The following is a 98,235-nucleotide window of genomic DNA, read 5'->3' as shown; positions in this document are numbered from 1 at the left end:
TCCTCTAGCGCTGCGAGCTCGCACCAATGACGTGTCGGTCATCGCGGCGCTGCCGTTCTCCTTGTAAGCCATATTCGTTTCTTCCGGAACGCCGGGCGTGCGGGACGCGCGGATGGGATGCTCAGAAATCACCGACAACGGCGTTTCGATCGGCTGGGGCCTTCACTGCCGGATAGGCAGCTCAGAAAAGGATGCGCGCCCAGGTGGGCGTACCTGTGGACTTCACTGCCGGATAGGCAGCTCAGAAAGTCATCGTCGAAGCCCAGTTCGGCGCCGCCGACTTCACTGCCGGATAGGCAGCTCAGAAACGTGGCGGGGCGCTGCAGGGTGATGCGGGCGTCTTCACTGCCGGATAGGCAGCTCAGAAAGCCTAAATCAGCCTTGACCGTACAAAGCAGAACTTCACTGCCGGATAGGCAGCTCAGAAACTCGGCCAGACGGCATCCAGCTGCGGGGCGACTCTTCACTGCCGGATAGGCAGCTCAGAAAGAAGACGGTGAGCGCGTCGCCCACCTGCAGCCCTTCACTGCCGGATAGGCAGCTCAGAAAGTCGTGTGCCCCAGGAGCTTGGCGACCAGGAGCTTCACTGCCGGATAGGCAGCTCAGAAAAGGATGACGGCCATCAGGTCGTTGAAACCCAACTTCACTGCCGGATAGGCAGCTCAGAAAGTTCCCCACGACGGATTCACGCAGCGCCACCAGCTTCACTGCCGGATAGGCAGCTCAGAAAGTTGTTTTGCTGCGTGAGCAGATCCTTGATCTTCTTCACTGCCGGATAGGCAGCTCAGAAAAGGTTCGTCACGGCCATATCCGGGTAAAAGTTCCTTCACTGCCGGATAGGCAGCTCAGAAAGGAACTGGTGTGCCGCAGTCCGCAACGACGACCCTTCACTGCCGGATAGGCAGCTCAGAAAGGCGAGGCGGGCGAGGTTGTGCTTGTCTGATACTTCACTGCCGGATAGGCAGCTCAGAAAGGATGGCAGGCGGCAACTCCCCTGGCTCGACCCTTCACTGCCGGATAGGCAGCTCAGAAAGATGGCCTGAAGAACGCGACGGGCCAAAGGACCTTCACTGCCGGATAGGCAGCTCAGAAAAAAATCAAGGACGCCCTTCTGTGATAATTGATCTTCACTGCCGGATAGGCAGCTCAGAAAGAGGGCGGGCCTCCGCCGTCGGCAGTCTCGGTCTTCACTGCCGGATAGGCAGCTCAGAAAAATCCGGACGGCGACATCCGGCTGATGACTTACTTCACTGCCGGATAGGCAGCTCAGAAACTCAACGATTGACAGCTACGCGGGCGAGTTCAACTTCACTGCCGGATAGGCAGCTCAGAAAGTTTAGTCAGCGGATCCGGATTGGGCAAGAGACTTCACTGCCGGATAGGCAGCTCAGAAATGTTCGATCTGGATCACCAAGGCCTGGTGTCGCTTCACTGCCGGATAGGCAGCTCAGAAAAGCGTGATCACCGAATCCGAGGCCGGTCGCTTCTTCACTGCCGGATAGGCAGCTCAGAAATGAAACCCTTGCCTGCTCCCGGAACCGTGCGTCTTCACTGCCGGATAGGCAGCTCAGAAATTGCAGCCAAGGCCCCTCAAAACGTCCGCGTCCTTCACTGCCGGATAGGCAGCTCAGAAACGGATCACGTCGCACCCTGGCTGACTACATCGCCTTCACTGCCGGATAGGCAGCTCAGAAACCCGAGGCGGATCAAGATGGAGCTTTTCCCTGCTTCACTGCCGGATAGGCAGCTCAGAAATTTCCGCCGGCGCGCATTTGTTCGGAGATGTCCTTCACTGCCGGATAGGCAGCTCAGAAAGAGCTGGTCGTCAATGCGCGTCGCCATCTTCGCTTCACTGCCGGATAGGCAGCTCAGAAAAGCCGCCGCCGACGAGATCCGCATTGCCGCCGGCTTCACTGCCGGATAGGCAGCTCAGAAAGACATCCTGCCGCGCCTGGAGGCCTATCTCAACTTCACTGCCGGATAGGCAGCTCAGAAATCGAGCACGTCGGTCAAGGGCCTCGCTGAAGCCTTCACTGCCGGATAGGCAGCTCAGAAACAGGCCCAGATCGCCCTGGTGGGTCGGTTTCACTTCACTGCCGGATAGGCAGCTCAGAAACTTGTAACGCGCAGGCTTGAACAGGAACTCCAGCTTCACTGCCGGATAGGCAGCTCAGAAAAAGCTGTTCTCCGGCACGAACAAGGCGGCGTACTTCACTGCCGGATAGGCAGCTCAGAAATTCAACGGGCAGGCAATCCGCGACTACATCAACTTCACTGCCGGATAGGCAGCTCAGAAAGGCAAGCCTCTCCGCGTGATCGTCGCCCAGGACTTCACTGCCGGATAGGCAGCTCAGAAACAGTGGGACACCGAGTTCTGCAGCAAGGCTGGCTTCACTGCCGGATAGGCAGCTCAGAAAAAATACGATGGTCTGGAGACGCTCTACAAGGACTTCACTGCCGGATAGGCAGCTCAGAAAATTAGCAATGTATGCCTCTGCAAACAGCTTCTTCTTCACTGCCGGATAGGCAGCTCAGAAATATGACTTTCCGGGCACGGCGCAGAATCGCCTCTTCACTGCCGGATAGGCAGCTCAGAAATGTAGAAATTCCAGGAGCAGAACCAGAGCTGATCTTCACTGCCGGATAGGCAGCTCAGAAAGGTGTCGTCATGCCGCCGGGTCGGTGGGGATGCTTCACTGCCGGATAGGCAGCTCAGAAAGGCCGCAGCTGATCGTCTGCCCGTTGCTCACCCTTCACTGCCGGATAGGCAGCTCAGAAAACCGCCCCCGGCCGCTACACCCTGGCCCTGGCCCTTCACTGCCGGATAGGCAGCTCAGAAAGCCTCCAGATCAGCCGCTATGCGCTCCTTGTCCTTCACTGCCGGATAGGCAGCTCAGAAAGACTGGTCAATCAGCGTGACGGATGGGAAGTGCCTTCACTGCCGGATAGGCAGCTCAGAAAACGCGCTGCAGCACCTGCGCCGTGGAAAGAAGCTTCACTGCCGGATAGGCAGCTCAGAAATCATCATCGGCGACCCGAAGCGCGCCCAGGGCCTTCACTGCCGGATAGGCAGCTCAGAAAAACCGTCACGGCGAGAAGCAGGACGGCGCGCTCTTCACTGCCGGATAGGCAGCTCAGAAATTCCAGAGGTGTTCACCGCAGCACCGGATCTTCTTCACTGCCGGATAGGCAGCTCAGAAAACAAGCTCGTCATCCACCGTCGAGAACACGACCTTCACTGCCGGATAGGCAGCTCAGAAATCGGCGCGGATGGCGGCAGCATCGGGCGCCGCCTTCACTGCCGGATAGGCAGCTCAGAAAAGCTCGAGAAGCGTCTCGAGTCTGCCCCTCGTCTTCACTGCCGGATAGGCAGCTCAGAAATTCCGAGAGAAGTATTACGAATGTGAATGTGACTTCACTGCCGGATAGGCAGCTCAGAAATCCGCGTCCGCGTTCGGATCGGCGGCTATCGTCTTCACTGCCGGATAGGCAGCTCAGAAATGCGGCCTGTGCTGGACCACCACGAAACCCATCTTCACTGCCGGATAGGCAGCTCAGAAAAGGACAGCTGGCCAGTCCTACGGTTGGAAGGGCTTCACTGCCGGATAGGCAGCTCAGAAATGTTCGGCACCTTTGGCACCGTCAGCTACGCGCTTCACTGCCGGATAGGCAGCTCAGAAAGAACCGAAAGACCACTTTCCAATTGTCCCCTGCCTTCACTGCCGGATAGGCAGCTCAGAAAAGAGGTTGGCAGACGTGACCCTCGATGAACCGATGGCGACGCGGATTGACGATCAGCGCTCCGAGTGTTCCCCACGAACGTGGGGATGAACCGAACACGCCGTGCTCAGCGGGTCATGGAGGAGGGAGCCCGCTTTCGGCGGCGCGGCTGATTGCCGGCAACTGGGCTGCCAGTTTGGGGGCGCACGTTGCACGGTCTCCCAGATCACGCTGATGTCCTACTCGAAATACCCGTGTGCGATCCGGTTGCGCATGCCTTTCATGCTGGACCACGGCACAGAGGGGTATCCCGCAACAAAGTCGCTGTAGTGCTCCAGGAGCTTTGCTGCGAGCTCACCGATCACGAGGAGGTTAAGTGTACGACGGCCTGCTGGGTTCGCCGGTCTGCGTTGAAGCCCTCCCGTTGGTTTTCAACGTAGGCGAGTGCTTGACGGGCCGCTTCGTCCATTTGTTCAAGCCAGAGAGACAGGCGGCTTTCCGTCACAGGGGAGGCGCCTCTGTAAGGATTTTTGCGCGGATTCGAAGCGGTAGGTCGTTGGGGGTCACTAGATCGACTGGAACACCTAGTAGTGCCTCCAGTTTCACCTGGAGTCCGCCCAGATCGAAGAGTGTCGTCTCGGGTGTGGGGGCCACGAGCAGGTCGAGGTCACTCCGGTCGGTATCCGTTCCATGCAGTACGGAACCGAAAACACGGGGGTTGCTGACATGAAAGCGCCACGCCTGGCGTGCCGTTAAAAACTTCACATCCACCCGCAAGATGGAAGGTTTTATGGGGAAACATGCCCAATAAGTCCGGGTTGGTGCCGGAGCGGGGCTTTATTCTTGCCCCATCTTTCCAGCCAATGACCTGCCATGACCCAGATGCCTCGATTTCTTGCTCTTGCCGTTGGTGCAGCCCTTTCCGTCGCCGCGACGTCGGCCAGTGCGCTGACGTTCGGTATCTTTGGTGACTCGAAAAATCAGGCGGCAACCATGGTGGTGAGCCAGGGTTATACGGCTTCGCTCCTCAACAATCTGGGCGCATCCAGTCTTGCGGGAATCGATGTGCTGTGGGTCCTCAACGGGAGCAATGGTGGGCACAGTGCCCAGCTCAGCGGGAATGCCGCGGCCGTAAACGCATTCGTTTCGTCGGGGGGCGTGTTCGTCTATCACGACCGGACGGTGACCAATGCGGCCTCGGTCTTGCCGGGGGGCGCGGGCATCGGTTTCGTGCGCAGCACCAGTTCCGAGGCCAACACGGTGGCGGGGAGCGAACTGTTGAGCGGTCCGGGGGGTGTCATCACCAACACCACCCTGGATGGGGGCAGTTCTTCGAGCCACGGTTACGCACTGGCCAACACCCTGAAGGCCGGCACCCACCAGCACCTGACCCAGGCGAACGGGAGCTTCGTGACCGACTTCGATTTCCAGTGGGGCCTGGGCGATGTCTATTACTCGTCGATCCCTCTGGATTACTACCTGGGGGGTTCCGGGCTTGCGACGTTCCGAACGGTCTATGCGCCCAATATGGCGAGTTACGCTGCGGAGCTTTCGGTGGAGAACCGCCTTCCCAAGACGGTTCCGGAGCCTGCAAGCATGGCCTTGGTCAGTCTCGGCCTCGCGGGGGTGGCTTTGGCCCGTCGTCGCATGAGCGTGGTCTGAGGGCGATCTGCATCTCACTGCCAACCCGCCGCGAGGCGGGTTTTTTGTTGCCGGGCGCGGGGTGGGATGTTTGACCCATGTCAACGGACTGTGGATGGATGCCCCGGCGTGTGTTCAGTTGTCACATTTGCCGCCGATGTACCCCGGAAGCCGCTGGCCTTTGCCGGTGGGGGGAGGGGCACGGAGTCTTGCCGTCCCTCCGGGACAGCCCTTCGATCGGAGAATAAAAACAGATGTTTCGCAATAGCAGCCTTGGACAAAAGCTGACCGTGGTCATCGTGGGGGTGCTGCTGGTCGCCCTGCTGGTGGGATCGGTGGTGTTGGGTCGGGCCTCCGACCGCTTGGTGACGGAGACGGCGACCCAGTCCGTGGAGACGGTCAATGCCACGGTGCTGGATATGGTGGATGTTTTCGCGGTGCAGCTGGAGAAGGGGGCGGACCGCCTGATGAGCGCCCTCCAGCTGAGCCTGCACGAGCCCTTGCGCCGGGATGCCGGTGCCTCGGTGCCGATGGGGGGCCGGACGGTGCCGGTCCTGCGCCTGGGGGCCAAGCCCTTGAACCTGGATTTCGGGCTGGTGGATGCCTTCACCCGGGAAACCGGGGGGGTGGCGACGCTGTTCGTGCGGGACGGGGACGATTTCGTGCGGATCACCACGTCCCTGAAGAAGGAGGATGGCTCCCGCGCGGTGGGGACGGTGCTCGACCGTGCCCATCCGGCCTACGGGCGGATGCTCAAGGGGGAGACGTACCGGGGGCCAGCCCGCCTCTTCGGGCGGGATTACTACACCAAGTACGTGCCGATCCGGGAGGGGAGCGATGTAGTGGGCATCCTGTTCATCGGGGTGGATTTCACCGATGAGCTCAAGGCCCTGACGGCGCGGATCAAGTCCACCCGGGTCGGGGAGACGGGGTATGTCTTTGTATTGAATGCCAAGGAAGGGCCGGCCTTCGGTCAGTTCGTGGTCCATCCGGAAAAGGAAGGGCAGAGCGGGCTGGAGCTGACGGATTCGGAAGGGCGTTTCATCCTCAAGGAGATGTTGTCCCAGAAGAAGGGGCTCCTCCAGTACACCGCCCGGGATGCGGGTGGCGGGTCGGGCAAGGGCAGGATCACGGCCTATGGTCACAATGAGCGCCTGTCGTGGGTGATCGCGTCCGGGGCCAACACGGAGGATCTGGGCCGCAGCATGCATGCCCTGATCTACCTGGCCGGGGCGGTGGGGCTGGCGCTGGCGGTCCTGTTGCCGATCCTGATTTTCGTGGTGATCCGGCGGGTGGTCTCGGTGCCCCTCGGCGAGCTGCAGCAGTTCTGTCAGCGCGTCCAGGAGACCCACGATTTCACGTTGCCGGCGCCTTTCGTGGGGAACGATGAGGTCGGGCGGACCGGGCAGGCCATCGTCAGCCTGCTGGGGACCCTGCGTCAGACCTTCGGTGAGTTGCTGGAGACGGTGGCTCAGGTGGAGCAGGCGGCTCAGGAAATGTCGGGGGCGTCGGTGAACGCGGCCCGGCAGTCCCATGTGGCGAGTGATTCGGCGTCGGCGATGGCGGCGGCCATCGAGGAGATGACGGTGAGCATCAGCCACATCACCGAGAGCGCCGAGGTGGCAGTGAGCATGGCCCGCCGGGCGGGAGAGCGCTCCCGCGAGGGCTGCGAAACCATCCTGGGGGCAACCCAGGAGATGACGGCCATCTCCGACGAGGTGCAGCGGGCGTCCCTGGTGATCAACGACCTGACCCGGGAGGCCGGGCGGATTTCCAGCATTGTGGGGGTGATCCGCGAGGTGGCGGAGCAGACCAACATGCTGGCGCTCAATGCGGCCATCGAGGCGGCTCGGGCAGGGGAGAGCGGACGGGGGTTTGCCGTGGTGGCGGACGAGGTGCGCAAGCTGGCGGAGCGGACCTCCACGTCCACCGCCGAGATCACCGCGATGGTGGCGTCGGTCCAGTCCCTGTCGGTGCAGGTGAACGCGATCATGGGGCAATCGGTGGGGCAGGCGGCGCATGGGTCGGCGTTGGCCCAGGAGGCTTCGGCCGCCATCACGGAGATTCAGGAGAGCGCCGACAAGGTGATCGAACTGGTTCATGAGATCACCCTGTCGATGGGCGAGCAGAATGTCGCCAGCCAGCAGGTGGCAGCCCAGACGGAGCAGGTGGCGCGGGTGGCCGAGGAGAACAACGCGGCCTCAGTCCAGGCCAGTCAGTCGGCCGAGCGGCTGGAGGCGCTGGGGACGGCCATCTCCGGGCAGGTGAAGCAGTTCCGGATCTGATGGCCTGCCCATGGGCGACCCTGCCGCCGGCGTTTACTGCATGAAGGGATAGTCGGTGTAGCCTTCGGGGCCCGGACTGTAGAAGGTGGTCGGGTCGGCTGCGTTGAGCTGGGCGCCCACCTTGATGCGGGCGGGCAGGTCCGGGTTGGCCAGGAAGGGGACGCCGAAGGCCACGCCATCGAGCTGGCCGCTTTCGATGGCGGCAGCGGCTTCCTGGGGGCTGTAGCCCATGTTGCCGATGAGCACGCCCCGGTAGTGTTTGCGCGCTGGGGTCAGCACGTCGTCCTTCTGCTGGCCGAGGAAATCGCTGCGCATCACGTGCAGGTAGGCCAGCCGGTAGTCGTTGAGGCGCTCGGCGAGCCAGCTGATCAGGCCCACCGGGTCGCTGTCGATCATGCTGTTGTAGCTGTTGAGGGGAGAGAGGCGCAGGCCGACTCGGTCGCTGCCCCACACGTCGATGGTGGCTTGCAGCACTTCCAGCAGCAGGCGGGCACGGTTCTCGATGGGGCCGCCGTAGGGGCCGCTGCGCCGGTTGGCGCCGTCGCGCAGGAATTCGTCCAGGAGGTAGCCGTTGGCGCCGTGCACTTCGACGCCGTCGAAACCGGCGGCCCGGGCGTTCGCAGCGGCCTGGCGAAATCCGGCGACGATGCCCGGGAGCTCGTCATCCTGCAACGCGCGGGGGACGACGTAGGGCTTCTTCCCTTCGGGGGTATGCACCTCGTCGTTGGTGATGGCGATGGGGCTCGGGGCCACTGGCTGGGCGCCGTCGTTGAGGAGCGGGTGGCAGGCCCGGCCGCCGTGCCAGATCTGCAGGAAGATGCGGCCTCCCGCCGCATGGACCGCGTCGGTGACCTTTTTCCAGCCGGCCACCTGGGCGGCATTGTAGATGCCCGGTTCGTGCCAGAAGGCAGAGTTGCCCGCCATGGCCATGGTGGCCTCGGTGATGATCAGGCCGGCGCTGGCCCGCTGGGCGTAATGGGTCGCGATCAGGTCGCCCGGCACGTGGCCCGCTTCGGCCCGGCAGCGGGTGAGGGGAGCCATCAGGATCCGGTTGGGCAGGGTCAGCGCACCCGCTTGCAGGGGTTGGAACAGGGCAGACATGGGAACTCCTGGTGTTCGGTAAGGAATCGGGTTTGTTTCCCGCCGGGGGCAATTGTTCCCGCAGGGGATGGTTTCAGGCCCCGGGTTCGCGGAGCACGGGGCGGGTTTGCCAGTTATAGCGGATGGTCAGGCTGCGGATCATGAAGAACAGGGCGATGGTGGTCCAGGCTGCAGGGAGCGTGGCCACGTCAAGGGCCAGGGTGAGGAGCAGGAAGACCAGGCAGGCCAGCACCACGACCACGCTGAAGAACTGCCCCGGCTGGAGAATGAAGGGGATCTCCCGGACGATCATGTCCCGCAGGACCCCTCCGCCCACGCCGCTCACGGCGCCCACCAGCACCACACCGGGCAGGGGGATGCCAGCGCCCAGGGCCAACTGCATGCCGACCACGGCGAAGGCCGGGGTGCCGATGGCGTCGATGGTGCTGACGAGCTTGTCCACCACTTTCAGGTCGGCAATGCGCTGGCGCAGCAATCCGATCAGCAGCGTGGCCAGGGTGATCAGGGGCAGGTAGACCGGATCGGTGAGAACCGGCGGCGTGCGCTGCAGGAAGACCCCGTCCCGCAGGATGCTGCCGCCCACCGAGGTGAGCAGCGCCAGCACGAACACGCCCACCACGTCGAGCCGCTTGCGCAGGGCGACGATGGCCCCCGACAGGGCCCAGCTGAAGGTGGCCAGGTAGTCGAAGAAAACCGGTACGTGGAAGGCGGTGCTCATGGGGGCGCCGGGCTCATCCGGCCACGGCCATCTGGTTGCGACCGGCGTCCTTGGCCTGGTACATGGCGTCGTCGGCGCTCTTCATCAGATGGACCTCGTCGATGCCGTGGTCTGGATAGAGGCCGATGCCGATCGAGCAGGAAATGTTCAGCACATGGCTCGCCACTTCGAAGGGGGTGGCCAGGGCGGTCCGGATGCGCTCGGCAACCTGCTCGGCATCGGCGGCAGTGTCCACCTGGGGCAGCAACACCACGAATTCGTCCCCGCCGATGCGTGCCAGGGTGTCCGACTCCCGGAGGCAGGCACGCATGCGTCCGCTCGCCGCCACCAGGAGCTGGTCGCCCACGCCGTGCCCGTATTCGTCATTGACCGGCTTGAAGCGGTCCAGATCCACGAACATGAGGGCGGCCCGGGTGTCGTCCCGCCGGGCGCGGGCGAGGGCGGAGGCGAGCCGGTCCGAGAACAGGGCGCGATTGGGGAGGCGGGTGAGGGGGTCGTGCTGGGCCATGTGGCGCATGCGCTCCTCGCTTTCCCGCAGTTCGAGGGTCATCTGGTGGGCCCGTTCATGCGCCCGCACCCGGGAGGTGGTCAGCTGCCAGGTGATGAGGGCGAGCAGCAGGCTCACGAAGCCGCCGGAGAGGGCGGTCAGGCGGGCCTTGTCTCCCCCCTGGGTGGCCTCGAAAGCGGGTGTGCTGAAGATTTCCAGGGTCCAGGCATGCTGGCTGAAGCGGATCTCCCGGTAGGCCGTGAAGCGGGAGGGGAGCGCATCGTCCTGCTCCGGGTGGGAGTCGAACATCCCTTGGGCCATGCGGGTGCCCGGACCGTCGTAGATCCGCAGGCCGATCCCGGGGGTGCCGCTGCCGTACAGGCTGGCCATCAGGTCATGAACCCGGAATGCCACGTGGACCCAGCCCTGCAGGGCTGTCTGGCGTTCGGCCAGGGTGCCGGTGGGGCTGCCCCGCCGGTAGAGAGCCAGGTACAGGGCGATGCCTGGCTGGGGCGAGGTCTTGTCCATCAGCAGGTGGGTCTTGGGGGTCATGGTGATCCGCCCCGAGTCCCGGGCCTGGAGCATGACCGGACCCCGCACCGGGGCGGCCAGCATGTCCAGGTTCTTGACGCTTTTGTTCTCCTGGGTGGGTGGGGCGACGAAGGCGATGGGGCCGCGGAGGGTGTTTTCCTGGCGCAGGAGGGGCGTATAGGCGACCACCTGCAGTCCTTCCAGCTCGTGGCCCCGGGTCAGCGCATCCACGTAATCCAGAAAATCCCTTTCGCTGACGGCATCGGAGGCCTGGAACAAGCCGCGGACGCCCCGCAGGAGCTGCTCGTAGGTGGCGATCTGGTTCTCGATGCGTTCTGCGGTCTGGCGGACGTGGAGATTGAAATTGTCTTCCAGGCGCTGCTGGCTGCCGGTGTATTCGGAGTGGGAGAGGAGTCCTGTGCACGCCAGGGCGACAACAAAGACCAGCAGCGGGAGCAGGGCCTGACCTGGGTGGCGCCCGTCAGAGGGTGTCTCGAGGGCGTGGTGGTGCGGGTCCTCGGGCAGACCGGATGAGGTGGGGACGGGCTCGGGTGTGGGGACCGCAGGCGAGGCCATGGAGGCGGGTGGGGGTTTCTGGGTGAAGAGGTTCTTGACAGGCCTAAGGGTAACAATTTCAGGAAGAAATTGATCCTGGCGATGGCAAATCATCGTTACTTCGCTAAAATTTCGCCAGAATTTTTTTCTGGTGTGTCCTTTCTCCCGTGCTGCGCCGTCTGCTGACCCTGTTGCTGCTCGTGTTGCTGCCCCTCCAGGCCGTGGCCGGGATGGCTGCGCCCCTGTGCCGGCATGGGATGTCCGAGGCGCGCGCGGAGCCGGTCCATTGCCACGAGGAGACGGTCAGCGTCAGCGTTGATGCCGGCCTGCCCGATGTTGCGGCACACCAGGAGATGTTCTGTGACGGCTGCGGTGCCTGCCACCATGTGGCCTTCTCCCTGCTGGCCGTGCCGGATCTGGCCCCGCTCGTGAGCTTCTCTCCGGTTCGCGTGGCGTCGCCCCTGGCACCCCTTCCCTCCCGCGTCCCGGCCCAGCCCGAGCGACCGCCCAGACTCGCCGCCGCCTGACGCGGACGGCCTCCCTCTTTCTTTTCCGATCCTCTGATCGCTGGCGTCCGCTGGCGTGACGGAGCTGCGGCCTGGCTGTCCGCCCTTGTCCATCCATTGCTTGCGAGGATTGCATGGGACGCCTGATCGCGCCTTTATTGTTGAGTTTTTCCCTGTCGGCGGCGGCCCTGGCCGCGTCGCCGTCCACCACGGAGTTGGTGGAGGCGGCCTGGCAGCGTCATCCCCAGGCCCGGGGGCTGGATGCCCGCCGGGCCGAGCTGGCGGCCCTGGCCGACCTGGCCGCTGGCTGGACACCCGGTCCCGGTTCCGTGGGGATCGGCAACCGCAATGACCAGACCTTCGAACGCCGGGGCCAGCTGGAGTGGGAGCTGGAGTACGCCCAGCCCGTCTGGCTGCCCGGCCAGGCGGGGGCCCGTCGGGAGGAGGCCGCCGCTGCGCTGCGCACCCTGGAGGCGGAACGGTCCGCCCTGCGCCTGGGCCTGACCCGCAGCGTGCTCGATGCCCACCGGAACTGGCGGTTGGCCCGGGGCCTGGAGGCCCTGGCGGAGCGCCGGCTGGAGGTGGCGACCCAGCTGGCGGCCGATCTGGCGCGGCGGGTCCGCGCGGGAGAGTCTCCCCGCTTTGATCTGAACCTGGCGGAGGGGGAGCGTCTGAGTGCCGAAGGCGCCGTGGCGGAGCAGCGGCTGGCAGTGGCCGATGCCGGCCGGGCCTTTGCCGTGCTGGTGGGGCGTCTGCCCCCCGAGACCCTGGCCGCACCGGTCCCGTCCGACGTCCCCGCCGAGCATCCGGCCCTGGCTGCCGCCCGCGAGGCGGCCGCCCTTGCGACGGCCCGCCTGGCGGTGACCCGCCAGAGTCTCCGGGACAATCCGGAGGTGGGGCTGCGCCTGCGCCGCGAGCGGGGTGGGTACGGTGAAGGGATGGCGGACTCGGTGATGGTCCGGGTGGTGATTCCCCTCGCCTCCGCTCCCCGCACGGCGGCCCGGGAGGCGGGGGCCCAGGCGGCCGTGACCGAGAGTGCCGTGACCCTGGCCCGCCGCCGCAGCCAGCTGGAGGCGGATCAGGCTAGCGCTACCGACCAGCTGGCCACGGCCCGGGCCCTGGAGGAGAGCGCCCGTCGTCGTCAGCAGCTGGCGGAAGACAACGTGCAGCTGGCCGACAGGGCCTGGCGGCTGGGCGAGCGCCCTCTGGAGGCTCTGCTGCGGGCCCGGGCGGCCTCGTTCGATGCAGATTCCGGTGCCCTCAGGGCCCGTTTTGCCCGCGAACAGGCGGAAGCCTGGCGGGATTACCTCAAAGGAGTGGCCGAATGAGCCCCCGATCTCTGATGACGGGTCTGGCAGCCCTGATGATGGCGCTGCCGGCCCTGGCCCATGAGGGCCACGATCATGCTGCTCCGCCCCCCAGCCAGGACGGTGAGTGGGCACCCCGGGCAGAAGCCCGCAGCAACGACTTCGATCTGGTGGTGATCCATCGGGGTGCTCACCTGGAAATCTGGCTCGACCGGGCAGCCGACAATGCGCCGGTCACTGCCGCCCAGGTGGACGTGGAGGTGGGGGATTGGACGGGCAGGGCGGTGGCGGAGCCGGAGGGGTTCTTTCATCTGGATGCGCCGCCCCTGGCCCGCTCCGGTCGTCATGCTCTGGTTTTTACGATCCAGGCCGGCGACAGCGTGGACCTGTTACCGGTGACCCTGGTGGTGCCGGAGGCGGCGGCCACCGCGGCGGGCATTCCACCTGCGTTCTGGCGGATCGGTAGCGGCCTGGGCGTGTTGTGCCTGGCCAGTGGCGCCACCTGGCTGTGGGCCCGGCGCCGGGAGCGGAGGGCGGTCCCATGAGGCTGATGGCATTTGCGCTGGCGCTGGCCACGGCCTTGCCGGTCCTCGCCCACGAGGGACATGCCCCCGATGTCCGGCCTGGGGCCCTGCCGGTGGTGTCCGGGGCCATTGCGACCGATGCACCCCGTCGCCTGACCGATGGTCGCGTGCGGGTGGCCAAGGCATCCCAGCGTCTGTGGGGACTTCGGACCCGCACGGCCCGCCAGGAGGATGCGGCGCCGGTGGTTGAGCTGGCGGGCCGGGTGGTGGCCGATCCGTCGGCGGGGGGGCGCATTCAGGCGCCCTTCGCCGGTACGGTTGAGGCGGGCCCTGGGGGCCTGCCCCTGCCCGGGCAGGCGGTGCGGGGCGGGCAGGTGCTGGCCTGGCTCCGGCCGTCCCTGCCACCCCTTGAGCGTTCTGCCCGCGTGGCCGAGCAGGCGGACGTGGGGGCCCGCCTGGCGGTGGCCCGCCAGCGTGCCGAGCGGCTGGCCCAGCTGGAAGGGAGCGTGGCCCGCAAGGACATCGAGGCGGCCCGCGCCGAGGCTGACGGGTTGGCCCGCCAGTGGGCCGCCCTGGGGTCGGCCCTGGAGGACCGGACCCCGCTGCGGGCACCGGCTGCCGGTCTCCTGGCCAGCGCCCTGGCGAGTGTCGGCCAGCGGGTGGAAGCGGGGACAGAGCTGTTCCAGGTGATCCGTCCCGACCGGCTGATGGTGGAGGCCCTGGCCTACGATCCGTCCCTGGCGGACGGATTGGCTGCGGCCCGGGGTGAGGCGGGTGGGGTGGCTCTGAGCCTGCACTTTGCCGGCGGTGGGCGCAGTCTGCGGGAAGGTGCCGTGCCCCTGTTGTTCCGGGTGGAGGGGCGCCCTCCGGTTGCGGTGGGCCAGCCGGTCAAGGTGCTGGCGAGCCGGCCAGGGACCGGGAAAGCCGTGGTGCTGCCCCTGGCCGCCGTGAGCGGCAGTGGGGACAACGCCCTGGTCTGGGTTCATGAGGCGCCGGAGCTGTTCGCCCCGCGACGGGTCCGCTTGAGGCCCCTCGATGCGGAGCGCGTGGCGGTCCGGGAGGGCCTTGCCGCCGGCGAGCGGGTGGTGGTTCAGGGTGCCCATCTCCTGGGGAACGTGCGATGACGCCCGCCGGCAATCTCTTCGATCGCCTGGTGGGCTGGAGCCTGGCCAACCGGGTGGTGGTGCTGGCCGGTGCGCTGGCCCTGCTGGTGGCGGGCTTCTTCGGCCTGCGCAGCCTGCCGGTGGACGTGTTCCCCGATCTGGACAAGCCCACCGTGACCCTGATGACCGAGGCCGGGGGCATGGCGCCGGAGGAGGTGGAGCAGCTGGTCAGCTTTCCCCTGGAGACCGCCATGAACGGCATGCCTGGGGTGACCCGGGTGCGCTCGGTGTCCGGTATCGGCCTGAGCCTGGTGTATGTGGAGTTCGACTGGGGCAGCGACATCTGGCGCAACCGCCAGAGCGTGGCCGAGCGCCTGGCCACCGTGCGGGAGCGCCTGCCCGCCGGGGTGGCTCCCCAGATGGGGCCGATCGCTTCCATCATGGGGGAGGTGCTGTTGATTGCCCTGCCCATCGATGGCGCCACCACCACGCCCATGGCCGTCCGGGAGTACGCCGACTGGGTGCTGCGCCCGCGCCTGCTTTCTGTGCCCGGTGTGGCCCAGGTGATTCCCATCGGCGGTGGAGTGAAGCAATGGCGGGTGATGCCCGACCCGGCCCGGATGCGCGAGCGGGGCATCGGCCTGGATGAACTGGAGCGGGCGGTGGCGGGGTTCGCGAGTAACAGTGCGGGGGGCTTCCTGGAGCGTCAGGGGCAGGAGTGGCTGGTGCGCGGGGTGGGCCGCAGCCGGCATCTGGAGGATCTGGTGAACCTGCCGGTGGGTACGCCCCGGGGCGTGCCGGTACGTCTTTCCCAAGTGGCCGAGGTGGGGTTTGCGCCGGCGGTGGCCCGGGGCAGCGCCGGCTTCGACGCCCAGCCGGCGGTGATCCTGTCGGTCCAGAAGCAGCCGGGGACCGACAGCATTGCCCTCACCCGGGCGGTGGAGGCTGCGCTGGAGGAGGTGACCCGCAACCTGCCAGCGGGGGTGGCCAAGCCCCGCTTCCTGTTCCGCCAGGCGGACTTCATCGAGGCGGCCCTGGGCAACGTGGAGGAGGCCCTGCGGGACGGTGCCTTCCTGGTGGCCATCGTGCTGTTTGCCTTCCTGATGAATACCCGTACCACGGTGATCTCGCTGCTGGCGATTCCCCTGTCCCTGCTGGCCTCAGTGCTGGTGTTCCGGGCTCTGGGGCTGTCCATCAACACGATGACCCTGGGGGGGCTGGCGATCGCCATCGGGGAGCTGGTGGACGATGCGGTGGTGGATGTGGAGAACGTGCTGCGCCGTCTCAAGGCGCACCGGGCCCGGTCGGCGGATCTGGCCGGGCCGGGGATCCTGGCCGTGATCGCCCGCGCGTGCAGTGAGGTGCGCTCCGGTGTGGTGCTGGCCACGGCCACTGTGGTGCTGGTCTTCGTGCCCCTGTTCGCCCTGCCGGGCATGGAGGGCCGGTTGTTCGTGCCGCTGGGCGTGGCCTACATCGTGTCCATCCTGGCCAGCCTGGGGGTGGCGCTGACGGTGACGCCGGTGCTGTGCTACTTCCTGCTGCCGTCCATGCCCCAGCTGGGCCACGGGGACGGTGCCCTGGTGCGTCGCCTGAAGGTGGCCCAGGCCCGCCTGCTGGCGTGGGCCCTGCCCCGGTCCGGGGGCGTGCTGGTAGCGGCGGTGGTGCTGGTGCTGGGGGCGGCCGCGGTGGTCCCTCTGTTCCCGCGGACCTTCCTGCCCCCCTTCAACGAGGGCACCCTGACCATCAGTGTGCAGCTCCAGCCGGGGGTGTCCCTCACCGAGTCGAGCCGCATCGGCCAGCTGGCCGAGGCCATCGTCCGGGGGGTGCCCGAGGTGGCCCAGGTGGGCCGCCGGACCGGGCGGGCCGAGCTGGATGAGCATGCGGAGGGCGTCCACAGCACCGAGCTGGAGGTGGACCTGCATCCCCAGGGACGCCCCCGGGGGCAGGTGATCGACGATATCCGGAGCCGCCTGGCCCAGCTTCCGGCCAACATCGCGGTGGGCCAGCCCATCGCCCACCGGCTGGACCACCTGTTGTCCGGCGTGCGGGCGGACATCGCGGTCAAGGTTCAGGGGGATGACCTGGACCAGATCCGTGGGGTGGCGGAGGATCTGCGCGGCCGTTTTGCCCGGGTGGCGGGCGTGACGGACCTGCAGATCGAGAAGCAGGTGCGCATTCCCCAGTTGCGGGTCGTGCTGGATTACCCGGCGCTGGCGGCCCATGGAGTGGCACCGGAGACGGTGCTCGGCGTGGTGTCCCGGCTGGTGGGCGGCGAACGGGTGGGGCAGGTGGTGGACGGTGCCCGGCGTTTTGATCTGGTGATTCGCCTGGCCGAGGATCAGCGGGATCCCCTGCGCCTGGCCCAGCTGCCGGTTCCCACGCCGGGCGGCACGGTGGCCCTGGGCCAGCTGGCCCGGCTGGAGGAGGGGGACGGTCCGAACCAGATCGCCCGGGACAACGGCCGGCGGCGCATCGTGGTGTCGGCCAACGTGGCGGCCAGCGGCGAGCAGCGCCTCTCGGACGTGGTGGCGGGGATGCGTGCCGAAGTGGCGGCCATGCCCCTGCCCGAAGGCGTCTCCGTGCGTTTCGAGGGCCAGTTCCAGGCCCAGGAGGACGCCCAGGGCCGTATCGTCTGGCTGTCCCTGCTGTCCCTGGCCCTGATTTTCCTGGTGCTGTACGGGCGCTATGGGTCGGTGCGCCTGGTGGCGATGGTGATGGTGGGAATCCCGGCGGCGCTGGTGGGGGCCGTGGCGGCCCTGGCCCTGTCCGGTCAGCCCCTGTCGGTGGCGGCGCTGGTGGGTTTCGTGACCCTCACCGGGATCGCCACCCGGAACGGCATCCTGAAGATCAGCCATTACCTGCACCTGCACGGGGAGGAGGGCATGCCCTTCGGCGATGCCCTGGTCCTGCGCGGTGCCCAGGAGCGCCTCACCCCGGTGCTGATGACCGCCCTGACCGCTGCCCTGGCCCTGGTGCCTCTTTTGCTGGCCGCCGATGCCCCGGGCAAGGAGCTCCTCCACCCGGTGGCGGTGGTGATCTTCGGGGGACTGGTCAGCTCCACCCTGCTGGATGTACTGCTTACCCCCCTGCTGTTCCGGCGTTATGGCCGGGCGGCCCTGAATCCCCCTGCAACCCCCGCGGCCGGCTGAAGCCGGCCTCACAAGGAGAACATCATGACCCTGCGTACCCTTTCCCTGGTGCTTGCCCTGTTTGTCGGCCCGGTGCTGGCCCACGACGATGCCACCCTGGATGCCATGCCGTCACCCCACGGCGGGCAAGTGCGGATGGCCGGCGCTTATCACCTGGAACTGGTCCTCCGCAAGGATGTGAAGCCCGGGCAGCCGGCACCGGTCCACCTCCACCTCAGCGACCATGGCGGCAATCCGGTGGCGGTGAAGGGCTCCAGCGCCAGCGCGACCCTCCTCGCCCCGGGGGGCAAGGTGGTCGTTTCCCTCAAACCGGTGGGCAACCGGCTGGAGGGCAGTGCCGTGTATGGGGCCGATCCGGCCACCAAGGCGCTGGTGACGGTGAAGTTTGCTGATGGCCAGACGGAGACGGCCCGTTTCGAGCCCTTCAAACCCCGCTGAACGTGATCGATGCAACTTTCTGCTGCCGGGCGGGACGAAGGCCCGGTATGAAGTGTTGACTGACGAACAGGAGCCCTGCCCATGAATACCCTCGAAGCCATCGAATCCCGCCGTGCCGTCAAGAACTACGATCCGGAGCACCGGATGAGCGAGGAGGAGATCACCCGCCTGCTGTCCCTCGGCATGCTCTCCCCCACGGCCTTTAACATCCAGCACTGGCGCTTCGTGGTGGTGGATGACCCGGCCCTCCGCCAGCAGATCCGTGAGGTGGCCTGGAACCAGGCCCAGGTCACCGATGCGTCCCTGCTGGTGGTGTTGTGTGCCGACCTCAAGGCCTGGGAAAAGGCGCCTGCCCGCTACTGGCGCAATGCGCCCCCGGAAGTGCGCGACTTCATGGTTCCGGCCATCGACGCCTACTACCGGGACAAGCCCCAGGTTCAGCGGGACGAGGTGATGCGCTCCTGCGGCATCGCGGCCCAGACCTTGATGCTGGCGGCCCGCAGCATGGGCTACGACTCCTGCCCGATGGACGGTTTCGATTTCGATGCGGTGGCCCGTCTCATCCACCTGCCCGACGACCACGCGATCGCCATGTTCGTGGCCATCGGCAAGGCCACGGCGGAAGCCCGTCCGCGGGGCGGTCAGCTGGACTATGCCGAGGTGGTGGTGAAGAACCGCTTCTGATCCCGTGAAGGCCTCGCTCCCCGGCAAACCCGCAGTTTCCGGGGGGACTTCTCCCGGAGGGGGCCGCAGCACCCCTCCGGGGCTCAGGGCCTCGCCTGGTGCCGCGTGGCCCACACCGCCATGGCCACGCCGGCGAGGATCATCGGCAGGGACAGCCACTGGCCCATGGACAGCCCAAGGGTGAGCAGGCCAAGGAAATCATCCGGTTCGCGGCCGAATTCGGCGATGAAGCGCAAGCCTCCGTAGCCGATCAGGAACACCGCCGAGATGAGCCCCCGGGGGCGGGGCCGGGCGGAAAACCACCACAGGATCAGGAACAGGCTCACCCCTTCCAGTGCAAACTGGTAAAGCTGGGATGGGTGGCGGGGCAGGGCGTCCACTTGGGGAAAAATCATGCCCCAGGGGACATTGGTGACCCGCCCGACCAGTTCGCCATTGATGAAATTGCCCATGCGCCCGGCGGCCAGGCCCAGGGGAACCAGCGGGGCGATGAAGTCGGTGACTGCCAGCCAGGGCCTGCTGGTCTTGCGCGCGAACAGCCACATGGCCACCAGCACCCCCAGAAAGCCTCCGTGGAAGGCCATGCCCCCCTGCCACACGGCAAGGATCTCGGTGGGGTTGGCCAGGTAGTAGACGGGTTTGTAGAACAGTACGTAGCCGAGGCGTCCTCCCAGGATCACCCCGAGCACCCCGTAGAACAGCAGGTCATCAATCTGCTGGGCGTCCCAGCCCAGTTCGGGCCGGCGCCGGGCATGGATCCGTCCAAGGACGACGAAGAGGATGAAGGCGATCAGGTACATCAGGCCGTACCAGCGGACGGCCAGGGGGCCGAGGGACAGGGCGATGGGGTCGAACTGGGGGTGGATGAGCATGGCGATGGGGGCTGTGGTGATTCGGGGTGGCGCTTGCCTCGTCCCTTACTGAAATTCTTTCCTGAAGGCTTCGAACTCGCTGGTGAGCCATTCCAGTTGCTGGCGCAGGCGGCGGACTTCTTCTTCAAGCTCTGCCATGCGGCCACCGCGGGGAGACGTTACGTCCCCGCCGGCTTCGAAGGTCTGCAGGGCGAGGGCGGCACTGCCGCTCATCAGGTGGGTGTAGCGGGCTTCCTTGGTACCGGGGATCTTGGGCAGCTGGACCACCATCGGCGGGTACTTGTCGGTCAGCCGCTCCAGCACTTCCTCCACCTCGGTGGGGGTGGCGAAGGCATGCATGCGCTCGCAGCGGGCCCGGATTTCGCCGATGGTCTGGGGACCGCGGAGCATCAGGATGGCCAGCACGGCCTGCATCGGAGGAGTGAGGGAGTGGCGCAGGCGGACCTGATGCTCCCATTTGGAGACCCGGGCACCGGCCTGATGGCGTTGGCTGACCAGGCCCCGCCCGGCCAGGCGATCAAGGGTGGCCAGTACGGTGGCTTCGGACAGGCTCATGACCGGTTCGCGGCCGGTCAGCTGGTTGCAGCCGGTGACCAGGGCGTTGACCGACAGGGGGTAGGTGTCGGGGGTGACGAAGGCCTTTTCGATCAGCACAGCGAGTACGCGCACCTCGAACTCGTCCAGGTCGAAACCGGGTGCGGCTTCGGGTGCGTCGGCAGGAAGGGGGTGCGGGGTCTCGGTCATGGCAGTCTTCCGGTTCGTGGCGAGGGGCCCATCATAGCCGAGGGGTATGTCGCTCCCGTGGCGGGGCGATGGGCTTCGGGGGCTTGCCTGGGGGCGTCCTGTGACTCAGTGGGCCCCGTGGCATTTCTTGTACTTGCGTCCGCTGCCGCAGGGACAGGGGTCGTTCCGTCCCACCTTGGTTTCTTCCCGGACGATGGGCTGGCGGAGGGCGCCGAGGGGAATGGGCTCCATTTCCACCGGGGGAACATGGTGGATGATGGGCCAGAGCTCGATTTCCGGCATCAGGTCTTCGATCAGACCATGGCCGGCTTTGTTCAGGGCCGCCAGACGTTCGTCCGGACTGCGCAGGATGTCGCGCTCCAGCTGGGTCAGGTCCAGGTAGCTGTCGTCCACCAGGCCCGCGGCAAACCACTCGCGGATCTGCGGCAGCGCAGCTGCCGCCCCCAGGTCGACCAGGTGGCCGACGATGCCGTCCAGCAAGGGAAAGTGTTCGCCGGCGTCCGGGTCGGTCCGCAGCCTGTCCGCTTCCCTGGCGCCGAAGTCCTCCAGGAAATCGATGACCGGGGGGGGAGGCAGGCGTGCTTCCAGGGCCGCCAGGGTCATTGCCTCGAGGGCTGCTGCCCGGCTCCAGCGGCTGGCCTCCGCGTCGTCGGCCAGTGTGGTGAGGGGGGTCAGATCACCGTCGCAGGTGGAGGCCAGGCAGCGGCCATAGCTGCCATGGACCAGCTGGCCGAACACCGTGTCCACCCGGGTTTCATCCAGGTGGCCGAGGCGTGCCAGGGGACGGTATGCGGCTGTCTCCCGCCAGCGGGCGAGCAGGAGCATGACGTACAGGTGGAGTACGTAGCCGTCTGCCTGGGCTGGCGTCGGATCGTCTGCCAGGGCGGTCAGTTCGGCAACCAGCAGCGGGGCGATTTTGACCCGGCAGCCATCCGCCTGGAGCAGGTCCGCCAGGGGCAATGGATTGGTGAGGTATTCGAGCTTGGGGCGGAGGGCAGACCAGATGTCGGACATGGGGCGTGAGGGCGGACTGAAGTAGTCCCCAGTGTACCGGATACCGCTCCCGGGATTGGCAGGATGCGCCAGGGTATCCGTTCCCGGGCCGGCTGCCCGCTGCCGGTGGCGGTCTCCGGGCTGGCGCTCCGGGTGGCATGAGCGGGCCCCTGAAGGAGGGCTCCCGTCAGGGCGCGGCATTCTGCAGGTCGTGGCCGTCGGGGGCGGGCGTTGCGAGCAGGTGGGCCAGATAGCGGCCGGTGTGGCTGGCCGGATTGGCGGCCAGTTGCTCGGGCGTGCCGGCCCCCACCAGGGTGCCGCCGCCGTCGCCGCCCTCCGGGCCCATGTCGATGAGCCAGTCGGCGGTCTTGATCACGTCCAGGTTGTGCTCGATCACCACGATGGTGTTGCCGTGATCACGCAGGCGATGGAGCACCGTCAGGAGCAGTTCGATGTCGGCAAAGTGGAGGCCGGTAGTGGGCTCGTCGAGGATGTAGAGGGTGCGCCCGGTGTCGCGCTTGGAGAGCTCCAGGGCCAGCTTGACCCGCTGGGCTTCACCCCCCGACAGGGTGGTGGCGCTCTGGCCCAGGCGGATGTAGCCCAGGCCCACCTGCATCAGGGTGTCGAGTTTGCGGGCAACGATGGGGACGGCACTGAAGAATTCCAGGGCCTGCTCCACGGTCATCTCCAGCACTTCGTAGATGGTCTTGCCCTTGTAGCGGATCTCCAGGGTTTCCCGGTTGTAGCGTTTTCCGTGGCAGACATCGCACGGGACGTACATGTCGGGCAGGAAGTGCATCTCCACCTTGATCAGGCCGTCGCCCTGGCAGGCCTCGCAGCGCCCGCCCTTGACGTTGAAGCTGAAGCGCCCCGGGCCGTAGCCCCGCGCCTTGGCTTCGGGCACGCCGGAGAACAGGTCGCGGATGGGGGTGAGCAGGCCCGTGTAGGTGGCCGGGTTGGAGCGCGGCGTCCGGCCGATCGGGCTCTGGTCCACGTTGATGACCTTGTCGAAGTGGTCCAGACCTTCGATGTTCTCGCAGGGGGCGGCTTCGATGCTGCTGCCATTGACGTGGCGGGCCACGTGGGCGTACAGGGTGTCGTTGATCAGGGTGCTCTTGCCCGAGCCCGAGACCCCGGTGACGCAGGTGAGGAGGCCGACCGGGATGTCGATGCTGACGTTCTTGAGGTTGTTGCCGGTGGCGCCCTGGATGCGCAGCATCCTGTCCGGATCGGCAGGGTGACGGGTTGCCGGTACAGGGATGCAGCGGGTGCCCGAGAGGAATGCGCCGGTCAGGGAGTCGGGGTGGGCGGCCACCTGGGCCGGCGTGCCCTCGGCAATCACCTGGCCGCCGTGCTCTCCGGCGCCAGGACCCATGTCCACCACGTAGTCGGCCATGCGGATGGCGTCCTCGTCGTGCTCCACGACGATGACCGTGTTGCCCATGTCCCGCAGGCGGCGCAGGGTGTCGAGCAGGCGGTCGTTGTCCCGCTGGTGGAGGCCGATGGAGGGCTCGTCGAGCACGTACATCACGCCAGTGAGGCCGGAGCCGATCTGACTGGCCAGCCGGATGCGCTGGGCTTCGCCCCCGGACAGGGTGTCGGCGGAGCGATCGAGGGACAGGTAGTTGAGGCCCACGTCGATCAGGAACTGGATCCGGCTGGAGATCTCGGTGACGATCTTTTCCGCCACCTGGGCCCGCTGGCCGGTGAGGGCCAGGCCGTCGAAGAAGGCCTTGCTCTGGGCAAGAGGCTGGCGGCTGACCTCGGAAATGGTGCGCTCCCCGATCAGCACGTGACGGGCTTCGGTACGCAGGCGGCTGCCGTGACATGCCGGGCAGGCCTGGTTGGCCCGGTATTTGGCGAGCTCGTCGCGGACGGCGATGGAGTCGGTTTCCTTGAAGCGGCGTTCCAGGTTGGGAATGATGCCCTCGAAGCTGTGCTCCTTGAGCACCATCCTGCCGCTGTCCGAGGGATAGCGGAAGGCGATCTTCTCCGGGCCGGAGCCGTGCAGGACGATCTTGCGGACCTTCTCCGGCAGGCTCTCCCAGGGGGTCTCGATGTCGAAGCTGTAATGGTCGGCCAGGCTGGCCAGCAGCTGGAAGTAGAACTGGTTGCGGCGGTCCCAGCCGCGAATGGATCCGGAGGCCAGGGAGAGTTCCGGGTGGGCGACGACCCGCTCCGGGTCGAAGAAGTCCACGTGCCCCAGACCGTCGCACTTGGGGCAGGCGCCCATGGGGTTGTTGAAGGAGAACAGCCGGGGCTCCAGTTCGGCCAGCGCGAAGCTGCACACCGGGCAGGCGAATTTGGCCGAGAACAGGTGCTCGGTGCCGCTGTCCATCTCGACGGCAATGGCCCGGCCCTCGGCGTGGGTGAGGGCCGTCTCGAAGGATTCGGCAATCCGCCCGCGCAGGTCCTGGCGGACCTTGAACCGGTCCACCACCACTTCGATGGTGTGGCGCTTGCCCTTGTCCAGCGCAGGCAGGCTGTCCAACTCATGCACGATGCCGTCCACCCGCACCCGGACGAAGCCCTGGGCGCGCAACTCGGCGAACAGGTCGGCCTGCTCGCCCTTGCGGCCGCTGATCACCGGGGCGACGATCATCAGCCGGGTTTCCTCGGGCAGGCCCAGCACCGCATCCACCATCTGGGAGATGCTCTGGGCTTCCAGGGCGTGCTCCGGGTGGTCGGGGCAGTGGGGGGTGCCGGCGCGGGCGTAGAGGAGGCGCAGGTAGTCGTGGATCTCGGTGACCGTGCCCACGGTGGAGCGGGGGTTGTGGCTGGTGGCCTTCTGTTCGATGGAGATGGCCGGCGACAGGCCCTCGATCAGGTCCACGTCCGGCTTTTCCATCAACTGGAGGAACTGGCGGGCGTAGGCCGAAAGGCTTTCCACGTAACGCCGCTGACCTTCGGCGTAAAGGGTGTCGAAGGCCAGGGAGCTCTTGCCGGAGCCGGACAGGCCGGTGATCACGGTCAACTGATTGCGCGGGATGTCGAGCGCGATGTTCTTCAGGTTGTGGGTGCGGGCACCGCGGATTCGGATGGCGTCCATGGGGCGTTGGAGGGTGGGGCAACCTGTTAATATACGCCTCTTGCCCCTCCCCACGCAGTAGGTTTAATGGCATCTCCTGACATCGACAAGATGAGTCCGGCCGAACGCCGCGCAGGCGCTTCGCTGGCTGCGATCTTTGCCCTGCGCATGCTCGGCCTGTTCCTGATCCTGCCGGTCTTTGCCGTGCACGCCCATTCCATGCCCGGAGGCGACAACGTGGCGCTGGTGGGCATGGCCATCGGTGCCTACGGTCTGACCCAGGCTTTCCTGCAGATTCCCTTCGGGGCCGCTTCCGACCGCTTCGGGCGCAAGCCGGTGATCGTCTTCGGGCTGATCCTCTTCGTCATCGGCAGTGTGGTGGCAGCGCTGGCGGCCGATGTCCAGACGGTGCTGGTCGGGCGGGTGCTGCAGGGCGCCGGGGCCATTTCCGCGGCGGTCACGGCCCTGGCGGCCGACCTGACCCGCGACCAGCACCGCACCAAGGTGATGGCGATGATCGGCTCCTCCATCGGGCTGGTGTTCGCCCTGTCCATGGTGGCCGCGCCTCTCCTGTATGCGGCCATCGGCATGGGCGGCCTGTTTTGGTTGACCGCGGTACTGGCGGTGGCGGCGATCTTCACGATCCTCTTCGTGGTGCCGGCGGCGCCTCCGGTCCCCCGGGCCATCGGGCGTTTTGCCGAGGTGCTGGGTAATGGGCAGCTGATGCGCCTCAACTTCGGCGTGTTCGCCCTGCACCTGATGCAGACGGCCCTGTGGGTCCTGGTGCCGGTGGGGCTGGTGAAGGCGGGCCTGCCGATGCCCGAGCACTGGAAGGTCTATCTGCCGGCAGTCCTGCTGTCCTTCGTCGTGATGGTGCCGGCGATCATCCAGGCTGAACGGAAAGGCCGCATGAAGGCAGTCTTCAATGGGGCCATCATGCTGTTGCTGCTGGTGCAGGCGGGCTTCTACCTGCTGGGGAGTGAAGGGGGGCTGTGGTCCCTGGCGGCCCTGCTCACCCTCTTCTTCGTGGCCTTCAACGTGCTGGAGGCGACCCAGCCTTCGTGGATCTCCCGGATTGCGCCGCCCCATGCCAAGGGTACGGCGCTGGGCATCTACAACACCCTGCAATCCACCGGACTGTTCCTCGGGGGTGCCCTGGGCGGCTGGCTGGCCCAGCACCAGGGCCCCGGAGCGGTTCCTCTCTTGTGTGCCGGCCTGGCGCTGGCCTGGCTGGCCCTGGCTTCAGGCATGAGTGCCCCACCCCTGCGGCGGGTGGCCACTGTCTGAGTGCCTTCATCGAATCTTTCAGGAGAAATACATGGCATCCATCAACAAGGTGATCCTCATCGGCAACCTGGGCAAGGATCCGGAAGTCCGTTATGCCCCCAGTGGGGACGCGATCTGCAACATTACCCTGGCGACGACCGATACCTGGCGGGACAAGGCTTCCGGTGACAAGCGGGAGGCCACTGAATGGCACCGGGTGGTGTTCTTCGGCAAGCTGGCCGAGATTGCCGGGCAATATCTGAAAAAGGGGAGCTCGGTGTATGTGGAAGGCTCCCTGCGTACCCGCAAGTGGCAGGACAAGGAAGGCCAGGACCGCTACACCACGGAGATCCGTGCCGATGAGATGAAGATGCTCGGTGGTCGCCAGGGCATGGGTGGCAGCGATGCGCCTTCCCGTAACGAGGGGGGCTACGCCGGTAACCGCGACGCTGGCAGCTTTGGCAGTGGCGCCCCGCGGGATGGTGGCTTTGGCGGTGGCGCTCCTGGCGGCAGCAGTGGATATGGCGGTGGTGATGGTTTCGGTGGTGGCGCCCCGGCCCCCGCGCCGGCAGCCCCCAGGAAGCCCGCGCCGGGTGGGTTTGGCGATTTCGACGATGATATCCCGTTTTGATATTCTTGTTGCCTGAAGCCGGCTTGGGGAATAGGATCTCGCCTTTCAGCCCTTGCCGGCTACACTATTAAAATCCGTTGTCCATCCGTATCCCTGAAATGGCTGTTACACCCGAATCCCCCGGAAAGGAATACTGCAGTACCTCCGAGGCTGCCCAGCGTCTGGGTTTGTCCCTGGGTACAGTTCAGCAGATGGTCGAAAATGGCCAGCTGGAGGGGTGGAAGACCGCGGGTGGCCATCGCCGGATTCGTATCAGTTCCATTGAGCAGTTTCGTTCGCGCTCGATGGCCGGGGGGGGGAATGCCGTCACCCGCGCCCAGGGCAATGGGTTGCAGATCCTCGTTGCCGAAGATGACCGCATCCTCCAGAAACTCTATGCACACACCTTCGCGTCCTGGGGTCTGCCGATCCAGGTGCGGATGGTCTCCAGCGGCATTGACGGGCTGGTGGAGATTGGCCGGGTGCCTCCCGGTCTGCTGATCACCGACCTGCGCATGCCCGGGATTGATGGCTTCGAAATGATCCGCCGTCTCCGGGCCGACCCTCAGTTGCACGATCTGGACATCCTGGTGGTCAGCGGTCTGACCGAGGAAGAAATCCTAGAAAACGGTGGCCTGCCTGCCGATGTGATCCTCTACACCAAACCGGTACCCTTCCGGGAGCTGAAGGGCTATATCCAGGCCAAGATCATGGCCCTCCAGCGCCGCGGCCGTCCCGCCGCCTGATCTGCCGCCTTGTTCCTGCAGCGCCTGCCGCAGCCCTTGTCCCGATGTGCCCGGCACCTGCAGTCGGGCCTCTGCTTCTTCCCGCTCCCTTGCGATCCTGTCGATCCGGGTACTTCAGTTGCCCGGATGCCCGGTCTGTGTGCTGAAGGCCCCGGCGGCCCCGTGGTTCATTCGGGCTGGAAGGTGGCGCGCCAGTCCCCCGCGTCGATATGCGCCAGACGCTGCCCCAGAAACCGGCGGGCTGCGGCAAGGTGGGTCCGGGCAGTTTCACTCAGGGGCGCACCCAGCTCGAAGGTTTCGCCGCAGATGCACAACACGAAGGCAGGTGGCGGCGGGGTGGGGCTGATGTCCCGGTGGACCGCCAGTACGGCTTCCGGCGCCAGGGCATGGGAACTGCCGAAACGGTCTGTCACGGGAAAAATCTCGCGGAAGCAGAAGGGCGCCGGAGTCCCGGTGCCGGCATCAATGAACAGGGCCAGATCCTGCCCCTCCAGGTCCAGGGCATGCTCCACCTGCAGCTGAAAGTCATCCACCAGGGTCACTCCCGGGAGAGTTTGCCCGGCCAGTTCGGCCATCAGCAGCGGCCCCAGGGCATCATCGCCCCGGGAAGGGTTGCCGATTCCAAAGATCACCAGCGCCATGGCGTCAGGCGCCGCTGACGGCCCGGTCCACCAGGCTGCCATCTGCATCCAGCAGTTCGACAGCGAGGGGCATCTTGCCAAGGGCATGGGTGGCGCAGGACAGGCAGGGGTCGAAGGCCCGGATCGCCACTTCGATATGGTTGAGCAGCCCCTCGGTGAGCTGGCGGCCGTCCAGGTAACGGCGGGCCACCTGGCGCACGGCCTCGTTCATTGCCTGGTTGTTGTGGGTGGTGGACACGATCAGGTTGCAGTAGCTGACCAGATTGTCGTCGCCCACCTGGTAGTGGTGGATGAGGGTGCCGCGAGGGGCCTCGATGATACCGACCCCTTCGCGCCTTTTTTGGCCTTCCGCCATTCGGTTGGCGGAGAGCAGGTCCGGGTCGTCCAGCAGGTCACGGATGACTTCAGCGGCATGAAGCATCTCGATCATCCGGGCCCAGTGGTAAGCCAGGGGGGCATGGACGGGTTCGCCCTCGCCATGAGCGATGAAGTCCTGGCGCTCCACCTCGGCAAGAGGGGTGGGGATGAAGTCGCAGTTCTGCACCCGGGCGAGGGGACCGACCTTGTACCAGCCCTTGAACGGGCCCTGGTCTTCCATGAAGGGAAACTTCATGTAGCTCCACGATTTGACCTCCTCCAGGATGTGCCGGCCGTAGTCGGCGCAGGGGATGTTGTCCTTGACGATCTGGCCGCGGGCATCCCGCAGGCGCAGGTGGCCGTCGTAGAGATCCATGGCGCCGTCGCCTCGTACCAGGCTGAACAACTGGCTGCGGAACAGGCCGAACTCGTCGTAGAGGGCACTGTTGGTCTCATGGAGGCGGCGGGCCAGATGCACGGCATCCCGGCTCCAGGCGATCATCTGGTCTGCGTCGGCCAGAAGCAGGGCCCGGTCTTCCGGGGTGAGGGATTTATTGACGCCGCCCGGTACCGCGCCGGTGCCATGAACCCGCTTGCCGGCGGTGATGCGGATGACCTCCTGGCCGAACTTGCGCAGCAGGACGCCCTGTCTGGCAACCTCTGGATAGGCTGCTGCCACGCCCACGATGTTGCGCTGCTGGACTGGGGATTCGAAACCGAACAGCAGGTCGGGGGAGGACAGGTGGAAGAAGTGCAGGGCGTGGGACTGGAGGATCTGGCCATAGTGCATCAGGCGGCGGATCTTCTCGGCCGTGGCGGTGATGGGGATGGCGCCCACGACCGGGTCGAGGGCCTTGGCGGCGGCCAGGTGGTGGCTCACCGGGCAGATTCCGCACAGGCGCTGGACCATCACCGGGACTTCCCAGTAAGGCCGCCCCTGGATGAATTTTTCGAAGCCGCGGAATTCGACGATGTGCAGGCGAGCTTCCTTCACGTGGCCAGCCTCGTCGAGCAGCAGCGTGACCTTGCCGTGCCCCTCCACCCGGGAAACAGGGTCGATGGCCACCCGGCGGAGGGTGTCCCGGTGGGCGGCGGTTTCCAGTTCGAAGCTCATGGTTGGATCCTTGGCATCAGGCGTGAAGGGTCAGGGAGCTGAAGGGAGACACTTGAGTCACCTTTGCGAGCGCAGTGGTTTTGGTCAAGTTCGCTTCAGCCCTGCCACCCTCGGTACTCAGTCGTAGTGGAGCAGGCCGCCCGACAGGCGGGGCGTGCGGCCAGAGATCAGGTCGGTGAGAAACTTCCAGATGGCGGGTCCGGACGGCGGACAGCCGGGAAGGAAGTAGTCCACCCGCACCACTTCATGAACCGGGCGGACTTTGTCGAGGGGCAGGGGGAGTTCGGGATCGTTGGGAATCTGGCCGTTGGCGATGCCCGGACGGAACTGGTAGACCTCCCGCATGCATTCGGAGAGGGGCAGGTGGTTGCGCTGGGCCGGCAGACCGCCATTGACCGCGCAGGCACCCAGGGCGATCAGGGTCTTGCAGTTGCGACGGAAGGCCCGCAGTACATGGACGTTTTCTGCATTGCAGACACCTCCCTCGATCAGGCCGATGTCGCAGGGCCCCACGTCCTTGATGTCGGTGAGAGGTGAACGGTCGAATTCCACCAGCTCCACCAGTTCGAAGAGGTGTTCGTCGATGTCGAGGAAGGACATGTGGCAGCCGAAGCAGCCCGCCAGGGAAGTGGTGGCGACCCGAAGCTTGCGGGGAGACGGGGCGTTCATGAGGCTTCCTCCTCCCTGAGCTTCTTTTCGCGGATGCTTGCGCCATCGTAGGAGCGCTCCCCGATCGGAACCGCGAAGCCCGGCCCCTTGTGGAGGATCACCCCGACCGGGCAGATGTGCGCGGCCAGGTCGTCCTTGCTGAAGTCGGTGTCGGCCAGTCGGCCGGATTCCGCATTGACCACCAGGTGCTTGTCGATGCCCCGGCCCGTCAGGGCGAACACTGACTTGCCATCCACGTCCCGGCTGGCCCGGACACACAGCTCGCAGAAGATGCAGCGGTTGAAATCCAGCAGGATATCCGGGTGGGAGGCATCCACCGGGCGTTCCGGGTAGAAGTGGCGAAAGCGCGGCGTCAGCATTTCGTATTCGTACCCGAGGGCCTGCAACTCGCAATTGCCACTTTTCTCGCAGGAGGGGCAGAAGTGGTTGCCCTCCACGAAGAGCATCTGTAGCAGGCCGCGCCGCTCACCGTTCATTTCGGGGGTGTTGCTTTCCACTTCCCAGCCCTCCCTGGCGGGGGTGGCACAGGCGGAGACGTGGCGTCCGGCAGCCTTCACGACACAGAGCTTGCAGCTGCCGTGGGCGGGAAAGTCCTTGTGCCAGCACAGGCTGGGAATGTAATGGCCGGCTTTGCGGGCGGCTTCGAGGATGCTCTGGCCTTCTTCGAAGGAGACGGGCTGACCATCCAGGAGAAACTGTTTGCCACTCATTTTTCATTCTCCCCGTGGGTGTGCAGGTGGGCGCCCGCGTCATCCCGGGCGGTGAGCTGGCGGGCTTCGGCCAATGCCGCATCCAGGTCGAAGGCTGGCTCGAAATCCAGGGAGACGAGCCGCCGTTCATAGGCTGGCCGGAATTTCTGCAGGGTATCGATCACCGGGTTCGGCGCGGCGCTGCCCAGGCCGCAGTGGCTGGCGTTCTTCAGCAGGCGATCGAGCCAGTCGATGTCGGCCAGGTCAGCCTTGGCCCCATGACCGTCGGCCAGCTTGTCCATGAATCCCTTGAGGAGCGAGGTGCCGACCCGGCACGGGGTGCAGAAGCCGCAGCTTTCGTGGGCGAAGAAATGGACGAAGGCCCGGGCTACCTCGAAGAGGTCGCGGGTTTCGTCGAAGATCATGAAGGCGCCGGCGGTGGGTACGTCCTCGTAGGCAATACGGCGCTGGAACTCGTAGGTGGCAAGGCAGATTCCGGCAGCTCCGCCCACCTGCACCGCCTGGGTGTCGCTGGCGCCGCAGTCCTCGAGGATGCGGGCGATGGACACGCCGAAGGGATATTCGTAAATGCCTGGCGCAGCACAGTCGCCGGAGATGGACAGGAGCTTGGTTCCGGCGGACTGGGCCGTGCCGGTGGCGGCAAAGGCCGCGCCGCCCTGAAGGGCGATCAAGCAGGTCTTGGCCAGGGTTTCCACGTTGTTTACCACCGTCGGGCGGTCCAGGTAGCCCTTGATGACGGGGAAGGGGGGGCGGATGCGCGGGGTGCCGCGCTTCCCCTCCAGGGATTCGATCAGTGCGGATTCTTCGCCGCATACGTAGGCCCCGGCGCCCAGGTGGATGCGGATGTCGAAATCGAAACCGGCTTCGCCGAGGATCTGCTGGCCGAGCAGGCCGGCGCTGCGTCGTCGTGCCAGCACGGCTTCGAGCTGAGGCAGCAGGTAGCGGTATTCCCCACGCAGGTAGAGGAAACCGTCGCGGGCACCCACCGCCCAGGCGGCCAGGGTCATGCCCTCGAACACCAGGTCGGCGTAACTGTTGAGTAACACTCTGTCCTTGAAGGTGCCCGGCTCCCCTTCGTCGGCGTTGCAGACGATGACCTTGGCTTCGCCTGGGGCATTGCGGGCGCTGGCCCATTTGACCGCGGTGGCGAAGCCGGCACCCCCCCGACCCCGCAGGTTGGAAGCCTGCATGCCAGCCAGCCAGCCGTCCCGCCCCTGCCGGATTGCAGCGCCGAGGGCCATGCCCGGGGTCATCTCCAGGTTGAGCAGGGCATCCTTGCGGCGGATGTTGTCGTCGACCCGGAAATATCCGGCGGGCCACAGGTCGAGGGGGCGTTGCTGGCGGATCAGTTCGGCGATCTCGTTGATCCGCCGGTGGTTGAGCTGCCCGATGGCCCGACCATTGACCAGCATGGCCGGTCCCTGGTCACACAGGCCGGTGCAGGACGTGGTGGTGATGCTGACGAGTCCGTCTTCCGAGGTCTTGCCCGGCTCCACCCAGAGCTTGCGGCACAGGGTGTCCAGCAGTTCGGCGTTGCCGAGCATGCGGTCGGTGATGTTGTCGGAGAACAGCACCCGGTAGCGCCCGACCGGGTGCTGGTACAGGAAACTGTAGAAGCCGGCAACGCCCTCCACCCGGGCTCGGGGGATGTGCAGGCCTTCAGCGATGCGGGTCAAGGTGGAGGCCGGAAGCCAGCCCTCGATGTCCTGGGCCTCGATGAGGATCTGGAGCAGCGCGGTGGGCTGGTGACCGTGGCGCAGCAGGATGTCGTCGAGAGGCGCGACAGTGGATGACGGGAGCACACTCACAACAACCTCCGGCTCAAGGGGGTGATGCGGTAAGTATGCACCCAGAACGAGGGTGCGTCTTGCGTTGAATCAGAGAATTTCGATGGCGCCTAGCGCAGCGTCACCTTGCTCCCAAGGGCAAATGCGGCCAGGCCTGCGTCCCAGGCCTGATCGGCCTGGTCAGCGTTGGCAGGACGGATGGCGTAGCGGATGTCGCCGCTCAGGCGCGGATCTTCGTCGGGAAAAGCGAGCAGCAGGGCGTGGTCGCCCGCAGGCAGGCCGGCGGGCAGGGTGATGCGCCGGGTGATCCGGATGGTCTGGCCAGGTGTCCATTGGCGTGGGTCCACGTCTGCCAGGGGCAGCCGGGTGACCTGTCCGCTGGTTTCGTGGCGCAGCAGCAACTGGACCGGTCGGGCATTGTGGAGTCGGGCCCAGCCGCGGTTCGCCACTTCGAGGCGCAGCCCCATGGGCTGGCCGGCGGCGATGCTGCCCGTATGGGCGAAGCTGATCAGCTCGAAGCGGTAACCGAGACGGGTACGCACGGTGTTCAGGCATCCCTGGGCTGCCCAGTTGTCGTGGAAGGTGGGGGTGTAATACTCCTCGCCCAGATAGCTCACGTGGTATTCCGCTCCCTCCCTGAGGATGTCCGCGCAGTTGCTGCGGGCCCGGGCAGGACTGGGAGGTTCGCAGGTTTCCCCGCCGAAGGGGGTGGTGGCGCTGAGGCTGCGGATGTAGTTGCGCTGGCTTTCCCCGTCCGGATAGGTGCCCACGTCGGTATCGTCCGCCAGAAAGCAGTCGTTGTGCAGGCCGATGCGGGCCTGGACGCCGGTGGTGTTCGTGCCCGCAGGGGAGGGGTACCAGCGCTGCAGGTCAGCTGGCTGGCGGAACTGCAGGGTCCGTCCCGCCGGCAGGGCTGCGATCAGGGCATCCCGGACGGCCAGCCGGGCGCTCGGGTCGTCGAGCCCGTTGGTGGAGGTGTGCCATTCGCCCCACGCTCCGATGAAGCCGGCCTGCCAGTAGGCGATCACGTCCGCATTGGCCGCCAGGACCGGGGCCAGGCGGGCGATGTGTTCGCGGATGCGGGGCAGGGTGGCGTCCCGGCTGTCACTCCCGGCGACGGAGGGGTCGTTGTAGCTGACCCGCAGCACCAGCTTGAGTCCTGCCTTGCGTACCCGGGCAAAGGCGTCACCCAGATCGCTCAGCAGGCTGTCCGGCAAGCTGGCGTTCCGCCAGGCATCCAGCCGCAGGGGCGCGTAGGCCAGGCGCACGCCTGCAGCCGACAGGGCCCCCAGGCGGGCATCGGAGATTGTGATCAGGGAGTCCAGGCTGCGGGTCATGCCCCGTTCCGGATTGGGGAAATCCTGGTTCGTGCCGACAAACGAGACGCTGAGGTCGAGGGGCGGCAGCTCGGACGTGCTCCCGCCGCCTCCGCCACAGGCGCTCAGCAGCACGGCGAGCAGGGGCAGGGTGCGACGCAGCAACGGGCTGCTGGGTGGGCGAGGGCAGGGCATGGGAAATCGATGATGAAGCAAACGCCGTGCAGTCTAGCCTGTCTCCATGACGGCGTGGCGAATGCGCCGCAGGGCTTCCTCCAGGCGGGCTGGCGGGCAGCCGAAGTTGAGCCGGACAAAGCCGGGTTGTCCGAAGTCCCGACCGTCCGACAGCCCTACGCCGGCGGCCTCGAAGAAGGCGCACGGCCCGTCGAGTCCTCGTTCCTGCAGGAGTCCCGCGCAATCGATCCAGGCCAGGTAGGTGGCTTCCACCGGGGTGGTGCGCACTCCGGGAAGCGCCTGGATGGCGTCGATGGTTTTCCGGGCGTTGGCCCTCAGGGTGGTCAGCAGAGCCTGGCGCCAGGGGTCTCCATCCCGGTAGGCGGCTTCGGTGGCGGTCAGGCCGAGCACATTCACATGAGGCACGATGCCCGCCATGGCACGCTTGTAGCGGTTGCGCAGACCGTGATCGGGGATGATCGCAAAGGCGCAGTAGAGGGCAGGGATGTTCCAGGTCTTGGACGGCGCCATCAGGGTGATGGTGCGTCGGGCCACCGTCTCATCCAGGCTGGCGATGGGGATGTGGGGTGTGTTCGGATCCAGGACCAGTCCGCAGTGAATCTCGTCGGAGCAGATGATCAGGTCGTGGCGTTCCGCCAGTGCCGCGATGCGGGTGAGCTCGTCCCTCTGGAAGACTCGGCCGACCGGGTTGTGGGGGTTGCACAGCATGAACAGGCTGACATCGTCCGCGACGGCCGCTTCCGTGGCGGGCCAGTCCCATTCCCAGCGGTCCTGCTGCCGGAGCAGGGGCACGCTCACCAGCCGGCGCTCCGAGTGGGCCGGGGCGTGCAGGAAAGGTGGGTAGACCGGGGTCGCGGTGAAGACCCCGCTGCCGGGGCGCCCGACTGCCCGGGCCGCCAGGTTGAATCCGGTGACGACGCCCGGCAGCCAGACCAGCCAGTCGGGATGAATGTGCCAGTCATGATCCCGGGCGATTCCTTCGACGACCGCTTCCAGCACCGAGGGCCAGGGATCGGCATAGCCGAATACCCCATGGTCAATACGCCGGCGCAGGGCGTCCAGAACGGGCGGGGGGGCGGCGAAATCCATGTCGGCCACCCACATGGGCAGGATGTCGCGGCCGGCGTAGCGTCGCCACTTGATGCTGTCGGAGGCGCTGCGGTCAGGGGCTGTGGTGAAGTCGAAGGAGCTCAAGGGGGGCCTGCAGGATGGAGGGGTGCGGGCCCGGAGGCGTCCGGCCCCGCACCCGGGGGGAGGTCAGGAGGCCGCCGGGGCGGCGACGGACGTCTAAACCTCCAGGTGCTGGTAGAGCGCCGTGGACAGGTAGCGTTCGCCGAAGGAGGGGATGATCACCACGACCAGCTTGCCGGCATTTTCGGGGCGCTCTGCCACCTGCAGGGCGGCCCAGACGGCAGCACCGGATGAGATGCCCACCAGCAGGCCCTCCTCGGTGGCCAGCCGGCGGGCGGTATCCAGGGCGGCTTCGTTGGGCACCTGGGCGATTTCGTCGTAGATCAGGGTGTTCAGCACGCCGGGCACGAAGCCGGCACCGATGCCCTGGATCGGGTGGGGGCCCCGCTGGCCGCCGGAGAGGACCGGGCTGGCGGCCGGCTCCACGGCGATCACCTGAACCGAGGGCTTCTTGGCCTTGAGGGCTTCGCCGACGCCCGTCACGGTCCCGCCGGTTCCCACACCAGAGACGAAGATATCCACCTGGCCGTCCGTGTCGGCCCAGATCTCCTCGGCGGTGGTGGTCCGGTGGATGGCCGGATTGGCCGGATTCTCGAACTGCTGTGGAATGAAGTAGCGGGGGTCGGCGGCGGCCATCTCCTCGGCTTTCTTCACGGCTCCGGGCATGCCTTCGGCGCCAGGGGTCAGGATCAGTTCCGCACCGTAGGCCTTGAGCAGCAGCTTGCGTTCCCGGCTCATGGTTTCCGGCATCACGAAGGCACACTTGTAGCCCCGGGCAGCACAGACCATGGCCAGCCCGATGCCGGTGTTGCCGGAGGTGGGTTCGAGGACGATGGTGTCGGGCGTGAGCTTGCCGGCGGCTTCGGCGGCGTCGATCATCGCGGCCGCGATGCGGTCCTTGACGCTGTGGGCGGGGTTGAAGAACTCCAGCTTGAGGGCAAGGGTGGCGCCGTTGGCAGGGGCCAGCTTGTTGAGCTTGACGAGGGGCGTGTTGCCGATCAGTTCCGCAATGTTGTTGGCGATGCGCATGGCACTCCTCTACGGGAAGTCGATGATTAAGTGAAAATGGATTCTAGTGCGGAGAAAAGCGTGTCCTTAGATAATATTGGAATATTCAAATACTCTTTTCAGGCTCCGTCTCCATCACAGGCGGCGGATCTTTTCCAGCAGGGCCGTGGTGGAGCGCTGGTGCTCGAAGGGGATTGAATGCACGCTTCCTCCCCGGGCGAGGGTCTCCGGGGCGCCGATGATGTGCTCCGGTGCCCAGTCGCCGCCCTTGACCAGAACATCGGGTTCGCATTCAAGAATGCGCAGGATGGGAGTGTCCTCGTCGAACCAGGTTGCCAGATCCACGCAGCCCAGGCTCGCGATGACCGCCAGGCGGTCGTCCAGGGTGTTTATCGGGCGGTCCGCCCCCTTGCCCTGACGGCGCACGGAGTCGTCGCTGTTGAGGGCAACTACCAGCGAGGCTCCCAGCGCCCGGGCCTGGGCCAGGCAGGTGACGTGGCCGCGATGGAGGATGTCGAAGCAGCCGTTGGTAAAGACCAGGGGGCGGGGAAGGCGGGCGACGCGTTCCGCGAGCTCTTCCGGCGGGCAGAGCTTGGTTTCGAAGCTGGGGCGAGGGTACATGGTGAGGGGTGAGGGGTGAGGGGTGAGGGCACGTAGACTACCTGATAGGCAGCGGTCGCCCGCTAGTGCTTCCCCCCGTATCCGGCGATGCCGATCATCAGCCGCACCAGGCCGTAGGCGGCCCAGGTGAGCACCCGCTGGACCCGCGAGCCTCGCAGCCAGTCCCGGGGGTGGATTTCCTTTCCGCCATCGCCGATCGCGCGTTCCAGTCGTTCCCGCAGCTGTAGTGCAAAGCCGGCGTCCCGTACCACCACGTTGCCTTCCCGGGCCAGCAGCAGGCTGAATGGATCGATGTTGCTGGAGCCTACGGTGGCCCAGTGGTCATCGATCACGGCCACCTTGGCATGCAGGTAGCTGCGGTGGTATTCGATGATCCGGATGCCTGCGTGAAGCATCTGTCCGTAGAGCGCCCGGGTCGCCCACTGCTGGAGCGGATGGTCAGCCAGCCCCTGGACCAGCAGGGTGATCCGGACGCCCCGTCGGGCCGCATCCAGGAGCGCATGGCGGAAGCGACGGCCCGGCAGGAAGTAGGCGTTGGCCAGCAGCACCTCCCGGCGTGCGCCAGCGATGGCTTGCAGGTAGGCATCCTCGATGTCCCGCCGGTGGCGGATGTTGTCCCGGATCAGGAAGGCAGCTTCCACCTGATCGCAGGGCGCGGGCTGAAGCGGAGGCGTCGGCGCCAGGCGGAGTCGCTGGCGAAAGGAGGCCCAGGCCACCAGTTCCCAGACCCGCCGGACGCTTGCGTGGATCGGAGCGAGCAGGGGGCCTTCGATGCGGACTGCATAGTCGTGGCGGGGCGCATCCAGCGCCGGTGCTTCGAAGTCGCTGACGATGTTGATGCCACCGACGAAGGCCAGCCGGCCGTCGATCACGGCCAGCTTTCGATGAAGGCGTCGCAGGCGTCGCCTGCGGAGGGAAAAGGCGCCCACTTCCCGGCGGTAAATCAGGACCCTGACCCCGGCGGCAGCCAGCTCGTCCATCATCTCGGCAACGAACTCCCTGCCGCCAAATCCATCTACCATCAGGCGTACCGTGACGCCCCTTTGTGCCGCCCGCTGCAGACAGACGGAAACGGCACGCCCTACCGGGTCGTTGGCAAAAATGTAGGTTTCGAGGAAAACCTCCCGCCTGGCTCCGTCGATGGCCGCCTGGAGTGCGGGGAAGAACTCGATACCGTTCTCCAGCAGGGTCAGGGAATTGCAGCGGTACCAGACCGTGCTCATCGGATCACTGGGGATGGACCAGGGCGGTCAGGGCCGCGTGGTCGGAGATCCGGCTCCAGGGGGGGCCGTAATGGACTTCAGCCTTGTCCACGGCAAAGCCCCGCACGTAGATGCGATCCAGGCGCAGCACCGGCAGGGTGCTCGGAAAGCTGCGCGCCGGCCGGCCGCGCAGGGAGACGAAGACTTCGGCGACGCCAAGCTGTTCAGTCAGGTAGGTGTCGGCGTGGTTGCGCCAGTCGTTGAAGTCGCCCGCGATGATGAGCGGGGCTCCGGCCGGTGCCAGTTCATCCATCCGCTTGACCAGGGCCGCCATCTGCCGACGGCGGCTGCCAGCGGTGAGGCCCAGGTGCACGCAGACGCAATGCACCGGGCGGGCCAGGCTATCCACCCGGATCTCGCAGTGCAGGAGCCCGCGGCTTTCAAAGCGGTGGTCGGATACATCCTGGTTGGCCTGGGACAGGATGGTGTGGCGGCTGAGGATGGCATTGCCATGATGACCATGGGCATAGACGGCGTTGCCGCCGTAGGCGGTCTGCTGCCACATGTCCCGGGCCAGGAATTCGTGCTGGGGCTGCTCCGGCCAGTTGGTGTGCTGGCGGGCGTGGCGCAGGTGCAGGCCCTGGACCTCCTGCAGGAAGACCACGTCGGCTCCGAGTACCCGCAGACGATCCCGCAGATCGTGAATGGCCAGGCGGCGGTTGAACTGGGAGAAGCCTTTGTGGATGTTGTAGGTGCAGATGCGCAGGGTGCTCATCGGATTTCCTTTTTGTCCATTGTGCGCCTTCCCGGGGATGTCCGCACGAGGTCCCGTTCCATGAAAAACGGCGCCTCGCGGCGCCGTCCTGAGGGGCAGCTGGCAATCAGGATACCGCGAGCATGCGTTCCAGGGCCACCTTGGCCAGGGCCGCCTCGTGGCCGGGTACGGTGATCCGGTTGACCACCTTGCCATCCGCCAGGTTCTCCAGCGTCCAGGCCAGATGCTGGGGATCAATGCGCTGCATGGTTGAGCACATGCAGACATTGGGGGCCATGAACTGGACGATCTTGCCCTCGGATTTCACTTCCTCAGCCAGGCGGTTGACCAGGTTCAGCTCCGTGCCCACCAGCCAGCGGGTGTTGGGGGCGGCATCCTTGATGACCTTGATGATGTATTCGGTGGATCCCACGTAGTCAGACTGGCGACAGACCTCCAGGGCACTCTCCGGGTGGGAAATCACGAAGCCGGCCGGGTGCTGGTTGCGGAACTTGATGATGTGGGCGGGCTGGAACATCTGGTGTACCGAGCAGTGTCCTTTCCACAGCAGGATCCTGGCCTTGCGGATCTGTTCGGGGGTGAGCCCACCGTATTCCTGGTCCGGATCCCACACCACCATTTCATCCTGGGGAATGCCCTTCTTGAAGCCGGTCCAGCGCCCAAGGTGCTGATCGGGGAAGAACAGCACCTTCTCACGCTGGTTGAAGGCCCAGTCCAGGATGATGGGTGCGTTGGTGGAGGTGCACACGATACCGCCATGCTCGCCGCAGAAGGCCTTCAGGTCTGCGGCAGAGTTGATGTAGGTGACCGGTGTGATCAGCGTATCCGGCGTCTCCAGCACCTCGGCCAGTTCGCGCCAGCAGCGTTCCACCTTGGCCAGGCTGGCCATGTCGGCCATGGAACAGCCCGCTGCCAGGTCGGGCAGGATGGCCTGCTGGTGGGGTCTGGACATGATGTCCGCCACTTCAGCCATGAAGTGCACGCCACAGAAGACGATGAACTCCGCGTCGGTTTCAGAGGCCAGGCGGGAGAGCTTGAGGGAGTCGCCGGTCAGGTCGGCATATTGATAGACATCCGCCCGCTGATAGTGGTGGCACAGCAGGACGGCCTTGTCGCCAAGGCGGGCACGGGCGGCGCGGATGCGCTCATGGGCGTCCTGGTCGGACAGGGTGTTGAAGCGGTCGAAGCTGATGGGTACGGCTTGCATCTCTGGGGTGTCCTGTTGTGTTCTCTCAGCCCTGGATCCACGGCAGGCCGGCATGACGCCAGCCTCCGACCTTGTTGCGGTGCCCTTGGGCGTCCTTGTCGCCCTCGAAGCCTTCCAGGATGTTGTAGGCGTTGGTGTAGCCCGAGCCGGCAGCAAGGGTGGTGGCCGCATTGGAACGGGCGCCGCTGCGGCACAGGAACATGACCAGCGCCTCCGGATCCACCTGGCGCGTGAACTGGGCCAGAAAGTGGGGGTTGGGTTCATTCCCCGGGTAAAGCATCCATTCGATCTCCACCGCATCGGGGATACGCCCAACCCAGTCCCATTCGGCGCGGGTCCGCACATCGACCAACCTGGCTCCCGGGGCCAGTTGCAGCACGTCCCAGGCTTCCTTCGGTGTGAGGGCGCCGGCGTAGGGCAGGTTCAGGGCGCGCGCACGCTCCTGGGCAAGGGCAAGGGTCTCGCTGAGTTTTCCCATGACGGTCATTCGGCAAGGTAGGGGGAGGGAAAACGAGTATACCGCTGCCCTTCCCCGCTGCAAGTCATGCCGTCCTGTAGCATCCTGAAGCGTGCCCGCCACCTGGGGCCGGATAGATGCACTGTTTTGGCAGGCGCGGAGCAAGGGGTCACCAAATTGGTGCGGCCTTGATTTTTTTGCACTACTTTGGTGCAGAAATGAATCGAGGCATGTCCGCGCAAGCCTTGTGGCACAATGGGATGCTTGCTTTTTTAAGGTGGCACGAAATCTGCTTCGTTGTTGCGGACACAGCCGTGCCTGACCAAATTTTTTTATCCACTGCGCAGCAGCTTCAACCCGTTTAGGAGTGAGTTATATGACCCCGCAAGACGTCATGAAGGTCGTCCAGGAAAACGAAGTCAAGTTTGTTGACTTCCGTTTTACCGATACCAAGGGCAAGGAGCACCACGTCGGCGTGCCTATCAGCGCCTTTGATGAAGACAAGTTTGAGAGTGGTCATGCCTTCGACGGTTCCTCCATCGCTGGCTGGAAGGGTATCCAGGCGTCCGACATGCTGCTGATGCCGGATCCGAACACCGCTTACATCGACCCGTTCTTCGACGAGACCACCCTGGTTCTGAGCTGTGACGTGATCGACCCCGCCGACGGCAAGGGTTACGACCGCGATCCCCGCTCCATCGCCAACCGCGCCGAGGCCTACCTGAAGTCCTCCGGGATTGGTGATACCGCCTACTTTGGCCCGGAACCCGAATTCTTCATCTTCGATTCCGTCGAGTGGAAGGTCGGCATGTCCGGCGCCTACCACAAGATCTTCTCCGAAGAAGCGGCCTGGTCCTCCGACCAGAAGTTTGAAGGCGGCAACACCGGCTACCGTCCCGCCGTGAAGGGTGGTTACTTCCCCGTTCCGCCGGTCGACTCCTTCAACGACATGCGTGCTGCCATGTGTCTGGCTCTCGAAGCCTGCGGCGTGCCGGTTGAAGTGCACCACCATGAAGTCGCAACCGCCGGCCAGAACGAAATCGGTACCAAGTTCGACACCCTGGTGCGTCGTGCCGACCAGACCCAGATCACCAAGTACATCGTTCAGAACGTTGCCCACCAGTACGGCAAGACGGCCACCTTCATGCCCAAGCCCATCGTTGGTGACAACGGTTCCGGCATGCACGTGCACCAGTCGATCTGGAAGGACGGCAAGAACCTGTTTGCTGGCAACGGCTACGCCGGCCTGTCCGAGACCGCCCTGTACTACATCGGCGGCATCATCAAGCACGCCCGCGCCCTGAACGCCATCACCAACCCGCTGACCAACTCCTACAAGCGCCTCGTGCCTCACTACGAAGCTCCGGTCAAGCTGGCTTACTCCGCGAAGAACCGTTCGGCTTCCATCCGGATCCCGTTCGTGAATAGCGAAAAGGCCCGCCGCATCGAGACCCGCTTCCCGGATCCGGGTGCCAACCCCTACCTGTGCTTTGCAGCGCTCATGATGGCCGGCCTCGACGGCATCCAGAACAAGATCCACCCGGGCGACCCCGCCGACAAGAACCTCTACGACCTGCCCCCGGAAGAAGACGCGCTCATCCCGACCGTCTGCTCCAGCCTCGAGCAGGCCCTCGAGGCCCTCGACAAGGATCGCGAGTTCCTGACCCGTGGTGGTGTGTTCAGCAACGACTTCATCGACTCCTTCATCGCCCTCAAGCAGGAAGATGTCAACCGTCTGCGCATCGAAGTGCACCCGGTTGAGTTCGAGATGTACTACGCCATCTGATCTCCGGATCGGGGGGGCTCCAGTGCGCTGGAGGCTCCACCTGGCGCCAGGAAGGGACGGGCTTCATGCCCGTCTTTTTTTATGGGTGCGATTGGTGCTTTGTGATTGTCACTCCCGCCCCTAAACTACCGATGCCCTGTCGTCATCCGAACTGATCATGATGCTGAGATTTTTCCTGCTGCTGGTGGTCCTGTCGTCCGCTCCACTGGCTCGGGCAGATATTTTCAAGTGTGTGGACGATGCGGGTCATGTGACTTACACCAACGCCCGGGCGCCCGGAAAGGGGTGCACCGTTTTATCCCGGGATCAGGCCGTGTCCTCCGTCTCCAGTGCGCCGCCGCGTGTGTCGTCTGCGCCATTGCCCCAGAATGGTGCATCCCAGGGGGGCGCAGGCTTTCCCCGGGTGGATGGCACGACCCAGCGCGCCCGTGATTCGGACCGCCGGCGTATCCTGGAAGAAGAACTGGCCAGCGAGCAGAGGGCTCTTGAAGTGGCTCGGCGGGACGCTGCGCAGGATCCCCGCCGTAGCGCCAGCGGGGCTGGTACGGACCGGGTGCAGATTCATGAGCGCAATATTGAGGCTCTGCGCCGCGAGCTATCGAATCTGCGCTGAGCGCGTGGGCCTCCCCCGGGGCGTTATCCTCAAGCACCCTCTTTGATTGGTCTGTTTCTTGCATCAAGTGGGCAGCATGCAAACCGATCAGACCTCCATGACGCCTTCCGCCTTTGCCGGCCTTGAGCTGCTGTCCTCTGCCGTGGTGCTGGTGGATGACGAACTGGTGGTGCGCTACATGAATCCCGGTGCTGAAAATCTTTTTGCAGTGAGCAGCCGCAAGATCGTCAGCTATTCCCTGCGCCGCCTGCTGGGAGATCCCCCGGGCCTGGATGTGGCGCTCAACAGCGTGCTTCGGGATAACTGGAGCTATACCGGGCACAACATCACGGTGACACGCCCCGGGATGGTGGTGCTCCACCTGGACTGCACCGTTACGCCCCTGGAGTCCCCCGATGTGCGTCTTCTGCTGGAGTTCCGGCCCATGGATGCGCACCTCAAGGTGGCCCGGGAGGAGCAACTGGCGCACCAGCAGCAGGCGAACCGGGAGCTTATCCGCAACCTGGCCCACGAGATCAGGAACCCTCTCGGCGGCATTCGTGGTTCTGCCCAGTTGCTGGAGCGGGAACTGGATGATCCCCAGTTGCGGGAATATACCCAGGTGATCATCGCCGAAGCGGATCGCCTGCAGGATCTGATGAACCGGCTGCTGACTTCCCACCGGATGATGCAGCCCTCCCAGCTCAATGCCCATGATGTGCTGGAGCGGGTGCGCCGCCTGATCCTGGCCGAGTTTCCGGCGGTGGAGGTGCGGCGGGATTACGACACCAGCTTGCCCAGCATCACCGGTGACCGGGAGCAACTGATCCAGGCCATCCTGAATATCGCCCGCAACGCAGCCCAGGCCATGCAGGGAGAGGGTGAGATCGTCCTGCGGACCCGGGCAGCCCGGCAGGTCACCCTGGCCAAGCGGCGTTTCCGGCTGGCCCTGCAACTGCAGGTAATCGACAACGGGCCTGGCGTGCCCCAGGAGATCCGCGACAAGATCTTCTATCCCCTTGTGTCGGGGCGGGAAAACGGCAGCGGTCTGGGTCTGTCCCTGGCTCAGAGCTTCGTGGAGCTGCATCACGGGGCCATCGATGTGGACTCTCGTCCCGGGAGGACCTGCTTCACCGTTTTTCTGCCGGTCACCCGGGAAAGCGATGGGTAAGCCGCAGAATAATGAAATCCAGGCAAGGCTCCGCCGTGGCGTCCTCCTGAGGGTGTCTTGCTCCGCCTAAAACCAATTGTATCCGTGTGAATGAAATGAATGCTGTCTGGATAGTTGATGACGACCGCTCGATCCGCTGGGTCCTCGAGAAATCCCTGGCCCGGGAAGAGATTCCGTACAAGAGCTTTGGTACGGTCAGCGAAGTGCTGAACGCCCTCGACAACACCACCCAGCCGCCCCGGGTGCTGCTGTCGGACATCCGCATGCCGGGGGAGTCGGGGTTGACCTTGCTGTCCAGGGTCAAGGCCCGCTTTCCCCACATGCCGGTCATCATCATGACTGCCTACTCGGACCTGGACAGCGCAGTTGCGGCTTTCCAGGGGGGAGCCTTCGAGTACCTGCCCAAGCCCTTCGATGTGGACCAGGCGGTCGAACTGGTGCGCCGGGCGATCGAAGAGAGTGCCCATCAGGCGGGTGCGTCGGAGGAGCTGAGTACCGTGCCGGAGATCCTCGGCTCGGCGCCGGCGATGCAGGAAGTGTTCCGCGCCATCGGTCGTCTGTCCCAGTCCCACGCCACCGTGCTGATCAATGGCGAATCCGGTACCGGCAAGGAGCTGGTGGCGCGTGCCCTGCACCGTCACAGTCCACGCAAGGATGCGCCCTTCATTGCCATCAACACGGCGGCGATCCCCCGGGACCTCCTCGAGTCCGAGTTGTTCGGCCATGAGCGGGGGGCCTTTACCGGTGCCCAGACCATGCGCAGGGGGCGTTTCGAGCAGGCGGAGGGGGGCACCCTGTTCCTCGACGAGATCGGCGACATGCCGGCCGAACTGCAGACCCGCCTGCTGCGCGTGCTGTCCGACGGCAATTTCTACCGGGTGGGCGGGCATCAGCCCATCAAGGCCAACGTGCGGGTGATTGCCGCCACCCACCAGAACATGGAAGAGCGGGTACGCCAGGGCCTGTTCCGGGAGGATCTGTTCCACCGCCTCAATGTGATCCGCTTGCGCCTGCCGCCTCTGCGGGAGCGTCGGGAAGACATCCCGCCCCTGGCCAGGCACTTCATCGCCCTGTCGGCCCAGGAACTGGGTGTCGAAGCCAAGCGCCTGTCCGAGGCCACCCTGAAGTACCTGCAGAGCCTGGATTTTCCGGGCAACGTGCGGCAACTGGAGAATCTCTGCCACTGGCTTACGGTGATGGCGCCGGGCCAGACCGTCGAGGTGGCCGATCTGCCCCCGGAGCTGAAGGATCAGCCGACGCGCGAGCTGACCGCCAACTGGTGCGATGCGTTGATGGCGGAAGCTGACCGTTGTCTGGTCCAGAATCCGGGCGCCGTTTACGACTTGCTGAGCAAGGACTTCGAACGGATCCTGATCCGCCGGGCCCTGGTGGCAACCGGCGGGCGCCGCATTGAGGCCGCTCAGCTGCTGGGCATAGGCCGCAACACCATCACCCGCAAGATCCAGGAGCTGGGGTTGGAGGAGCCGGACGCGGCGTGATGGGCCGGCGGCGGATGGCGCCGACCCATCGTTCACCCTGGTTCAGCCGCTGTTGCGCAGACCTGCGGCGATCCCGTTGATGGAGAGCAGGATGCCGCGCCGTATCCGTTCGTCCTGGTGGCCTTCCCGGTAGCGGTGCAGGAGCTCCACCTGCACGTGGTTGAGAGGGTCCAGATAGGGGTAGCGGTTGTGGATGGAACGCTTGAGGAGCGGGTTCGCATCCAGCAGTTCCTGCTGGCCCGTGATGGACAGCAGCATTTCCACGGTGATGGCATGCTCCTGTTCGATGCGCGGGAAGATCCGGTTGCGCAAGGCCTTGTCATGGACCAGGTCGGCGTAGCGGCTGGCGATGGCGATGTCGCTCTTGGCCAGTACCATGTCCATGTTGGAAAGCAGGGTGGCGAAGAAGGACCACTCCCTGTGCATTGCCTGCAGGCGGGCCAGGCCGGCCTCGCCGTGCCGGGCGACGTAGGCTTTCACCGCGGTGCCGAGGCCGTACCAGCCCGGCAGCATCAGGCGGCACTGGGCCCAGCTGAAGACCCAGGGGATGGCACGCAGATCTTCGATGGCGGTGGACTTCTTGCGCGAGGCGGGGCGGCTGCCGATGTTCAGCGCGGCGATCTCCGAGATCACGGTGGATTCCCAGAAGTAGCGCTCGAAGCCGTCGGTCTCATAGACCAGGTTGCGGTAGGCCTTGAAGGCGGCGTCCGACAGCTCGTCCATGGCCTCCAGGTACTCGGGGCGGGGCGCCGGATCGCGGGGGGCGAACAGGGTGGCCTCCAGGGTGGCCGATGCCAGCACCTCCAGGTTGCGCCGGCCGACCTCGGGGTTGGCGTACTTGGAGGCGATCACCTCGCCCTGCTCGGTCAGGCGGATCTGCCCCTGCACCGCGCCGCCCGGCTGGGCCAGGATGGCCTGGTAGCTGGGACCGCCGCCGCGGCCGACGGAGCCGCCGCGGCCATGGAACAGGCGCAGGCGCACTTTGTTGCGGGCGAAGGTGTCCACCAGACCGATTTCGGCCTTGTAGAGCTCCCAGCCCGAGGTGAGGAAGCCACCGTCCTTGTTGCTGTCGGAGTAGCCGAGCATGACCTCCTGCTCCTTGCGGCGGGACTCCAGCAGCGCCATGTAGGCCGGGATTGAAAACAGCCGGTCCATCACCCCGGCCGCATTCTGCAGGTCGCCGATGGTCTCGAAGAGCGGGATGATATTGACGTCAAGCACCCCTTCGGCGTGCCGCAGCAGGCCGGATTCCTTGGCCAGCACGGCGACTTCCAGGATGTCGGAAACGTCGTCGGTCTTGGAGATGATGCAGTTGGGCACGGCGGCCTTGCCGTAGCGCAGGTGGGCGGCCCGGGCGGCCCGGAAGATGGCCAGCTCGCCGCGGGTTTCCTCGGAGTATTCGATCCAGGGGGAAGCCAGGGGGCGCGCGGTGGCCAGTTCTTCAAGGAGCACCGCGGTGCGTCCGGCCTCGTCGAGGGCCAGGTAGTCCTTGGCCGGGTCGGCGGCCTGGAGCAGCTCGGCCACCACCCGCTCGTGCACGTCGGAGTTCTGGCGCAGGTCGATCGGCGCCAGGTGGAAGCCGAACACCGACACCGCCCGGCGCAGGTGGCGCAGGCGGCCCCGGGAGAGGGCACTCAGGCCGTTGGCGGTGAGGGAGCGATGCACCACATCCAGCTCGTCGGCCAGCTCGTCCGGGCCGGCGTAGGGCGCTGCCGGGCCCACCGCGTGGCGCGGCGGCTGATGGCCCAGGAGCTGCTGGTAGGTGGCGGCGAGGCGGGCATAGACGCCGGTCAGGGCGCGCCGGTAGGGCTCGTCACTGCGGTGGGGGGATCCGTCGGGCGAGGCTTCGGCCAGGCGCAGCAGGGCGTCGGAGGCGCTGACCAGTCCCTGGGCGATGGACAGCTGGGAGCCCAGGGTGTGTACCTCGTCCATGTAATGGGTGAGCACCTTTTCCGCCTGGGTGGCCAGGGTCTTTTCCAGGACCTCGGCAGTGACGAAGGGATTGCCGTCCCGGTCGCCGCCGATCCAGCTGCCCACGCGCATGAAATTGGGCAGCTCCAGTGCGCCCCAGGTCCGGTCATTGGCCGCCAGGCGGTCTTCCACGCTGGCGTAGAGGCGGGGCAGCTCGCGCAGGAAGGTGTAGTCGAAGTAGGACAGTCCGTTGCTGACCTCGTCCATCACCGACAGCTTCTCGGTGCGCAGCATGCGGGTCTGCCACAGGGTCAGCACGGCCCGGCGCAGGGCCTCCTGATTGATGTCCTGCTCTTCGGGGGTCAGCTGCATGCGGTCCCGTTCGTCCAGCAGGCGGGCAATCACCATCTGGCAGTTGAGGATGCTCTTGCGCTGGACCTCGGTGGGGTGGGCAGTGAGTACCGGCACGATGTTGGCGGTGTCGAAGAAGGACACCAGTTCCGGGCTGCCCAGGCCGGCGGCGAAGGCGCGCTCCAGGGCGTGGGCCAGGCTGCCCTCCCTGGGGGCCGACCCGGCGATCTGGTGGGCCCGGGAGCGGCGGATGTGGTGCTGGTCCTCGGCGATGTTGGAGAGGTGGGAGAAATAGCTGAAGGCCCGCACCACGTCGATGGTCTGGTCCCGGGACAGGGAGTCGAGGGTGGCCTCCAGCTCCCGGCGGGCTGCGTGGTCCTCGTGGCGGCGGAAGCGGATCGAGCTCTGGCGGATGGATTCCACCAGGTCGAAGACGGCCTCTCCCTCTTGGGCGCGCACGGTATCTCCAAGCACGCGGCCCAGCAGCCGGATGTCGTCCCGGAGGGGAAGGTCCTTGTCATCGTTCGTTCTTTGTTCACTCATCGCGGTGGATTCCTGTCCAATCGGTTGCATTAATCTGGTGCAAGGGGTGCATTCCTGGCCCCATGCTATGATCGCCCGCCGAAGGACTGCCATTGGTGCCTACCCTGATGCTGCACTGCAGAGGCCTGCAGAGTGCCGCCCCTGGTTCCGCCTGTCCATAGGGCATTCCTCTTTCATTACCGATCGAACATCCAGCCGAGCCCGAATATCGTGAGCGCACCCCAGCCCGACCGCATCGTCATCGCCACCCGTGAAAGTCGTCTTGCCCTCTGGCAGGCCGGGCACGTCAAGGCCCGTCTCGAGGCCCTCTATCCGTCCTGCTCCGTCGAGTTGCTGGGGATGACCACCCGGGGTGACCAGATCCTGGACCGGCCCCTGGCCAAGATCGGGGGCAAGGGCTTGTTCGTCAAGGAGCTGGAAACCGCGCTCCTCGACCGGGCGGCTGACATTGCCGTGCACTCCATGAAGGATGTGCCCATGGAGCTGCCGCCGGACTTCGCCCTGGTGGCCATCTCGGAGCGGGAGGTGCCGCTGGATGCCTTCGTTTCCAACAAGTACGAGAGCCTGGATGACATGCCCCCGGGGGCTGTGGTGGGCACTTCCAGCCTGCGTCGGGAGGCGCAGATCCATGCCCTGTATCCGATGCTGGCGGTGACCAGCCTGCGGGGCAACCTGGATACCCGCCTGCGCAAGCTCGATGAAGGTCAGTACGATGCAATCATCCTCGCCGCTGCCGGTCTGACCCGTCTGGGCCTCGCCGGGCGCATCCGCTCCACCCTGCCTTCCGAAATCTCGCTGCCTGCCGCGGGTCAGGGCGCCCTGGGGATCGAGGCGCTGGCCTCCCGTCCCGAGGTCGCCGAGTGGATCGCACCCCTCGCCGATCTTCATTCTGCTGCCTGCGTGCGTGCCGAGCGGGCCACCTCCCGGGCCCTGGCGGGCAGTTGTGAGGTTCCCCTCGGCGCCTATGCCGAGGTGCAGGACGGCGAGCTGTGGCTGCGGGGCTTCGTGGCCCTGCCCGATGGATCGCGTATGGCCCGTGCGGAGCGTCGGGGGCCCCTGGATCAGCCGGAAGCCCTGGGCCTTGCCCTGGCAGCCGACCTGAGAGCCGACGGCGCCGACGAGATCCTCGCCAGCCTGTAATGGTGAAGGCCCCCGCCGGCCCCCTTGCCGGGCGCGTCATCGCCGTGACCCGTCCGGTCGCCCAGGCTGACGGCCTGTGTGCCACCCTGGCCGGGCTGGGGGCGGAGCCCCTGCGCTTTCCCCTCCTGCACATCGAGCCGGTGGCCGACCCAGAGCCCCTCAGGGCCATGGCCCGTCGCCTGGACGAATTTTCCCTGGCCTTCTTCGTCAGTCCCAACGCGGTGAATCTGGCCCTCGACGTGATCCTGCCGGAAGCGCCCTGGCCTGCCCACCTGGTCGTCGCGACGGTGGGCAAGGGCAGTGAAGCCGCCCTGGCGGCCCGAGGGTTTCGTCAGGTCCTCGCGCCGGACCGGGGCTTCGACAGCGAGTCGGCACTGGCACTGCCGGCCTTCCGTTCCGAGGCAGTGGCGGGCAGGAAGGTGCTGATCCTGCGGGGAGACGGGGGGCGGGATCTGCTGGGCGATACCCTCAAGGCCCGTGGTGCCTGGGTGGAATATCTGACCTGCTACCACCGGGGAGGCCCCCCCGAGGATCCTGCGCCGCTGCTGGCCCGGGTTCGCCAGGGCGCGCTCGATGCCCTGACCCTGACCAGCAGCGAGGGCGTGAGCCATCTCCTGGCCTTGCCAGACGCCGCTCTCCTGAAGGATGTGCCCGTGTTCGTGCCCCATGCCCGGATTGCCGCGGTGGCCCGGGAAGGCGGTTTTGCCCGGGTCATCCTGACGGAGCCGGGGGATACAGGCCTCATCGCTGGACTCGTCGGGCATTTCTCGGTCTGCGACCACGACGCCAATACGGGTTAAACTTCAGCCATGAGCAGCGAACTTCCCAGCCTTCCGCCCATTGAGGCCGCCCAGCCGGCCACCGCGCCGTCTTCTTCGCCTTCGCCCTGGCAGCGTCCCTCGGCCATCATCGCTGCCGTCGCTGTTGCCCTGCTGGCCTGGCAGTGGATCGAAACCCGCAGCCGCCTGGCTGACCTGCAGGCCGAACTCGCCCGTCGCCTGGCGGACGGAGACAGCGTGGCTGCGGAGGGGCGTGCCCTGGCCCGGCAGGCCCAGGACAGCCTGCAGGACCTCCAGGGCAAGGTGGGCGCCCTCGAAGCGAGGATCGCCGAATCCCAGGGACAGCAGCTCGCCCTGGAGTCCATGTACCAGGAGTTTTCCCGCACCCGGGACGACCGGGTCCTGGCCGAGGTGGAGCAGGCCCTGACCATTGCCACCCAGCAACTGCAGCTGGCGGCCAATGTTCAGAACGCCCTGGCCGCACTGCAGGTGGCCGACGCCCGTCTCGGAAGCCTGGACCGGCCCCAGTGGCTGCCTCTCCGCAAGGCGATCGCCAGTGAAATCCAGACCCTGGAGGCCTTGCCCCAGGTGGATGGTTCCGGCCTGGCCCTGAAACTGGAAACCCTCATCGGCCGCATCGATGGGCTGCCGCTGGCCTTCGAGGCCCGTCCCAAGGCGAGTCCGGGCCAGCTGGAAAATCTCGAGCCGTCCTGGCTGAAGGGCCTCTGGCAGGAGTTCTGGAGCGAATTCAGCCAGCTGCTGCGGATCGAGCGGATGGATCGCCCCGATCCTGCCCTGCTCGCCCCGAGCAATACGGTCTTCCTGCGGGAGAATCTCAAGCTGCGTCTGCTCAATGCCCGCCTCGCCCTGCTGTCCCGGGATGGCAACACCTTCCGGGAGGACATGCGGATTTCCGCCCAGTGGCTGGAGCGTTACTTTGATTTGAATGCGGCTGCGGTCAAGGCAGCCAGGGATGATCTGAACGAATTCCAGAAGCTGCCCGTGGGTATGGATCTGCCGACCCTCCAGGCCAGCCAGGCAGCGCTGCGCGCCTTGCTGGCCATCCCCGAGCGGCGCGCCGAGCAGGCCGGAGTGGCGGTCTCCTCCGGTAATGCCGCCGATACGTCCACGACCAAAGGTGCCGTCCGTCCGGCCCGCAAGAACTGAGGCTGGCCATGCGTGGAGTGCTGTGGCTGATTGGACTGTTTGCGCTGGCTGCGGGGCTGGCGGTGGCGGGACGCTACAACGAGGGCTATGCCCTGCTGGTCCTGCCCCCGTACCGGATCCAGATTTCCATGAATCTGCTGGTGGTGGTGGTGGTGGCGGCCTTCGTGGCGGTCTATGCCCTGGTCCGCCTGGTGGCCAACACCCTGGCCCTGCCGCGGGCAGTCCAGGCTTTCCGGGTCCGGAAGGGGCGGGAGCGGGCGTCCCAGGCCCTTTATGATGCGGCCTTGCTGCGCATCGAAGGCCGTTTTGGCCAGGCCTTGCGTCAGGCCGGCGCTGCCTACGAGGCCGGTGAGTCGCCTGGACTGGCCGCACTCCTGGCGGCTCGGGCGGCGCACTCCCTGAGGGATGAGCCCCGCTACCGGGAGTGGCTGGCCAAGGCGGCCCGCCATGACGACAGCGTCCGGGTGGCCCGCCTGATGACCGAGGCAGAACTGGCGGTGGAGGGGCGCCGCTTCGATGAGGCGGCGGAGCGTATTGCCGATCTCCAGGCCGGAGGCCAGCGCCACATTGCTGCCTTGCGCCTCGCCTTGCGGACTGCCCAGGCGCAGGGAAACTGGACCGAGGCGGTTCGCCTGGTGCGGCAGCTGGTCAAGGTGAAGTCCCTGTCCCCGGAGGTCGCTGAGCCGGTCAAGCGTCGTGCCCACCAGGAGGGTCTCCGCCAGCGGGCTGGCGACGCGGGGGCCCTGACAGCCTACTGGCAGGAATTGCCCCGGGACGAGCAGCGGGATCCGGTGGTGGTCAGGGAACTGGCCCGGGCCCTGATTGACGCCGGTGATGGGGATGGCGCCCGGAAAGTCATCGAGGTCCAGCTGGCCCAGTCCTGGGATTCGGAGCTGGCGGGGCTTTACGGACGCTACGAAGGCGGCGAGCTGCGCAGCCGGCTGGCCAGGGCAGAAGAGTGGCTCAAGCGCCAGCCACGGGATCCCCTGCTGCTGCTGACCCTGGGCCGTCTGTGTGTGCAGTCCCAGCTGTGGGGTAAGGCTGAAAGCTATTTCGATGCGGCCCTCGCTGTGGCGCCGGGTCTTGAGGCCCATCTCGAGCTGGCCAACCTGGCTGACCGGCTTGGGCGTGGGGACGATGCCAACCGGCATTATCGCGCCGCAGCGGAAATGGCCCGGCGCTGAGGCGTGCAGGAGCGGGCACTGCTGTACCCGCACCAGGCGTTGCTGTCCGGATGGCGCACCCGGAGGCTCCAGGGGATCGATGGTTGATAGTTTTTGGCAATATGGATAATTTCATCAATCAATTTGAACGATGAGGCGAGCCAGCCTATCATCTGGCTTCCAAGTCTTCTCAACCAGTGAAGGAAACGCTATGTCCCTGATCAATACCGAAATCAAGCCGTTCAGTGCTACCGCCTACCACAATGGCAAGTTCGTTCCGGTCACCAGCGAAGACCTGAAGGGCAAGTGGTCCATTTTCTTCTTCTACCCCGCCGACTTCACCTTCGTCTGCCCGACCGAGCTGGGCGACATGGCGGATCTGTACCCCGAATTCAAGAAGCTGGGCGTTGAGGTGTACTCCGTGTCCACCGACACCCACTTCACCCACAAGGCCTGGCACGACGCCTCCGACACCATCAAGAAGATCAGCTACCCGATGATCGGCGATCCGACGGGTGCCATCACCCGCAACTTCGATGTGATGATCGAAGAAGAGGGGCTGGCCCTGCGTGGCACCTTCGTGGTGAATCCGGAAGGCCAGATCAAGGTTGCCGAGATTCATGACCTGGGCATCGGCCGTGATGCTTCCGAGCTGCTGCGCAAGGTCAAGGCTGCCCAGTACGTGGCCTCCCACCCGGGCGAGGTCTGCCCCGCCAAGTGGCAGGAAGGCGCCGAGACCCTGAAGCCCTCCCTGGATCTGGTCGGCAAGATCTAAGCGGTTTACGCTCACGGCCCCCTGATGGGGCCGTTCAAGGCAAACGCCCGGCTGTCCTCAGGACGCCGGGCGTTTGCCTTTTTGATGCTCCGTTGCCTGGCGGGTGTAAACGGGCTGCTCTATAGTCCACATACCCGGTATGCGTGAGGGGACAATCATGGCGAGTCTGAGTGCTGCGGTGGGACGTGGGGTGGCCAGGCCCTTCAAGAAGGATGTGCTGCTGGTGCAGAAGCTGCTCAACCGTCACCGCCAGGTGGGGGCCCCTCCGATTGATGAAGATGGTGCGCAGGGCGACGAGACCTTCGAGGCGATTGAGGAATTCCAGCAGCGGGTGCTGGGCATGCTGCGTCCGGACGGTCGTATCGATCCCGGCGGGCGCACCTTCAGGGCGCTGGACGAGGCGGTGGCTGTGTCGCCGGAGGTGATCTCCGCTGCGGCGATGACGCACCAGGGGCGGGCCTTGCTGCGCTCGGTCGAGACCCTGGCCTTGCGGCCCTATGATGACCAGAAGAGCGGCATGACACGCATCACGGCCTGGGTGCCCGGCGCAACGATCGGTTATGGTCATCTGATTGCCCGTAGCGAGTGGTCCCGCTACCGTGACGGCATCACTGCAGCGCAGGCCGATGCACTGTTTGATGCGGACCTGGTGCCCTTCGAGCAGGCGGTGCGGGAGACCATCAAGGTGCCATTGGCAGCGAACCGTTTCGATGCCCTGGTGATCCTGGCCTTCAACATCGGGGTCTCAGCCTTTGCCCGGTCATCGGTGGCCCGGCTCGTCAATGACCCGGCCGCGTCGTCCAGCTACCGCAATCTGGAGGCTGCCTGGAAATCCTGGAACAAATCCCAGGGCAAGGTCATGCTGGGGCTGGAGCGTCGGCGTCAGTGCGAATGGAATGTCTACACGAAGGGTGTCTACGAACGGTGGTGAAACGCTTGGGTGCACAGAGGTGGCTGGGATGGGCAGGGCGGTGGAGTCTGTGCCTTGCGCTGGCGGCAGGGCCTGCCCTGGCCATTGACAACCCGGACCGGGAGGATCCGCTGCCCGGCTTCGCTGCCGCTGTGGCCGCCCATGAGGAGCGGATTGCCCGTGCTCCGGATGCGGCGGCAGCCCTGGATGCGAGTGTCTTGTATGCCCGCTTTCTGGATGAACGCCTGAATCACGCCTATGGAGCGGTGTTGCGCGGAGCAGGACCCGATGCCCGCAACGCGTTGCGGCGGGCCCAGCGTCAGTGGCTGGCCTACCGGGATGCCGAGATCCGCTTCATTCAGAGCAATTGGTCCAACCGGGCGCACGGTTCCTCGGCGGCCCTCAGCCGGGCTGCCTTCCGCAACGGTCTGGTGCGTGAACGAACCCGGACCTTGCTGGAGTACCTGCGCAGTTATCCGCCGGATTGAAAGGCTTCAGACCCAGTCGTGGTGGACCAGGAACTCGGAGTACAGCCGGGCCTCCGGGCTGCCCGGCTCCGGCTGCCAGTCGTAGCGCCATTTGACGATGGGCGGCATGGACATCAGGATGGATTCGGTGCGGCCGCCCGATTGCAGGCCGAAAAGGGTGCCCCGGTCGAAGACCAGGTTGAACTCCACATAACGGCCCCGGCGGTAGGCCTGGAAGTCGCGCTCCCGCTCCCCGTAGGGGGTGTCCCGGCGGCGCGCGATGATGGGCAGGTAAGCCGGCAGAAAGGCATCGCCGACACTGCGGGTCATCGCAAAGGCGGTGTCGAAGTCCACCTGGCCGTCGGCGCCATGGTCGTCGAAGAACAGGCCCCCTACGCCGCGCGGTTCGTTACGGTGCTTGAGGAAGAAGTAGCGGTCGCACCAGTCCTTGAGGCGCCGGTATTCCGTCTCGCCCCAGGGCAGCACGGCCGCCTTGCAGGCGGCGTGGAAGTGCCGTACGTCTTCCTCGAAAGGATAGTAGGGGGTGAGGTCCATGCCGCCGCCGAACCACCATACATCGGGCTTGCCCGGGCTGCTGGCGATGAAGAAGCGCACGTTCATGTGCACCGTCGGGCAGTAGGGGTTGCGGGGGTGAAGCACCAGCGAGACACCCATCGCCTCGTAGCTGCGCCCGGCCAGCTCCGGGCGGGCAGCGGTGGCGGAGGGCGGAAGGCCTTCACCCATCACGTGGGAAAAGTTGCAGCCGCCCCGTTCAAAGAAATTGCCTTCCTCGACCAGTCGGGTGATCCCCCCCCCTCCGGCCGGGCGCACCCAGCTGTCGGTCAGGAAGGGCGCGCCGTCGAAGGTTTCGAGGGCCGCCACGATGCGGTTCTGGAGGTCCAGCAGATAGGCTTTGACGGCATTGCGGTCGGGCATGGGCAGTTCATTCCTGAAGCGTGGCCGGGGCAGGCCCCGGGGAAAGTCGACAAGGGGGGCGAATGCCCCCGTCAGCATGCTGCAGCGGGCCTCAGACGCCGGGTACGAGCTGTTTGGAGTAGGTTTCCCGATCCATGTCGCGGGCTTCGGAGGTGAGCTGTACCGTCTCGGGGCCGGGCCGCAACTGGGCACCCAGCGTGGCCACCAGCGCCTCGGTGAGACGCTGCTTGGTGGCCTTGTCCCGGCCGGAGAGCATGCCCAGGTCTGCGTGGAGGAAGCCGTGCCGGGCATCGTTGCCCACGACAAAGTGTTCCACCGGGATCAGGCGGACCTTGATCGACTCGGGCGGGCTGAATACACCACTGACCAGCAGGGTTTCCGCACTCGCCCGGGTCAGCGCCGCGCCGTCGAAGCGGCTCGAGATATTGAGACTGTATTCGATGCGCAGTTGGGGCATGGGGTTTCCTCAGTTTTTGCGGGCCACTGCCCGGTAGCCGATGTCGCGGCGGCACTGCATGCCGTCGAAGTGGATCTGGTCCACCTGCTCGTAAGCGCGCTTCTGTGCCGTGCGCACGTTGTCGCCCAGCGCGGTGACGCACAGCACGCGGCCGCCGTTGGTGACCACCTGGCCATTGCTGTCGCTGGTGCCGGCGTGGAAAACATGAGTGTCTTCGCTGGCGGTGGCAGGCAGGCCATGGATGGCGTCACCCTTGCGGGGGCTGTCCGGGTAGCCGGCGGCGGCCATCACCACGCCCAGGGCGAAGCGGCGGTCCCATTCGGCCTCGACCTTGTCGAGCCTGCCGGCGATGGCGGCCTCCACCAGGTCCACCAGGTCGGACTTGAGTCGCATCATGATGGGCTGGGTTTCCGGGTCGCCCATCCGGCAGTTGAACTCGACAACCCGGGGGGCTCCCTTGGCGTCGATCATCAGCCCGGCGTAAAGAAAGCCGGTGTAGGGCAGGCCTTCGGCCGCCATGCCGGCCAGGGTCGGCATGATGATCTCGCGCATGGCGCGGGCATGAACGTCGGGGGTGACCACGGGGGCGGGGGAGTAGGCACCCATGCCGCCGGTGTTGGGGCCCTGGTCGGCGTCCTTGAGGCGCTTGTGATCCTGGGAGGTGGCGAGCGGCAGGGCGTGGCGGCCGTCGGCCATCACGATGAAGCTGGCTTCCTCTCCCTCCATGAACTCCTCGATGACCACCCGCGGGCCACGCTCGTCGTACTGCACGCCCAGGGTGTTGTGGGTGAGCATGGCGTCGATGGCTGCGTGGGCTTCATCGGCGGTCATGGCCACCACCACGCCCTTGCCGGCCGCGAGGCCGTCCGCCTTGATGACGATCGGCGCGCCCTCGGTGTCCACATAGGCGTGGGCAGCGACGGGGTCGGAGAAGGTCTGATACCTCGCCGTCGGGATCTTGTGACGCTGCAGGAACTGCTTGGCGAAGTCCTTCGAGCTTTCCAGCTGGGCCGCCAGCCGGGTTGGTCCGAAGATGGGCAGGCCGGCGGCCCGGAAGGCATCCACGACACCGGCCGCCAGGGGCGCTTCGGGACCGACTACGGTGAGGGCGATCTGTTCCTGGCGGACGAAGTCCACCAGGGCCGGGATGGCGCTGAGGGCCACGTTCTCGATACCCGGCTCGCGGGCGGTACCCGGGTTGCCCGGGGCCACGAATACCTTGTGAACCCGGGGGGAACGGGACAGCTTCCAGGCCAGCGCGTGTTCGCGCCCGCCGGAACCGATGACGAGGATCTTCATGCTGGAGTGCTCCGGTGGCTTAGTGGCGGAAGTGGCGGAAGCCGGTCAGGACCATGGCGATGCCCTGCTCGTCGGCAGCGGCGATCACTTCGGCGTCGCGCATGGAGCCGCCCGGCTGGATGACGGCGGTGGCGCCGGCCTGGGCCAGCACGTCGAGGCCGTCACGGAAGGGGAAGAAGGCATCGGAGGCCACCACGCAGCCGGGGATCACCAGGCCGGCGTTCTCGGCCTTGATCTTGGCGATGCGGGCGGAGTCCACGCGGCTCATCTGGCCGGCGCCGACGCCGATGGTCATGCCGTCCTTGCAGTAGACGATGGCGTTGGACTTGACGTACTTGGCCACGCGCCAGGCGAACAGCAGGTCGGAGAGCTCCTTGTCGGTGGGCGCACGCTGGGTGACAACCTTGAGGTCGGCGGCGGTGATCGGGGCGAAGTCGGCGCTCTGCACCAGCAGGCCGCCACCCACACGCTTGTAGTCGGGTTGCTTGACGGTGCCCAGGGGATTGACCAGCACGCGGACGTTCTGCTTGGCCTTAAGGAGCTCGAGGGCTTCGTCGGTGTAGGCCGGGGCGATCAGCACCTCGAGGAACTGGGCGCTGACGGCTTCTGCAGCGGCACGATCAACGGTGGTGTTGAAGGCGATGATGCCGCCGAAGGCCGAGGTCGGATCGGTGGAGAAGGCCTTCTTGTAGGCCTCGAGGGGGCTGGCGGCAACCGCCACACCACAGGGGTTGGCGTGCTTGACGATGACGCAGGCCACGCCGTCAAAGGCCTTCACGCATTCCCAGGCCGCGTCGGAGTCGGCAATGTTGTTGTAGGAGAGCTCCTTGCCCTGCACCTGAGTGTAGGCGGCGATGGCGCCGGCAGGGGCGGCACTTTCCTTGTAGAAAGCGGCGGTCTGGTGGGGGTTCTCGCCGTAGCGGAGGTCCTGTACCTTGTCGAAGGCCAGCTGGAAGCGCTCCGGGTAGGCCTTCTTGCTGCCGTCTTCCGCCAAGGCAGTGAGATGGTTGGAGATCGCCGAGTCGTAGCGGGCGGTGTGGGTGAAGGCCTTGCGGGCCAGGTCGAAGCGGGTCTTGTAGGACAGGGCACCGCCGTTGGCTTTGAGCTCGGCGACGATGGTCGCGTAGTCCTCGGGATCGGTCACGATGCCCACGCCGCCGGCTTCATTGCCGTGGTTCTTGGCCGCTGCGCGGACCATGGTGGGGCCGCCGATATCGATGTTCTCGATGGCGTCCTCAAGGGTGCAGTCGGGCTTGGCCACGGTGGCCTGGAAGGGGTAGAGGTTCACCACCACCAAGTCGATGCGGGGAATGGCGTGCTCTTCCAGCTTGGCCAGGTGCTCGGGCAGGTCGCGACGGGCCAGGATGCCGCCATGCACCTTGGGATGCAGGGTCTTCACGCGGCCGTCCAGCATCTCGGGGAAGCCGGTGTAGTCGGACACGTCGGTGACCGGCAGGCCGGCATCGCGCAAGGACTTGGCGGTCCCACCGGTGGACAGCAGGGCGACGCCGAGGGCGGCCAGTTCACGGGCGAATTCGATGACGCCGGTCTTGTCGGAGACGCTGAGCAGGGCTTGGGTGACTTTCATGGGCTTCTCTGGAAGGTCGCGGAGTACCGCGGCGGACAAAGGGAAAATGGCTGAAGATCGCTGGCGGGGCAGGTTCAGAGCAGTTCGTGCTCGGTGAGCTTGCGGCGCAGGGTGTTGCGGTTGATGCCGAGCATCTCGGCACACAGGGTCTGATTGCCGCCGGCCTGCTTGAGCACGAACTCCAGCATGGGTTTCTCGACGTTCTTGATCACCATGTCGTAGAGCGCGTTCGGCTTCTCGCCGTCCAGGTCACGGAAATAGGTGTCCAGCGCGCGGCAGACGGATTCGGCGATCTCGTTGCTGGTACTGCTCATGCTGCAAGCTCCTGGGACAGATCATCGTTGTCGGCATAGACCAGGCGGTTTCCCTGGTCGGCCAGGCTGCCGAAGAACTCTTCCACGGCGGTGAGTTGCTCCTGAACGGTCGGCAGGGTGTTCATGCGTTTGCGGAACTGGGCGGAGCCCACCAGACCCTTGGTGTACCAGCTGATGTGCTTGCGCGCGACCTTGACCCCGGTGTCCTCGCCGTAGAAGGCATACAGGTCGGCCAGATGTTCCCGGCACACCTGCACGATCTCGGAGACCAGGGGGGGCGGGAGCTCTTCGCCGGTCTTCAGGAAATGCTCGATCTCCCGGAAGATCCACGGGCGCCCCTGGGCGGCACGACCGATCATCACCCCGTCGGCCCGGGTGTAGTCGAGGACGAACCTGGCCTTCTGGGGGGTGGTGATGTCGCCGTTGGCAATGACCGGGATGCGCACCCGGGTCTTCACGTCGGCGATGGTGTCGTATTCGGCGTCACCGGTGTACATGCAGGCACGGGTCCGGCCATGGATGGCGATCAGCTGGATGCCGGATTCTTCGGCGATCCGGGCGATCATCGGGGCATTCCTGTTCGCCTTGTTCCAGCCGGTACGGAACTTGAGGGTGACCGGGATGCCTCCGGCGGCACCAACGACGGCCTCGAGGATGCGGGCGACCAGCGGTTCATCCTGCATCAGGGCCGAGCCGGCCATCACGTTGCAGACCTTCTTGGCCGGGCAGCCCATGTTGATGTCGATGATCTGGGCGCCCCGGTCGATGTTGTGCCGGGCCGCCTCGGCCATCATGGCTGGGTCGGCGCCAGCGATCTGCACGGAGATCGGGTCCACCTCGCCATCGTGGTTGGCGCGTCGCTGGGTCTTGGCGCTGCCATAGAGCAGGGAGTTGGAGGTGACCATCTCGGAGACGGCCACACCCGCCCCCATCTTCTTGCATAGCTGGCGGAAGGGGCGATCGGTCACGCCGGCCATGGGCGCGACGAACAGATTGTTTCGCAAGGTAAATCCGGCGAATTGCATCGGGGGAGGAACGACGGGGGAAAAGCAGGCCATTCTACCCCAAGGGGGGCGTGGACGGCAGGGGCTGAAGTCCCCCAAGGCCGTGACGGGTGACCGCTGTGCCCATGAATCAGGGCACGACCGAGGTGTGCATGCGTCCCTGGATGCGGCTGGCGTGGGCCGCCAGGCGGGCGTCGTAACGGGTCTCGTACTTGCGGGGATTGGGCAGCATCACCGCCAGCCGGGCCGCCTGGGCAGGTCCCAGCAGGGCTGCGGGGGTCCGGTAGTAGCGCTGGGCCGCGGCTTCGGCGCCGAACAGGCCGTTGCCCCATTCGACCACGTTGAGATAGACCTCCAGGATGCGCCGCTTGTCCCACAGGGCCTCGATCATCAGGGTGATGATGGCCTCCTGGCCCTTGCGCAGGTAGCTGCGCGAAGGCGACAGGAACAGGTTCTTGGCCAGCTGCTGGCTGATGGTGGAGCCGCCCGCCACGGAGCGGCCCTTTTTCTGGTTCTTCTCGATGGCTTTCTGGATGCCTTCCCAGTCGAAGCCCTCGTGGTCCACAAAGCGGTCATCCTCGGCGGCGACGACCGCCCGCTTCAGATGTACCGAAATCTGCTCGTAGGGCACCCACTGGTAACGGAGCCGGGCCCCGGGATCCTGTTCCCGGAGTTCAATCAGGCGCAGGCGCATGAAGCTGGTCTGATCCGGGGGCACCCATTTCCACCACAGGACATGCCCCAGCAGCCAGAGCTGAGCGGCCAGGATCAGCAGGACCAGGGCCAGCAGGCCCCGCTTCGTCCACTGCCAGAGGGCGTTCATCGAGTCTTACAGGCCGGCGCGCAACTCGGCCAGGACCGACGCCGTATCCGGGCGGATGTGCCGCCACAGCAGGAAGCTCTCGGCGGCCTGCTCCACCAGCATGCCGAGTCCGTCGGACAGGTGTGCCGCGCCCTGGCTCCGGGCGGCGGCCAGGAAAGGGGTGTCGCCCTTGCCGTACATCATGTCGTAGGCCAGGCTGCCCGGGGCGTAGAGGCCGGGGGGCAGGTCGGGCGCTGCATCGGACAGGCTGGCGCTGGTGGCGTTGATGACCACGTCGAACTCCTGGCCGGCCAGCTCGGCAAAGCCGCAGCCGTTCGGGCCTGGCTGCCCGCCTCGGGCGAACTCATCGGCCAGCTCGGCGGCCTTGCCCGGGGTCCGGTTGGCAATGGTCAGGGTGGCTGGAGAGGCATCGAGCAGGGGCAGCACGCTACCCCGGGCCGCTCCGCCGGCACCCAGCAGCAGCACGCGCCGGCCGGCCACCGGGCAGCCCAGGTTGACGGTGATGTCCCGCAGGATGCCGGCGCCGTCCGTGTTGTCCCCGAGCACGCCGTCCGGCCGGAAGGCCAGGGTGTTCACGGCGCCGGCTGCCCGGGCCCGGGCAGTGTGGTGGTCTGCGTAGTCGAAGGCCTCCAGCTTGAAGGGGACGGTCACGTTGAGGCCGCACCCGCCCGCAGCCTGGAAGGCCGTGACCGTTTGAATGAAGCCGTCCAGCGGAGCCAGCAGGGCCTCATAGCTGAGGGCCTGACCGGTCTGGCGGGCGAACAGGGTGTGGATGCGGGGTGACTTGCTGTGGGCGATTGGATTGCCGATCACGGCGTAGCGGTCCATGGCGGGCCTCGTGGGTCAGTCGGTGATGTCGGTTTTCATCTGGTCCGCATTGGTGAAGCGCCAGGTGCGGGTGATGACGATCTCGTCCGTATCCTTGCGGATGTTGGCGGGAAAGGCCGGGAAGGGTGAGGATAGCTGGACGATGCGCAGGGCGGCTTGGTCCAGCACCCGGTTGCCGGAGGAGCGCTGGACGTCCACATGCTTCACGCTGCCGTCGGCCTTGACGGTGATGGAGAGCAGCAGGCTGCCGTACAGCTTGCCCCGGGCCGCGGGAGGGTAGTTGAGGTTGCCGACCCGTTCGATCTTCTGGCGCCAGTCCTCCACGTACTGGGCAAAACGGTATTCCTCCGCACGGGCGCCGATGAATTTCCTGCGCGGCAGTGCCGCGTAGTCGAGCAGATCCTTGTCGATCTGGGCTTCGATCCGGGCAACCGCAGCGGAGCTGTCCAGCAGGTCGTAACCGGAGGGCTGGCGGGGTGTTTCGGTAGGGCTGATCTGGCGGGCGTCCACGGGCAGGGGCGCCTTGCCCTGCTGGGCCGTCATGGCCTGCAGCTGGGGGGGGGCAGGCACTTCGGCCTGACGCTGCAGCTCCACCAGGCCATCGCCGGCCCGGGTCTGCTCCTGGGCGGGCAGAGGCGTGGCCAGCTGCCCCGTCCTGGCGTCCGTGCCGCCACCGTCCAGGGGTGCCTGGGCCAGCACGTCAGCCTTGTCCGGCGCCTGGCTGTGGCGGGAGTTCACCAGTACCACTTCGAGCCCCCGGTCCCGGGCCTGGTGCAGGCTGCCATCCGGCAGCGTGAAATGGATGGAGAGCACCAGGGCGTGGAAGGCCAGCGATAGTCCGACGCCCCATTCCAGCGCATACCGGGCCGTCGGACCGGCGAAGACAGGCCAGTCCTGGCCGGCAGGCACAGATGCAACCGCTTGGGGACGTCCGAAGGGCATGGGCTGAGGTCAGGCGGTCGAGCTGTCCGGTGGGGACCCGGCATCCGCGCCCGGCGGCGTTGCCGCGCTTGCGAGGGCTTCGGCCAGGGTGGCATCGTCCAGCTCAATGGCTTCGCTACTGCTGGCGGCCAGGGTTTCCAGGTAGGTGGCGCGGACCTCGATGTCGATCAGCTCGGTGCTGTCGATGTTCAGCCGCACCCGGGTGCCCGGGGGAAGGGCCGGTACGGAGGGGACTTTTAAAACCAGTGGGATGTCCTCCAAGCGGACCAGGCTCTCCCGCAATATGCGGGCGTTCATGGCAGGATGCCCCGCCTGACGCAGCCAGCGCAGGCACCAGTAGCGCTCCATGCCCCGCTGGAAGTCGGCGTAGGCCGCATAGGTGAGTTCAAAATCCCGCATGGCGGCGATCAGGTCGGCGGATTTGGGCGGGAAAGCCGGAGGGGAGCCCTCGATCCAGCTGATCAGCTGCCACTGGTTGACCAGGTCCACATAACGCCGCAGGGGCGAACTGGACCAGGCATAGCAGTCCACGCCCAGCCCCTCGTGGGGGGCCGCTGCGGTGGTCATGCGGACCTTGCCGCCGGTCTGGGCCCGGTAGAGGGCCGGGATGCCCGCCTCCGCCAGGGCCTTGCCCCAGGTGCTGTTGGCCAGGATCATCAGCTCGGCGACCAGCTTGTCGAGGGGGGAGCCCCGGGGTCGGCGGCTGATCTCCACCCGGCCCGGGCCATCGGGGGTGGTGGCGTCCCAGTCGATGGTGAAGTTGTAATCGACCATGCCCTGATTGGCGGAGGGTTTGCCCCGGCCCGCCTCGAGCACGGTGGCCAGCTCCCATAGCAGGGTCAGTTCGGACTTCCAGGGAAAGTCGGGACCGCCTTCGGTCAGCGTGGTTTCGTTGAAAACCGGCTCGATGTCGTGATGACGCAGGTTGGCTGCCACAGGCACCCGCTCGATGCGCGACTCATGGCCGGTGACCATCAGGTCGCGGCTCACCTCCAGGTAGAGGGACAAGGCTGGACGGTCCTGGCCCTCCCCAAGGGTGAATTGGCCAACGATGTCATCCGGCAGCATGGTGATCTTGTTGCCCGGCATGTAGACGGTGGACAGGCGCTGGCGCGCGATGGCATCCAGCTCCGAATTCCGGCCGAAGCCCAGCCCGGGAGCCGCGATATGGATGCCGATGCGCCAGCCGCTGGCCGTCGGCGTGATCGAGAAGGCGTCGTCGATCTCGGTGGTGGCGGCGTCGTCGATGGAAAAGGCGCGCACTGCGGCCACCGGCAGGTCGTCGGGCGCGAGGGGGGCGGCCACCTCCGGGAAGCCGGTGCCCTCCGCGAAGTATTCGAACAGGAAACGGTCGAAGTGCAGTTCGTGGGAGGACGCCAGGGCGCCGCACTCCAGCAGCAGACGCGCCGGGGAGCGGCCCTGCTCGGCACAGGCCGCTTCAAGGGCCTTGGTTTCCAGGCGGTTGCGGTCGGGCTTGTAGAGGAGCTGACGGACCAGGGGCTTGAGTTCCTCCGGCAACCGGCCGGCCAGCAGTTCGTCGCGCATCCGCTCGATGGCGGCAGCCTGCTGGCGTTTTTTCTCAAGCCCGATGAGGGCTGCCTGGAGAATCTCCGCCGGCGCCTTCCGGAAGCGTCCCTTCCCCTTCCGGTGAAAATAGATCGGCGCCGCATGCAGCCGGAGGAGGACCGCCGTGGACTCGACCGGGCTCGGGGTGTGACCGAAGTATTCCCTGGCGAAGTCGACGAAGCTGAACTCTTCCTCACCACAGACTTCCCACAGGAACTCGGTGTCCAGCCCTTCCGCTTCGGTCTCCGCCCGTTCCAGCAACTCGCCGGCCGAGGGTTGGGCAAAGCGCATCAGCACGTCCTTGCTCTTCAGTTTGAGGCGCTTGCCGTGAGGTGTTTCCACCTGCAGGGAGGCATCGTTGTCGGTCAGGATGGTGCCGGTCTTGAAGGCACCCTCCTCTTCGAAGAGCAGGTTCATGAGGCGGTCGCTGGAAAAAAACGACCGATTATAGCCAAGCCCGGGCCTGGCCCGGATGAAAGCGGTGGCACCTCCCGGTTCAGAGCCCCCGGATGGCCACGAAGGTGTGGATCAGGCGCAGCAGCACATCCTCGTCATAGGGTTTGCCCAGGTAGTGATTGACACCGATCTCTTCCGCGTAGCGCTTGTGCTTTTCGGCGGTGCGGGAGGTGATCATGATGATCGGCACGTCCCGCAGGCGCTGGTCGGCGCGGATGTTGCGCGTCAGGTCGAAACCGTCCATCCGCGGCATCTCGATATCGGCGATGACCACATCCGGGGTGACGCTCAGGAGTTGTTCCAGAGCGTCGACCCCATCCTTGGCGGTGAGTACCCGGTAGCCTTCCCGCTCGAGGAGGCGGCCAGTGATCTTGCGGACGGTCAGGGAGTCGTCCACCACCATGATCGTGGGCTGGCTGATGACCGGGCTGTCGGTGCGCGCGGCGGGAACGTCGTCGCTGTCGGCCGGAGTGCGTCCCGCCAGGGCTACCGGGTTGAGGATCAGCACGATCTCGCCGTCACCCAGTACCGTGGCGCCGGAAAAACCGACCATCCGGGCGTACTGGGGGCCGGCGTTCTTGACCACCACTTCCTGGTTGCCCCGCAGGCTGTCCACATGGAGGGCCAGGGTCTCGCTGCCAGCCCGCAGCAGCAGGACCCAGTTGAAGCGTTCGATCTGGGGCTGGGAGTCGTGGTCGCCGAGCAGGCGCGGCAGGTAGCGGTAGGCGTAGTGGTCCCCGAGCCATTCGGTACCCCGTTCCTCGCGGAGTTTCTCCAGTGCCGGGGCCTTGAGCTCCTGAACCTGGGCGACCATCGAGGAGGGGATGGCCCAGGTCCGGCCACCGGAGCGGACCAGCAGGGCCTGGGTCACGGCCAGCGTGAGGGGGAGGTGGATGCGGAAGCAGGTGCCGCGGCCGGCCTCGGTGTCCACGCTGATGCGGCCGCCGACGGCGGCGGTTTCGCTCTTCACCACGTCCATGCCCACACCCCGCCCAGCCAGGCTGGAGAGGTTGGCAGTGGTGAAGCCGGGTACGAAGATCAGGTTGGTGAGGCGTTTGTCATCCACGTCCTCGCCAGCGTTGATCAGCCCGTTGGCGATGGCCCGTGCCCGGATGCGCTCGAAGTCGAGGCCGGAGCCGTCGTCCCGGAACTGGATGACGACCTCGTTCCCCTCATGGGAGACCTGCAGGGTGATCTGGCCGATTTCGGGCTTGCCGGCGGCACGGCGCTCTTCGGGCGGCTCGATGCCGTGGGCGACGGCGTTGCGGACCAGGTGGCCGAGGGGGCCGGTCATGGCGTCCAGCACGCTGCGGTCGATTTCGATCTGGCCACCGATGATGTCCAGGTTGGCGCGCCGGCCGAGCTCCTTGGCGGTCTGGCGGACCAGCCGGTACAGACGTTCGGCGAGGCTGTCGAAGGGCACCATCCGCACGTGCATCAGGGACTGCTGGAGTTCCCTGGCCATCCGGGACTGGGCGTGGAGGGCCGACTCGGCCCCGTCCAGGTTTTTCAGCAGGTTCTGCTGGACGGTGGTCACGTCGCCGACACTCTCGGCCATCATCCGGGTCAGCTCCTGGAGGCGCGTGTAACGGTCCATTTCCAGGGGGTCGAACTCGGTGTGCTGGGTTTCCACCTGGGACAGGCGCGACTGCATCTGGCTGTCCGCCTGGATCTCCACCTCGCGCAGCTGATTGCGCAGGCGGATCACGTTCTCGGTCAGGTCCAGCAGGGAGCGGCGCAGGGTGCGCAGCTCACCCTCGATCCGGGTCCGGGCGATGCTGATCTCGCCCGCCTCGTTGACGAACTGGTCGATGCGTGTGGCATCTACCCGGAGCTGGGTGCGGGCGGTCTGGGCCTGGGTTTCGGCTGTCGGTGCCGCAGCGGCTCCGGCTTCCGGCGTGGACGCTCCTGCCGCGGGCTGGGCTGGGGGGCCGGAGCCCTGGAGGTTCTCGAGGGTCTGGCGGATCTGATCCAGGGCCGCTTCGAGTTCGTCGGTAATGGCGGTGCCGGCCGGGTCGAGCTTGCGGGCCCGCTCGAGGCGGGTCTCGAGCTCGTGCAGGCCCTGCCCCAGGTTCATTGCCCCGACCATCCGGGCGCTGCCCTTCAGGGTGTGGACCAGCCGTGCCACGCTGCTGGCATGGGCCGGATCGTCCGGGGTTTCCCGCCAGCGGCGCAGGGCGGCATTCAGGCTGTCGAGCAGCTCGTTACCTTCGTCGAGGAAGATCGGCAGCAGGTCCGGATCAAGCTCATCCCGCAGCAGCGGTGTGCTGCCGGGGGTGTCCGTGCCCGTTGGTGTGGCCTCCCCGAGTACGGAAGGACGTTCCAGCACCAGCCGCGGGCGCAGGCGGATGACTTCGGCCAGGTGAAGGGAATGAATCGCGTCCAGACGCTCGACCAGCGGCGCATCAGGCTCCGGCAGATGCAGGCTGGAGAGCTGGGCCAGCATCGCCTCGAGAACACTGGCGGCCTCATTGAGGGTGTCGCTCTGGGTGCTGTCGGGGGGCTGCCCATGGTCGGCCAGGCGTTGCTGGGCCAGCTCAAGGCCCTTGGCCAGCTGTTGCGGGGCCGGGAAGTGGGCCGTGCCGGAGATGCCGGCCAGGGTGTGAGCGGCACGGATTGCATTGGTGGGCGGGATCAGGCTCGGGTTGACCGACAGGCGGGCCAGCTCGCGGCGCAGGGTGGCGACATGCTGCCGCGCTTCCGCCAGGTAAAGGTCGAAAAGTGGGCGGGACAGGGTGACGTCGCCCAGGCGCACCTCGTCGAGACGGAGGTCCGGTACCGGGGTGGCGATCCGTGTCTCCCCGCTGTCCGGGAAAGGGGCTTCCCCGGTCAGCGCTTCGATTTCCTCGATCTCGATCAGCTCGTCGAGATCCGCCTCGTCGGCCAGCTCCCGGTCCAGCATCTCGTCCCCCAGGTCGGTGACCTCGATAACCTCGGTGTCCAGATCCACAGGGAGGTCGGGTGCTCCGGCAGGGAGCCCGGGCAGGCTGATTTCCTCCACCGGGGGCTCGGGGAGCGCTTCCAGCAGAAAGAACTCATCGTCGGAGGCGACAGGATCTTCATCTGCCTGTCCGGAACCCGCGGGGCTGGCCGGGGTGTCCTCTTCTTCAGGGGATGCCGTTGTGGGGAGTCCGGCGGTGGAGACGGCCGCCCCGTCGAGGGGCGCCTGATCCGGGAGCCCGATGAACTCGATGTCTTCCACCTCCATCTCAGCCAACTCGGCCAGCGTCGGAGAGGCCAGGCCGAGATCGAATTCGAATTCGATGCTGTCTGCGGTGGGCGGCGGCGGGCCGGCGGGGGGCTCCGGTGGGCTGGTCGGGGTGCCGAGCTCGAAGTCCACGAGCAGTGAATCCGGCTCGGGCGGCGGCACTGGCTCCGATGGGCTGGGGATGTCCAGCTCGAAGTCCACCGGGGCGGGGAGTGGTGGAGGGGCTTCGAAACTGAGCTCGGGGAAATCCAGATCGATCTCAAGGGCCCCGTCTTGCGCCGGCGGCTCCACGGGCTCGATGTTCAGGCTGGTGGCGGTCAGATCGTACTCGGCCAGGCTGACCGTTGCTTCCAGGTCCACTTCTTCCGGTTCGAGCCCCAGCTCCGTGGCCAGGGGCAGGGGGGCTGCTGCGGGCTGGGGAGCGGCTTCCTCCAGGGGGAGCGGAGCGGGGGAGGCCTCTTCCTGGCGCAGGCGGGTCGCCTCGGCCATCAGGGCCGACACGTCCATGGTGGTGCTGCCGCCTTCCTGGAGCTGTTCCACCCAGGCGCTGAAGTGCTGGTGGGCCCGGTCGATCAATGCCAGCAGGGCAGGGGTGACGGGGCGTTCCAGCCGCAGCCAGTGGTTGAGGGTCTGTTCGACGCCCCAGGCTGCATCGCCGAAGTCCTTCAGGCCAACCATGCGACTGCTGCCCTTGAGGGTGTGGAAGCTGCGCCGGATGGTGGTCAGCAGATCCACGTCGTCGGGGGCCTGGTGGAGCTGCTGGAGGTTTTCGGCAACGCTGGCCCGAACCTCGATCGCCTCTTCTATGAAAATGCCCAGCAGCTCCGCGTCGAGCTCCTCGGCGCTGGCGTCCATCAGCCGGCTGGCCTCCGGGGAGATCGACGGGGTGTCCGTGCCTGCCGGGACCAGGGGTGCATCCGCTGCGTCGAACAGATCGCCCGCGTCGAGCATGGTCAGGGCCTGCCGGGCCTGTTTCTCGAGTTCGTTGTCCGCGGCGAGGGATGCGTCCTGACGCAGGGTTTCCAGGTTGAGCTGGAGTTCACTGCGCAGGCCGGAGTCTTCCGGGTTGTCCTTGAGGGCGGCGGCGAGGGCGGCGGCTTCGCGTTTCTGCTGCGCCAGTTCGGCTTCGAGGGTGGTCGCTGCAGCCGCTCTGGCCTGGGCTGGGTTGAGGATTTTTTCCAGGTCAGCGGGGCCGTGCTGGAGTGCTTCGATGTACATGCCCAGGGCGGACAGCCGATGGGCGATGGCTTCGAAGGCACTGCTGGCGGTCTCCGGAGCCATCCCAGGCAGGCCCGCAATGCGGCCGGCGGCATCCTGGAGCAGGCGGACGGCAGCATCTTCGTTCATGACCGCCAGGGCGCCCTCGATCTGCTTGAGGGGCGAGCGAACGGTATCAAGGATGTTGCTCTGGCTGGGGGCCCGGAAATAGCTGTCGAGGGTCTGCTCGACCTCGGAGAGATTGGCCAGGATCTCATGGGCCAGCTGTCTGCTCAGGTGGAGAGACTCGGATCCCGGTTCGGCAACGGGCAGGGGGGGAAGCTGCTCCCCCCGCTGGTGGGCTTTCAGACGCTCGACCAGGAGCGCTTGCTGGGCCGCTTCCTGAGTGCTGGGCGGGGCTTCAGCGTCCAGCCTGCCATCCACCAGGAGCATCGCAGTGGCCACATCCATGGACAGGGTGTCGTTGAGCTGGAGCGGGTCCTGACGCAGCCAGCTCCCTGTGTCCGCCACGGTGTCGAGGAGCAGGCCGAGCTCGGGCTGGCCAATGGACCGGGCCAGGGCTGGCAGGGAGGCCAGGGCGTCCTGAAAGCGCGGCAGGCCGATGGCGCTGCCGCTTGCGAACTGGGACCATGCCTCGCGGGCCGTCACCAGCCCTTCCCGGAGCTGCCGGGTCAGGGGCGCGAGGGGTTGGTCGGCAATTTCGGGGCGGTCGGTCGGGAGCAGACGGTCAAGCTGATAAGTCTGGCGCAGCCGGGTGATCAGCGGAGAGTGGGCCGTGGCCGTGGCGACCTGGTAGAGCACGTCCCGCATGAGCCGCTCGGTCACCATGCCGGAGCCTTCCATGACCCGCCGCATCTGGGCATCGATGCGCCCGCACAGGCGCTTGGTGCCCGCGTCCACCGGAATGGACAGCTGGCCGAGGGCATCGAAGAAGGCAGTGACGGCAAGCCAGAAGGCGCGGCTGGCGGGTACGCCCTGGAGGGCTTCGATGCCTGCCGCCGCATCCCGCATTTCGAAGGGGCCGCTGGGGTCCTGACTGTTGCGGAACCACTTCAGGAGACCCCGTTCGAAACGCCCCCGCAGGCTGCGCAGCCGCTTGGGGTCGTCCTGGGTATCGGCCGGGCTGTCGAACTCGGGCCGCAGGCTCAGATCGGGAAAGAACAGCTCGCCAGGGGTCGGGGCTTCCTGCCCCCGGGCCCCGGCAAGCTCTCCGTACAGCCGGAAAAGACGCAGGGCCTGATCGGGCTGGCCGCGGGTGAGTTCGTTCAGGTAGTTGCCGATGGCTGCGATGCAGCGCCCGGCCAGGCGCAGGGCATCCGGTGTGCAGGCGATCTGCCCACTGGCCATTTCCCCGAGAAAGCGGTCGAGCTGCTCGGAGAACTGGGTCAGGCCATCCAGACCCACGATGGAGAGGGCGCCGTGGGCCTGGTGAAGATGGGTCTGGGCAAATTTGACCTTGCCCAGACGGTCCGGGGTGGTGCCGGCTTCTGCAAGGGCCGCCGTGGCCCTTTCCAGGGCCAGGTCGATCTCGCTTTTGACCCAGGTCAGCGGACCGAGGTCGAGTTCATGTGCTGGGCTCATCGAGGGGTCTTGATCGGCATCCGTTGCAGTATCACGCGGTTTCCGGGCTCAGACCTTGAAGCCGGACACCGAGCCCTTCAGTTCTACCGCCAGATCAGCCAGTTCTCCGATGGACACCGCCGTCTGCTGGGTACCCGTAGTGGTGCGGTCGGTGATGGCAAGAATGTTCTTCATCTTTTCTGCCACCTGGGTGGCTGCCTTGGCCTGGATTTCGGTGCTGGCCGAGATGCGCTCGATGAGCGCGGCGGTTTCTGCCGACACCCGCTCGATTTCGGCCAGTTCCTGGCCGGCGGTCTCGGAGAGGTGGGCGCCGTCCACCACGTCGCGGGTGGCGTTCTCCATGGCTGCCACGGCGTCGCCGGTGTCGGTCTGAATGGTCTTCACGATGGCGCCGATCTGCTTGGTGGCTTCGGCGGAGCGTTCGGCCAGGCGCTGCACTTCTTCCGCCACCACCGAGAAGCCGCGGCCGGCTTCACCGGCAGAGGCGGCCTGGATGGCGGCGTTGAGAGCCAGCACGTTGGTCTGCTCGGTAATGTCGGAAATCAGCTCCACGATCTCGCCGATCTCCTGGGACGACTCGCCCAGGCGCTTGATGCGCTTGGAGGTCTCCTGGATCTTCTCGCGGATGTCGTTCATGCCCTTGATGGTGTCTTCCACGGCGGCAGCACCCTTCTGGGCAGCCTCCAGGGAGCGGCGGGCCACCCGGGCGGACTGCAGGGCGTCCTCGGAGGCCGCGCTCATGGAGCTGGCCATGCTTTGGGCGGTTTCCCCGGCGAGGCGCAGCTCCTGGGCCTGACGCTCGGTGGCGGCGATCAGTTCATCGGAGGTCTGCTGGGCGGATTCGGTGGCGGCGGTGACGCGGATGGCGGCATCGTTGATCCGGCGCACCAGCACTGAGAGTTCTTCGATGGTGTAATTCACCGAGTCGGCAATGGCGCCGGTGATGTCTTCCGTGACCGTGGTGCGGACGGTCAGGTCGCCGTCTGCCAGGTCGCCCATCTCATTCATCAGGCGCAGGATGGCCTGCTGGGTCCCGTTCCGTTCGGCTTCGGCAGATTCCCGCTGACGTTCGGCCGCCAGACGGCGGCGGGCGATGTCGTCGTTATAGGTTTTTGCCATCAGCACCAGGCACAGCAGGGCTGCCAGGGTGGACAGGATGATCGCGGCGCTGACCCAGGTGAAGAAGCCCGTGTAGGCGCGGGCATAGCCGTCGGCAAGGGCGGTGGTCCTGTCGAGCAGGGGGCCGGAGTTCTGGAAGATCTTGCTGCCTGACTGCTTGGCCTGGACCAGTACCTGGATGTTGCCAAGAATGGCCGTGACGGATGCGATGTTGTCCTTGCCGACGGACTCCAGCTGGGCCAGTCGCGCCTTGGCATCGGAGCCGTCGGGGGTCATCTTCTGGAGCTGCTCGAGGAGTTCCTTGAAGGTGTTGGTGTCCTTGCCCAGCAGGAAGGTCACCTCCGGATCGATGGCGTTGGCCAGCAGGAGGGCGTTGGCGTTCTTGGCGATGCGCTGGGTCAGCATCACCACCTGGTGGGCCATGGCGATTTCCCGGGCGGAGGCGCCTCCCTGGAGCTTGAGGGCGGCGACCTGCTCGGAAAGTTCGAGGAATTCAGGGTTCTTGCTGTTGATGGTGCCCAGCGCCTTGGCCAGACTGGTCAGGTTCTTTTCCTGGCTCAGCAGGCTGGTTGCATCCTTGTCGGTTTTCTGCCAGAGCTCGACCACGGCGGCCAGCTCCGCGCTCACGGCCGTGCTGCCGCCGGGGACGGAGGTGCCGCTCACCTCCCCGCCGTTGGTGACGGCCTCCAGCAGGGTATTGAACTGATCCCGGCTGGACTTCAGCTCGGCGAAGGCGCTGGTGTCGCCCTGGAGGGTCAGCTGGCTGGCCTTGGCCAGCTGCTGGGACAGGGTTCGCATCTGGCCGGCGGCGGTGACGTAGCCTGTACCGAAGCTGCTGACCTGGATCTGGTACCCCACGAAGCCGGCCGTCAGCAGCGCAAAGAGGAAGAAGGGAGCACGCAGGGCGCGCAACTGTTCAGAGGGGCTTTTGCCCGCCAGAAAGGGCAGGGCGGCTTTGGGCGGGGGGATGTCCCCGGAGTCGATGATCGTGTCCGCATTGGCCGCGGCGTTTTTTTTACCGCCCAGAGACAGTCCCGGTAGCTTGAATCCCATGTTCTTCCTCACTCAGCAGGGGGTGCCTGCTGCATCTCCCGAATAGTTGTTCATGATTGGGCTGCTGCGTCCAGAAAGCGGCTGTGCTTGAGCAGTTCCGAGACCCGCAGGCGGGTCCAGTGGATACCGCGGGAATCCCGCAGCTCATCGCCGATCCATGGCTGATCGGCGTCATGGGCGGCGGACAGGACTTCGAAATCCTCGATCTGGCGCAACCCCAGGGCCCGTGACACCAGCAGGGCACAGTTCAGGTCGTGGCGAACCCCCACCAGCAGCAGGCGGGCATGTCCGGCTGCCGGTGTCGGAGCATCCCCGTGGAAGGCAGCAAAATCCACCACGCCGAACAGGTTGCCGCGGACGCTGGCCAGCCCGCGGAACCAGGTGGCACCCAGGGGTACCGTGGCCAGGGGAGGGACTGCGAGGATCTCGCCGGCCTCGGTCAGGTCGAGCAGCCAGTGGCGGTGCCCGGCCTGGATGCCGAGGAGGGCCGAAGCACGGGTGTCCCGGGCCTCGGCCAGGCGCCGGGCGAGGCCGGCCTGGAATTCATGGAGGCTGATCCGCTTGGCCATTGGTGCTTCCTAGCCCAGGGCCCGGATCTTTTCGAGAAGCGCGGTGTGATCAAGGGGCTTCACCATGTAGTCGAAGGCGCCCTGGCGCATGCCCCAGATCTTGTCGGTTTCCTGCCCCTTGCTGGTGCAGATGATCACCGGGATTTGACGGGTGGCCTCATCGCGGACAATCGTACGGGTTGCCTGATAACCGTTGGTGCCCGGCATCACCACGTCCATCAGGATCAGGTCGGGGTGTTCGGACTTGCTCTTGACCACCGCTTCGTCCCCACTCTCGGCGGTCACGACCTGATATCCATTCCTGACCAGTACCTCCGACAGGGCGAGCCTTTCGGTGGGGGAGTCGTCTACGACAAGGATTTTCTTGATCGGCATGGCGGCTTCTGGGGCTTTCAGTCGTCGGCATCTGCCGGACGGGAGGCGTGGGTATGACTGGCCACCGACCGCAGCAGGCTTTCTTTGGTGAAGGGTTTGGTCAGGTACTCATCGGAGCCGGCAAGGCGTCCGCGAGCCCGGTCGAAAAGTCCGTCCTTGGACGAGAGCATGATGACCGGAGTGGACTTGAGGCGGGCGTTCTTCTTGATCAGCGCACAGGTCTGGTAGCCATCCAGGCGCGGCATCATGATGTCCACAAAAATCAGGTCGGGCGCATGGTCGGAAATCTTGGCCAGGGCGTCGAAGCCGTCTTCGGCGAGGACGACCTGGCAGCCCGCCTGGGCGAGAAAGATCTCGGCGCTGCGGCGGATGGTGTTGCTGTCATCGATGACCATGACCTTGATGCCGCTGAGATTCACCTTGATTCTCCGGGGTCGGTTCGGGGAGGGCTGTCCGGGGGGCTGCGGATCAGAGGACGACCATCTCGAAGTCGTCCTTGCGGGCGCCGCAGTCGGGGCAGGTCCAGTTGGGTGGGATGTCGGCCCAGCGGGTGCCGGGGGCAATGCCTTCCTCGGGTGAGCCGGTTTCCTCGTCGTAGATGTGCCCACAGATCAGGCACATCCAGGTTTGATACGGTGGGTTTGCCATGGAGTGCGTCGCTGAGATTTCGGCTAGAATCGCTCGGATCGTGAATGGTAGCGCAGTCGCGGTGAAAATTGTGTGTCCACGGCTTCCAGAATGACTACTAACCGCAACGACCCCTGCCCTCCACTGGTCCTTGTCTTCGCTGCATCTGATCCGACCGGTGGGGCTGGCATTCAGGCCGACATGATGGCCCTGGCTGGCATGGGGTGCCACCCCTTGACGGTCATCACGGCCCTAACGGTTCAGGACACTGCAGGTGTCCAGGACATTTCCCCCGTGGATGAGAATTTCGTCGCCCAACAGGCTTGGGCGGTGCTCGAGGACATGTCGGTACAGGCCTTCAAGCTCGGGGTGCTGGGCAGCGCCGAGAACATCGCGATGATTGCCGGGATCATTGCCGACTACCCTCATGTGCCGGTGATCGTTGACCCGGTGGTGGCCTCGGGGCGAGGGGACGAACTGGCTTCCGAGCGCATGCTCGAAGCCCTGTGCGAGCTGATCCTGCCCCAGACCAGTGTGATCACTCCCAACACGATGGAGGCCCGCCGCCTGGCCGCCTGCCTTGTGGGGCGGACGGACGAGCTCACGCTGCCGGACTGTGCCGGTGCGCTGCTGAGAGCGGGGTGCGAGCATGTTCTGATCACCGGCTCCCACGCCAGCACCCCCCAGGTGGTGAACACCCTCTATGGCCACGGCGGCGTCACCCGTACCGATCTCTGGGAGCGTCTCCCGGGGAACTACCACGGGTCTGGCTGCACCCTGGCGTCGGCGCTGGCCGCGGCCCTGGCCCACGGCCTTGAAATTTCCGAAGCCGTGCGCGAAGCCCAGGCGTTCACCTGGCAAACCCTTGCCCACGCCTTCCGCCCGGGAATGGGGCAATCCATCCCGGACCGGTTCTTCCGGGCCCGTGGTGCCCTGGCGGGGGGCGACCGATGCTGAAGCGCGGTCTTTATCTGGTGACCCCTGACTGGAACGACACGGAGGCCTTGCTGGAGGCCCTGCGGATCCTGCTCCCCGAGGCGCCGGCAGTGGTTCAGTACCGCAACAAGTTGGCCGCGCCTGCGCACAAGGCCACCCAGGCCCGGGCCCTGCTCGCCCCGTGCCGTGCGGCGGGCATCCCCCTGCTGATCAACGACGACCTGGATCTGGCCCTGGCCATCGACGCCGACGGGGTCCACCTGGGGCGGGATGACGGTGATCTGGTGCGTGCCCGGAGGATGCTGGGGCCCCGGCGGATCCTCGGCGTCAGCTGCTACGGTGAATGGGCGCGGGCCGAGGCGGGCGTTGCAGCGGGTGCCGACTACGTCGCCTTTGGTGCCCTGTTTCCGTCCCCCACCAAGCCCCAGGCCCCACGGGCCACCCCCGATCTGCTGACTCGGGCGAAGGCCGGTCTGGGCGTGCCGGTGGCCGCCATCGGCGGCATCACCCTCGACAATGCCCCCGCCTTGATCGCGGCAGGGGCCGATCTACTCGCCGTGATCAGCGATGTTTTCTCTGCGCCCGGACCCGCGGCCCGGGCGGCCGCTTACCGGGAGCTTTTTGCTTCCGCATCACAGGACCTTTCCGCACCATGACCCGTCGTAACGAAGAACTCTTTGCCCGCGCCCAGCGCACCATCCCCGGCGGCGTGAATTCGCCCGTCCGGGCCTTCCGTTCGGTGGGCGGTACGCCGCGCTTCCTCAAGAAGGCGCTGGGCGCCCGGGTGTGGGACGCCGACGGCAAGGAGTACCTGGACTACGTGGGCTCCTGGGGCCCGGCGATCCTCGGCCATGCCGACCCGGTGGTGGTTGAGGCGGTGCGCAGCGCGGCCCTCGACGGCCTGTCCTTCGGCGCGCCCACCGAGCGCGAGATCGAGATGGCCGAGCGCCTCTGCGCGCTGCTGCCCAGCATGGAGATGGTGCGCCTTGTCTCCAGCGGCACCGAAGCCACCATGAGCGCCATTCGCCTGGCCCGCGGCTTCACCGGCCGCGACGCGATCGTCAAGTTCGAGGGCTGCTACCACGGCCACGCCGACAGCCTGCTGGTCAAGGCCGGCTCGGGCCTGCTCACCTTCGGCAATCCCTCGTCGGCCGGCGTGCCCGAAGACTTCGCCAAGCACACCCTGGTGCTCGACTACAACGACCCGGCCCAGCTCGAGGAAACCTTCAAGGCCCGCGGCAGCGAGATCGCCTGCGTGATCATCGAGCCGATCGCCGGCAACATGAACCTCATCAAGCCCTCGGCCGAGTTCATGCACCTGCTCCGCCGGCTGTGCACCGAGCACGGCGCGGTGCTGATCTTCGACGAGGTGATGACCGGCTTCCGGGTCGGCCCGCGGGGCGTGCAGGGCCTGTTTGGCATTACCCCCGACCTGACCACCCTGGGCAAGGTGATCGGCGGCGGGATGCCGGTGGGCGCCTTCGGCGGCCGTCGCGACATCATGGAAAAGATCGCCCCCCTGGGCGCGGTGTACCAGGCCGGCACCCTGTCGGGCAGCCCGGTGGCCGTGGCGGCGGGCCTCGCCAGCCTCGATCAGATCGCCCGGCCCGGCTTCTACGACACCCTCGGTGCCCGCACCGGGCGCCTGGTCGCCGGCCTCAATGCGACGGCGGCGAAGCACGGCGTGCAGTTCGTCGCCGATTCGGTGGGCGGCATGTTCGGCCTGTACTTTGCCGCAGCGGTGCCCCGCAACTACGCCGAGGTGATGGCCTGCGACAAGGAGCGCTTCAACCGCTTCTTCCACGCCATGCTGGAGGCCGGCCATTACTTCGCCCCGTCGGCCTTCGAGGCCGGCTTCGTGTCGGCGGCCCACGCCGAGGCCGACATCGACAGCACCATCGCCGCCGCCGAAGCCTGGTTTGCTGCCGAGGCGGGCTGAACGCTGCGACGCTGGGTGTGGCGTGTCCCTGCGGCTGCAGCCGCACGCGGGGGTTAATTGGCTACTCGAAGTACCCCGCATCGAACGCCGCCCCGTAGGCCTGCCAGTCGGCCACCACCGAGGCGGCAGCGGCGTCGGCCTGGTCTATGAGCGCTGCCTGCCAGCCGGTCTGCTGCCCGAAGTCGACGAAGGCGTCGGCGCTCGCCGAGCCCTGACGCCCGGCACTGCGCAGGTGGGCCCAGGCGACGACCTGGCCCATCGTGCTCAGCACCTCTTCGAGGCGGCGCAGCTTGCCGTTCCAGGCGTCCAGCGCCACGCGGTCTTCGCTGGGCTGCAGGTCGCGCAGGATGTATGAGTTTCCGCTCCATTCCACGACCTGCAGAAACGCCATCGGGATGGCCTGCAGGCGCTTCTGCAGGGTCAGGACGCGGCTCGCCTCGTTGGGCCACTGGGGCTGCGGCGCTGCGGTCCAGGGGGCCAGGGACGAGGGGAGCGCCTGTTTCAGGTCGAGCAGGTAGTTGGCGTCCGGCGAGCCCTTGCCTTCGACCAGGATGATGTAGCGCTCGACGCCGAGGCTGCCGGTGCCGGCGATGCGCCGGGCCACGTCGATGAGCTTGAAGAATCCGGGGTTCGGCTGGGTCCGGGCGAAGCAGGCGAGAAAGGCCTCGATGTCGGCGCGCCGGGCGTCATCGACGGGCAGGGCCTTTTTGCCGTCGCAGCGGATGCGGCGGTGTTTGCCCTTGAGTTCGGTGCGGGTGTCGAGGAACGCCGGACGCTTGCGCTGGCCCAGCCCGCCGAGCAGATCCTTGACCAGTCCGACCGCTGTCTCCCGTTCGACCCAGCGGGCCTTCCCTTCGGCGAGGGCCGCGGTATAGGCGTCGATGAAGACGCGGCACAGCAGCGCGGTCTTCGGGGCATTGACCGACAGGCTGCGGGCGCCCAGCTGCACGCTGGCCAGAAAACGGACGAGGTCCAGGGTGCAGGGCGCCAGAATGGCCTCGTCGAAATCGTTGATGTCGAAGTAGGCGAGGCGATTGTCGCCCTTGAAGCTGCCGAAGTTTTCCAGATGGAGGTCGCCGCACAGCCAGGCGGGCGGCGCCGTGGTGAACAGCGGCTCGCGGGGCAGCCGGGTGTAGAACAGGTGACAGCTGCCGCGCAGGAAGATGAAGGGATCCGCGCGCATTTTCCTGAGCTTGAGGGCCAGCCGTTCCGGGTCGCGCCCGGCGTTGAACTGCTTGATCTGCTTGGCGACATCGTTCATGGCTTGGGTCTCCTGGAAAATTGTCAGGCGCGGTCATCCTTTCATGGGGAAACGCGCCTTTCCGGGGATGACCCCTGCGGGGGGGGCCACAGCCCCACCTACCGCGCGTCATGCAAGCAGCCCCCCGCGGTGTGTATCCGTCGGGCCTCCCCGCGTTACATCAGGAAGATCGTCGCCAGCCCGAGAAAGATGAAGAAGCCGCCCGAGTCGGTGACGGCGGTGATGATCACGCTGGAGCCCACCGCCGGGTCCTGCCCGAGGCGGTTGCGGATCATCGGCGCCATCACGCCCACGAAGGCCGCCAGCAGCAGGTTGAGGGTCATCGCGGCGGTCATCACCGCGCCCAGCTTGCCGCTGCTGTAGAGTACCCAAGACAGCACGCCGAGCAGGCCGCCCCACACGATGCCGTTGATCAAGGCGACGCCCATCTCCTTTTTGATCAGACGGGTGAGGGCGTCATCCTGGACCTGGCCCATGGCGATGCCGCGGACGATCATGGTGATGGTCTGGTTGCCCGAGTTGCCGCCGATGCCGGCGACGATGGGCATCAGGGCGGCCAGGGCAACGAGCTTCTCGATGGAACCCTCAAAGGCGCCGATGACCCGGCTGGCAATGAAGGCGGTGACCAGGTTCACGGCGAGCCAGGCCCAGCGGTTCTTCACCGAGTCCCAGACCGAGGCAAAGATGTCTTCCCCCTCCCGCAGACCGGCCTGGCTCAGGAGCTCGTTCTCGGTTTCCTCGCGGATGAAGTCCACCACCGTGGCCACCGTGACCCGGCCCACCAGCTTGCGGTGATAGTCCACCACCGGGGCCGACACCAGATCGTAACGCTCGAAGGCCTGGGCGGCGGTTTCCGCCTCATCCGCAGGTTCCAGGGTGAGGGTGTCGGTGAGCATGATCTCGCTCACTTCGGTTTCCGGGCCGTTGATCAGCAGTCGATCGATGGGCAGCACGCCCCGCAGGTGTTCGTCCCGGTCCACCACGAAGAGCTGGTCGGTGTGGTCGGGCAGTTCTTCGAAGCGGCGCAGGTAGCGCAGCACCACTTCCAGGGTCACATCCTCCCGGACCGTGACCATCTCGAAATCCATCAGCGCGCCGACCGAGTCCTCGGGATAGGACATCGCTGCCCGGAGCTGCTCCCGCTCTTCCTGGTCGAGCCCCTGGTAGACCGCCTCCATCACCTCATGGGGCAGGTCGGGGGCCAGGTCGGCCAGCTCGTCCGCGTCCAGCTGTTCGGCGGCCGCCCGCAGGGAGGCCGGGTCCATGGACTCGATCAGGGATTCCCGGACTGCGTCGGAGACTTCCAGCAGGATCTCGCCGTCCCGCTCGGCCTTGACCAGATCCCATACGAACATGCGTTCGTCCAGGGGCAGGGCTTCGAGAATGTGGGCCACGTCGGCCGAGTGCAGGCTGTCGAGCTTGTGGGTCAGCTCGTTGATGTGCTGCTTGTGGACCAGGCTCTCCACCAGATCATGCTTGGGCATGTCCTGGCGGTGGACGAGATCTTCCACCAGCCGGTGACGGGCGAGCAGGTGCTGGACTTCCCTCAGGTGGATGTCCAGGTCGTCGTGTTGCTTGAGGTCGTCGGTTTCGGCCATGGTGCAGGTCCCCGTGGGCGGCGTGCAGGCTGCGGATTCTACGGGGTTTGTTGCGCTGCGGCGACGGAGATTTTTATGGCCGGCAGTGCTGCTCTGGTCAGGGCCAGGCGCGTGCGCCGAACATCATCCGCTTGGCCACGAAATGGCGCGCCGGTGGCAGCAGGTCGAGGGCGAAGAGGCCGGCTCCGCGGGCGTGGCGGAGGGGGGCGGCGCCCGTGCTGAACAGTTTCACGAGGCCGTCGGTGAAGCGGATGGTGCCCTGCCGATCCAGCCTGCGCTCCCGCGCGTAGGTCGCAAGGGTGGTGGCGATGCCCGGGTCTCCCCCGGCACGGATCAGGGTCTGGGCGCAGGCCCAGACATCCCGCAGGGCCAGGTTGTAACCCTGACCCGCCACCGGGTGCAGGGTTTGCGCCGCATTGCCCAGCCAGACGGTGCGCTGGCCGACAGGGTTGGGCCGGTAGCGCAGCACCAGCGGGTAGCAGGCCCGCGGGCCGACCCGGGCGAAGCGCAGCCGGCTGCCGAAGCTGGCCTGCAGGCGCTCCCGGTAGGCGTCGTCGTCCAGGGCCATCAGGGCTGCGGCCTCATCGGGGTGGGCGGTATGTACGATTGCGCAGTCGTTGCCCCAGGGCAGCACTGCCAGGGGGCCCTGGGGGGTGAAGCGTTCCCAGGCCCGGTGATGGTGGGCGTCGGCGGGGGTGGCCACGGAGATGATGGCATGCTGGCCATAGTCCTGCTCCACCAGGGGCGTGCCGCCGGCGCCCTGGATCACGCCTTCGGCACAGGCGGCCAGGCGGGCAGCGAGCTGGCTGCCATCCCCAAGCCCGAGCAGCACGTCTTCGGCGCCTGGCGCCAGATGGATGACCGGGGTGTTGTCCCGGACCGGAATACCGGCGCCCTGCAGGGCGTCATCGAGGGCCGCTGCCAGGTCGCCGGCAGCGACCACGTAGCCCATGGCGGGCTGGCCATAGTCTTCGGTACGCAGCAGGGTTCTGCCGAGGCCACCCTGATGGGAGATGTGGATGGTCTCGATGGGCGTGACCTGCAGCCGGGACCAGATCCCCAGGCGCTCGAGGGTCAGGCGGGTGCCGTGGGACAGGGCCAGAATCCGGGGATCCTGGCGGGCACCGCCGCGGGGACGGGCATCCACCAGCACGGTGTCGAGACCGGAGTCCTTGAGGGCCAGGGCCAGGGCCATGCCGACCGGGCCGGCGCCGACAATCGCGATATCGTGGCGGTCCATGGTCAGCGCTGTCCCATCAGGGCTTCGATATCGGCGATGCTCTTGGGGGCGGCCGAGGTGATCAGCACGCAACCGTCCTCCGTGACCAGGGCGTCGTCCTCGATGCGGATGCCGATGTTCCAGAAAGCTTCCGGCACGCCGTCGGCGGGGCGGATGTAACAGCCGGGCTCGATCGTCAGCACGTTGCCGGCGGTGAGGGGACGCCACTCGCCGCCCAGTTTGTACTCGCCGGCGTCGTGCACATCGAGGCCCAGCCAGTGGCCGGTGCGGTGCATGTAGAACTGGCGGTAGCTGCCGGATTCCAGCACGCCATCAAGGGTGCCCCTCAGGAGGCCCAGGTCGATGAAGCCCTGGGCCAGAACCCGGGTGGCCGCATCGTGGGGGGCGTTCCAGCTGGCACCGGCGCGGGTGGCCTGGATGGCGGCATCCTGGGCGGCCAGCACCAGCTCGTAGGCCGCCCTCTGGGGGCCGGAGAAACGGCCGTTCACCGGGAAGGTCCGGGTGATGTCTGAGGCGTACCCGTCCAGTTCGCAGCCCGCGTCGATCAAGAGCAGCTCACCGTCCTTCAGCAGGCAGTCGTTTTCCACGTAGTGGAGTACGCAGGCGTTGGCGCCGCCGGCGACGATGGAGCCATAGGCGGGGGCCTGGCTGCCGTGGCGGCGGAATTCATGGAGCAGCTCCGCCTCCACCTGGTATTCCCAGACACCCGGGCGGGTGGCCTGCATCGCCCGGCGGTGGGCGCTCGCGCTGATGTCGGCGGCCCGGCGCATCACGGCGATCTCGGCGTCATCCTTGATCAGGCGCATTTCGTCCAGCAGGCTGCGTATGTCACGGATCTGGGCAGGGGCGTGGACGCCGGCCCGGGCCTGGCCGCGGACCCGGTTGAGTGCGTCGGTGACCCGTTTGTCCCAGTCGCTGTCGTAGCCCACGGAATGGAAGATGGTCGGCTGGTTGGCCAGGAGCACGCCGAGCTGCTCGTCCAGCTCGGCCACCGGATGGGCTTCGTCGAAGCCGAAGGTGTCCCGGGCCGCCTCGGGGCCGCAGCGGTAGCCGTCCCAGATCTCCCGCTCCATGTCCTTGCTGCGGCAGAACAGCAGGCTGCGCGGGTTGGCATCGGCCACCAGCACCAGCACCGCCTCCGGCTCGCGGAAGCCGGTGAGGTAGTAGAAGTAGCTGTCGAAACGGTAGCTGTAGTGGGTGTCCCGGTTGCGAATGCGCTCCGGTGCGGTGGGGATGATCGCCACCCCGCCGCCGGCAGCCTGCAGGGTGGCCAGGAGGCGGGTACGGCGGGCCTGGAAGGGGGAGATGTCGAGGGGCATGGGGGTGTCCGGTGGCGGTATGGAGGATGGACCGTGGTGGTGCGGGAATGTTGCGCTATCCGGGTGTGCCCAGGCTGGCGTCCAGTTCGTGCAGGCGCTCGGGGGTGCCCACGTCCACCCAGCGGCCGAGCAGGCGGGCGCCGCTGACCCGGTTGCGCGCCATGGCGGCGCGCAGCAGGGGGGCGAGCTTGGCCGGGGCGTCGGGCGACAGGCCGGCGAACAGGGCCGGATGGTAGGCGCCCAGGCCGGAGAAGGTGAGCCGGTCACCGTCGTCCTCGTGGACCAGGCCGTCCGGGGTGAGGCCGAAGTCGCCGTCCGGGTTGTGCGCCGGGTTGGCGACCAGCAGCAGGTGGGCACAGCGCACCGGGTTGAGCTCTGCGGCGGCTCGGCGCAGGCCGGCGAAGTCGGCGTCGCAGAAGACGTCGCCGTTCACCACCAGGAAGGGCGCGCTTCCCAGCAGGGGCAGGGCGCGGGCGATGCCGCCGGCGGTTTCCAGGGCGCTGCCTTCGGGGGAATAGGTGATGCGCACGCCAAAGCGCGCGCCGTCGCCCAGCGCATCCTCGATCATCTGGCCCAGGTGGGCGTGGTTGATGACCAGGTCGACGATGCCCGCCGCCGCCAGGCGCTCGATGTGCCACAGGATCAGCGGCTTGCCGCCGGCCACCAGCAGCGGCTTGGGGCAGGTGTCGGTGAGGGGGCGCATGCGTTCGCCGCGGCCGGCGGCCAGGATCATCGCTTTCATGGGCGCGGGCTCAGAAGGAGTAGCCGACTTCGGTGACGGTCGGGTCGGTCTGCTCGAGGATGCGCAGCAGGGGCTTGAGTTCGCCGTAGCGCTCGCAGGCCTTGCGCAGGTAGTGGAGGACCAGCGGCATGTCCTTCAGGTAGCCGTCCTTGCCGTCCCGGTGGCACAGGCGGGCAAAGATGCCGAGCACCTTGATGTGGCGCTGCACCCCCATCCATTCGTAGTCCCGGTGAAACTCGGCGAAGTCCCCGCGCACCGGCAGACCCAGCTCCCGGGCGGTTTCCCAGTAGCGGGCCAGCAGGTCGAGGGTGAAGTCTTCTTCCCAGTGCACGTAGGCATCCTTGAACAGGGACACCAGGTCATAGGTCATCGGGCCGTACACCGCATCCTGGAAGTCGAGCACTCCCGGGTTGGGGGTGGACAGCATCAGGTTGCGGCTGTGGAAATCCCGGTGCACGAAGACCTTCGGCTCGGCCTCGTTCACATCCAGGATGCGGTCGAAGACCTCGTAGAGCTGCTGGGTCTGTTTTTCGGTGAGGGTGATGCCCTTGTGGCGGCCCAGGTACCACACCGGGAACAGCTCCATCTCCTGCAGCAGTTTTTCCCGGGTGTACTCGGGCAGCACGTCCGGACGGCTGGTGTGCTGAATGCACATCAGGGCGCCGAGGGCTTCGGCGTACAGGGTATGGGCGTTGTCGGCCGTGAGTGCCTGCAGGTAGGTGGTGGTGCCCAGGTCGGACAGGAGCAGGAAGCCCTGTTCCAGGTCTTGCCTGACCACCTGGGGGACGTGCACGCCGGCAGCGCGAAAGAGCTTGGCTACCTGGATGTAGGGGCGGCAGTCCTCGTGGCTGGGCGGTGCATCCATGACGATCAAGGAGGTCGGATCGTCCGCAAAGGTCAGCCGGAAGTAGCGGCGGAAGCTGGCGTCGGCACTGGCCGGGGCGAGTTCGAAGGCGCGGCCGGGAAATTCGGCGGCGATCCAGGACTGGAGTTGTTGGCGTCGTTCCACGGTGTCGAAGATGCGTTCGTGTAAAATCGCGCAGTTTATCAAACCATGGGGTCGGCTCACCGGCTGCTTCCTGTCTCGGGATGAAACCACGTACCCACCAGCTGCGCTACCTGTCGATTGCCCTGTTCGCCCTGTGGGGGCGGGCGGGCGCCGAAGAACTTCCGCCTTTCCTGGTGAATCCGGCCCTGCTGGGCAAACCGGCGGCGGTCCGGCCTGTGCCTCGGGAGCAGCCCCGTCAGGCGCCCGCGGCGAGCACGCCGGTCAGGCCCCTGCCCGCCGCGAGTGACCGGCCCTCGGTGAGCCGTCCAGCGCCGGCTCTCGTTGCCGACCCGCAGGTGCTCCGCCCGGGGGCGACGGTGATCACCGCCGACAAGGTGCTGGGCCGCCAGGATGTGGACGCGCAGGCTGAAGGTTCGGCCGTGCTGGTGCGGGACGCCTCCCGGGTTGAAGCCGACCGGATGCAGTACTTCGAACTCACCGATGAGGTGGAGGCCACGGGCAACGTGCGGGTGCTGCGGGGCAAGGACGAGATGCGCGGCCCCCACGCCCGGGTCAAGGTCCAGGAGCAGGCGGGCTTCTTCGATTCGCCGGAGTACGCCATCAGCCGCCCCGGCCGTCCCCCCGATCCGGGGCGGGCGCCCCTTTTGCCCGGCCAGTCGCCGCCCCTGCGGGAGCAGCCCCTCACGGGGCACGGTTCCGCCGACAAGCTGTATTTCGAGGGGGAGAACCAGTTCCGCTTCACCAACGCCACGTGGACCAGCTGCAAGCCGGATCGCCCCGACTGGTACCTCAAGGCCCGGGAGATCGAGCTCGATTACGATACCGAAGTGGGCGAGGCCACCGGAGGAACCCTGTGGTTCAAGGGGGTGCCGGTGGGCTATCTGCCCTGGGCCGACTTCCCTCTGGGCGAGAGCCGAAAGTCGGGTCTGCTGACGCCCACCTTCGGCACTTCCAACAAGGTGGGTGCCGATCTGGCCATCCCCTATTATTTCAACCTCGCCCCCAACTATGACGCCACCCTGACCACCCGCTTCATGGGCCGGCGGGGCATGCAGTTCCGCACCGAAGCCCGCTATCTGACACCGGGCGCCAAGGGTCTGTCCTACGTGGAGTACATGCCCGAGGACAAGATCGAGGGCCGCAGCCGTTATGTGGGCACGATCCGCGACCTGCGCTCCTACGGCAACGGATGGAGCAGCAACGTGGATTTCAACGGGGTGTCCGATCCCCGTTACTTCATCGACCTGAGCACCCGGCTGGCCCTCACGTCCCGGGTCCACCTGGCGCGCCAGGGGCAGGTCAGCTACGCCGGCGGCGGCTGGTGGTCGGCCACCGGGATGATCCAGTCCTTCCAGACCCTGGACGATCCCCGCACCGGGGCCAAGGTCGCCACCCCCTACAAGCGCCTGCCCCAGCTCACCCTGACGGCCAACCGGGCCGACCTGTGGGGCGGCTCCACCTTCCAGCTGGCCAGCGAGTACGTGTCCTTCAGCCACCCGACCCAGGACAAGGGCCGGCGCCTGACCTTCTATCCGCAGCTGTCGCTGCCGATGCAGACGTCGGCGTTCTTCGTCACCCCCAAGATCGGGGTCCATGCCACCCGCTACGACCTGGATCGCACCACCAGCACCGGCGATGAATCCCTGACCCGCACCCTGCCGATCTTTTCGGTGGACAGCGGCGTGACCTTCGAGCGGGAGACCCGCTGGGGCGGCAAGGATTTCGTCCAGACCCTCGAGCCGCGGATCTACTACCTGTACGTGCCCTACCGGGACCAGTCGTCCATACCCAACTTCGATTCGGGCTTCTACGACTTCAACTACGCCCAGATTTTTGCCGAGAACGTCTATACCGGTGGCGACCGGATTTCCAACGCCAACCAGATCACCACGGCGGTCCAGAGCCGCCTGATCGACCCGGAGACCGGCGCCGAGCGTTTCCGGGCCCTGCTGGGCCAGCGCTACTATCTGGTGGATCAGCGGGTGACCCTCAACAAGGACACGCCCGCCCGCACCGGCAAGCAGGCCGACCTGCTGGCGGCCCTCGGTCTCAACGTGGCGCCCCGCACCACCCTGGATACCGCCTGGCAGTACAACCCCCGGGACAACTGGACCGAGCGTTTCAACTTCGGCTTCCGTTTCCAGCCGGGCCACGCCCGCACCCTGGGCGTCAGCTGGCGTTACCGCAAGAACTACTCCACCGACCCGAACAATCCCAATGGTTTCCGGGACATCGACCTGACCGGCCAGTGGCCCCTGTGGGGTAACTGGTACGGGGTGGCCCGCTACAATCGCAACCTGCGGGACCACCGCCTGACCCAGGGCATCGCCGGCCTCGAATACAACGCCGGCTGCTGGGTATTCCGCAGCGTGATCCAGCACCTGACCACCAGTGCCACCGACTCCACCCGGGCCTTCTTCTTCCAGCTCGAGTTCAACGGTGCCGGCAGTCTCGGCTCCAGCCCCCTCAACGTGCTGCGTCGCAGCGTGCCGGGCTATGGCAAGATCAACGACGGCTCCAACCCCTTCAATAGTGACGACGACTTCTGAAAGCGCATTCCCGACCCATGAAACTGATCGTCTCCCTGCTCGCCGCGTCCCTGTTGGCCGGCGCTGCCCTCGCCGCTGATCCGATCGAAGTGGATCGCATCGTGGCGGTCGTCAACAGTGAAGTCATCACCCGCACCGACCTGCGCGCACGCATCGACCAGGTGACCCGCCAGCTGAGCCGCCAGGGCACACCGCTTCCCCCCGCCGATGTGCTCCAGAAGCAGGTGCTCGAGCGTCAGATCATGGAGCGCCTGCAGCTCCAGCTGGCCAGCGAGACCTCCCTGCGGGTGGATGACGTGGCTCTCGACCGGGCGGTTGGCCGGATTGCCGACGGCAACAAGATGTCCATGACCGAATTCCGCCAGGCCCTCGCCAAGGACGGCATCCCGTGGGACCGCTTCCGCCAGGACGTGCGCAATGAAATGCTCCTGACCCGGGTGCGGGAGCGGGAGGTGGAAGCCCGTATCGTGATTTCCGATGCGGAAGTGAACAACTTCCTGGCCCAGCCTGCCGCGGCAACGGGCAAGGAAGAGCTGAACCTCTCCCACATCCTGTTCCGGGCGCCGGACGGTGCGACCCCGGAGCAGCTGGCCAAGTTGCGGACCAAGGCGGAAGACGTGGCGGCGCGCATCGCCAAAGGCGAGCCCTTCGACAAGCTGGCTGCCAGCTTTTCCGATGCCCCCGACGCCTTGACCGGCGGCAACCTGGGCTGGCGCAGCGCAGAGCGTCTGCCGAGCCTGTTCGCCCAGGCCGTGGTGAGCCTCAAGGCAGGTGAATCGACCCCGATCCTGCGCAGCGCTGCCGGTTTTCACATCGTCCATGTGGTGGACCGCAAGGGGGGCGACGATGCAGGTGTTCCCTCCCAGATCCAGCAGACCCGGGCCCGCCACATCCTGATCAAGACCAGCGAAGTGGTTTCCGATGCGGACGCCCGGCGGCGTCTCGTGGACCTGCGGGAGCGGGTGGTCCAGGGCGGCGCCAGCTTTGCCGAGCTGGCCCGCAGCCATTCGGCTGATCTGTCGGCTTCCAAGGGGGGCGATCTGGGCTGGATCTATCCCGGCGACACCGTGCCCGAATTCGAGCAGGCCATGGATGTCCTCAAGCCGGGTGAGCTTTCCCCGCCGGTCCAGTCGCCCTTCGGCTGGCACCTGATTCTGGTGGAGGAGCGCCGGGTTCAGGATGTGTCCGAAGAGCGCAAGCGCGCCGCGGCCCGCAATGCCCTGCGGGAGAGCAAGACGGACGAGGCTTACCAGGACTGGCTCCGCCAGCTGCGCGACCGGGCCTACGTGGAGTACCGGATCGAGGAGCGGTGAGCGCCATGATCCTCGCCATTACCAGTGGAGAGCCTGCCGGTATCGGTCCCGACCTGTGCGCGGCCCTGCCGGAGCTGAGCTGTGGTGCCCGGTGCGTGGTGCTTGGCGACCGGGAGATGCTGGCTGCCCGGGTGCGCGCCCTGCGTCCTGAGCTGGCCGTGATCGACTACCGCCCCGACGGGCCGGCGCCCTCCGGTGCGCTGGAGGTGTGCCACGTTCCCCTCGCCGTGCCGGTCCGGCCCGGGCAGTTGAACGCGGCCAACGGCCGGTATGTCCTGGATGTGCTCGACCGGGCGATTGCCGGCTGCCGCAGCGGTGAGTTTGCCGGCATGGTCACTGCGCCGGTGCACAAGGGCATCATCTGCGAGGCCGGGGTGCCCTTTTCCGGCCACACCGAATATCTGGCTGAAGCCACCGGCACGCCCCTGGTGGTGATGATGCTGGTGGGTGGCGGTCTGCGGGTCGCCCTCGCCACCACCCATCTGCCCCTCAAGGATGTCCCTGCCGCCATCACCCGGCCCCTCCTCACCCACATCCTGCGCATTCTCGATGCCGACCTGAAAGCCCGTTTTGGTCTGCCCGCCCCGCGCATCCTGGTGGCCGGGCTCAACCCCCATGCGGGGGAGGGCGGCCACATGGGCACCGAGGAGATCGACACCCTGATCCCCGTGCTCGAGCACCTGCGGGGTGAGGGGATGCACCTGACCGGCCCCCTGCCGGCCGACACCCTCTTCGTGCCCCACACCCTCGACAAGGGCGATGCGGTGCTGGCCATGTACCACGACCAGGGGCTGCCAGTGCTCAAGCACGCCAGCTTTGGCTGCGGGGTGAATGTGACCCTGGGCCTGCCCATCGTCCGTACCTCGGTGGATCACGGCACAGCCCTCGACCTGGCCGGCAGCGGCAAGGCCGACCCGGGCAGCCTGTTTGCCGCGGTGCGCCTGGCCCAGGCCATGGCGCGTGGGGAGCTGGCGGCATGAACACCCGCCGTCGTCTGCTGATCGCCACTGCCGGCGCGCTGGGGCTGGCGGCCTGCAGTGGCCTGTCTCCTGCGCCTCCGAAACCGCCCGCGCCTGTCCGCAAGCCGCGCATCGCCCTGGCTCTGGGCGGCGGTGCCGCCCGCGGGTTTGCCCACATCGGGGTGATCAAGGCCCTGGAAACCAGCGGGATCCCTGTGGACTTTGTCGTGGGGACCAGTGCCGGTTCGGTGGTGGGCGCCCTCTATGCGGCGGGCCATACCCCCTTCGAATTGCAGAAGCTGGCGATCCAGCTCGACGAGTCGGCGGTGACCGACTGGAGTCTCTTCGACCGGGGCGTGATCAAGGGCGAGGCCCTGGAGCGCTTCATCAACACCCACGTGGGCAACAAGCCCATCGAAGGGCTAAAGCGGCGCTTTGCCGCCGTGGCCACCGACCTGCAGAGCGGCGAGCCCATCGTCTTCCAGCGGGGCAACACCGGCACGGCGGTGCGGGCCTCCTCATCCATTCCGGGGGTCTTCCCGCCGGTGGCCATCGCCGGCCGCGAGTATGTGGACGGCGGCCTGGTGTCCCCCATTCCCGCCCGGGAAGCACGCAGCCTGGGGGCCGACATCGTGATCGCCGTGGATATCTCGTCCCGGCCCAGCGGCAAGAAGAACCAGGGCAGCCTCGACGTCCTCCTGGACACCATCTCCATCATGGGCGGGGCCCTCGGCAAGACCGCCCTGGCCGAGGCCGACGTGGTGATCCGTCCCGAACTGCGCGGTCTGCCCGCCACCAATTTCCAGCAACGCCACGAGGCCATCCTCGAAGGCGAAAAAGCCGGCTTTGCCGCGATCACCCGGGTCAAGGCCGCCATGGCCGCCTGGGAGCGCAAGCAGGGCTGAGGATCCATCCATGACTGAACCGCACCAGGCGCGCAAGCGCTTCGGCCAGAACTTCCTGTCCGATCCCAACATCATCCGCAAGATCATCGAGGCCATCCGCCCCCAGACAGGGGACCGGATGGTGGAGATCGGCCCCGGTCTGGGAGCCATGACCGAACCCCTGATGGCCCGCCTTGACCACCTGCACGTGTGCGAGATCGACCGGGACCTGATCGCCCGGCTCAAGGAAAAGCACCCGCCCGAGCAGCTGAGCATCCATGAGGGTGACGCCCTCCGCTTCGATTTCGCCAGCCTGGTGCCCGACGGTGCGCCGCTGCGGGTGGTGGGCAACCTGCCCTACAACATCTCCACGCCGATCCTCTTTCACCTGGCCGAGTTCGCCGACAAGGTGAAGGACATGACCTTCATGCTGCAGAAGGAAGTGGTGATGCGGATGGTGGCCGAACCTGGCACCGAGGAATACGGCCGCCTGTCGGTGATGCTCCAGTACCGTTTCCAGATGGCCCGGGTGTTCGACGTGCCGCCGGGCGCCTTCCGCCCCGCACCCAAGGTCATGTCCAGCATTGTGCGGATGGTGCCGCGCCCGGTGGCCGAGTGCACCGCTACCGACCCGGTCCTGCTGGGGCGCATCGTGACCGCAGCCTTCGGCCAGCGCCGCAAGACCCTGCGCAACACCCTCAAGGACTACCTGTCCGAGGCGGACTACCAGGCCCTCGCTCTCGATCCGGGTTTGCGCGGAGAAAAGCTCGGGGTTGAGACTTTCGTGGCCATGGCCAACCACGTGGCCGCCCGGGACGCCCGGGGCTGACGCCGGCAGGCGCCTCCCCGGCCCGTCCTCAGTCCTTCTTGAGAGGGCAGGTGTTCATGCCCAGCAGGGGATAGAGGGGGCAGAAACCGGTCAGGCCGGTGGCCAGGGGCACCACGCCGACCCAGGCCCAGATTGGCCCGCCCAGCGCCGCCCAGGCGAGCAATGCCACCCCGCCGCCGATCCGCAACACCTTGTCGATACCGCCTACGTTCGTTTTCATGATCGCCTCCCGGGCGTGCTGTTCAGGTGACGTCATTACAGCAGGGCAGGGCTGACCGTGTCTGTAACCCAGGTTACACAGGGGTCAGCCCGTGGCAATCCGCCGCAGGCCTGCCGGGTTGAGGATCTCCACCTGCTCCCGGGACAAGGCCACGAGCCCCTGCTCGGCAAAGCCCTTGAGCAGGCGACTGACGATCTCCCGCACGCTGCCCAGTTCATCCGCCAGGTGCTGGTGGGTGGTGTTCAGCCGCTGCCCCTTGCCCAGCAGCAGGGCCGCCAGGCGCTGGTCGAGCTTGCGGAAGGCAACCTCCTCGATGAGCTGCATCAGGTCGGCAATGCGTTCGGAGAAGAGCTGGAACACGAAGTCCCGGAAGGGCGGCTCTCCCAGCAGCGCCTGAAACTCCCCGATGGGCAGGAGGAGCAGGGTGGTGGGCGTTTCGGTGACGCCGCGGGCGTTGTAGGGAGCCCGGCCGAGCAGGCAGGCGGACGAGATGATGCAGGTTTCGCCCGGGGTGACCCGGTAGAGCGGGAGCTCCCGTCCGCTGGGGGCCGCCTTTACCACCCGGATGCTGCCGGCCAGCACGAAGGGAAAGCCCTGGCAGGCCTGATGCTCGTCAAAGACGGTGAACCCCGCCGGCAGGTCCACGACCTGGGTGTGCTTCGCCAGGCGTTCCGCTGCATCTCCGGACAGCCCCGCCAGGATGGGGTAGAGGGCCGCCAGGCGCGGGTTGGCCGAAAGCGTCATGCCAGCTCCACGATCACCGGTGTGTGGTCCGAAGGACGCTCCAGCTTGCGGGGCGCCTTGTCCGTGTAGCAGGCCGTGCACTGGGGCACCAGCGGTGCCGACAGCAGCAGATGGTCGATGCGCAGGCCGAAATTGCGCCGGAAGGCTCCCATCCGGTAATCCCACCAGGAGAAGCTCCGTTCCTCCTGCTCGAACAGGCGGAATGCATCGCTCAGCCCCAGATTCAGCAGCGTCTGGAAGGCCTCCCGTTCCGGAGCCGAGACGTGGATCTCGTCCTTCCAGTCCGGATGGGCATCCCGGTCCTCCGGCGCGATGTTGTAGTCGCCGGCCAGCACCAGCCGCGACGTGGTGGTCAGCTCGGTCTTCAGCCAGGCGCTCAGCGCCTCCAGCCAGGCCATCTTGTAGGCGAACTTGTCCGAGCCCACTGCCTGGCCGTTGGGAAAATAACCGCAGACGATGCGCACCCCGTCGAGGGTCCCGGCGATGATGCGCTTCTGCTCGTCGGCAAAACCGGGGATGTCGAGGGTGACATCGGTCAGGGGCTGGCGGCTCAGGATGGCCACGCCGTTGTAGGTCTTCTGGCCGTTGAAGACCGCGTGGTAGCCGGCCGCCTCGATCTCGGCCAGGGGAAAGGCCTTGTTCTCGCACTTGAGCTCCTGCAGGCACAGGGCATCCGGCTGGGCGCTGCCCAGCCAGTCGAGGACATGGGGCAGGCGGACCTTGAGGGAGTTGACGTTCCAGGTGGCGATCTTCATGGGGTATTGAAATCCAGTGCTGGCAAAGCTTTGCGTTGTTGGGTGTGTGTCTGGCTACACGCGGCCGAAGGGCAGGCCTCGATTGTGCCAGCCGGAAACGCGGCATGGCAGAAAACGGCAGGATTAGGCGGAAGAGGGGAGGGGCGTCTGCCCCCCTGTCGTTCACTCTCTCCCTTTTGCTGCGCGCTCAATGCGCTCTTTCAGATCCTCCGGAGCGTAGAAGACAAAGGATTGCCCTTGCTTGAACTTGTCGAGGAAGCCCAAGGCCTCCAGCTCAAGCAGGTCGGTTCGAGCCGTTTGATACACCACGCTGTGAAACTGCTGGTGCGCACTGACTCGATACGCCTCGCCTGGATTGTGCAGGGCGTGGGTGAGGAGTGTGATCTGCCGGTGGTTGAGTCGTCCGCGAAGTGCCGGTGATCCAGCCAACAGGCGCTGGGCATCTTTCTGTTCGCTGGTCTTGCGTGCAAGGTAGGCGTACAGCGCTTCGATGGACTTACGGATCGTGCCGAGCTGGTGGAGGATGAAGTAGGTCGTGTCCCCTCCATCGGTTTCCGTGTGCAGGTAGGCGGTAACGTACTGGGCCGGCGCCTGGCGCAGAAACTGAGAGATGGAGAGAAACTCCATCAGCCAGTAGCCGCTTCGGGCCATGGCCCAGTAGAACAGCGCTCGGGCGGTACGACCATTTCCATCCGTAAAAGGGTGGTCGTAGCCGATCATGAAGTGCAACAGGATGGCTCTTACGACGGGATGCACGAAAGGAGCGCTCCCTTCGTCCGCATTCGCAAAGGCACATAGGCGCTCCAGGCGTGAAGGCAGTTCAGCCCAGTGCGGGGGGGCGTGCAGCACCGTGCCTGTCCGGTTATCCACCACTTTCACCTCGTCGCTTTGCCGGAGGCGCCCTGCCTCGGCAGGGTCGTCTAACGTGCTGGCGGTCAGCATCCGGTGAAGCTCCAGGATGCGTTCCGGGGTGATGGCCTGATCCCGCAGGCTCCGGATGTGCTCCATCGCCGCGTAGTTGTTGAAGATCATCGCCTCGCTGCGGTCCTTGGGGCGGCGCCCTTCCAGCAGCATGGCTTCTGCCACCCGCCGGGTGGTCGACGCCCCCTCCAACTGGCTGGAGGTGATTGCCTCTTCGATCAATGAGTGCAGCAGGTAGCGTTCGCGATTCTCATGGATCGGGGCGCTGGCTGGCGCCTGGATCTGGCCTGCGGCATCCCGGTGGATGTGGTGCAAATGGATCTGCACTGCCTCCGGTACGGCAAACTTGAATGTCCCCCCCTGGCGGTCCAGCAGCGGCAATGGCTTGAGGAGAGGGGCCCGAGCCAGCCAGATCGACAGCCACCATTCCTCCAGGGAGAAGCCTTCTGGCGGTTGCCGATGCCGAAGCTCATCCCAGTGCAGGTAGCGCCCGGAAGTTGTGGCTTCCTGCAGTTCGATCAGTTGAGAAAGCTTGTTGGAGTGAAGCTTGGCAAGGAGACCAGTCGGGTTTGGAGGCGCGATGGGAATCTTCATTCGGGTACTAATTTATGTGTGTTTTAGTAGGGGCATAGTGTATTCAAGGTCCATTGCTTTGGGTGGCAATCAACTACTAATTAATACACAAATTAGTAGCGATTGTAATGTCGATAAGTCTTGCCCGGATTGCCCAGGGCGTGGATGAGGAGTGCCCGCCCGTTCCTGTTCGACCACCACCAAGTCACCTTCCCGCACACAGGCCAGCAAAGGGCCGCCATAGGCGGGGGCGGTTGCAGCCACCGCACCCGCTCTACCCCGTCACGGGTGAAGTACTTGCTGACGGCGTGGCGGGCTGCTGACAGGGTGGGGCGCTGGCTCCGTGGTGTTGGGCGGGCTTAAAACCAGAAGTCGTTCTCTCCTGTATCCGGCTGGGTGCCGACGATGGACAGGGGCATGAAGGCCACCGTGCCGGGCGCGGTGATGACCCCGTCGGCAACTCCGTCCGCATCAAACTCACCGCCGTCCTGCAACTGGAAGTCAATGCGCAGACGTCCCCCTTCGATCACCATCTGCCCGCCATGAACGGGGCTGGCCAGGTTGACCCAGGTGCCGGAGGCATTCTGCATCCAGTAGCCATTGACCCCCAGGGCCGGATCCAGATACAGGCTGAAGGTCTCCAGCTCGCTGGGGTTTTGCACCTCGGCGACAAAGTTGAGCAGGCCCAGCGGCATGCTCATGGTGGCGGGCTGACTGCTCGGGGCGTCCAGCTGGGTGACGCTACGTACCGTGGCGGTGTTGGTGTCGCTGGTGTCTTCCCTGCCGTTCTGCGCGTCGGCCACCAGGGTCACGAAGACATCGGGTGCGCTCCCCGGGTTCGAAACCGCGGTGGGAGTCTGCAGCACCGGGGTGGATGCCACGCTGACCTGAACCGAGTCCTTGATGCCGTCGCCGTTGCCATCGCCGGTCACGGCCCCGGGCACGCTGGGTGCCGGGACGAAATCCTCGACCGCTTCCGGCAGGCCGTCACCGTCATCGTCGGGCAGGCTGGCCCACTCGTCCCGGGGCGGAATGCCGGGGACCGGCGTGGGTTCGGGGACCGGCGTTGGCGTCGGCGTCGGAACCGGTGTCGGAACCGGTTCGGGGGCGGGCGTCGGAGCCGGTTCGGGGGCGGGCGTCGGAGCCGGGCCTGGCGAGGGCGCAGGGGCCGCTGTCAGGCCGTAGGTGGCCGTGACCGGTGTGGCGATCAGGCCGTCGGTGAGCCGGATGGCGATACTCGCCGCGCCAGCCCCCGCTGCGGTGAAGGTGGCGCCGGCCAGCGCGGTGTTGATGGCGGCGGCCGTGCCGGTGAGCTGGATGCCGGGGGTGCTGGCGTCGGCATCGGTCAGGCCGCCCAGGGTGCCGTTGCTGGGCTTCAGCGTGACGGTGAGGATGCCCGTGTCCCTGTCGGCCACGGTGAAGTCGGCGAGGGCGGCGGCCGTGCCAGCGGTCACCCCTTGCGCCGTGCCGGGCACCCCGCTGAGGGTGGGGGCATCATTGACGGCGGTGATGGAAACGGTCTGCACCGCACTGCCGCTGTTGCCCGCGTTGTCCGTTGCCGTGAAGGATACGGAGCGGGGCCCCGTGCTGGGCGTGTCGCTGGTGTTGTTGAACGTGATGGCGCGGGTCAAACCCTGAACCAAGGCATTGGTGGCGTTGGTATTGAAGGTGAAGGTCCAGGCTGCGCCAGCGCTGACTGACGCTGCATCGGCGCTGCCGATGGCGGTGCTGCCGGCCTTGAGGGCGGTGCCGTCCAGCCAGAGGCTGCTGCCCCCGGGATCGCTGCCGGGAAGGCTCAGGCTGTCGGCCGCTTCGGCATTGCCGGTGATCTGCACCTTCAGGGTGCCACCATTCCAGTCGGCATCGCCACCCGCGTCCGTTACGGTCAGGGTCGGAGCCGCAGCAACCGGCGTTTGTTCGGTAAAGGGGGTTGTGGCACCCGCGGTCACGCTGGGGAGGGAAGTATTGATGCTGATGGACAACACCGACGAAGCCACCGAGGTGTTGCCGGCCGCATCCGTCGCCGTCGCAGTGATCTCATGATGGCCTGCGCTCAAGTCGGCACCGACGGTATGGCTCCAGTTGCCCGAACCGTCGGCGGTGGCCGTGCCCAGGATGCCCGCCACCGAGCTGATCACGGTCACCGTGCTGCTGGCTTCGGCGGTGCCCGTGAAGGTGGGCGTGGCGTCGTTGGTGATGTCGTCCGTGCTGGAAAAGCCGGAGTCGGATGCATCAGAGAGCGCTGGCGTGCCCGGCGCCGGCGGAGCCACCGCATCCACCCGCACGCTGCCGGTTGCGCCCACGCTGTTGAGCGTGAGCACGGCGTTGTTGTCGGCAGCGTCCTTCAGGGTGCCGCCGTTGAGGCCGAGCGCCCCGACGGTGATGCCATCCGTGTCCAGATTGTCACTGACCACGGTATAGCGGAACAGCAGGGCCGAGGTGCCACTGCCCGACTGGTAGCTGGCGTAGGCAGCGGTGCTGCCCACGGCCAGGGCAATCCGCGGAGTGCCGGTCACCGTGACGGCTTCGGTGAAGTTGACCGTGAAGTCCAGATGCTGGCCCGTCCGATAGGTGCCGTTGGCGGGGACGGCCACGCTGCTCACCGTGGGGGCCGCATCCACGGTGATGGCGATGGTGTCGGTGTCAGTCTGTACGCCACCGCTGCCAGTCAGTCCGCCGTCGCTGGTCGTGATCTGCAGCGACGCTGCTCCGGTGAATCCGCTGGTCGGGCTGAAAGACATGCCGGCCAGCGCGCCGTTGATGTCGCTCAGGCTGCCCGAGAAGCTCGTGGTGCTGTCCGCTGTGCCGTCACCGGTGGTGAAAGTGAGGCCGCTCGTTCCACTCAGGCTAAGCGTGCCATTCGTGGCGGTCAGCGTGACGCTCGCTGTGCCGGCATCCACATCGGTAATCGAAATGGGATTGCCATTGGCCGGGCTGAAGACCAGCGTTCCGTCCTGCAAGGCGATTTGGGCTGTGGGGACGGTGTTGACGGGCGCATCGTTCAGCGCCGCCAGGGTCACTGTCGAAGCCAGGCTCAGGCTGGCCGTGGCACCACCGCTGTCGGTCAGCGACGTGAGCGTTACCGCACGCGGGGTCGCGGTGCCGGGGGCTTGGCTGCTGTTGCTGTAGGTGATGCCGTTGATCAGCGTTTGCAGATTGGCTTCACTCAGGGCTGCCCCGGTGATGGTGACGGTCTTGGTGCTGCCTGCACCCGTCACCGTGACGCTGCCCGCGTTTTCTCCGCTGACCGTGCCCAGGGCGAGCTCACTCGTGGCGGTCGTCAGGGGGACGGTTACGTTGTTGATGCTCAGGGACTCGGTGGTGTCCGACACGTTCGTCACGGTGAGCGTCAGTGCCGTGAGTGTCTGCCCGCTTTCCACTGTATCGACCACCACGCCGCTGAATACGCCCACCGGCGCAGCGTCTTCAGTGTAGGTGACGTTCAGCCCACCGCTGACCGCGCGGGTGGTCCAGGTGCCGTTGTTGAGCGTGCCGTGAAAGTTGTTGGCGGTGCTGTCGGCGAGGGTGGTACCCGTGGCTTCGTCGAGCTTCCACAGGGCGACCAGGTTGGCCTCGCTGCCCAGCAGGCTGGCGTTCAGGTTGTCGCGGATTTCTGCGGCCGTACGGACATCGTTCCAGATGCGGTATTCGGCAATTGCGCCGTTCAGCGGATAGCTGCCATCACCCCGCTTGCCGAGGTAGTAGGGGGAAAGCGTGCTTTTCAGTGCATCGTCTGGATTGACGTTGTCGGGGTGGTTGTCGCGGGTACTGACCTGCACGCCATTGATGTAAATCCTGGCGGAATCGGCGCTGGCATCGTAGCTGGCGGCAATATGAATCCACTCGTCGGTGCTGAGAACTGCGCCGGTGTCAATATAGGCGCCACCCGTTGGAATGAAGCGCAGGGCATTGCCGTTGGTGTGCAGTTCCATTTGCTCGACCGCCTGGCCTGCAATGAATTGCACCGCG

At 66.4% G+C, this 98,235-nt stretch carries 81 protein-coding genes and 1 CRISPR repeat array; of the genes, 31 read left to right on the top strand and 50 right to left on the bottom strand.

What is annotated here, in order from left to right; genetic code table 11:
- Window positions 1–100: 100 nt before the first annotated feature.
- Window positions 101–3,742: direct repeats of the CRISPR family, unit length 28 nt; unit sequence CTTCACTGCCGGATAGGCAGCTCAGAAA.
- 217 nt (window positions 3,743–3,959) lie between these two features.
- Both PHD22_RS16880 and PHD22_RS00860 read right to left on the bottom strand, forming a co-directional pair.
- Complete coding sequence (locus tag PHD22_RS16880; protein WP_366520658.1) at window positions 3,960–4,085, bottom strand: HepT-like ribonuclease domain-containing protein; 126 nt, start codon at window positions 4,083–4,085, stop codon at window positions 3,960–3,962.
- 136 nt (window positions 4,086–4,221) lie between these two features.
- Window positions 4,222–4,485, bottom strand: a complete 264-nt coding sequence (locus PHD22_RS00860; protein WP_299860889.1) for a nucleotidyltransferase family protein — start codon at window positions 4,483–4,485, stop codon at window positions 4,222–4,224.
- A gap of 108 nt (window positions 4,486–4,593) precedes the next feature.
- On the opposite strand from PHD22_RS00860, the gene PHD22_RS00855 reads away from it, so the two are divergent.
- Both PHD22_RS00855 and PHD22_RS00850 read left to right on the top strand, forming a co-directional pair.
- On the top strand, window positions 4,594–5,382 hold the full coding sequence (locus PHD22_RS00855) for a PEP-CTERM sorting domain-containing protein (protein ID WP_299860887.1): 789 nt from the start codon (window positions 4,594–4,596) through the stop codon (window positions 5,380–5,382).
- A gap of 233 nt (window positions 5,383–5,615) precedes the next feature.
- Window positions 5,616–7,646, top strand: coding sequence for a methyl-accepting chemotaxis protein (locus tag PHD22_RS00850; protein ID WP_299860884.1), 2,031 nt, complete (start codon window positions 5,616–5,618; stop codon window positions 7,644–7,646).
- Window positions 7,647–7,679: 33 nt separating this feature from the next.
- On the opposite strand, the gene PHD22_RS00845 is transcribed toward PHD22_RS00850, so the two are convergent.
- The 3 genes from PHD22_RS00845 to PHD22_RS00835 all read right to left on the bottom strand — a co-directional run bounded on the left by PHD22_RS00845 (window position 7,680) and on the right by PHD22_RS00835 (window position 11,059).
- A complete protein-coding gene (locus tag PHD22_RS00845; protein ID WP_299860881.1) occupies window positions 7,680–8,747 on the bottom strand; it encodes an alkene reductase in 1,068 nt (355 codons plus the stop codon).
- Window positions 8,748–8,820: 73 nt separating this feature from the next.
- On the bottom strand, window positions 8,821–9,465 hold the full coding sequence (locus PHD22_RS00840) for a TRIC cation channel family protein (RefSeq protein WP_299860879.1): 645 nt from the start codon (window positions 9,463–9,465) through the stop codon (window positions 8,821–8,823).
- A 13-nt stretch (window positions 9,466–9,478) separates the two neighbouring features.
- Entirely contained in the window at window positions 9,479–11,059 is a 1,581-nt protein-coding gene (locus PHD22_RS00835; protein WP_299860877.1) for a diguanylate cyclase, read from the bottom strand.
- A 146-nt stretch (window positions 11,060–11,205) separates the two neighbouring features.
- Here PHD22_RS00835 and PHD22_RS00830 point away from each other — a divergent pair, with 146 nt between their 5' ends.
- The 7 genes from PHD22_RS00830 to PHD22_RS00800 all read left to right on the top strand — a co-directional run bounded on the left by PHD22_RS00830 (window position 11,206) and on the right by PHD22_RS00800 (window position 18,749).
- Window positions 11,206–11,565, top strand: coding sequence for a hypothetical protein (locus PHD22_RS00830; RefSeq protein ID WP_299860874.1), 360 nt, complete (start codon window positions 11,206–11,208; stop codon window positions 11,563–11,565).
- 113 nt (window positions 11,566–11,678) lie between these two features.
- Window positions 11,679–12,872 carry a TolC family protein gene (locus tag PHD22_RS00825; RefSeq protein WP_299860871.1) on the top strand — a complete coding sequence of 398 codons (1,194 nt, stop codon included), beginning with the start codon at window positions 11,679–11,681 and terminating at the stop codon, window positions 12,870–12,872.
- Window positions 12,869–13,396, top strand: a complete 528-nt coding sequence (locus PHD22_RS00820; RefSeq protein WP_299860868.1) for a hypothetical protein — start codon at window positions 12,869–12,871, stop codon at window positions 13,394–13,396. The genes PHD22_RS00825 and PHD22_RS00820 overlap by 4 nt, the downstream gene beginning before the upstream one ends.
- Window positions 13,393–14,499 carry an HlyD family efflux transporter periplasmic adaptor subunit gene (locus tag PHD22_RS00815; RefSeq protein ID WP_299860865.1) on the top strand — a complete coding sequence of 369 codons (1,107 nt, stop codon included), beginning with the start codon at window positions 13,393–13,395 and terminating at the stop codon, window positions 14,497–14,499. The genes PHD22_RS00820 and PHD22_RS00815 overlap by 4 nt, the downstream gene beginning before the upstream one ends.
- Window positions 14,496–17,627 carry an efflux RND transporter permease subunit gene (locus PHD22_RS00810; RefSeq protein ID WP_299860862.1) on the top strand — a complete coding sequence of 1,044 codons (3,132 nt, stop codon included), beginning with the start codon at window positions 14,496–14,498 and terminating at the stop codon, window positions 17,625–17,627. Before PHD22_RS00815 ends, PHD22_RS00810 begins: the two co-directional genes overlap by 4 nt.
- A 24-nt stretch (window positions 17,628–17,651) precedes the next feature.
- A complete protein-coding gene (locus PHD22_RS00805; protein WP_299860859.1) occupies window positions 17,652–18,065 on the top strand; it encodes a hypothetical protein in 414 nt (137 codons plus the stop codon).
- A gap of 81 nt (window positions 18,066–18,146) precedes the next feature.
- Entirely contained in the window at window positions 18,147–18,749 is a 603-nt protein-coding gene (locus PHD22_RS00800; protein ID WP_299860856.1) for a nitroreductase family protein, read from the top strand.
- An 83-nt stretch (window positions 18,750–18,832) separates the two neighbouring features.
- On the opposite strand, the gene lgt is transcribed toward PHD22_RS00800, so the two are convergent.
- The 4 genes from lgt to uvrA all read right to left on the bottom strand — a co-directional run bounded on the left by lgt (window position 18,833) and on the right by uvrA (window position 24,407).
- A complete protein-coding gene (gene lgt, locus PHD22_RS00795; protein ID WP_299860853.1) occupies window positions 18,833–19,621 on the bottom strand; it encodes a prolipoprotein diacylglyceryl transferase in 789 nt (262 codons plus the stop codon).
- 45 nt (window positions 19,622–19,666) lie between these two features.
- On the bottom strand, window positions 19,667–20,365 hold the full coding sequence (locus PHD22_RS00790; RefSeq protein WP_299860851.1) for a YceH family protein: 699 nt from the start codon (window positions 20,363–20,365) through the stop codon (window positions 19,667–19,669).
- 105 nt (window positions 20,366–20,470) lie between these two features.
- Entirely contained in the window at window positions 20,471–21,379 is a 909-nt protein-coding gene (locus PHD22_RS00785) for a DUF1186 domain-containing protein (RefSeq protein WP_299860848.1), read from the bottom strand.
- 166 nt (window positions 21,380–21,545) lie between these two features.
- Window positions 21,546–24,407, bottom strand: a complete 2,862-nt coding sequence (gene uvrA, locus PHD22_RS00780; RefSeq protein WP_299860845.1) for an excinuclease ABC subunit UvrA — start codon at window positions 24,405–24,407, stop codon at window positions 21,546–21,548.
- A 66-nt stretch (window positions 24,408–24,473) separates the two neighbouring features.
- On the opposite strand from uvrA, the gene PHD22_RS00775 reads away from it, so the two are divergent.
- The 3 genes from PHD22_RS00775 (at window position 24,474) to PHD22_RS00765 (ending at window position 27,008) form a co-directional block, all read left to right on the top strand.
- A complete protein-coding gene (locus tag PHD22_RS00775; RefSeq protein ID WP_299860842.1) occupies window positions 24,474–25,673 on the top strand; it encodes an MFS transporter in 1,200 nt (399 codons plus the stop codon).
- A gap of 31 nt (window positions 25,674–25,704) precedes the next feature.
- Entirely contained in the window at window positions 25,705–26,283 is a 579-nt protein-coding gene (gene ssb, locus PHD22_RS00770; protein ID WP_299860839.1) for a single-stranded DNA-binding protein, read from the top strand.
- 98 nt (window positions 26,284–26,381) lie between these two features.
- On the top strand, window positions 26,382–27,008 hold the full coding sequence (locus PHD22_RS00765; RefSeq protein WP_299860836.1) for a response regulator: 627 nt from the start codon (window positions 26,382–26,384) through the stop codon (window positions 27,006–27,008).
- Between the two features lie 167 nt (window positions 27,009–27,175).
- Here the strand turns inward: PHD22_RS00765 and PHD22_RS00760 are convergent, their stop codons facing one another.
- From PHD22_RS00760 to PHD22_RS00700, 13 genes are all read right to left on the bottom strand, one after another.
- On the bottom strand, window positions 27,176–27,649 hold the full coding sequence (locus PHD22_RS00760) for a hydrogenase maturation protease (RefSeq protein WP_299860833.1): 474 nt from the start codon (window positions 27,647–27,649) through the stop codon (window positions 27,176–27,178).
- A gap of 4 nt (window positions 27,650–27,653) precedes the next feature.
- Window positions 27,654–29,120: a Ni/Fe hydrogenase subunit alpha gene (locus PHD22_RS00755; RefSeq protein WP_299860831.1), complete on the bottom strand. Its 1,467-nt coding sequence runs from the start codon at window positions 29,118–29,120 to the stop codon at window positions 27,654–27,656.
- Between the two features lie 117 nt (window positions 29,121–29,237).
- Window positions 29,238–29,789: an NADP oxidoreductase gene (locus PHD22_RS00750; protein ID WP_299860829.1), complete on the bottom strand. Its 552-nt coding sequence runs from the start codon at window positions 29,787–29,789 to the stop codon at window positions 29,238–29,240.
- Entirely contained in the window at window positions 29,786–30,499 is a 714-nt protein-coding gene (locus PHD22_RS00745; RefSeq protein WP_299860826.1) for a 2Fe-2S iron-sulfur cluster-binding protein, read from the bottom strand. Before PHD22_RS00745 ends, PHD22_RS00750 begins: the two co-directional genes overlap by 4 nt.
- Window positions 30,496–32,301: an NAD(P)H-dependent oxidoreductase subunit E gene (locus tag PHD22_RS00740; protein ID WP_299860900.1), complete on the bottom strand. Its 1,806-nt coding sequence runs from the start codon at window positions 32,299–32,301 to the stop codon at window positions 30,496–30,498. The genes PHD22_RS00745 and PHD22_RS00740 overlap by 4 nt, the downstream gene beginning before the upstream one ends.
- A gap of 95 nt (window positions 32,302–32,396) precedes the next feature.
- The gene (locus tag PHD22_RS00735) at window positions 32,397–33,797 is read right to left on the bottom strand and encodes a DUF4832 domain-containing protein (RefSeq protein WP_299860823.1); all 1,401 of its coding nucleotides are present in this window, start codon (window positions 33,795–33,797) and stop codon (window positions 32,397–32,399) included.
- Between the two features lie 33 nt (window positions 33,798–33,830).
- Complete coding sequence (locus PHD22_RS00730; RefSeq protein WP_299860820.1) at window positions 33,831–34,991, bottom strand: PatB family C-S lyase; 1,161 nt, start codon at window positions 34,989–34,991, stop codon at window positions 33,831–33,833.
- Between the two features lie 93 nt (window positions 34,992–35,084).
- Complete coding sequence (cysK, locus tag PHD22_RS00725; protein WP_299860818.1) at window positions 35,085–36,017, bottom strand: cysteine synthase A; 933 nt, start codon at window positions 36,015–36,017, stop codon at window positions 35,085–35,087.
- Window positions 36,018–36,131: 114 nt separating this feature from the next.
- The gene (locus tag PHD22_RS00720) at window positions 36,132–36,617 is read right to left on the bottom strand and encodes an adenylyltransferase/cytidyltransferase family protein (protein WP_299860815.1); all 486 of its coding nucleotides are present in this window, start codon (window positions 36,615–36,617) and stop codon (window positions 36,132–36,134) included.
- Window positions 36,618–36,679: 62 nt separating this feature from the next.
- Window positions 36,680–37,840 (bottom strand): cardiolipin synthase ClsB, encoded by a 1,161-nt coding sequence (clsB, locus tag PHD22_RS00715; RefSeq protein ID WP_299860813.1) that lies wholly within the window; start codon window positions 37,838–37,840, stop codon window positions 36,680–36,682.
- A gap of 4 nt (window positions 37,841–37,844) precedes the next feature.
- Window positions 37,845–38,594 carry an endonuclease/exonuclease/phosphatase family protein gene (locus PHD22_RS00710; RefSeq protein WP_299860810.1) on the bottom strand — a complete coding sequence of 250 codons (750 nt, stop codon included), beginning with the start codon at window positions 38,592–38,594 and terminating at the stop codon, window positions 37,845–37,847.
- A gap of 106 nt (window positions 38,595–38,700) precedes the next feature.
- Window positions 38,701–39,801, bottom strand: coding sequence for a quinolinate synthase NadA (gene nadA / locus PHD22_RS00705; protein ID WP_299860808.1), 1,101 nt, complete (start codon window positions 39,799–39,801; stop codon window positions 38,701–38,703).
- 25 nt (window positions 39,802–39,826) lie between these two features.
- The gene (locus tag PHD22_RS00700; RefSeq protein WP_299860806.1) at window positions 39,827–40,279 is read right to left on the bottom strand and encodes a rhodanese-like domain-containing protein; all 453 of its coding nucleotides are present in this window, start codon (window positions 40,277–40,279) and stop codon (window positions 39,827–39,829) included.
- Window positions 40,280–40,634: 355 nt separating this feature from the next.
- Between PHD22_RS00700 and glnA the strand changes: the two genes are divergently transcribed.
- The 4 genes from glnA to ntrC all read left to right on the top strand — a co-directional run bounded on the left by glnA (window position 40,635) and on the right by ntrC (window position 45,306).
- Complete coding sequence (gene glnA, locus PHD22_RS00695; protein WP_299860803.1) at window positions 40,635–42,044, top strand: type I glutamate--ammonia ligase; 1,410 nt, start codon at window positions 40,635–40,637, stop codon at window positions 42,042–42,044.
- Window positions 42,045–42,201: 157 nt separating this feature from the next.
- Window positions 42,202–42,657, top strand: coding sequence for a DUF4124 domain-containing protein (locus PHD22_RS00690; RefSeq protein WP_299860800.1), 456 nt, complete (start codon window positions 42,202–42,204; stop codon window positions 42,655–42,657).
- 76 nt (window positions 42,658–42,733) lie between these two features.
- On the top strand, window positions 42,734–43,807 hold the full coding sequence (gene glnL, locus PHD22_RS00685) for a nitrogen regulation protein NR(II) (protein WP_299860798.1): 1,074 nt from the start codon (window positions 42,734–42,736) through the stop codon (window positions 43,805–43,807).
- 95 nt (window positions 43,808–43,902) lie between these two features.
- The gene (gene ntrC, locus PHD22_RS00680; protein ID WP_299860793.1) at window positions 43,903–45,306 is read left to right on the top strand and encodes a nitrogen regulation protein NR(I); all 1,404 of its coding nucleotides are present in this window, start codon (window positions 43,903–43,905) and stop codon (window positions 45,304–45,306) included.
- 42 nt (window positions 45,307–45,348) lie between these two features.
- On the opposite strand, the gene ppc is transcribed toward ntrC, so the two are convergent.
- A complete protein-coding gene (ppc, locus tag PHD22_RS00675) occupies window positions 45,349–48,111 on the bottom strand; it encodes a phosphoenolpyruvate carboxylase (protein WP_299860790.1) in 2,763 nt (920 codons plus the stop codon).
- A 210-nt stretch (window positions 48,112–48,321) separates the two neighbouring features.
- Between ppc and hemC the strand changes: the two genes are divergently transcribed.
- From hemC to PHD22_RS00640, 7 genes are all read left to right on the top strand, one after another.
- Window positions 48,322–49,251: a hydroxymethylbilane synthase gene (gene hemC / locus PHD22_RS00670; protein WP_299860786.1), complete on the top strand. Its 930-nt coding sequence runs from the start codon at window positions 48,322–48,324 to the stop codon at window positions 49,249–49,251.
- Window positions 49,251–50,051, top strand: coding sequence for a uroporphyrinogen-III synthase (locus PHD22_RS00665; RefSeq protein WP_299860783.1), 801 nt, complete (start codon window positions 49,251–49,253; stop codon window positions 50,049–50,051). The genes hemC and PHD22_RS00665 overlap by 1 nt, the downstream gene beginning before the upstream one ends.
- Before the next feature lie 9 nt (window positions 50,052–50,060).
- On the top strand, window positions 50,061–51,197 hold the full coding sequence (locus tag PHD22_RS00660; RefSeq protein WP_299860780.1) for a uroporphyrinogen-III C-methyltransferase: 1,137 nt from the start codon (window positions 50,061–50,063) through the stop codon (window positions 51,195–51,197).
- Between the two features lie 8 nt (window positions 51,198–51,205).
- On the top strand, window positions 51,206–52,381 hold the full coding sequence (locus PHD22_RS00655) for a heme biosynthesis HemY N-terminal domain-containing protein (protein ID WP_299860777.1): 1,176 nt from the start codon (window positions 51,206–51,208) through the stop codon (window positions 52,379–52,381).
- Window positions 52,382–52,571: 190 nt separating this feature from the next.
- Entirely contained in the window at window positions 52,572–53,135 is a 564-nt protein-coding gene (ahpC, locus tag PHD22_RS00650) for an alkyl hydroperoxide reductase subunit C (protein WP_299860774.1), read from the top strand.
- A 157-nt stretch (window positions 53,136–53,292) separates the two neighbouring features.
- Window positions 53,293–54,066: a glycoside hydrolase family protein gene (locus PHD22_RS00645; RefSeq protein WP_299860771.1), complete on the top strand. Its 774-nt coding sequence runs from the start codon at window positions 53,293–53,295 to the stop codon at window positions 54,064–54,066.
- A 5-nt stretch (window positions 54,067–54,071) separates the two neighbouring features.
- Window positions 54,072–54,533 (top strand): lysozyme inhibitor LprI family protein, encoded by a 462-nt coding sequence (locus PHD22_RS00640; RefSeq protein WP_299860768.1) that lies wholly within the window; start codon window positions 54,072–54,074, stop codon window positions 54,531–54,533.
- A gap of 6 nt (window positions 54,534–54,539) precedes the next feature.
- Here PHD22_RS00640 and hemF read toward each other — a convergent pair whose 3' ends face one another.
- The 16 genes from hemF to PHD22_RS00560 form a co-directional block, all read right to left on the bottom strand.
- On the bottom strand, window positions 54,540–55,448 hold the full coding sequence (gene hemF, locus PHD22_RS00635; RefSeq protein WP_299860765.1) for an oxygen-dependent coproporphyrinogen oxidase: 909 nt from the start codon (window positions 55,446–55,448) through the stop codon (window positions 54,540–54,542).
- A gap of 91 nt (window positions 55,449–55,539) precedes the next feature.
- Entirely contained in the window at window positions 55,540–55,905 is a 366-nt protein-coding gene (locus PHD22_RS00630) for a 5-carboxymethyl-2-hydroxymuconate Delta-isomerase (RefSeq protein ID WP_299860763.1), read from the bottom strand.
- Between the two features lie 9 nt (window positions 55,906–55,914).
- Window positions 55,915–57,204 carry a phosphoribosylamine--glycine ligase gene (gene purD / locus PHD22_RS00625; RefSeq protein ID WP_299860760.1) on the bottom strand — a complete coding sequence of 430 codons (1,290 nt, stop codon included), beginning with the start codon at window positions 57,202–57,204 and terminating at the stop codon, window positions 55,915–55,917.
- Window positions 57,205–57,223: 19 nt separating this feature from the next.
- Complete coding sequence (gene purH / locus PHD22_RS00620; protein ID WP_299860758.1) at window positions 57,224–58,792, bottom strand: bifunctional phosphoribosylaminoimidazolecarboxamide formyltransferase/IMP cyclohydrolase; 1,569 nt, start codon at window positions 58,790–58,792, stop codon at window positions 57,224–57,226.
- A gap of 74 nt (window positions 58,793–58,866) precedes the next feature.
- Window positions 58,867–59,106: a helix-turn-helix domain-containing protein gene (locus PHD22_RS00615; protein WP_299860755.1), complete on the bottom strand. Its 240-nt coding sequence runs from the start codon at window positions 59,104–59,106 to the stop codon at window positions 58,867–58,869.
- Entirely contained in the window at window positions 59,103–60,131 is a 1,029-nt protein-coding gene (dusB, locus tag PHD22_RS00610; protein ID WP_299860752.1) for a tRNA dihydrouridine synthase DusB, read from the bottom strand. Before dusB ends, PHD22_RS00615 begins: the two co-directional genes overlap by 4 nt.
- Before the next feature lie 109 nt (window positions 60,132–60,240).
- The gene (gene mtgA, locus PHD22_RS00605) at window positions 60,241–60,933 is read right to left on the bottom strand and encodes a monofunctional biosynthetic peptidoglycan transglycosylase (protein WP_299860749.1); all 693 of its coding nucleotides are present in this window, start codon (window positions 60,931–60,933) and stop codon (window positions 60,241–60,243) included.
- Between the two features lie 6 nt (window positions 60,934–60,939).
- Entirely contained in the window at window positions 60,940–61,761 is an 822-nt protein-coding gene (aroE, locus tag PHD22_RS00600) for a shikimate dehydrogenase (RefSeq protein ID WP_299860747.1), read from the bottom strand.
- A 15-nt stretch (window positions 61,762–61,776) separates the two neighbouring features.
- Window positions 61,777–62,703: an energy transducer TonB gene (locus PHD22_RS00595; RefSeq protein ID WP_299860744.1), complete on the bottom strand. Its 927-nt coding sequence runs from the start codon at window positions 62,701–62,703 to the stop codon at window positions 61,777–61,779.
- A gap of 9 nt (window positions 62,704–62,712) precedes the next feature.
- Complete coding sequence (locus PHD22_RS00590; RefSeq protein ID WP_299860740.1) at window positions 62,713–64,686, bottom strand: RNB domain-containing ribonuclease; 1,974 nt, start codon at window positions 64,684–64,686, stop codon at window positions 62,713–62,715.
- 79 nt (window positions 64,687–64,765) lie between these two features.
- On the bottom strand, window positions 64,766–70,732 hold the full coding sequence (locus tag PHD22_RS00585; protein ID WP_299860737.1) for an Hpt domain-containing protein: 5,967 nt from the start codon (window positions 70,730–70,732) through the stop codon (window positions 64,766–64,768).
- Window positions 70,733–70,780: 48 nt separating this feature from the next.
- On the bottom strand, window positions 70,781–72,904 hold the full coding sequence (locus PHD22_RS00580; RefSeq protein WP_299860734.1) for a methyl-accepting chemotaxis protein: 2,124 nt from the start codon (window positions 72,902–72,904) through the stop codon (window positions 70,781–70,783).
- Between the two features lie 50 nt (window positions 72,905–72,954).
- Window positions 72,955–73,473, bottom strand: a complete 519-nt coding sequence (locus tag PHD22_RS00575; RefSeq protein WP_299860731.1) for a chemotaxis protein CheW — start codon at window positions 73,471–73,473, stop codon at window positions 72,955–72,957.
- A 9-nt stretch (window positions 73,474–73,482) separates the two neighbouring features.
- Window positions 73,483–73,848 carry a response regulator gene (locus PHD22_RS00570; protein ID WP_299860726.1) on the bottom strand — a complete coding sequence of 122 codons (366 nt, stop codon included), beginning with the start codon at window positions 73,846–73,848 and terminating at the stop codon, window positions 73,483–73,485.
- Window positions 73,849–73,865: 17 nt separating this feature from the next.
- Complete coding sequence (locus tag PHD22_RS00565) at window positions 73,866–74,267, bottom strand: response regulator (RefSeq protein ID WP_299860722.1); 402 nt, start codon at window positions 74,265–74,267, stop codon at window positions 73,866–73,868.
- A 49-nt stretch (window positions 74,268–74,316) separates the two neighbouring features.
- Window positions 74,317–74,469: a rubredoxin gene (locus tag PHD22_RS00560; RefSeq protein WP_299860897.1), complete on the bottom strand. Its 153-nt coding sequence runs from the start codon at window positions 74,467–74,469 to the stop codon at window positions 74,317–74,319.
- Window positions 74,470–74,586: 117 nt separating this feature from the next.
- On the opposite strand from PHD22_RS00560, the gene PHD22_RS00555 reads away from it, so the two are divergent.
- The 3 genes from PHD22_RS00555 to hemL are packed head-to-tail and all read left to right on the top strand — an operon-like array spanning window position 74,587 to window position 77,350.
- On the top strand, window positions 74,587–75,432 hold the full coding sequence (locus tag PHD22_RS00555) for a hydroxymethylpyrimidine/phosphomethylpyrimidine kinase (protein ID WP_299860720.1): 846 nt from the start codon (window positions 74,587–74,589) through the stop codon (window positions 75,430–75,432).
- A complete protein-coding gene (gene thiE / locus PHD22_RS00550) occupies window positions 75,426–76,067 on the top strand; it encodes a thiamine phosphate synthase (protein ID WP_299860717.1) in 642 nt (213 codons plus the stop codon). The genes PHD22_RS00555 and thiE overlap by 7 nt, the downstream gene beginning before the upstream one ends.
- Window positions 76,064–77,350: a glutamate-1-semialdehyde 2,1-aminomutase gene (hemL, locus tag PHD22_RS00545; protein ID WP_299860714.1), complete on the top strand. Its 1,287-nt coding sequence runs from the start codon at window positions 76,064–76,066 to the stop codon at window positions 77,348–77,350. The genes thiE and hemL overlap by 4 nt, the downstream gene beginning before the upstream one ends.
- A 61-nt stretch (window positions 77,351–77,411) precedes the next feature.
- Here the strand turns inward: hemL and PHD22_RS00540 are convergent, their stop codons facing one another.
- The 6 genes from PHD22_RS00540 to PHD22_RS00515 all read right to left on the bottom strand — a co-directional run bounded on the left by PHD22_RS00540 (window position 77,412) and on the right by PHD22_RS00515 (window position 84,519).
- Window positions 77,412–78,611 carry a DUF2252 domain-containing protein gene (locus PHD22_RS00540; protein WP_299860711.1) on the bottom strand — a complete coding sequence of 400 codons (1,200 nt, stop codon included), beginning with the start codon at window positions 78,609–78,611 and terminating at the stop codon, window positions 77,412–77,414.
- Between the two features lie 155 nt (window positions 78,612–78,766).
- Window positions 78,767–80,209, bottom strand: coding sequence for a magnesium transporter (gene mgtE, locus PHD22_RS00535; RefSeq protein WP_299860708.1), 1,443 nt, complete (start codon window positions 80,207–80,209; stop codon window positions 78,767–78,769).
- A gap of 97 nt (window positions 80,210–80,306) precedes the next feature.
- Window positions 80,307–81,449, bottom strand: a complete 1,143-nt coding sequence (locus PHD22_RS00530; protein ID WP_299860705.1) for an FAD-dependent monooxygenase — start codon at window positions 81,447–81,449, stop codon at window positions 80,307–80,309.
- Between the two features lie 2 nt (window positions 81,450–81,451).
- Window positions 81,452–82,768, bottom strand: coding sequence for a Xaa-Pro aminopeptidase (gene pepP, locus PHD22_RS00525; protein ID WP_299860702.1), 1,317 nt, complete (start codon window positions 82,766–82,768; stop codon window positions 81,452–81,454).
- Window positions 82,769–82,823: 55 nt separating this feature from the next.
- Window positions 82,824–83,501: an N-acetylmuramate alpha-1-phosphate uridylyltransferase MurU gene (gene murU, locus PHD22_RS00520; protein WP_299860895.1), complete on the bottom strand. Its 678-nt coding sequence runs from the start codon at window positions 83,499–83,501 to the stop codon at window positions 82,824–82,826.
- Between the two features lie 19 nt (window positions 83,502–83,520).
- A complete protein-coding gene (locus PHD22_RS00515; RefSeq protein WP_299860700.1) occupies window positions 83,521–84,519 on the bottom strand; it encodes a phosphotransferase in 999 nt (332 codons plus the stop codon).
- An 80-nt stretch (window positions 84,520–84,599) separates the two neighbouring features.
- On the opposite strand from PHD22_RS00515, the gene PHD22_RS00510 reads away from it, so the two are divergent.
- Genes PHD22_RS00510 through rsmA form a run of 5 tightly spaced genes read left to right on the top strand, consistent with a single transcriptional unit; the run spans window position 84,600 to window position 91,053 of the window.
- Window positions 84,600–87,068 (top strand): LPS-assembly protein LptD, encoded by a 2,469-nt coding sequence (locus tag PHD22_RS00510; protein WP_299860696.1) that lies wholly within the window; start codon window positions 84,600–84,602, stop codon window positions 87,066–87,068.
- Entirely contained in the window at window positions 87,065–88,381 is a 1,317-nt protein-coding gene (locus PHD22_RS00505) for a peptidylprolyl isomerase (protein ID WP_299860892.1), read from the top strand. Before PHD22_RS00510 ends, PHD22_RS00505 begins: the two co-directional genes overlap by 4 nt.
- A gap of 5 nt (window positions 88,382–88,386) precedes the next feature.
- A complete protein-coding gene (pdxA, locus tag PHD22_RS00500) occupies window positions 88,387–89,361 on the top strand; it encodes a 4-hydroxythreonine-4-phosphate dehydrogenase PdxA (RefSeq protein ID WP_299860694.1) in 975 nt (324 codons plus the stop codon).
- Complete coding sequence (locus PHD22_RS00495; RefSeq protein ID WP_299860691.1) at window positions 89,358–90,245, top strand: patatin-like phospholipase family protein; 888 nt, start codon at window positions 89,358–89,360, stop codon at window positions 90,243–90,245. The genes pdxA and PHD22_RS00495 overlap by 4 nt, the downstream gene beginning before the upstream one ends.
- A 10-nt stretch (window positions 90,246–90,255) precedes the next feature.
- Window positions 90,256–91,053, top strand: coding sequence for a 16S rRNA (adenine(1518)-N(6)/adenine(1519)-N(6))-dimethyltransferase RsmA (rsmA, locus tag PHD22_RS00490; RefSeq protein ID WP_299860689.1), 798 nt, complete (start codon window positions 90,256–90,258; stop codon window positions 91,051–91,053).
- 28 nt (window positions 91,054–91,081) lie between these two features.
- On the opposite strand, the gene PHD22_RS00485 is transcribed toward rsmA, so the two are convergent.
- The 5 genes from PHD22_RS00485 to PHD22_RS00465 form a co-directional block, all read right to left on the bottom strand.
- Window positions 91,082–91,273 (bottom strand): DUF2892 domain-containing protein, encoded by a 192-nt coding sequence (locus PHD22_RS00485; RefSeq protein WP_299860686.1) that lies wholly within the window; start codon window positions 91,271–91,273, stop codon window positions 91,082–91,084.
- A gap of 84 nt (window positions 91,274–91,357) precedes the next feature.
- Window positions 91,358–92,017 carry a Crp/Fnr family transcriptional regulator gene (locus PHD22_RS00480; RefSeq protein ID WP_299860683.1) on the bottom strand — a complete coding sequence of 220 codons (660 nt, stop codon included), beginning with the start codon at window positions 92,015–92,017 and terminating at the stop codon, window positions 91,358–91,360.
- Window positions 92,014–92,772, bottom strand: coding sequence for an exodeoxyribonuclease III (xth, locus tag PHD22_RS00475; protein WP_299860680.1), 759 nt, complete (start codon window positions 92,770–92,772; stop codon window positions 92,014–92,016). Before xth ends, PHD22_RS00480 begins: the two co-directional genes overlap by 4 nt.
- A gap of 162 nt (window positions 92,773–92,934) precedes the next feature.
- Complete coding sequence (locus PHD22_RS00470; RefSeq protein WP_299860677.1) at window positions 92,935–94,287, bottom strand: Fic family protein; 1,353 nt, start codon at window positions 94,285–94,287, stop codon at window positions 92,935–92,937.
- Between the two features lie 338 nt (window positions 94,288–94,625).
- Complete coding sequence (locus tag PHD22_RS00465; protein ID WP_299860674.1) at window positions 94,626–98,198, bottom strand: Ig-like domain-containing protein; 3,573 nt, start codon at window positions 98,196–98,198, stop codon at window positions 94,626–94,628.
- Window positions 98,199–98,235 lie beyond the last annotated feature (37 nt).

The sequence above is a fragment of the Zoogloea sp. genome, assembly GCF_028693495.1.
Lineage (GTDB): Bacteria > Pseudomonadota > Gammaproteobacteria > Burkholderiales > Rhodocyclaceae > Zoogloea.
The sequence above is the reverse complement of the archived record's forward strand: the minus strand, read 5'-3'. Positions and strand labels throughout refer to the sequence as shown.

Coding starts and splice junctions, on each gene's coding strand:
- PHD22_RS00855 (WP_299860887.1), top strand. CDS start 4,594: ATGACCCAGATGCCTCGATTTCTTGCTCTTGCCGTTGGTGCAGCCCTT.
- PHD22_RS00850 (WP_299860884.1), top strand. CDS start 5,616: ATGTTTCGCAATAGCAGCCTTGGACAAAAGCTGACCGTGGTCATCGTG.
- PHD22_RS00845 (WP_299860881.1), bottom strand. CDS start 8,747: ATGTCTGCCCTGTTCCAACCCCTGCAAGCGGGTGCGCTGACCCTGCCC.
- PHD22_RS00840 (WP_299860879.1), bottom strand. CDS start 9,465: ATGAGCACCGCCTTCCACGTACCGGTTTTCTTCGACTACCTGGCCACC.
- PHD22_RS00835 (WP_299860877.1), bottom strand. CDS start 11,059: ATGGCCTCGCCTGCGGTCCCCACACCCGAGCCCGTCCCCACCTCATCC.
- PHD22_RS00825 (WP_299860871.1), top strand. CDS start 11,679: ATGGGACGCCTGATCGCGCCTTTATTGTTGAGTTTTTCCCTGTCGGCG.
- PHD22_RS00820 (WP_299860868.1), top strand. CDS start 12,869: ATGAGCCCCCGATCTCTGATGACGGGTCTGGCAGCCCTGATGATGGCG.
- PHD22_RS00815 (WP_299860865.1), top strand. CDS start 13,393: ATGAGGCTGATGGCATTTGCGCTGGCGCTGGCCACGGCCTTGCCGGTC.
- PHD22_RS00810 (WP_299860862.1), top strand. CDS start 14,496: ATGACGCCCGCCGGCAATCTCTTCGATCGCCTGGTGGGCTGGAGCCTG.
- PHD22_RS00805 (WP_299860859.1), top strand. CDS start 17,652: ATGACCCTGCGTACCCTTTCCCTGGTGCTTGCCCTGTTTGTCGGCCCG.
- PHD22_RS00800 (WP_299860856.1), top strand. CDS start 18,147: ATGAATACCCTCGAAGCCATCGAATCCCGCCGTGCCGTCAAGAACTAC.
- lgt (WP_299860853.1), bottom strand. CDS start 19,621: ATGCTCATCCACCCCCAGTTCGACCCCATCGCCCTGTCCCTCGGCCCC.
- PHD22_RS00790 (WP_299860851.1), bottom strand. CDS start 20,365: ATGACCGAGACCCCGCACCCCCTTCCTGCCGACGCACCCGAAGCCGCA.
- PHD22_RS00785 (WP_299860848.1), bottom strand. CDS start 21,379: ATGTCCGACATCTGGTCTGCCCTCCGCCCCAAGCTCGAATACCTCACC.
- uvrA (WP_299860845.1), bottom strand. CDS start 24,407: ATGGACGCCATCCGAATCCGCGGTGCCCGCACCCACAACCTGAAGAAC.
- PHD22_RS00775 (WP_299860842.1), top strand. CDS start 24,474: ATGGCATCTCCTGACATCGACAAGATGAGTCCGGCCGAACGCCGCGCA.
- ssb (WP_299860839.1), top strand. CDS start 25,705: ATGGCATCCATCAACAAGGTGATCCTCATCGGCAACCTGGGCAAGGAT.
- PHD22_RS00765 (WP_299860836.1), top strand. CDS start 26,382: ATGGCTGTTACACCCGAATCCCCCGGAAAGGAATACTGCAGTACCTCC.
- PHD22_RS00760 (WP_299860833.1), bottom strand. CDS start 27,649: ATGGCGCTGGTGATCTTTGGAATCGGCAACCCTTCCCGGGGCGATGAT.
- PHD22_RS00755 (WP_299860831.1), bottom strand. CDS start 29,120: ATGAGCTTCGAACTGGAAACCGCCGCCCACCGGGACACCCTCCGCCGG.
- PHD22_RS00750 (WP_299860829.1), bottom strand. CDS start 29,789: ATGAACGCCCCGTCTCCCCGCAAGCTTCGGGTCGCCACCACTTCCCTG.
- PHD22_RS00745 (WP_299860826.1), bottom strand. CDS start 30,499: ATGAGTGGCAAACAGTTTCTCCTGGATGGTCAGCCCGTCTCCTTCGAA.
- PHD22_RS00735 (WP_299860823.1), bottom strand. CDS start 33,797: ATGCCCTGCCCTCGCCCACCCAGCAGCCCGTTGCTGCGTCGCACCCTG.
- cysK (WP_299860818.1), bottom strand. CDS start 36,017: ATGCGCATCGCCAACAACATTGCGGAACTGATCGGCAACACGCCCCTC.
- PHD22_RS00720 (WP_299860815.1), bottom strand. CDS start 36,617: ATGTACCCTCGCCCCAGCTTCGAAACCAAGCTCTGCCCGCCGGAAGAG.
- clsB (WP_299860813.1), bottom strand. CDS start 37,840: ATGAGCACGGTCTGGTACCGCTGCAATTCCCTGACCCTGCTGGAGAAC.
- PHD22_RS00710 (WP_299860810.1), bottom strand. CDS start 38,594: ATGAGCACCCTGCGCATCTGCACCTACAACATCCACAAAGGCTTCTCC.
- nadA (WP_299860808.1), bottom strand. CDS start 39,801: ATGCAAGCCGTACCCATCAGCTTCGACCGCTTCAACACCCTGTCCGAC.
- PHD22_RS00700 (WP_299860806.1), bottom strand. CDS start 40,279: ATGGGAAAACTCAGCGAGACCCTTGCCCTTGCCCAGGAGCGTGCGCGC.
- glnA (WP_299860803.1), top strand. CDS start 40,635: ATGACCCCGCAAGACGTCATGAAGGTCGTCCAGGAAAACGAAGTCAAG.
- PHD22_RS00690 (WP_299860800.1), top strand. CDS start 42,202: ATGATGCTGAGATTTTTCCTGCTGCTGGTGGTCCTGTCGTCCGCTCCA.
- glnL (WP_299860798.1), top strand. CDS start 42,734: ATGCAAACCGATCAGACCTCCATGACGCCTTCCGCCTTTGCCGGCCTT.
- ntrC (WP_299860793.1), top strand. CDS start 43,903: ATGAATGCTGTCTGGATAGTTGATGACGACCGCTCGATCCGCTGGGTC.
- ppc (WP_299860790.1), bottom strand. CDS start 48,111: ATGAGTGAACAAAGAACGAACGATGACAAGGACCTTCCCCTCCGGGAC.
- PHD22_RS00665 (WP_299860783.1), top strand. CDS start 49,251: ATGGTGAAGGCCCCCGCCGGCCCCCTTGCCGGGCGCGTCATCGCCGTG.
- PHD22_RS00660 (WP_299860780.1), top strand. CDS start 50,061: ATGAGCAGCGAACTTCCCAGCCTTCCGCCCATTGAGGCCGCCCAGCCG.
- PHD22_RS00655 (WP_299860777.1), top strand. CDS start 51,206: ATGCGTGGAGTGCTGTGGCTGATTGGACTGTTTGCGCTGGCTGCGGGG.
- ahpC (WP_299860774.1), top strand. CDS start 52,572: ATGTCCCTGATCAATACCGAAATCAAGCCGTTCAGTGCTACCGCCTAC.
- PHD22_RS00645 (WP_299860771.1), top strand. CDS start 53,293: ATGGCGAGTCTGAGTGCTGCGGTGGGACGTGGGGTGGCCAGGCCCTTC.
- hemF (WP_299860765.1), bottom strand. CDS start 55,448: ATGCCCGACCGCAATGCCGTCAAAGCCTATCTGCTGGACCTCCAGAAC.
- PHD22_RS00630 (WP_299860763.1), bottom strand. CDS start 55,905: ATGCCCCAACTGCGCATCGAATACAGTCTCAATATCTCGAGCCGCTTC.
- purD (WP_299860760.1), bottom strand. CDS start 57,204: ATGAAGATCCTCGTCATCGGTTCCGGCGGGCGCGAACACGCGCTGGCC.
- purH (WP_299860758.1), bottom strand. CDS start 58,792: ATGAAAGTCACCCAAGCCCTGCTCAGCGTCTCCGACAAGACCGGCGTC.
- PHD22_RS00615 (WP_299860755.1), bottom strand. CDS start 59,106: ATGAGCAGTACCAGCAACGAGATCGCCGAATCCGTCTGCCGCGCGCTG.
- dusB (WP_299860752.1), bottom strand. CDS start 60,131: ATGCAATTCGCCGGATTTACCTTGCGAAACAATCTGTTCGTCGCGCCC.
- mtgA (WP_299860749.1), bottom strand. CDS start 60,933: ATGAACGCCCTCTGGCAGTGGACGAAGCGGGGCCTGCTGGCCCTGGTC.
- aroE (WP_299860747.1), bottom strand. CDS start 61,761: ATGGACCGCTACGCCGTGATCGGCAATCCAATCGCCCACAGCAAGTCA.
- PHD22_RS00595 (WP_299860744.1), bottom strand. CDS start 62,703: ATGCCCTTCGGACGTCCCCAAGCGGTTGCATCTGTGCCTGCCGGCCAG.
- PHD22_RS00590 (WP_299860740.1), bottom strand. CDS start 64,686: ATGAACCTGCTCTTCGAAGAGGAGGGTGCCTTCAAGACCGGCACCATC.
- PHD22_RS00585 (WP_299860737.1), bottom strand. CDS start 70,732: ATGAGCCCAGCACATGAACTCGACCTCGGTCCGCTGACCTGGGTCAAA.
- PHD22_RS00580 (WP_299860734.1), bottom strand. CDS start 72,904: ATGGGATTCAAGCTACCGGGACTGTCTCTGGGCGGTAAAAAAAACGCC.
- PHD22_RS00575 (WP_299860731.1), bottom strand. CDS start 73,473: ATGGCCAAGCGGATCAGCCTCCATGAATTCCAGGCCGGCCTCGCCCGG.
- PHD22_RS00570 (WP_299860726.1), bottom strand. CDS start 73,848: ATGCCGATCAAGAAAATCCTTGTCGTAGACGACTCCCCCACCGAAAGG.
- PHD22_RS00560 (WP_299860897.1), bottom strand. CDS start 74,469: ATGTGCCTGATCTGTGGGCACATCTACGACGAGGAAACCGGCTCACCC.
- PHD22_RS00555 (WP_299860720.1), top strand. CDS start 74,587: ATGACTACTAACCGCAACGACCCCTGCCCTCCACTGGTCCTTGTCTTC.
- thiE (WP_299860717.1), top strand. CDS start 75,426: ATGCTGAAGCGCGGTCTTTATCTGGTGACCCCTGACTGGAACGACACG.
- hemL (WP_299860714.1), top strand. CDS start 76,064: ATGACCCGTCGTAACGAAGAACTCTTTGCCCGCGCCCAGCGCACCATC.
- PHD22_RS00540 (WP_299860711.1), bottom strand. CDS start 78,611: ATGAACGATGTCGCCAAGCAGATCAAGCAGTTCAACGCCGGGCGCGAC.
- mgtE (WP_299860708.1), bottom strand. CDS start 80,209: ATGGCCGAAACCGACGACCTCAAGCAACACGACGACCTGGACATCCAC.
- PHD22_RS00530 (WP_299860705.1), bottom strand. CDS start 81,449: ATGGACCGCCACGATATCGCGATTGTCGGCGCCGGCCCGGTCGGCATG.
- pepP (WP_299860702.1), bottom strand. CDS start 82,768: ATGCCCCTCGACATCTCCCCCTTCCAGGCCCGCCGTACCCGCCTCCTG.
- murU (WP_299860895.1), bottom strand. CDS start 83,501: ATGATCCTGGCCGCCGGCCGCGGCGAACGCATGCGCCCCCTCACCGAC.
- PHD22_RS00510 (WP_299860696.1), top strand. CDS start 84,600: ATGAAACCACGTACCCACCAGCTGCGCTACCTGTCGATTGCCCTGTTC.
- pdxA (WP_299860694.1), top strand. CDS start 88,387: ATGATCCTCGCCATTACCAGTGGAGAGCCTGCCGGTATCGGTCCCGAC.
- PHD22_RS00495 (WP_299860691.1), top strand. CDS start 89,358: ATGAACACCCGCCGTCGTCTGCTGATCGCCACTGCCGGCGCGCTGGGG.
- rsmA (WP_299860689.1), top strand. CDS start 90,256: ATGACTGAACCGCACCAGGCGCGCAAGCGCTTCGGCCAGAACTTCCTG.
- PHD22_RS00485 (WP_299860686.1), bottom strand. CDS start 91,273: ATGAAAACGAACGTAGGCGGTATCGACAAGGTGTTGCGGATCGGCGGC.
- PHD22_RS00480 (WP_299860683.1), bottom strand. CDS start 92,017: ATGACGCTTTCGGCCAACCCGCGCCTGGCGGCCCTCTACCCCATCCTG.
- xth (WP_299860680.1), bottom strand. CDS start 92,772: ATGAAGATCGCCACCTGGAACGTCAACTCCCTCAAGGTCCGCCTGCCC.
- PHD22_RS00470 (WP_299860677.1), bottom strand. CDS start 94,287: ATGAAGATTCCCATCGCGCCTCCAAACCCGACTGGTCTCCTTGCCAAG.
- PHD22_RS00465 (WP_299860674.1), bottom strand. CDS start 98,198: ATGGAACTGCACACCAACGGCAATGCCCTGCGCTTCATTCCAACGGGT.